Annotated in this window: 117 protein-coding genes and 4 pseudogenes (1 of these 121 only partly in view); 9 read left to right on the top strand and 112 right to left on the bottom strand. The window is 41.4% G+C overall.

Translation table 11 applies throughout. The features are described from left to right. The 3 genes and pseudogenes from LIZ66_RS18875 to wecB form a co-directional block, all read right to left on the bottom strand. Positions 1-176, bottom strand: a pseudogene (locus LIZ66_RS18875) (ZIP family metal transporter); the annotation flags it as partial. A 331-nt stretch (positions 177-507) separates the two neighbouring features. Beyond that, positions 508-1,233, bottom strand: a complete 726-nt coding sequence (locus tag LIZ66_RS01150; RefSeq protein ID WP_195379704.1) for a hypothetical protein — start codon at positions 1,231-1,233, stop codon at positions 508-510. Positions 1,234-1,330: 97 nt separating this feature from the next. Then, a pseudogene (gene wecB, locus LIZ66_RS01145) lies at positions 1,331-1,987 on the bottom strand (non-hydrolyzing UDP-N-acetylglucosamine 2-epimerase); the annotation flags it as partial. A 236-nt stretch (positions 1,988-2,223) separates the two neighbouring features. Between wecB and LIZ66_RS01140 the strand changes: the two are divergent. After that, positions 2,224-2,457 carry an alpha/beta-type small acid-soluble spore protein gene (locus LIZ66_RS01140; protein ID WP_118584211.1) on the top strand — a complete coding sequence of 78 codons (234 nt, stop codon included), beginning with the start codon at positions 2,224-2,226 and terminating at the stop codon, positions 2,455-2,457. Positions 2,458-2,583: 126 nt separating this feature from the next. Here the strand turns inward: LIZ66_RS01140 and LIZ66_RS01135 are convergent, their stop codons facing one another. The 5 genes from LIZ66_RS01135 to LIZ66_RS01115 form a co-directional block, all read right to left on the bottom strand. Beyond that, the gene (locus tag LIZ66_RS01135) at positions 2,584-3,324 is read right to left on the bottom strand and encodes a hypothetical protein (RefSeq protein WP_118584212.1); all 741 of its coding nucleotides are present in this window, start codon (positions 3,322-3,324) and stop codon (positions 2,584-2,586) included. Next, positions 3,318-4,028, bottom strand: coding sequence for an ABC transporter ATP-binding protein (locus tag LIZ66_RS01130; protein WP_118584213.1), 711 nt, complete (start codon positions 4,026-4,028; stop codon positions 3,318-3,320). The genes LIZ66_RS01135 and LIZ66_RS01130 overlap by 7 nt, the downstream gene beginning before the upstream one ends. 15 nt (positions 4,029-4,043) lie before the next feature. Then, positions 4,044-4,400 carry a GntR family transcriptional regulator gene (locus LIZ66_RS01125; protein ID WP_227200017.1) on the bottom strand — a complete coding sequence of 119 codons (357 nt, stop codon included), beginning with the start codon at positions 4,398-4,400 and terminating at the stop codon, positions 4,044-4,046. A gap of 174 nt (positions 4,401-4,574) precedes the next feature. Further along, positions 4,575-5,825, bottom strand: a complete 1,251-nt coding sequence (locus LIZ66_RS01120) for a DNA polymerase Y family protein (RefSeq protein WP_173715590.1) — start codon at positions 5,823-5,825, stop codon at positions 4,575-4,577. Between the two features lie 214 nt (positions 5,826-6,039). Beyond that, positions 6,040-7,275 carry a galactokinase gene (locus LIZ66_RS01115; RefSeq protein ID WP_148462565.1) on the bottom strand — a complete coding sequence of 412 codons (1,236 nt, stop codon included), beginning with the start codon at positions 7,273-7,275 and terminating at the stop codon, positions 6,040-6,042. A 306-nt stretch (positions 7,276-7,581) separates the two neighbouring features. On the opposite strand from LIZ66_RS01115, the gene LIZ66_RS01110 reads away from it, so the two are divergent. Continuing rightward, complete coding sequence (locus LIZ66_RS01110) at positions 7,582-8,463, top strand: AraC family transcriptional regulator (protein WP_118578380.1); 882 nt, start codon at positions 7,582-7,584, stop codon at positions 8,461-8,463. A 220-nt stretch (positions 8,464-8,683) separates the two neighbouring features. Here LIZ66_RS01110 and LIZ66_RS01105 read toward each other — a convergent pair whose 3' ends face one another. From LIZ66_RS01105 to LIZ66_RS01095, 3 genes are all read right to left on the bottom strand, one after another. Continuing rightward, positions 8,684-9,223 carry a EutP/PduV family microcompartment system protein gene (locus LIZ66_RS01105; RefSeq protein ID WP_148462568.1) on the bottom strand — a complete coding sequence of 180 codons (540 nt, stop codon included), beginning with the start codon at positions 9,221-9,223 and terminating at the stop codon, positions 8,684-8,686. A 125-nt stretch (positions 9,224-9,348) separates the two neighbouring features. Beyond that, positions 9,349-9,777, bottom strand: coding sequence for a BMC domain-containing protein (locus LIZ66_RS01100; RefSeq protein ID WP_173715587.1), 429 nt, complete (start codon positions 9,775-9,777; stop codon positions 9,349-9,351). Positions 9,778-9,788: 11 nt separating this feature from the next. Continuing rightward, entirely contained in the window at positions 9,789-10,154 is a 366-nt protein-coding gene (locus LIZ66_RS01095) for a BMC domain-containing protein (RefSeq protein ID WP_118578382.1), read from the bottom strand. A 374-nt stretch (positions 10,155-10,528) separates the two neighbouring features. On the opposite strand from LIZ66_RS01095, the gene LIZ66_RS01090 reads away from it, so the two are divergent. Next, entirely contained in the window at positions 10,529-11,899 is a 1,371-nt protein-coding gene (locus tag LIZ66_RS01090; RefSeq protein ID WP_173719509.1) for an MATE family efflux transporter, read from the top strand. Positions 11,900-12,065: 166 nt separating this feature from the next. On the opposite strand, the gene LIZ66_RS01085 is transcribed toward LIZ66_RS01090, so the two are convergent. The 14 genes and pseudogenes from LIZ66_RS01085 to LIZ66_RS01025 form a co-directional block, all read right to left on the bottom strand. Then, complete coding sequence (locus LIZ66_RS01085; RefSeq protein WP_226814801.1) at positions 12,066-13,082, bottom strand: M14 family zinc carboxypeptidase; 1,017 nt, start codon at positions 13,080-13,082, stop codon at positions 12,066-12,068. A gap of 257 nt (positions 13,083-13,339) precedes the next feature. After that, positions 13,340-15,619, bottom strand: a complete 2,280-nt coding sequence (locus LIZ66_RS01080; protein WP_118578384.1) for a hypothetical protein — start codon at positions 15,617-15,619, stop codon at positions 13,340-13,342. Positions 15,620-15,707: 88 nt separating this feature from the next. Continuing rightward, entirely contained in the window at positions 15,708-16,958 is a 1,251-nt protein-coding gene (locus LIZ66_RS01075) for a glutamate-5-semialdehyde dehydrogenase (protein ID WP_173715584.1), read from the bottom strand. After that, positions 16,959-17,519, bottom strand: coding sequence for a 5-formyltetrahydrofolate cyclo-ligase (locus LIZ66_RS01070; protein ID WP_173715583.1), 561 nt, complete (start codon positions 17,517-17,519; stop codon positions 16,959-16,961). Continuing rightward, positions 17,497-17,718, bottom strand: a complete 222-nt coding sequence (locus LIZ66_RS01065; protein ID WP_118578386.1) for a DUF896 domain-containing protein — start codon at positions 17,716-17,718, stop codon at positions 17,497-17,499. The genes LIZ66_RS01070 and LIZ66_RS01065 overlap by 23 nt, the downstream gene beginning before the upstream one ends. 84 nt (positions 17,719-17,802) lie before the next feature. Further along, the gene (gene proB, locus LIZ66_RS01060; protein WP_173715582.1) at positions 17,803-18,660 is read right to left on the bottom strand and encodes a glutamate 5-kinase; all 858 of its coding nucleotides are present in this window, start codon (positions 18,658-18,660) and stop codon (positions 17,803-17,805) included. A gap of 342 nt (positions 18,661-19,002) precedes the next feature. Continuing rightward, a complete protein-coding gene (locus LIZ66_RS01055) occupies positions 19,003-20,016 on the bottom strand; it encodes a DUF3048 domain-containing protein (protein WP_226814800.1) in 1,014 nt (337 codons plus the stop codon). A 220-nt stretch (positions 20,017-20,236) separates the two neighbouring features. Then, positions 20,237-20,734 (bottom strand): rRNA maturation RNase YbeY, encoded by a 498-nt coding sequence (gene ybeY, locus LIZ66_RS01050; RefSeq protein ID WP_226840922.1) that lies wholly within the window; start codon positions 20,732-20,734, stop codon positions 20,237-20,239. 171 nt (positions 20,735-20,905) lie between these two features. Next, positions 20,906-21,925, bottom strand: a complete 1,020-nt coding sequence (locus LIZ66_RS01045) for a PhoH family protein (RefSeq protein ID WP_118578388.1) — start codon at positions 21,923-21,925, stop codon at positions 20,906-20,908. 76 nt (positions 21,926-22,001) lie between these two features. Next, positions 22,002-23,201, bottom strand: a complete 1,200-nt coding sequence (locus LIZ66_RS01040; RefSeq protein WP_227200015.1) for a sporulation protein YqfD — start codon at positions 23,199-23,201, stop codon at positions 22,002-22,004. A 17-nt stretch (positions 23,202-23,218) separates the two neighbouring features. Beyond that, positions 23,219-23,278, bottom strand: a pseudogene (locus LIZ66_RS19690) (hypothetical protein); the annotation flags it as partial. A 32-nt stretch (positions 23,279-23,310) separates the two neighbouring features. After that, complete coding sequence (locus tag LIZ66_RS01035) at positions 23,311-23,577, bottom strand: YabP/YqfC family sporulation protein (protein ID WP_118578390.1); 267 nt, start codon at positions 23,575-23,577, stop codon at positions 23,311-23,313. Between the two features lie 74 nt (positions 23,578-23,651). After that, positions 23,652-24,200 (bottom strand): DUF2284 domain-containing protein, encoded by a 549-nt coding sequence (locus LIZ66_RS01030; protein ID WP_118578391.1) that lies wholly within the window; start codon positions 24,198-24,200, stop codon positions 23,652-23,654. A gap of 79 nt (positions 24,201-24,279) precedes the next feature. Next, positions 24,280-25,221, bottom strand: coding sequence for a tRNA dihydrouridine synthase (locus tag LIZ66_RS01025; RefSeq protein WP_173718690.1), 942 nt, complete (start codon positions 25,219-25,221; stop codon positions 24,280-24,282). A 411-nt stretch (positions 25,222-25,632) separates the two neighbouring features. Between LIZ66_RS01025 and LIZ66_RS01020 the strand changes: the two genes are divergently transcribed. Beyond that, positions 25,633-26,790, top strand: a complete 1,158-nt coding sequence (locus LIZ66_RS01020; RefSeq protein ID WP_173718689.1) for a pyridoxal phosphate-dependent aminotransferase — start codon at positions 25,633-25,635, stop codon at positions 26,788-26,790. A 241-nt stretch (positions 26,791-27,031) separates the two neighbouring features. Here LIZ66_RS01020 and rlmH read toward each other — a convergent pair whose 3' ends face one another. From rlmH to LIZ66_RS18870, 5 genes and pseudogenes are all read right to left on the bottom strand, one after another. Next, a complete protein-coding gene (gene rlmH, locus LIZ66_RS01015) occupies positions 27,032-27,511 on the bottom strand; it encodes a 23S rRNA (pseudouridine(1915)-N(3))-methyltransferase RlmH (protein ID WP_173718688.1) in 480 nt (159 codons plus the stop codon). Further along, positions 27,512-27,814 carry a Dabb family protein gene (locus LIZ66_RS01010; protein ID WP_118578395.1) on the bottom strand — a complete coding sequence of 101 codons (303 nt, stop codon included), beginning with the start codon at positions 27,812-27,814 and terminating at the stop codon, positions 27,512-27,514. Between the two features lie 266 nt (positions 27,815-28,080). Further along, positions 28,081-31,242: an FtsK/SpoIIIE family DNA translocase gene (locus LIZ66_RS01005; protein ID WP_173718686.1), complete on the bottom strand. Its 3,162-nt coding sequence runs from the start codon at positions 31,240-31,242 to the stop codon at positions 28,081-28,083. A 70-nt stretch (positions 31,243-31,312) separates the two neighbouring features. After that, positions 31,313-32,188: an undecaprenyl-diphosphate phosphatase gene (locus LIZ66_RS01000; protein ID WP_118578397.1), complete on the bottom strand. Its 876-nt coding sequence runs from the start codon at positions 32,186-32,188 to the stop codon at positions 31,313-31,315. A gap of 47 nt (positions 32,189-32,235) precedes the next feature. Further along, a pseudogene (locus tag LIZ66_RS18870) lies at positions 32,236-32,433 on the bottom strand (DUF6783 domain-containing protein); the annotation flags it as partial. Here LIZ66_RS18870 and LIZ66_RS18865 point away from each other — a divergent pair. Further along, positions 32,371-32,511, top strand: coding sequence for a DUF6783 domain-containing protein (locus LIZ66_RS18865; RefSeq protein WP_306467722.1), 141 nt, complete (start codon positions 32,371-32,373; stop codon positions 32,509-32,511). The pseudogene LIZ66_RS18870 and the gene LIZ66_RS18865 overlap by 63 nt on opposite strands. 115 nt (positions 32,512-32,626) lie before the next feature. On the opposite strand, the gene gltA is transcribed toward LIZ66_RS18865, so the two are convergent. The 9 genes from gltA to LIZ66_RS00955 form a co-directional block, all read right to left on the bottom strand. After that, a complete protein-coding gene (gene gltA, locus LIZ66_RS00995; RefSeq protein ID WP_148462574.1) occupies positions 32,627-34,024 on the bottom strand; it encodes an NADPH-dependent glutamate synthase in 1,398 nt (465 codons plus the stop codon). Next, positions 34,024-34,911 (bottom strand): sulfide/dihydroorotate dehydrogenase-like FAD/NAD-binding protein, encoded by an 888-nt coding sequence (locus LIZ66_RS00990; protein ID WP_118578399.1) that lies wholly within the window; start codon positions 34,909-34,911, stop codon positions 34,024-34,026. Before LIZ66_RS00990 ends, gltA begins: the two co-directional genes overlap by 1 nt. A gap of 198 nt (positions 34,912-35,109) precedes the next feature. After that, complete coding sequence (locus LIZ66_RS00985; protein WP_173718685.1) at positions 35,110-35,844, bottom strand: ClpP family protease; 735 nt, start codon at positions 35,842-35,844, stop codon at positions 35,110-35,112. Positions 35,845-35,896: 52 nt separating this feature from the next. After that, positions 35,897-36,625 carry a YebC/PmpR family DNA-binding transcriptional regulator gene (locus LIZ66_RS00980; RefSeq protein ID WP_118578401.1) on the bottom strand — a complete coding sequence of 243 codons (729 nt, stop codon included), beginning with the start codon at positions 36,623-36,625 and terminating at the stop codon, positions 35,897-35,899. Beyond that, entirely contained in the window at positions 36,595-37,950 is a 1,356-nt protein-coding gene (locus tag LIZ66_RS00975) for a hemolysin family protein (RefSeq protein ID WP_173735607.1), read from the bottom strand. The genes LIZ66_RS00980 and LIZ66_RS00975 overlap by 31 nt, the downstream gene beginning before the upstream one ends. Positions 37,951-38,109: 159 nt before the next feature. Then, positions 38,110-38,460 carry a type II toxin-antitoxin system PemK/MazF family toxin gene (locus LIZ66_RS00970; RefSeq protein ID WP_021926628.1) on the bottom strand — a complete coding sequence of 117 codons (351 nt, stop codon included), beginning with the start codon at positions 38,458-38,460 and terminating at the stop codon, positions 38,110-38,112. Positions 38,461-38,597: 137 nt separating this feature from the next. After that, positions 38,598-39,764, bottom strand: a complete 1,167-nt coding sequence (alr, locus tag LIZ66_RS00965) for an alanine racemase (RefSeq protein WP_173735606.1) — start codon at positions 39,762-39,764, stop codon at positions 38,598-38,600. A gap of 74 nt (positions 39,765-39,838) precedes the next feature. Further along, positions 39,839-41,395 (bottom strand): NAD(P)H-hydrate dehydratase, encoded by a 1,557-nt coding sequence (locus tag LIZ66_RS00960; RefSeq protein ID WP_227200013.1) that lies wholly within the window; start codon positions 41,393-41,395, stop codon positions 39,839-39,841. A 79-nt stretch (positions 41,396-41,474) separates the two neighbouring features. Further along, positions 41,475-42,128, bottom strand: a complete 654-nt coding sequence (locus tag LIZ66_RS00955) for a redox-sensing transcriptional repressor Rex (RefSeq protein ID WP_118578406.1) — start codon at positions 42,126-42,128, stop codon at positions 41,475-41,477. 278 nt (positions 42,129-42,406) lie between these two features. Here LIZ66_RS00955 and LIZ66_RS00950 point away from each other — a divergent pair, with 278 nt between their 5' ends. Further along, positions 42,407-44,320 carry an ABC-F family ATP-binding cassette domain-containing protein gene (locus LIZ66_RS00950; protein WP_226837620.1) on the top strand — a complete coding sequence of 638 codons (1,914 nt, stop codon included), beginning with the start codon at positions 42,407-42,409 and terminating at the stop codon, positions 44,318-44,320. A 153-nt stretch (positions 44,321-44,473) separates the two neighbouring features. Here the strand turns inward: LIZ66_RS00950 and LIZ66_RS00945 are convergent, their stop codons facing one another. The 3 genes from LIZ66_RS00945 to LIZ66_RS00935 all read right to left on the bottom strand — a co-directional run bounded on the left by LIZ66_RS00945 (position 44,474) and on the right by LIZ66_RS00935 (position 48,138). Continuing rightward, positions 44,474-45,679, bottom strand: coding sequence for an NADP-dependent isocitrate dehydrogenase (locus tag LIZ66_RS00945; protein ID WP_226837621.1), 1,206 nt, complete (start codon positions 45,677-45,679; stop codon positions 44,474-44,476). A 54-nt stretch (positions 45,680-45,733) separates the two neighbouring features. Continuing rightward, on the bottom strand, positions 45,734-47,125 hold the full coding sequence (locus LIZ66_RS00940) for a 2-isopropylmalate synthase (RefSeq protein ID WP_226837622.1): 1,392 nt from the start codon (positions 47,123-47,125) through the stop codon (positions 45,734-45,736). Between the two features lie 176 nt (positions 47,126-47,301). Beyond that, a complete protein-coding gene (locus LIZ66_RS00935) occupies positions 47,302-48,138 on the bottom strand; it encodes a S8 family peptidase (protein WP_173718678.1) in 837 nt (278 codons plus the stop codon). A gap of 241 nt (positions 48,139-48,379) precedes the next feature. Between LIZ66_RS00935 and LIZ66_RS00930 the strand changes: the two genes are divergently transcribed. Beyond that, the gene (locus LIZ66_RS00930) at positions 48,380-49,666 is read left to right on the top strand and encodes a chloride channel protein (RefSeq protein ID WP_226837623.1); all 1,287 of its coding nucleotides are present in this window, start codon (positions 48,380-48,382) and stop codon (positions 49,664-49,666) included. 184 nt (positions 49,667-49,850) lie between these two features. Continuing rightward, complete coding sequence (locus LIZ66_RS00925; RefSeq protein ID WP_173773234.1) at positions 49,851-51,227, top strand: NCS2 family permease; 1,377 nt, start codon at positions 49,851-49,853, stop codon at positions 51,225-51,227. Between the two features lie 230 nt (positions 51,228-51,457). Here LIZ66_RS00925 and eno read toward each other — a convergent pair whose 3' ends face one another. From eno to LIZ66_RS00745, 36 genes are all read right to left on the bottom strand, one after another. Further along, complete coding sequence (eno, locus tag LIZ66_RS00920; RefSeq protein WP_226837624.1) at positions 51,458-52,756, bottom strand: phosphopyruvate hydratase; 1,299 nt, start codon at positions 52,754-52,756, stop codon at positions 51,458-51,460. A 322-nt stretch (positions 52,757-53,078) separates the two neighbouring features. After that, on the bottom strand, positions 53,079-53,588 hold the full coding sequence (locus LIZ66_RS00915; RefSeq protein ID WP_195409576.1) for a serine hydrolase: 510 nt from the start codon (positions 53,586-53,588) through the stop codon (positions 53,079-53,081). Between the two features lie 114 nt (positions 53,589-53,702). Continuing rightward, positions 53,703-55,127 (bottom strand): APC family permease, encoded by a 1,425-nt coding sequence (locus LIZ66_RS00910; protein WP_207742927.1) that lies wholly within the window; start codon positions 55,125-55,127, stop codon positions 53,703-53,705. A gap of 194 nt (positions 55,128-55,321) precedes the next feature. Beyond that, complete coding sequence (locus tag LIZ66_RS00905; protein ID WP_173718673.1) at positions 55,322-55,471, bottom strand: hypothetical protein; 150 nt, start codon at positions 55,469-55,471, stop codon at positions 55,322-55,324. Between the two features lie 141 nt (positions 55,472-55,612). Continuing rightward, a complete protein-coding gene (locus tag LIZ66_RS00900) occupies positions 55,613-56,572 on the bottom strand; it encodes a transglutaminase-like domain-containing protein (RefSeq protein ID WP_195409575.1) in 960 nt (319 codons plus the stop codon). 33 nt (positions 56,573-56,605) lie between these two features. Next, on the bottom strand, positions 56,606-56,830 hold the full coding sequence (locus LIZ66_RS00895) for an acyl carrier protein (protein WP_148462587.1): 225 nt from the start codon (positions 56,828-56,830) through the stop codon (positions 56,606-56,608). 140 nt (positions 56,831-56,970) lie between these two features. Then, positions 56,971-58,473, bottom strand: coding sequence for an AMP-binding protein (locus LIZ66_RS00890; protein ID WP_195409574.1), 1,503 nt, complete (start codon positions 58,471-58,473; stop codon positions 56,971-56,973). 16 nt (positions 58,474-58,489) lie between these two features. Beyond that, entirely contained in the window at positions 58,490-59,458 is a 969-nt protein-coding gene (locus LIZ66_RS00885) for a hypothetical protein (RefSeq protein ID WP_195409573.1), read from the bottom strand. Then, a complete protein-coding gene (locus tag LIZ66_RS00880) occupies positions 59,445-60,956 on the bottom strand; it encodes an MBOAT family O-acyltransferase (protein WP_173718669.1) in 1,512 nt (503 codons plus the stop codon). Before LIZ66_RS00880 ends, LIZ66_RS00885 begins: the two co-directional genes overlap by 14 nt. Before the next feature lie 128 nt (positions 60,957-61,084). Beyond that, complete coding sequence (locus LIZ66_RS00875; protein WP_195409572.1) at positions 61,085-61,924, bottom strand: hypothetical protein; 840 nt, start codon at positions 61,922-61,924, stop codon at positions 61,085-61,087. A gap of 39 nt (positions 61,925-61,963) precedes the next feature. Further along, the gene (locus LIZ66_RS00870) at positions 61,964-62,710 is read right to left on the bottom strand and encodes a transglutaminase-like domain-containing protein (RefSeq protein ID WP_227200012.1); all 747 of its coding nucleotides are present in this window, start codon (positions 62,708-62,710) and stop codon (positions 61,964-61,966) included. Positions 62,711-62,803: 93 nt separating this feature from the next. Further along, entirely contained in the window at positions 62,804-63,442 is a 639-nt protein-coding gene (locus tag LIZ66_RS00865; RefSeq protein ID WP_227200010.1) for a hypothetical protein, read from the bottom strand. 148 nt (positions 63,443-63,590) lie between these two features. Continuing rightward, the gene (locus tag LIZ66_RS00860; RefSeq protein WP_227200008.1) at positions 63,591-64,622 is read right to left on the bottom strand and encodes an N-acetylmuramoyl-L-alanine amidase family protein; all 1,032 of its coding nucleotides are present in this window, start codon (positions 64,620-64,622) and stop codon (positions 63,591-63,593) included. Positions 64,623-64,817: 195 nt separating this feature from the next. Continuing rightward, on the bottom strand, positions 64,818-65,966 hold the full coding sequence (locus LIZ66_RS00855) for a tyrosine-type recombinase/integrase (protein WP_227200006.1): 1,149 nt from the start codon (positions 65,964-65,966) through the stop codon (positions 64,818-64,820). 58 nt (positions 65,967-66,024) lie between these two features. Continuing rightward, positions 66,025-66,210 (bottom strand): MerR family transcriptional regulator, encoded by a 186-nt coding sequence (locus LIZ66_RS00850; protein ID WP_195982825.1) that lies wholly within the window; start codon positions 66,208-66,210, stop codon positions 66,025-66,027. Positions 66,211-66,332: 122 nt separating this feature from the next. Further along, a complete protein-coding gene (locus LIZ66_RS00845; protein WP_226818718.1) occupies positions 66,333-66,551 on the bottom strand; it encodes a phage holin in 219 nt (72 codons plus the stop codon). Further along, entirely contained in the window at positions 66,538-66,876 is a 339-nt protein-coding gene (locus LIZ66_RS00840) for a hypothetical protein (RefSeq protein WP_227200004.1), read from the bottom strand. The genes LIZ66_RS00845 and LIZ66_RS00840 overlap by 14 nt, the downstream gene beginning before the upstream one ends. Further along, positions 66,876-68,096 carry a reverse transcriptase domain-containing protein gene (locus LIZ66_RS00835; RefSeq protein ID WP_227200002.1) on the bottom strand — a complete coding sequence of 407 codons (1,221 nt, stop codon included), beginning with the start codon at positions 68,094-68,096 and terminating at the stop codon, positions 66,876-66,878. The genes LIZ66_RS00840 and LIZ66_RS00835 overlap by 1 nt, the downstream gene beginning before the upstream one ends. A 213-nt stretch (positions 68,097-68,309) precedes the next feature. Continuing rightward, positions 68,310-68,795, bottom strand: a complete 486-nt coding sequence (locus LIZ66_RS00830; protein WP_195982821.1) for a hypothetical protein — start codon at positions 68,793-68,795, stop codon at positions 68,310-68,312. Next, positions 68,795-68,932, bottom strand: a complete 138-nt coding sequence (locus LIZ66_RS00825; protein ID WP_255610490.1) for an XkdX family protein — start codon at positions 68,930-68,932, stop codon at positions 68,795-68,797. The genes LIZ66_RS00830 and LIZ66_RS00825 overlap by 1 nt, the downstream gene beginning before the upstream one ends. 20 nt (positions 68,933-68,952) lie before the next feature. Then, positions 68,953-69,261, bottom strand: coding sequence for a hypothetical protein (locus tag LIZ66_RS00820; protein ID WP_227198800.1), 309 nt, complete (start codon positions 69,259-69,261; stop codon positions 68,953-68,955). 64 nt (positions 69,262-69,325) lie between these two features. Beyond that, complete coding sequence (locus LIZ66_RS00815; protein WP_227200000.1) at positions 69,326-70,147, bottom strand: hypothetical protein; 822 nt, start codon at positions 70,145-70,147, stop codon at positions 69,326-69,328. Positions 70,148-70,162: 15 nt separating this feature from the next. Then, positions 70,163-70,432 (bottom strand): hypothetical protein, encoded by a 270-nt coding sequence (locus tag LIZ66_RS00810; protein WP_195982816.1) that lies wholly within the window; start codon positions 70,430-70,432, stop codon positions 70,163-70,165. Positions 70,433-70,447: 15 nt separating this feature from the next. Further along, positions 70,448-71,698 carry a hypothetical protein gene (locus tag LIZ66_RS00805; protein WP_227199998.1) on the bottom strand — a complete coding sequence of 417 codons (1,251 nt, stop codon included), beginning with the start codon at positions 71,696-71,698 and terminating at the stop codon, positions 70,448-70,450. A 6-nt stretch (positions 71,699-71,704) separates the two neighbouring features. Beyond that, complete coding sequence (locus LIZ66_RS00800; RefSeq protein ID WP_226818710.1) at positions 71,705-72,763, bottom strand: hypothetical protein; 1,059 nt, start codon at positions 72,761-72,763, stop codon at positions 71,705-71,707. After that, positions 72,764-75,085 carry a fibronectin type III domain-containing protein gene (locus LIZ66_RS00795; protein WP_226818708.1) on the bottom strand — a complete coding sequence of 774 codons (2,322 nt, stop codon included), beginning with the start codon at positions 75,083-75,085 and terminating at the stop codon, positions 72,764-72,766. It lies immediately after the preceding gene. A 2-nt stretch (positions 75,086-75,087) separates the two neighbouring features. Next, positions 75,088-80,628, bottom strand: coding sequence for a peptidoglycan-binding protein (locus LIZ66_RS00790; RefSeq protein WP_227199996.1), 5,541 nt, complete (start codon positions 80,626-80,628; stop codon positions 75,088-75,090). Beyond that, on the bottom strand, positions 80,625-81,002 hold the full coding sequence (locus tag LIZ66_RS00785) for an HK97 gp10 family phage protein (RefSeq protein ID WP_227199995.1): 378 nt from the start codon (positions 81,000-81,002) through the stop codon (positions 80,625-80,627). Before LIZ66_RS00785 ends, LIZ66_RS00790 begins: the two co-directional genes overlap by 4 nt. Before the next feature lie 8 nt (positions 81,003-81,010). Further along, positions 81,011-81,826, bottom strand: coding sequence for a CHAP domain-containing protein (locus LIZ66_RS00780; protein ID WP_227199993.1), 816 nt, complete (start codon positions 81,824-81,826; stop codon positions 81,011-81,013). A gap of 6 nt (positions 81,827-81,832) precedes the next feature. Next, positions 81,833-82,378, bottom strand: coding sequence for a hypothetical protein (locus tag LIZ66_RS00775; protein ID WP_227198793.1), 546 nt, complete (start codon positions 82,376-82,378; stop codon positions 81,833-81,835). A gap of 30 nt (positions 82,379-82,408) precedes the next feature. Further along, entirely contained in the window at positions 82,409-82,837 is a 429-nt protein-coding gene (locus LIZ66_RS00770; RefSeq protein ID WP_227198792.1) for a hypothetical protein, read from the bottom strand. A 64-nt stretch (positions 82,838-82,901) separates the two neighbouring features. Continuing rightward, positions 82,902-83,633: a hypothetical protein gene (locus LIZ66_RS00765; RefSeq protein ID WP_227198791.1), complete on the bottom strand. Its 732-nt coding sequence runs from the start codon at positions 83,631-83,633 to the stop codon at positions 82,902-82,904. A gap of 15 nt (positions 83,634-83,648) precedes the next feature. Beyond that, complete coding sequence (locus LIZ66_RS00760; RefSeq protein WP_226834035.1) at positions 83,649-84,299, bottom strand: hypothetical protein; 651 nt, start codon at positions 84,297-84,299, stop codon at positions 83,649-83,651. 293 nt (positions 84,300-84,592) lie between these two features. Next, entirely contained in the window at positions 84,593-84,928 is a 336-nt protein-coding gene (locus LIZ66_RS00755) for a DUF7253 family protein (RefSeq protein ID WP_226834031.1), read from the bottom strand. Between the two features lie 21 nt (positions 84,929-84,949). Next, complete coding sequence (locus LIZ66_RS00750) at positions 84,950-86,809, bottom strand: HK97 family phage prohead protease (protein ID WP_226834029.1); 1,860 nt, start codon at positions 86,807-86,809, stop codon at positions 84,950-84,952. Then, on the bottom strand, positions 86,799-88,040 hold the full coding sequence (locus tag LIZ66_RS00745; RefSeq protein WP_227199990.1) for a phage portal protein: 1,242 nt from the start codon (positions 88,038-88,040) through the stop codon (positions 86,799-86,801). Before LIZ66_RS00745 ends, LIZ66_RS00750 begins: the two co-directional genes overlap by 11 nt. Positions 88,041-88,142: 102 nt before the next feature. Here LIZ66_RS00745 and LIZ66_RS00740 point away from each other — a divergent pair, with 102 nt between their 5' ends. Continuing rightward, the gene (locus LIZ66_RS00740) at positions 88,143-88,298 is read left to right on the top strand and encodes a hypothetical protein (protein WP_227199988.1); all 156 of its coding nucleotides are present in this window, start codon (positions 88,143-88,145) and stop codon (positions 88,296-88,298) included. A gap of 66 nt (positions 88,299-88,364) precedes the next feature. Here the strand turns inward: LIZ66_RS00740 and LIZ66_RS00735 are convergent, their stop codons facing one another. The 34 genes from LIZ66_RS00735 to LIZ66_RS00570 all read right to left on the bottom strand — a co-directional run. Continuing rightward, the gene (locus LIZ66_RS00735; RefSeq protein ID WP_226818702.1) at positions 88,365-90,110 is read right to left on the bottom strand and encodes a terminase TerL endonuclease subunit; all 1,746 of its coding nucleotides are present in this window, start codon (positions 90,108-90,110) and stop codon (positions 88,365-88,367) included. A 16-nt stretch (positions 90,111-90,126) separates the two neighbouring features. After that, positions 90,127-90,675, bottom strand: coding sequence for a DUF7211 domain-containing protein (locus tag LIZ66_RS00730; protein ID WP_226818700.1), 549 nt, complete (start codon positions 90,673-90,675; stop codon positions 90,127-90,129). Further along, positions 90,668-91,027, bottom strand: a complete 360-nt coding sequence (locus tag LIZ66_RS00725; RefSeq protein ID WP_226818698.1) for a phage head-tail connector protein — start codon at positions 91,025-91,027, stop codon at positions 90,668-90,670. The genes LIZ66_RS00730 and LIZ66_RS00725 overlap by 8 nt, the downstream gene beginning before the upstream one ends. Before the next feature lie 15 nt (positions 91,028-91,042). Further along, positions 91,043-91,474, bottom strand: coding sequence for a hypothetical protein (locus LIZ66_RS00720; protein ID WP_330663524.1), 432 nt, complete (start codon positions 91,472-91,474; stop codon positions 91,043-91,045). Then, positions 91,452-91,790, bottom strand: coding sequence for a hypothetical protein (locus LIZ66_RS00715; protein WP_226818697.1), 339 nt, complete (start codon positions 91,788-91,790; stop codon positions 91,452-91,454). The genes LIZ66_RS00720 and LIZ66_RS00715 overlap by 23 nt, the downstream gene beginning before the upstream one ends. Positions 91,791-92,228: 438 nt before the next feature. Beyond that, entirely contained in the window at positions 92,229-92,471 is a 243-nt protein-coding gene (locus LIZ66_RS00710; RefSeq protein WP_195982799.1) for a hypothetical protein, read from the bottom strand. Positions 92,472-92,480: 9 nt separating this feature from the next. After that, the gene (locus LIZ66_RS00705) at positions 92,481-95,258 is read right to left on the bottom strand and encodes a helix-turn-helix transcriptional regulator (RefSeq protein ID WP_227199986.1); all 2,778 of its coding nucleotides are present in this window, start codon (positions 95,256-95,258) and stop codon (positions 92,481-92,483) included. A 3-nt stretch (positions 95,259-95,261) separates the two neighbouring features. Beyond that, positions 95,262-95,819, bottom strand: a complete 558-nt coding sequence (locus LIZ66_RS00700; protein ID WP_227199984.1) for a PD-(D/E)XK nuclease family protein — start codon at positions 95,817-95,819, stop codon at positions 95,262-95,264. Continuing rightward, complete coding sequence (locus LIZ66_RS00695) at positions 95,791-96,081, bottom strand: hypothetical protein (protein WP_226834026.1); 291 nt, start codon at positions 96,079-96,081, stop codon at positions 95,791-95,793. Before LIZ66_RS00695 ends, LIZ66_RS00700 begins: the two co-directional genes overlap by 29 nt. A 165-nt stretch (positions 96,082-96,246) precedes the next feature. Then, a complete protein-coding gene (locus tag LIZ66_RS00690; RefSeq protein WP_226818693.1) occupies positions 96,247-97,302 on the bottom strand; it encodes a hypothetical protein in 1,056 nt (351 codons plus the stop codon). Positions 97,303-97,534: 232 nt separating this feature from the next. Beyond that, positions 97,535-97,723: a hypothetical protein gene (locus LIZ66_RS00685; RefSeq protein WP_226818692.1), complete on the bottom strand. Its 189-nt coding sequence runs from the start codon at positions 97,721-97,723 to the stop codon at positions 97,535-97,537. A 385-nt stretch (positions 97,724-98,108) separates the two neighbouring features. Then, positions 98,109-98,312: a hypothetical protein gene (locus LIZ66_RS00680; protein ID WP_195982793.1), complete on the bottom strand. Its 204-nt coding sequence runs from the start codon at positions 98,310-98,312 to the stop codon at positions 98,109-98,111. Continuing rightward, complete coding sequence (locus LIZ66_RS00675) at positions 98,302-98,676, bottom strand: hypothetical protein (RefSeq protein ID WP_227199982.1); 375 nt, start codon at positions 98,674-98,676, stop codon at positions 98,302-98,304. The genes LIZ66_RS00680 and LIZ66_RS00675 overlap by 11 nt, the downstream gene beginning before the upstream one ends. 10 nt (positions 98,677-98,686) lie before the next feature. After that, positions 98,687-98,848 (bottom strand): hypothetical protein, encoded by a 162-nt coding sequence (locus tag LIZ66_RS00670; protein WP_226818688.1) that lies wholly within the window; start codon positions 98,846-98,848, stop codon positions 98,687-98,689. Positions 98,849-98,874: 26 nt separating this feature from the next. After that, the gene (locus LIZ66_RS00665) at positions 98,875-99,162 is read right to left on the bottom strand and encodes a hypothetical protein (protein WP_226818686.1); all 288 of its coding nucleotides are present in this window, start codon (positions 99,160-99,162) and stop codon (positions 98,875-98,877) included. Positions 99,163-99,663: 501 nt separating this feature from the next. Further along, on the bottom strand, positions 99,664-99,837 hold the full coding sequence (locus LIZ66_RS00660; RefSeq protein ID WP_226818684.1) for a hypothetical protein: 174 nt from the start codon (positions 99,835-99,837) through the stop codon (positions 99,664-99,666). Between the two features lie 163 nt (positions 99,838-100,000). Beyond that, positions 100,001-100,204 carry a hypothetical protein gene (locus LIZ66_RS00655; protein ID WP_226834024.1) on the bottom strand — a complete coding sequence of 68 codons (204 nt, stop codon included), beginning with the start codon at positions 100,202-100,204 and terminating at the stop codon, positions 100,001-100,003. Between the two features lie 27 nt (positions 100,205-100,231). Further along, positions 100,232-100,414 (bottom strand): hypothetical protein, encoded by a 183-nt coding sequence (locus LIZ66_RS00650; protein WP_226818672.1) that lies wholly within the window; start codon positions 100,412-100,414, stop codon positions 100,232-100,234. Beyond that, complete coding sequence (locus tag LIZ66_RS00645) at positions 100,408-100,617, bottom strand: hypothetical protein (protein WP_226818670.1); 210 nt, start codon at positions 100,615-100,617, stop codon at positions 100,408-100,410. The genes LIZ66_RS00650 and LIZ66_RS00645 overlap by 7 nt, the downstream gene beginning before the upstream one ends. A 137-nt stretch (positions 100,618-100,754) precedes the next feature. Further along, positions 100,755-100,949, bottom strand: a complete 195-nt coding sequence (locus LIZ66_RS00640) for a hypothetical protein (RefSeq protein ID WP_226818669.1) — start codon at positions 100,947-100,949, stop codon at positions 100,755-100,757. Then, positions 100,939-101,418 carry a BRO-N domain-containing protein gene (locus tag LIZ66_RS00635; protein WP_226818667.1) on the bottom strand — a complete coding sequence of 160 codons (480 nt, stop codon included), beginning with the start codon at positions 101,416-101,418 and terminating at the stop codon, positions 100,939-100,941. The genes LIZ66_RS00640 and LIZ66_RS00635 overlap by 11 nt, the downstream gene beginning before the upstream one ends. Beyond that, positions 101,415-101,735, bottom strand: coding sequence for a nucleoside triphosphate pyrophosphohydrolase family protein (locus tag LIZ66_RS00630; RefSeq protein ID WP_195982784.1), 321 nt, complete (start codon positions 101,733-101,735; stop codon positions 101,415-101,417). Before LIZ66_RS00630 ends, LIZ66_RS00635 begins: the two co-directional genes overlap by 4 nt. Positions 101,736-101,807: 72 nt before the next feature. Continuing rightward, positions 101,808-102,506: a hypothetical protein gene (locus tag LIZ66_RS00625; protein ID WP_226818666.1), complete on the bottom strand. Its 699-nt coding sequence runs from the start codon at positions 102,504-102,506 to the stop codon at positions 101,808-101,810. A 20-nt stretch (positions 102,507-102,526) separates the two neighbouring features. Continuing rightward, the gene (locus LIZ66_RS00620; protein ID WP_226818665.1) at positions 102,527-103,285 is read right to left on the bottom strand and encodes a hypothetical protein; all 759 of its coding nucleotides are present in this window, start codon (positions 103,283-103,285) and stop codon (positions 102,527-102,529) included. Positions 103,286-103,289: 4 nt separating this feature from the next. Beyond that, positions 103,290-103,838 (bottom strand): LemA family protein, encoded by a 549-nt coding sequence (locus tag LIZ66_RS00615; protein ID WP_226818663.1) that lies wholly within the window; start codon positions 103,836-103,838, stop codon positions 103,290-103,292. Positions 103,839-104,027: 189 nt separating this feature from the next. Next, entirely contained in the window at positions 104,028-104,237 is a 210-nt protein-coding gene (locus LIZ66_RS00610) for a hypothetical protein (protein WP_195982781.1), read from the bottom strand. Beyond that, on the bottom strand, positions 104,230-105,195 hold the full coding sequence (locus LIZ66_RS00605; protein WP_227199980.1) for a DUF5662 family protein: 966 nt from the start codon (positions 105,193-105,195) through the stop codon (positions 104,230-104,232). Before LIZ66_RS00605 ends, LIZ66_RS00610 begins: the two co-directional genes overlap by 8 nt. Further along, positions 105,192-105,374 (bottom strand): hypothetical protein, encoded by a 183-nt coding sequence (locus LIZ66_RS00600; RefSeq protein WP_226818657.1) that lies wholly within the window; start codon positions 105,372-105,374, stop codon positions 105,192-105,194. Before LIZ66_RS00600 ends, LIZ66_RS00605 begins: the two co-directional genes overlap by 4 nt. A 2-nt stretch (positions 105,375-105,376) precedes the next feature. Beyond that, a complete protein-coding gene (locus tag LIZ66_RS00595) occupies positions 105,377-105,532 on the bottom strand; it encodes a hypothetical protein (protein ID WP_195982778.1) in 156 nt (51 codons plus the stop codon). Between the two features lie 184 nt (positions 105,533-105,716). Continuing rightward, positions 105,717-106,946: a DEAD/DEAH box helicase family protein gene (locus tag LIZ66_RS00590; protein ID WP_226818654.1), complete on the bottom strand. Its 1,230-nt coding sequence runs from the start codon at positions 106,944-106,946 to the stop codon at positions 105,717-105,719. Further along, positions 106,934-107,242: an L-tyrosine decarboxylase gene (locus LIZ66_RS00585; protein ID WP_195982776.1), complete on the bottom strand. Its 309-nt coding sequence runs from the start codon at positions 107,240-107,242 to the stop codon at positions 106,934-106,936. The genes LIZ66_RS00590 and LIZ66_RS00585 overlap by 13 nt, the downstream gene beginning before the upstream one ends. Positions 107,243-107,252: 10 nt before the next feature. Next, positions 107,253-107,534, bottom strand: coding sequence for a hypothetical protein (locus tag LIZ66_RS00580; protein ID WP_226818653.1), 282 nt, complete (start codon positions 107,532-107,534; stop codon positions 107,253-107,255). 29 nt (positions 107,535-107,563) lie between these two features. Next, positions 107,564-108,076 carry a hypothetical protein gene (locus LIZ66_RS00575; protein ID WP_226818651.1) on the bottom strand — a complete coding sequence of 171 codons (513 nt, stop codon included), beginning with the start codon at positions 108,074-108,076 and terminating at the stop codon, positions 107,564-107,566. Between the two features lie 18 nt (positions 108,077-108,094). After that, positions 108,095-109,961: the final stretch of a DUF5906 domain-containing protein gene (locus LIZ66_RS00570; RefSeq protein ID WP_227200021.1), read on the bottom strand. The gene runs 2,468 nt beyond the window's last position; the window shows 1,867 of its 4,335 coding nt (coding positions 2,469-4,335); its start codon lies off the right edge, out of view; the stop codon is at positions 108,095-108,097.

Genomic DNA, 109,961 nt, shown 5'->3' with positions numbered 1-109,961 from the left:
ATTGCCGGAATCAGAAGACTCCAGATTGAAGCAGCAACCATTATACCTGCTGCAACCCCTGCAAGTGCACGTTGCACTGACTTGCTAAATGTTTTTCTCATAAAAAACACGCATGCTGCACCTAGCGTTGTTCCAACAAATGGAATCAGTATACCTTCAAAAATATTTATTAGCATAAAATTTCCTTTCATATATGCTCGAAAAAATTTATTGGCAAAAGTAATTATCTTCAGCGATATAGTATTTATTCTATAGCTTGTTGATTATATTCCCTAATATCTATTATTCTATAATTTGTCATATTTTTATCGTGTTAGACAAAACCAACTATCTAATTTAAAGGAAACCGTGCAAAAAGCAAGCTGTAATTTCACACGGTTTTCTTGTACTTAAGTATATCATTTACGTAATCATGTAACAATAGAATTTTTTCAACAATGCTTTGATTTTTTTCTGGACAATTGAAGTCATTGTCTAAAGAGTACATATTTAATATTCTGCAGCAATTTACAAAAAGCCATTTCTTTTTTTATTCAGCTTCTGCCACTGAAACCTTTCCGTAAACTGCTTATATAATATCTTTTGCTTTTTCTTCTCTTTTACCGGAAATTCATAAATCAGCGGATAAATCTGAGCAACTCCATCCGGATAAAATTCTTTCTGGTGATACAGATCACTGTTTTCAATAATTCTCCATCTTTGATTTGCATCATCCCAGAATAGCTTTTCTATCTGTGCCTGTAGCTTATTACGCATTTCACGGATTGCCTGCACATCCTTTAGTCCTGCATGTTCTAATTCGTACAGGCCTTTCCATACTTCCAGATTATCCATCAGATAAACTGTTGTATTTTCTTCTGAGACCTGTGTAATTCCATCCTGCATCAGGCTTTGAATCTTTTTTAATGCAAGGCTGATTCCCTTTTTCCAGTATTCCGGCAGGTCTGTACTTTCTGTCTTTTCCAGATATTTTCCCATAAGAAAAAGATACATACCAAGATACCCGTCTTCGGAATCAGCCTTTTCTTTATAAATAAGTTTCCCACTCTTTTTCCTGTAGATTCCCATTTTTCCATCTGTTTCCAGCAAAATCCCGGTATGCCAGTCCAGATACCTGCCAACAGCTTTTTTCTCTGTTTCAGTAATGGGGCAGTTCTTTGTTTCTGCCAGAAGCCCCAGTGCAGCCATACATGCAAAGTATGGATTAACATCTCCGGCTTTACTTCCATTCATGTAAAATTCACCCTCAGGCCCCTGATTTTCAAGAATCCACTTTTTTTCTCCGGTCAAGACTGTTTCCAGCCATTTCTGCCGGGCATCTATTTCTTTTCTCAGGTTCTGTAAGAAGCTGCCTGCATTCTCTGTAAATATCCTCCATTTTCGTGCCTGCAAGCTTTAAGGTTCCTGCTTCCACACCTTCCGGACGTTCTGTTGTATCTCGCATGACCAGCACAGGTTTTCCCAATGCCGGAGCTTCTTCCTGAATTCCGCCACTATCAGTCATGATCAGATAACTGGCTTTCATCAGGTTATGAAATTCTACCACATCCAGTGGTTCGATCAGGTGTATTCTATCACATCCACCGAATTCCTCATCTGCGATTTTTCTGACCTGCGGATTCAAATGTACAGGATAAATAACCTTCACATCTGTAAATTCCTCCACGATCCTGCGTATAGCCCGGAACATATCACGCATGGGTTCTCCCAGATTTTCCCTTCTGTGTGCTGTCACAGCAATCAGTCTGCTGCCTTTTGCCCATTCTGTTTCCAGGTGATAAAAATCATTTCGCACCGTATAGTGCAAAGCATCAATTCCAGTATTTCCTGTGACAAAAATCTGCTCTGGATCCTTACCCTCTTTCAGCAGTGCATCCGCTGCTTTCTGGGTCGGTGCAAAATGCAGGCTGGCAGTAAGTCCAATGGCCTGCCTGTTAAATTCTTCAGGATAGGGAGATTTCATATTATAAGTACGAAGTCTCGCTTCCTATCTCTATTTTTGTGTATGCAATTTTTTGTTCCTGTAATAAGATATGCTCCCAATATAAGAATTTCTACACTGAGAATGTAGCGTCAAGTTAAAACATTTTGCTGTCCGGCATATTTATTTTTGTTGTCTTTTTTTGATCACCCCATTTATTCCCAGTGTATTTTCATTGTCAGAGTACATACTAGCAATGTAACATCAAACAAAACAACAATTAACCAAGGAGGAAAATGATTATGTCAAACAATACTTCTTCTAACAAAGCAGCTGTACCAGAAGCAAAGGGCGCATTAAATCGTTTCAAATTTGAGGTTGCAAATGAGCTGGGTGTGCCGCTTACAGACGGATACAACGGAAACCTTACTTCCAAGCAGAATGGTAGTGTAGGTGGTTATATGGTTAAAAAGATGATCGAGGCGCAGGAAAGATCCATGTCCGCAGGACAGAGCGGCCAGAGTGGTCAGTACTAATTCAAAAAACGCCTGATTAAGTAAAAAAATACAGGGTATTACTTACTCCTCAACGAGAAGCAGGTAATGCCCTGTTTTGAAATAGATCTTTTTTGACGCTCTAACCTTCTGATCCTGCGTTTTCTATTATACGCTCAGCTTCTTCTCCATGATCCAGCCGCTGATTACATACAGCACTGCCGCAATGGCAAATGATGCTGCAATATACAGGACAAAAGTAAGTTCCATACTTTTCAGAACCGGAATGAGATCCAGCAGCTTTCCAATAACAGAAGATATTACCAGGAAGATAAGGAAGCCGGCGATGCCGCTGCCTTTTTTGCCTGCAAGGACACTGGCGGATAAGATCACGGACAGGTCAGCATTCACAATGAAGACGATCCAGCTTGCCAGAAGACCAAAGAAATAGAAAGCTGCTTCTGCCGGAGTAAAAGTCACGGACCAGTTTACTTCCATAAAGGAACTCACCAGATTGATCATCTCTTTCAGACCGCCAATGTAAAGAGTTGCAACTGTCACATCAATGGCTGCCAGCGCTGCAAAAAATGCGCCTGCCATGATAATGGAAATTCCATTTTCCAGGATCTTGGCTCCCAGAATCTGATAACTGCTCTTTGGTGTGAGAAATAACATATAACTCTGTTTGGTATTCAGGTCACGATGGAGAACATTTACACTCTCTATACCAATGTAGATAACACCAAATATTGTACACATGACCAGGAAAATAATTCCCATTGCCAGAATATTATCCTTTTTCCAAAATACACCTATTAAAAATGCAATTTCTGCAACTGCTGTGATCACCAACAGAACCAGTTTGGAAAATGCGGTTTTCCGAAGCTCATATTTCATCAACTTTAACATACTTCTTCTCCTCCATGTCCATAGATTTCACGGTATAGATCCACTACGGATTTGTGTTGATTAATCCGAAGCTCCTCTACCATGCACTGATTTGCCAAAATACCATCTTTCATAAAAATGGCTGCATCTGCTACACGTTCCAGTTCGTCTACGAGATGACTGGAAACTACCAGTGTCACATCTGGATCTATGGCTTCCAGAATGCTCTTCATGATCTGGTCTCTTGCAAGAAGGTCAATGCCGTTCAACGGTTCGTCAAGCAAGTACAGCCTGGCCTCCCTTGCCATGGTAACTGCAATTTTCAGCTTGGCCATCATACCAGAGGACAGCTTCTTCGCTTTCATGTCCTCTGTAAGCTCCATTCGGGAAATCATCTGTCTGTATTTCTCCATGGAAAAATCTTCGAAAAAGTCCTCATAATATTTTCCCACATCTGAAACTGTCATCCAGTTGTAGAAATAAGGCTCCGTGGACATATAAGCAATTTCTTTTTTACTCTCTTTTCCAATGGGAGTTCCCTGATAAAGGATCTCACCGTTGGTAGGCTTTACAAGTCCTGCTACCATTTTCATCCAGGTGGTCTTGCCGCTTCCATTGGGGCCAAGCATGGCGTATACAAGGCCTGGCTCCAATTGTAAAGATACCTGATTCACAGCAGTCTTACTGCCGTATTTCTTCGTTACTTCTCTGCTCTCTAAGATCATTTTTTACACTCCTCGTCATTCCGACTGTTCTTTCTCCAGAAGTCCGATTGCCTGAGCTCTGGAAAAACCAAGCTGCTCCATTCCTTCCAGGAATTCCCGGATCAGGGCTCCTGCCATCTCTTCCTTCAGCTGCTGCACTCTTTCCGGATCTTCTGTCACGAAGGTTCCCATCCCGCGTCTGGTAAAGCAGACGCCTTCCATCTCCAATTCTTTATATACGCGGCTGACCGTATTGGGATTAATGGTATATTCTACCGCCAGATCCCGCACAGATGGAAGCTTCGCACCAGGAGACAGCTTACCTGTTACAATATCCCGCTTTATAGAATTTGCTGCCTGGAGATAAATTGGCAGCGATGAATTATATTCCATGGTTACCTCTCTTTCTGTATCACTGTCATAGCTGTATAGTACACTAGAATTGCATTTTCGTCAAGTGGTTTTTTACATTTTTTCACATAAGGAACAAAACAGTGTTTCCTGTGCAAAAAAAGAACATTGCATTTCCCTGCAAAGGAAATGACAATGTTCTCTTTTCTATTTCTTTTAGAATCCTTTTCCATTTTCTTCGTTTTCCATCTGCGCCTTGGCTTTTCGCCCGATTCCTGCATTGCTGTTCATAATGCTGGCCCGGGTGATCTTGTCGTTTCCAAATTTCATGCGGATGGCATCCATCGCTGCATCCAGCTTCTGGCGCTGTTCCTTTTTCGCACAGTCCTCAAACAGGGACATCTGTTCGAATCCGTCCTCAGTAAGTCCGGTGAGTGCCACTCCGATCAGACGTAATGGCTGCCCCTTCCAGAACTCTGCGAACAGTTTTCTGGCATTTGCGTAGACTTCATCAGTTACATCCGTAGCGCTTCCAAGCTTCATCTGATGGGAACGATTCTTAAAATCCAGAGTGCGGAAGGTGACAGAAATACAGGTACATTTCTTTCCTTTCCGCCTCATTCTGGTGGCTACCACATCGCATTGCTCCAATAAAATAGGCTGGATCTGCTCCATAGATACAATATCATCATTGAAAGTCTTCTCCACGCTGAAGCCTTTACTCTCCTCAGGCACTTCCAAAACCGGAGAATTGTCAATGCCTCTGGCGTACTGGAAGAGCTGATGTCCGGTCTTTTCTCCCAGAAGTGTCTGAATAGTGGACTCCCTTTCCCGAGCCAGTTCCCCTATGGTGCGGATACCGAAATCAACCAGCTTCTTTTCCGAAGCTTTTCCCAGAAATAACAGATCTCTGATGGGAAGAGGCCACATTTTTGCCGGAATTTCTTCCGGGAAAAGGGTGTGCACTTTATTTGGCTTCTCGAAGTCCGAGGCCATTTTCGCCAGCAGCTTATTGGTGGAAATTCCCACATTTACTGTAAATCCAAGCTCCTGATAAATCTTATCCTTTATCTCACAGGCTGTTGCTATGGGATCCGGGTAGATCAGGGAAGTTCCAGTCATGTCCAGAAATACCTCATCAATAGAAAAGGATTCCATTGCAGGAGCATAAGATTTACAAATTGCTTTAAATGCCTGGGAATTCTTCGTGTAAAGGCGAAAATCACTAGGTACCACTACCAGATTCGGGCATTTTCGAAGGGCCATTGCCACGGGCTCACCAGTCTGTACTCCGTATTTCTTGGCAGGAATGGATTTCGCAACTATGATTCCGGTACGTGTCCTGGGATCACCGCCTACTGCAGACGGAATTTCCCGCAGATCCGGCTCACCTGCCTTTACTCTGCTCGCTGCCTCCCAGGAAAGAAAAGCGCTGTTCACATCAACATGAAAAATCAATCTTTCCATCTGATTCTCCTTCTTTCGTATTTTCCTTTATTTCCGAAAATTCTGTGATAGACTCAATATAGCACGTCAGAAGGAAATATGTCCAGATTCTTTATGTATATATTACGCAAATACGGTAACACAAAAAGACTGTAAAAGTTCTAAACTGGCTGTCATAGCGAAAAGCTGCTGCGAAAAAGGTCACCTTTAGTTCAGATAACTCAGAATATTGTCATTATCCAATGTGAACAGCTCCAATTGCGCGGATATCCATTGGATAAACGTTCTCTCTGCCAACATACTGGGAAATGTATTCTACATAATTCTCCATTTCATTTTCCGGTACAACAGCTGCAATAACACCGGCAAATCCGCCGCCATGTACTCGGCAGATACCGCCGCCGATCTTGTTCAGGAACAGCTGGGTAAGAGCAAGAACCAACGGGATCTTCTGCTCGTGGCAGTCTTTCATGCAGTAGCAGTTCTGAAGCAGTTCCCAGGACGATCTTCCGGATTCATCCATCAGCTTCAAAAATTCCTCGTAATCTGCCTTACCAATTGCCTCTGCTGCCCGTTCTACACGGGAAGTCTCTTCAAAGAAGTGAATGGAACGGAGAATTGCTCTGTCGTCCTGAATCTCGTTTACATGTGCAAGCAGATTTTCAAGAGTAGTCTCATGAAGAAGCTCTGCACCAAGTACCTTGGCTGCTGCTTTCATCTCACCTGGAATCTCAGAGTACTCCTGGCTGAGATCTGCATGGCCTTTTCCGGTGTTTACAATAACCAGTTTGTGATCAAATTTTCCATAGGAGAAGTCCAGCTTGCTGTATTTCAGATCATTTCTGTCTGCAAAGTCGAAGAGAACCGGACCACCAACTGCACATGCCATCTGATCCATCATTCCGGAAGCTTTATCCCAGTATACGTTCTCTGCGTACTGACCAATCTTTGCATAGTCTGTGTAAGTCATCTTGCTGTCGTTAAAGAAGTAATCGATGATTACGCAGATCAGCATTTCAAAGGATGCAGAGGAACTTACTCCTGCTGCTGCGATCACGTTGGTGCTTACATAGGCATCAAAACCAGCTGTCTGAAAGCCATTCTTCTTCGCACCTTCCATCATACCGGCAACCAGGGCAAAGGTTCCTTTCGGATAGTTGGCTCTGCTGATCTTGTCAAGATCAACTACGATCTCATCTCTGTAGCCTTCACTTGTAATGTGGATCACGTTGGTTCCATTCGGTGCAGCTGCGCCGATGGTATCCAGATTGATACTTCCTGCGATTACCTTGCCGCCGTTGTGGTCAACATGGTTTCCGATGATTTCTGTTCTTCCAGGGGAAGTAAAGAAATCTGCATGGTCATGTTTGTAGATTCTGGCAAAGTTGTCTGCTAGATTCTGGAAACGAGCTGCGCAGGCACTGTTCTCTCCATAGATTTTCTCAAGGTTTGCTTTTTCTGGTAAATTCATGGTCTCATTCTCCTATTTTTGTTAATATTGTTATAATTTTACATTCTGTACTCCAGCTGCCTCAGTGCATATTTTCCGCTTCATCTGTGCTTATCCGGATCTCTCATCAAGTTAATTTCATTTTACATGCATTTCCTTTGCATTACCTTAAATAACTTGCGAAAAACAAGTAATATATTGCGTTTTTATCTTTAACAGATGTATAATACAGGTAAATTTATGCGTTTTATTGTAGTTCTCTATTTTTGAACATATGGAATTCTATACAGTCCACAGGATATGAAATTTTTTCTCGGGAGGTTTGGCATGCAGATCATAACCAATCAGTTTCAAAAAGAATTAAAACAGCACGGCAATGAACAGTTTCCATTCCTGGTCAGCTACCAGAAACTTTCAGAATATGAGTCTGGTTCCTTTATGTGGCACTGGCACCCGGAAATAGAGATTACTTATGTGCAAAAAGGCACTATGTGCTACAAGGTCAACCATATGGTTTACCACTTAAAAGAAGGAGATATTGTATTTAACAACTCCGGTGCCCTTCACTCTGGCACAATGGAAAATCAGAAGGACTGCGCTTATATTCCTGTAACTTTTGATTCCAGGCTGATTTATGGATTTTTCCAAAGCACTGTCAACAGCAAATATGTAGATCCTGTCATTCAGGATTCTATGCTCCCTGCCATCTGTATCGACCAGAGTGAGCCCTGGCACAAGCCTTTTCGCGAATATCTTCTCCGCATTATTGATCTGGATGAAAAGAAACCGGATTTTTATGAGCTGGACATTACCATCTGCCTGCAATCCATGTGGCGGCTTCTTCTGGAGCATATTACCTACGAACCCCAGGCTTCCAGGGAAAACTCTCTGGAATACGACCGAATCAAGAAGATTCTGTCCTACATAGAAGAAAATTATCAAAATAAGATCACCTTAAATGACATCGCCGGACACATCCACCTGTGTGAAAGCGAATGTACCCGGCTTTTTAAACGTCATATGAATACTACCTTGTTTGCCTTTTTGCAGGAATATCGGATCGAGCGCAGCCTGGAGTTTTTGCAGGATGACCAGCCTGTCAGCGCGGTGGCTGACAAGGCTGGATTTTCAGACCCCAATTATTATTCCAAAGTTTTTGCCAAAATAAAGGGATGCAGTCCCCGGGAATATCGAAATCATAGATTTTAAGTTGAACTGGTGGTTGCTAACTTATTTTCCAATTATTGCACCAATATCTGATATAATATGATCGGTGAACCGTCGGTGGGGATTCCGGCTGCCCAGGCGGTTCCGGATTTAACCCTCTGTCTGTTAAAGCAGTACATTTCTTTAATACCGTAATTTACATAAGCAACATACCATATAAAAATTCCCATCCAGATAACAGGAAAATCTGAATGGGAATTTTTTATAGCATATTCTCTTTTTCTTCCGGATAAGCCACTCCCTCTGGAAGAGGATCCCACTCGTTCAGACCAAGGCTCTGTTTGAATTTCGCCTGTTCCAATGTAAGCTTCGGGGTATCCTCCTGCAGATATTCCATCAACTCATCAATTCCCTCTCTGGTCACATTATTCACCATAAAAATGCGTTCACATCCAGCGTTGATCAGCCATTGTCTCACCATAGGGATATTGGCATATGGTGAATCAATTTTTGTGATAATGCCAATAAGAGGACGAAGGATAAAAGAGCGGCAGCTTGCACCAAACAGATTAAATGGCTCATCTGCAGCCTGCACAATTGCCACCACATCTGCCTCAAAGGAAAAACATGCAAGTCCTACACTGAATCTTTTTGACTCTGCATACTCCCCCGGAGAGTCAATGGTATCGTCATTGGAATTGGTATATTGTGTTTTTATATAATGAAGCTCCTCGCCTTTTAGTGCCTGCGTCAGTGAGGTCTTGCCGGCCTCACTTCTTCCCATCAAAAAAATTTTCTTCATCGAATTGTATTTCCCCTGTTTTCAATAAACCTTACTTGTAAAAATACAGCAGTGCATTATTTTTACATTTGCATATCATAATATCGTATCCATAAGCTGCTGTTCCCGCAGCCATAAGGTATCTGTCAGCTTCTGTGAACCGCACATGTTTTAAAGCCTAACTCTCTGTCAAAGAAACGTACGACCTCTTCCACAGCAGTCTGCACCTGGGACAATCCTCCTGTAATGATCAGAGAACCGCAAAAACGATCCATAAACCCGATCTGTACATCTGCACTCTTCATGGCAACATCTGCAGCTACCACAACCGCTTCCCAGGGAGTAAAACGGATCAGACCAATGGATTCTCCTGTGTGGTCTTCCCCCTCATGAACTCCAATATGCAGTCCCAGATTTTCATAAATACAAGATTGGGAAGGACTGATCACATGGGCAAGACAAACTTCCTTTCCCGGTACACGCACACGAGTCATACGAAGCTTCTTCCCCTTCAGGTGTTCATAATCTTCATGGAATAGCATTTCCAGCAGCTCTTCCTTCGTTATTCGCTCCATGCTTCTACTTCCTATCGTTTCGTAATATTGCAGACCACGTATCCCAGAGAATCCCGGAAATAATTTACGATCTCAGTCATTGCAGACATTACATCAGAAATCTCTCCTGTAATGATCAAAGTCCCTGTAAACCGGTCTGCGAATCCAAGATAAACATTACCGCTCTTCACCGCAATATCAGAAGCGATAACAGCGGATTCCGGCGGTGTCATATTCATGATTCCAATTGCAGAGGAACGATAATCCAGCTGCGGATTCAACCCAAGCTTCTGATAAATGATCGGTGCCGGTCCTCCCATTACATGGGCAAAAGTAATCTCCTTACCAGCCACAGTCTCCTGCACGATTCTGATCTGTTCTCCATGTTCATTTGCCATTTATATGAATGCCTCTCTTTCGAAAAAAATATCTTCACGTTATATTTGATTTTACCATTTATGTGAGCAAATAGCAAGCAAAACCAACATATCAGTCAAAATTCCTAAACATTTTTTGAGAAAAAGTGTGGTTTCTTGAACATTATGGTATCAAATGCCTTTAAAATAGTCAAAAATAAAATAGTGACAGATAATCCGCAGTGTGATAAAATAATTTTCGCTTCCAGAGTATGTAAAAAAATGCAATCTGCAAAATGTGCGTTATATTTTGTGGAAATGATTTTTCAAACAGACTCTGACACACTCTAATATGTAAGTAATTTAGTAACACTTTTTATTTACGATCTCTATATATCTCAATAAGGAGTTTTTTTATGGAAAAAGATATGACAAAAGGCCGGCCTTTGCCGGTAATCCTGAAGTTTATGCTTCCTCTTATTATTGGAAACATTTTTCAGCAGCTCTATAATATGGCAGATACAATTATTGTAGGACGCTATGTAGGTGCTGATGCCCTTGCGGCAGTCGGATCCACAGGAACGATCATGTTTCTTACTGTGGGCTTCTCGCAGGGAATCACAGCCGGTTTCTCCGTACTTACCGCTCAGCGCTTCGGTGCCAAAGATACCGAAGGGGTAAAGATCAGTGTAGCAAACGGAATTCTTCTTTCCCTGATTTTTACCGTGCTCATCAGTTCTTTAAGTTTGCTGGGCATGCGCCCTCTTCTGAAGCTGATGAACACACCTGACAACATTTTTCAGGATGCATACACCTACATTATGATCATCAGCGCCGGAATCATCGCCACTATTTTTTACAACCTGTTTTCCTCTTACCTGCGTGCAGTTGGAAACAGTAAGATTCCGCTGGTATTTCTTGTATTTTCCGCAGCTTTAAATGTAATTCTGGATCTGGTACTGATTATCAATTTTAAAATGGGCGTTGCCGGAGCAGCATTGGCAACCATTATTTCTCAGGGCGTTTCCGCAATACTCTGTTTGGTCTACATCTATATACGTATGCCTTCTCTTGCACCAAACAGAAGACATTGGAAGCTTCATGGTCAGGAAAGCCGTAACCAGCTGGCTATGGGAATTCCTATGGCATTGCAGTTTGCAATTACAGCTTCCGGTACCATGGTCATGCAGTCTGCCATCAATCTTTTCGGTTCCGTTGCCGTTGCCTCTTTTACGGCAGCCAGCAAGGTACAGAATCTGGTAACCCAGGGAATGATGGCTATGGGACAGACTATGGCGACATATAGTGGACAGAACTTCGGAAAAGGTGATATCAAAAGAATCCGCCAGGGTGTTAAAGCGGCTCTGGAAGCTTCTGTTGTATATGCTCTTGCAGCGGCCGTGCTGGTTTGTATTCTGCTGAAACCAGCTCTTGGACTTTTCTTCACTGGAGATGTGGATATGAACAGCATGCTTCCATGGGCAAAAACTTATATTTATATGAGTGTGATCTTTTACATTCCTTTAAGCAGTATTTTCGTATTCCGAAACACCATGCAGGGCTGCGGATATGGATTCCTGCCTATGATGGGTGGTGTTTCTGAATTGGTTGCCCGTCTGGTTGTGGCAATGATTTCCATGGCGGTAGGAAGTTATGCACTTGCATGCTTCTGTGACCCGGCAGCGTGGGTTACAGCAGCAGTATTTACCGGTGTTTCCTATCTTTTTGTGATGAAAGATATCCGCAGGAAATACGAAAAACCGGAAACAGCTGCTTCTGAAAAATAATCATTTCGGATGCGCATGGCAATCTTCTCTGCGTTTCGTAAACGTCAAAAAACAAATCAAATACTAAAAGGAGATGTTTCGATTACTTCGGACATCTCCTTTTATGGTTACCGGCCAGCTCTCTCAAGTAATTATTTTACAGAGGCTTACCTGCAATCAATAACATTTAATTGTCTAATGAAAATATATATTCCAATGGAAGCAAATGTATTTCCTCATATACTGCCTTTTTATCCTCTTCAACGCCTCTTCCATTTCCGCTTTGAGCTGGTACTTTAATACGAAATGCCGGCTGTTTTTTCGTTTGAATATAGTATTGTTCCGGGGTTCCCATTCCCTTAAATTTCTCCCTTGCCGATTCGGTCATCTGTTCCCTTTCCAGATGATAGGAAGAAGATTTCTGCATATGTCTTGCCAGCCGGTAGGATTTCGGAAGACTTCCCACTCCCTGCTGACAGTGATAATAAATGATTTCCCTTCCGGATTGAGCAAACGTCAAAAGTCCTCTTCCATCATATTCCTGAATGATCCGGATCAATGCCTTTGTCTCATTCTCGCTGGCTGGTTCCTCTCCCATACGTGAACGGATATAATGAACCGTTGGAAAATTATGTGAAATATCCATTCCACGGGCATTATATCCAAAATCCTCAGCAGGAATGCTTTGCATACGAAGCATTTGACGGTAAACTGGATTTCGAATAGCACCAAAGCCATTCTGGCGGATTTCATAACCATCCGGGTTTAAAATCGGAATCAGACAGATCCTTATTTTATCAAGGAGTTTTTTCACTTCATAAAATTCATCCAGCTTCCAGCCGCATTCGTAGGCCCTGCAGTATTCTCCTGCCATTTTCAGAAGAAGTTCCGGCAAAAGAGCCTGAGTTCCATTAATTCCAGCCACACAGAAGATCATCTGTGCGCCGGTGCCAACTTCCAGCATTGGGATCATTCTCTCGTCATGACTGTTTCCAATCACGCGAAACTGGCAAAAGCTGCTGTAGCGTCCAGCTATTTCCCATAAAGAATAATATATGTTTTCAAATGACAGCGATGTTTGTACCATATCTGCATCTGTCGGTTGTACTTTCTTTTGTATATTTACTTTCGGCATGTCACTGACAGCCGTTTTATTCTGTGGGAACAATTCTTTTCTGACTGACAATACGCTTTCTGACAACATATTTTACCTCCTGCAGCAGGAAAAAACTCAGGCGGCATTTCATCTCTAGAGCGTGTTTGAAAAATCATTCCAACAAAGTGTAACGTACATCTTGCAGAAGGCCTTTTTTTACACGCTATAGCCTGTCCCCCCGCTGCCTGTATTATTATATGCAAAAAGGCAGGTCAAAAGACCTGCCTAATGTATGTTTCTTATTATTTTGCTGTCAGAAAAACTTCTGATCAAAATGCATGGTTATTCATATGCCATAGATTTTCTTAGATTTCTTTTTTTCTCTTTCTGACGATAACATAACCTCCAGCTACCAGAGAAAGACTTGCAAGCATCATCATAGTGGCAATCGGGGAGTTATCGGCTGTTCTCGCGTTTGTTGCAGATGTAGAACCGGTATCGCTGTCTGTTCCGTCATGGTTCTCTGCATCATCGCCATCTGTTCCATCTCCATCGCCGCTACCTGTTCCGTTATAATCATAACCGCCGGAACCAGAACCGGCTGTTGCAGTTGGCGTGATTGTGCCGGATGGAGTTACTGTGAAGTCGATTGCCTTGGACTTAAATTCTGTAGGGAGAGCTTCCTTCACGCCGGTAGCTTCCCATTCGGATCCATTGTATATGTACTTCTGGAAGAAGATATACATTCTAAAGGTCTTCGCCTGCTTGATACCATTTACATTTCCGATAGACCAGCTCTTCTGATATCCGGTGTCAATGTTCTTCGCGGACATGCTCCAGCCATACGGGATCCACTTGGTATCACCTTTGATCGGGTTTGTATTGTCAGTTCCGGCGCCAGTTACTGTGAAATTGTACATCTGCTTCGGGTAGAATGCCAGTGCTTTTTCAAGACCTGTTACCTTGCTTTCGCTGACAGACGGGTTAATGGTTGCACGAGTAGTTGGCGTCGGTGTAGTAGTAATCGGAGTTTCTGTGGGAGTGCTTGCTTTCGCCTTTAATGTAAGTACAAGTGGCGCAACTGCTTCAAGTCCCTTGGAATCCTCAGCATATACAACTACTTTAATGGCTGTATCATAAGCTACATCTGTCAACTGTACACTTGCAGAGCTTGCAATATCTCCAGAGCTCTTATAATTGCTCTTTACTGCTTCGAATCCAGGTGTAGAATCAGATTTCTTCACCCAGGTCACATAATATCTTCCTCCAACACCAGCATCATTGGTATGGAAGGTCAGATCAACAGTATGCTCATACGCCTTATTCCAGGAAATAGAATCTGCGGTCAGCGTCATAGTACTAACAGGAGCTGTAACAGACTCAAGTGCTCCAGTCTGGTTGTTAATGGTATACTCTGTAGTGTCCAGATAATGAACATGTGCCAGAATATTCTCCATAGTAGTAAGTGCAGTACCATTCGCATCCGTACCGACCTTTACAATAATCTTTCCGGCAGCTGCGTCACTTCTTCTTACCTGAAGGTCTGCTGTTTCAGCAAGCTGGCCAATTGCTGCGATACATGCGTTATCACCGCCTAAAACAATACTGTTATCATTAAGACCATCGTCCTTGTTATCCTTTACAATTACAGCGCCGGAAACACGGATCTCGCCCAGACTGTAAATAGCTCCACCTGTAATTTCAGCAGCTTCATTTACAATACCTTCAGACTGGTTTCCTGTGATAGTACCACCTGCCAGTCCGATGCTTCCGCCAGAATTACAGATTGCAGCTCCCGGCGCACTGGTTCTGTTTCCTGTCAGGGTTACACCATCGGACAATCCGAAGTAACCGCCCTCCACAGAAATAATGGAGCCTGTTGCATCCCCCTGGTCAAGTGCTCCTGTTACAGTCAGACTTAAAACAGTCTCACCCTCCTTGCCTGTACCAAACTGGAAAGAAGTGGACTCATCTTTTACTTTAAACATATCTCCTAAAAATCCGGCTGCACGTTTAATAGTAGTTCCATCCGCAGCTGCTGCAATAGAGATATTCTTATTCTGATCGATCACAACAGTCTCACTGATCTCTACAGTTCCGGTTACAAGGATCTGGGTAACTTCACCATCCTTGCCAATATTAACCGGGGCTGCCGCAATTGCCTCTGCTAATGTGGAATAGGATGTCTGGGTTCCATCTGCTGCCTTCAGGATAATCTGACCAGTGGTCTCAGGAGTAGGGGTAGCACTCTCCTCTTCCTCCAAAGTCAGCTCAGCAGTATCTCCGCTGTTAAAGCCATCATCCACAACCGCATCCGCTGCCTGAGCTGGTTCTGCTGCCGGTGTGTCTGCAGCTGCCTGGGTTGGTTCTGCTGCCGGTGTATCTGCAGCTGCCTGGGTTGGTTCTGCAGTCGGCGTATCTGCTGCCTGTGCAGGTTCTTCCACAGGTGTATCTGCTGCGGCATCTGAAATATCCTGCACTGGTTCAGCTGCTGCTTCTCCTTCTTCTGACTCTGCGGCAACAGCTACTGTGTCCTCTATTGTCACGGTCTGGGTATCTGCCTCTGCAAATGCCATTGTCACCGGAGACATTCCGGCTGCAAGGCTTCCCGCCATAATGAATACCAAAAGTTGCTTTTTCTTCATTTTAAAAAGTCCTCCTTATAAATGAGTCCCCCATATTAAATATTAACATCGAAGTCTAGTATAACATATCTCAGTTCAAAAATCAAACCTAAGGACGAATCTGTCCGTTTCCATAAATGATATATTTTGTGGAAGTAAGTGCCAGAAGTCCCATGGGGCCACGGGCATGAAGCTTCTGGGTGCTGATTCCGATCTCGGCACCAAAACCAAACTCAAAACCATCCGTAAATCTTGTAGAAGCATTCACATATACAGCAGCTGCATCTACTTCATCCAGGAATTTCTGGGCATTGTTGTAATCTCTGGTAATAATTGCCTCTGAATGGCCTGTATTGTAGCGATTGATGTGGCGAATCGCTTCATCTGCAGATCCAACTACTTTTATAGAAAGTATATAGTCCAGATATTCTGTACCCCAGTCTTCCTCAGTGGCAGTGACTGCGTCTGGGATCAAAGCCTTCGCTTCCTCGTCAGCACGCATCTCCACATTCTTTGTCCGAAGGCGCTCTGCAAGAACCGGAAGGAAAGCATCCTTCACTTTCTCATGCACCAGAAGAGACTCACAGGCATTGCAGACACCCACCCGCTGTGTCTTGGCATTCATCACAATGTCTGCCGCCATCTGAAGATCTGCGCTCTCATCCACATAAATATGGCAGTTTCCGGTACCAGTTTCGATTACAGGAATCGTGCTGTTATTTACTACTGCTTTAATAAGACCTTTGCCTCCTCGTGGAATCAGTACATCCACATATTCATTCATCTTCATGAATTCTCCGGCAGTCTCTCTTGAAGTATCAGAGATCAGCTGGATCGCATCTTTCGTAATTCCATTCTCATCCAGGGTTCTGCGGATGCAATCCACAATAGCAGTATTGGAATGGATGGCATCACTACCACCCTTTAAGATCACCACGTTGCCAGTTTTAAAGCAAAGGGCAAAAGCATCTGCTGTCACATTTGGTCTTGCCTCGTAGATGATTCCGATCACTCCAAGAGGGACTCTCTTCTGTCCAATGAGAAGTCCGTTGGGACGTTTTTTCATCCCGGTCACTTCCCCGATAGGATCTTCCAGTGCCGCAACCTGACGAAGCCCCTCTGCCATGCTTGCAATTCTGGCTTCTGTCAACATCAGACGGTCTACCAGTCCTTCTGGCATCTGATTCTTCCTGCCATTCTCTACATCAATGGCATTTGCTGTAAGAAGTGCTTTCGAATCTGCAACAAGGCTGTCTGCAACAGCCTCCAGAACCTGATTTTTCTTAGCTGTATCAAGGTTTCGAAGAACGATTTCTGCCTCTTTGGCATTCCTGCCAAGAGTTTCCAGCATTTCATTCATTTATAAGTCCTCCCTCCGGTAAACTTTACTCTGTGTCACAATGATCTGAGGACAAATGTCCGTAGGTTCTGTGGGCACCAGATCAAGGATCTGAAAATCAAAAGCCACTGCCAGTCTGGTAATATCAGGATGTTTTTCTAAAAAGCGGTCATAAAAGCCGCCGCCATATCCCACTCTGTTGTTCTCAGGATCAAAAGCTACACCAGGCATGACCATAAGAGCATCCTCCCACTTCACGATCTCGCCTCTGACAGGCTCCGGAATTCCAAAATATCCAGGCTCTAGCTGAGAAAAATCAGTAAGGCGGTAAAAAATCATATCCTTTCCCACAACCTTCGGGACTGCCACTTCTTTTCCTGCTTTCCAGGCTTCCTCAATGATATATCTGGTCATTACTTCATGATTGTAATCTGCATAAGCCAGAATATGCTTAGCCTTCACAAACTCTGAGAGTTTCAGCACCTGATCTGTAATCTGATGGCTCCATTCTTCTACCTGCGCATCGCTGCACTGCTTTCTGGCTGCAAAAATCTGCTTTCTAATGAGTCTTTTTTCTTCCATATCTTTCTCCAAGATTCACAACCGTACCATCGGCTTCCTTTACATCAATATTATCCAGCTGATTTCTAAGGTTCATCTTAATGGTGGCAATATACTCCTTGCGCAGCTCTGCCTGTTCTTTTTTCTCTTCTTCTGTAAGGCCTACGCTCTGTGCCTTATGGTGAAGGGTGTTGATTCTGTCGATTTTTGTGCTGTCCATAATATACTCCTCCTGAGAATGTTCTATGTAATTTTAATTTATACAAAAACTTAAAGCAATTGTAACTGTGAAGATACTGAACAGTTACAGCAATTTTTCAATATAATCGATCAGGAAAAACTCTTCCTTTTTCTTTCCAACAAACAATGTACCGCAGGGGTCGCCCTCCACAATGCGGTGAATATTATGAAAATCGCCGCCATTGGCAATTACCATGTCGGTACCGGCAGCTGTGGCAATTCTGGCAGCTGTAAGCTTGGTAGCCATTCCTCCAGTGCCCACTTTGCTTCCGGAGGAGCATTTTCCCATGTTAAGAAGTTCATCGTCCAATGTTTCTACCATGTCAATAAATTTCGCATCTGGATTTGTATTCGGATCATCTGTAAAAAGTCCGTCTATGTCTGACATAAGGATCAGAAGATCTGCCCCTATAAGAGCAGCTACCACTGCAGAAAGGGTATCGTTGTCTCCGAATTTTTCCAGAGACTGAAGCTCATAGGTGGAAATAGAGTCATTCTCATTAACAATAGGGATCACACCCATGGATAAAAGCTCATTAAACGTGTTCTCTGCATTTTTGCGGTTGGCGTTGTTTACCATGGTATTTTTGGTCATCAGGATCTGACCTGCCATCTGATTGTATTCTCCAAACAGCTTCTGGTAAATCATCATAAGTCTGGCCTGTCCAACCGCTGCACACGCCTGCTTCTGACGAGGCTCCTGTGGCTTCTCTTTAAATCCAAGAGCTGCTGCTCCAACAGCGATGGCTCCTGAAGATACCAGAACCACATCCTTACCCTGATTTCGAAGATCGCCCAATTCCCTTACCAGAATCTCCAGTTTCCGAAGATTCAGCTTGCCAGTTTCAGCATGGGTAAGAGAGGAACTTCCAATCTTGATTACAATACGTTTTTTATCTTTCAGTCTTTCCCGATCATTCATTTTATTTGTCAACTCCGTTATTATGTTTCCATGTAGTTTTCATACATATCAATTTCTTATCTTACATCATTTTTTTCATTTCGTCCATGGTTTCAGGTAAACAGTTCTTAATTTCAGAAAAATTTCACATTTTAACGTGTAGAATTATTGTTTCTGTAAAATATTGCATAGTCTGAAAGAGCTCTACCGTGTTTTGATCGTCCTATCACTTTTGCAAATCAAGTCAAAACGCGTTCATTTGCATCATGCGCTCGTGCAGACAGGCTCTAGAGCATGTTTTTCACGTAAATACAAAAGAGGAACGCCTTATCTTATGACGTCCCTCTCCATTTTTAATTTATTTTACTGTAAAGACACAGAACCTACAGAATCATTCAGCACGATCTCGACCCATGTTTTTCCAGGATTCAGCTGAATCTCCTGATTATTGGAATCATAATAATGAGTGATTCCCCACTGGGAATCCTTTGTCCAGTGGATGTCGATTGCCTTGCCTCTGGTGATGTATTTGCCCTCACCTCCGGACTGGGTATCTACGTTCAGATAACCATTTGGATCATATGGAACATAGTTGGAATACTGTAAAATAATATTCTCACATGTCAGCTGATTACCTGTGTTCTGGTCAATATGCGGTGCATTAAACTGGAAGCGGCTGTACTCCTTAGTCTCTGCATTGTACTCAAACCACGGATGGTTATAAGCGAAATTATCAAGCTTCACAACATTTGCAGAAACTCCGTCATCCAGGGTTGTCTCAGTTCCTTCCGGTGCAAACTGGAAATGACCATTATAGTCCTCTTTATAATCCTGGCTATAGCCCTGGCTCTGGATTCCTGCCTGAAGATGGGAGAAATCAGTGTAAGCATTGTGCGGTGCTACACGGTCAGTGCTGCGATAGTAAGCATTTCCAAGTGTAAGTCCGTTCAGATTGTCGATCAGGTGCTGGTCCAGATACTGAAGTGCATATACAGCCTGTCCATAATGAGAATAGATGGCATCATACTCATTTGCATAGAACAGGAAGTAATCACGGCAGCTTCGCACAGAACCGATCCTTGGAATATTGTCATAGTCCTCGATGATCGCCATGAGACGGGTGATGCTTCCCTCTACCGGTGCTTCATAAATGACTCCTGCGTTCTCAGTTCCGCTCTGTGGAGCGCCATTGGTATCGTTGCCAAGCATAACTGCGATGGGACGTCTGTGGCCAATGCCGACAGATACATCCTCTCCGGTAAGATAACTCTTCACGGTATCTGTCCCGGCTTCCTCTGCCTGTACCGCTACTGTGGATCCTGCAAGTGCGCAGGAAAGCAACATTCCTGTGAGAAGTTTAAATATTTTTTTCTTCATGTCTTCTCCTCCTTATGCATATATATTTAACCTTCTAACTGAACAGAAACTGCAGAAACCGCCACTTATAAATACATCCGGAATGGTAATGCCACCTGCTGATGACATCACCTTATATGAAAATCAGTCGCTTTGCAACTGCCATCCGGAACTTTCATAGTAACTTATTCACGGCAAACAGCAAAAGCCTCTCCAGCTATAGGGTCATGCACAAAAAAATTTAACGGGTAATTCCAAGTTCCTCCAGTGCCTTCGCCTGGCGTGCTTCCATATCTGCGGCTTCCTCCGGAGTCATGTGATCGTATCCCAGAAGGTGTAGCATACTATGTGCAACTAGGAAGCAAAATTCCCTCTTTACACTGTGTCCATACTCTTCTGCCTGGGCAGCAGCACGTTCTGCAGAAATCATAATATCTCCCAGAAGAAGCTCTCCACTGTCAAGATCAAAGCAGGACTCATCATCTTCAGCCACAGAATAATCTGCCGGTGTTTCAAATGGCAGCATTGGAAAAGAAAGAACATCAGTAGCTCTCTCAATGCCACGGAACTCTGTATTTACCCTTTTAATCTCTTCATTATCTGTGAGAACCAAATTTACCTGTGCATCCCATGGACATTTCTCCATGTCAAGCACCTTCTCTGCAACCATCTTCGCAAGCGCCGGACAGTCAAGTCCAAGGTCAAAATCGGTCTCGCATTCGTATTCTATTGTTACCAAAACTTATTCCTCCTGTATGACATCTGCCTGATTTCTCAAACAGGCGACACCATATGTTCAATTTTACTATTTTGTTTGAATTATTCTGTAAAATTCACATTTCAGTTTCAAATTAATCTTCCCACAGGATATTGATTGTCATTTACTGAAAATCTTGTCCTGGCTTCCCAATTACCGGCTTGTCCGCCGAACTGCCCGCTTCTGGGTCTTTTCCTGGGCTTTCGCTTCCTCTTTCTCAAATGCTTTAACAATGTCCTTCACGATCTTGCAGCGGACAACATCACGGTTCGTCAGGGAAATAGTAGCAATATCGTCTACATTTTTCAAAATAGAAGCACACTTCTGAAGTCCGGAATCCGTCTCTTTGGAAAGGTCGATCTGTGTTACATCGCCGGTAAGAATCATCTTAGAACCAGTACCAATACGGGTAAGTGCCATTTTCAAAATAGGAAGTGTGGCATTCTGGCTCTCATCAATGATGATCATACTGTTATTCAAAGTACGGCCTCGCATATATGCAAGAGGTGCAACCTCAATGATTCCCCGTTCTCTTAACTTCGCAGCCTGATCTGGCCCGAATACGTCATTTAGTGCATCGTAAAGCGGCTTCAGATAAGGATCAACCTTCTCCTGTAAATCTCCCGGAAGGAAACCAAGCTTCTCGCCCGCTTCAATGGCCGGACGGCTGAGAATGATTCTCTCAATCTCGTCATTCCGGTACAGCTCTGCCGCATAAGCAACTGCCAGGTATGTTTTACCTGTACCGGCAGGTCCGATACAGATAGTAACCGTATTGTTCTTCAAAGCAGTGATATAATTTTTCTGTCCAATTGTCTTAGTTCGAATTGGAATATTCTTATAATTCAAAGTCACTGCATCCCCCAGCACCTTGCGGGTGCTGTCTGCAATATCCTCCTCGCTGTCATCCTCTTCCTCGGTCTCATCCAGAAAACGATGGATCATATCCACGGAAAGCTGCTGCTGTTTTTCAAGAGCTTCCTTCATGGCTTCAATAATATTCACAGCTGAATGTATCCTGCCGTCATTAGTCCCACTTACGGTAATGCAGGAATTTCTCTGGGTAATGGATACGCCAAGACGATTCTCAATCACCTTGATCAGCTTATCATTGATTCCAAAAAGCTCCTGTAAAATATCTAATGAGTCAATCTCTATATTCGTGGATTTCAAAAACTGCTCCTCCTTGTGTCTGTTCAAAAATATCTCTGGGTAAAAGTATACCACTCTAAAGATTGTTTTTCAACACTTATGATTCCTGACTGAATTCTATATTCTGCTTCTTTCCGCTTTTTTCATCTACTGTCAATGTACCCTGCACAGTACAATTTGTACTGTCAAATGTGACAGACAACCGGGAATCTGCAATCCGGATTCCTTTATTCAGAAGTTTTTGTTCATATATTCTCAGCTGCTGCACTGCTTTCTTCTGAGCCTGTTCTTTCGTGTAAACTGTGCTCTGTATCTTATAAGGTGTTCGGGTGATTTTTCCCAGGGAAAAAGGAAGGACGAAATTCTCGGTAAGTTTCCAGGGGATTTCTTCCGTTGAGGTTATATATCTGGATTTTTTTCCTGTATCTGCGCCAAAAACGAAGTCACCAACACGAAAATACCAGCTGGTTTTTGAAGTGCCGCTTTGAACCTTTTTTTCATAGGAAAGGGGGACCTCCTGATAATAGGCAATCTGATGGCGCACATAGATGTCTGCGTCTGCCGGAACATATTCCACACGTACAACCTCCTGGCTGTCATTCAGGATTGGCACCTCGCCAGATACCAGAATATCACCCTGTTTGCAAATGTCTCCAGTTTTAACAAGTGGAGTTCCATTTCTGATAACCATATTCACAATTTTCCCATCCAGATTGGAAATCAGATTGCATGGAGATTTTGTTTGCCGGATACCTTCTGTGAGGTTTTCTTCCTGAATGGTAAGAAGAAGCCGGGTACCTTGAACCCTGGCGGAAACAAAAGTAATATCCGGGTAGTTTTTCCTGAGAAGGTCGGCAATCCGGGTACAGTTAACCTGATTTTTACGGATCCCATGGGTAATTCCCTGCTGGTCCAGAAATTCCAGAAGCTGAGGGGTGGAATTTTTTACATTTCCATCAATGTGGATATTCCAGATGTGGCCAGAGAGCCAAAGCAGCAAGACCACACAAAGAAGGAACCCGGCTGTAAAGCACTTACGTTTTTGGATTCTGAGCAGCAAAAACGGCAAACCTCTTTTTTTTAGAATATGGATACGGACTCTGGTCTTTCTATGTATGGGAAGGAGTTTTCGGAAATCATTTATGGAGATGCGAGTTGTTATGTTTTTTTCTGACAGATAACGGATTCTTTCCAAAGAGACAGCTCTGGCATGGCACAAATTCAGGAAACGTTCCAGCTGGTCACCGGATACTGAAAGTTCTAAAAATCCATGGAGTATTTTTTCGGGGTCATTCATTTTAATCTCGCCTCCATTTATATTGGATTTACAATGTACTGCCGAACGGCAACCGAATTCAGGTGAAATATACTGCAAACCGGGGCATACAGATTGCGGAAATGATTTTTCAAACACGCTCTAACATTACCGACAAAATCTGCCCTTTTATTTCCATTTCCCAAGTAGTGTAATGAAATATTTCCAGATTTTTCCCTTGAAGGATCACGCGTCCCTGGCAGGTAACCACGATTAATTTCTCGCTTGTATAGGATAAGATGCTTTTATAATTTTCAATCTGTACCTGCGACGGTCCGGTAATCGTTATAATAGGGGCTTTACAGGACAGGTCACCAGGAAGTTCCATAGCTGTCATAAAACGTTCTGATACAGACATAAAAAAAGCCTCCCGGTCTTTATCTCTAGCTTATGCGGGAGGTTTTCTTTTCATTCTGATTTATATTTAACAGATCACGCTCTCTGGCGAAAAAGCACCAGGGAAAACCACAGAATGGTATTTCCGCCAAGATTATATTCCATGGAATGATGCTCTACCAGCTCATTTACCACTACACCGTGACTTTCCAGGCAGGGATGCATTTTCTCAGGGAAGCGACAGGGCTTTCCGTCTAAATAGGCACAATGCTCGCAAAGATCGCAGGATTCAGTGGACAAGGTAAATGTCTCAAATCCCTCCCCTTTCAAAAATCCGGCTACCTCTGTAGTCAGCTCCTCGTGAGCATCTCGGGTAGCAAGCATTTCCGCCATGTTCATCACATCGGAAACCTCTGCCACACTGGAAAAAAGGATTCCATTTGGATAACTGTGGATTCGCTTCCCACATTCTTCCAGACTGCCCACAGCAGGGGGACAGGCCCAGGTAGTGCCGTAACGCTCACACTCCTGTTTGCAGATGATCCGCACCCGCTCTCTTACCTCTATTTCAGCAGTATCCACAAGGCGGTATTCATAAATGGGATACTGAGATATAAATTCTTCAAAACGATCGGTATTTAACATGTTATTCCTCTTTCGAATTATTTATTGCTATTTAGCCCGCCAAGGGGGATCCTTTCAGCGTTCTAAATATCCAAAATACTTAATCTATCAAATCCTGCTCTGCAAATAAACTGGATACCACAGACGAATACTCTGACAGATGCTGGGATTTCTTGATTTTCTTGGCATATTTCTCATAATTTGTAAAATTAACGGCCATATAGCTCCATAATTCTTTCATACGGAACAGCACATTCCGTTCGCCGGAAAGAAGTTCCCGATACTCTTCGAAAAGACAATCATGGAATTCTCTTACTGTCTTTTTATCCGGACGAATGCCTTCCCGGATCTCAGTTACCAGCCCCGGATTCGTGATCAGCCCTCTTCCATACATGAAGCAGCAAGTGTCTGGAAAACGCTCTGTAATCCGCTTATAATCAGCTGCAGAAAACAGATTCCCATTATAGCAAAGTGGCATTTTCAGACGGTTTACAGCCTTCTCATAAGCTCCGAGCCGCGGCACTCCGCGATACATATCTGTCTGAATCCTTGGGTGGATGATCAGTTCATGAATGGGATATTTTTCATAAATGGCCAGCAGATACTCCCAGTCTTCCTCGTAGTGAGTTCCAATTCTGGTCTTTATGGAAATTTTCATATCAAGTTTCGAAAAAATCTGATCCAGGAACTGATCCAGCTTCTGGGGCTCTGCCAGAAATCCGGCACCCTTTCCCTTCGCTGTAACTGTTCCAGAAGGACAACCAAGATTCAGGTTCACTTCCTGGTGTCCGTAATCATCTTTCAAAAGCTGGGCAGTACGGATAAAATCATCTGCATTGCAGGTCAGGATCTGGGGAACCACGTACATTCCCTCATTCCGCTCCGGTGACACCTCGCAAATTTCCTGGAAGCTCAGGTTTTTCTTCGGCTTGGCAGAAATAAACGGAGTAAAATATTTATCCATGGGATGATAAAACCGGTGATAAGTCCGGCGGTATACAAAGTTTGTCACGCCCTCCATAGGGGCCATGTAGTCTTTCATTTATGTCCTCGCATGTCTTTTTATTCAAATCAAGGGGGGGGGATTTTCTCAGCTGCTTTATTCAGAGCTTTCACCATGCAAAAAATTCCTTAAATTCTTCGAGAAACTTCTTCATTTTCTTTTCCTCCCTTGGTTTGATATAGCCAATTATACACGTTTCTCTATTTTTAGACAATGCCCTCTTAAGTGTCTGCTGCTATTTTTTTCTAAAATTTATACAAAAAAGAACTTTACCCCTAAATCTGGCAGTGCACGGCAGCCATCCATTTTCGTTTGCTATTAGCAATACAAATGTCTTGCCCGAAAATACATTTTTGTCTTGCACTCTGTTGTAGTACTGTGATAAAATAAACAGGATTTTAGCATAAACCTATTGGTTTGGCATTTTGAGAGAAAGAAGGCTTACTTACGATGAATTTTTCCAAAAGACTGAATTTATTTGGAGATGAAATTTTTGCCGCGCTCAATGAAAGGCGGCTTGAACTTGAGAAACAGGGAAAGAAGATCTACAACATGAGTGTTGGAACGCCGGATTTCCATACACCGGATCATATTAAGAAAGCACTGATGGAAGCTGCTGCTGACGATCAGAACTGGCGTTACAGTCTCCGCGATCTGCCTGAGCTTCTGAATGCGGTCTGTGCATATTACAAGAAGCGCTTCCATGTGGAAATCACACCGGATATGGTAATGTCCGTTTATGGCAGTCAGGAAGGCATGGGACATCTTGGCATGACTTTATGCGACGAGGGAGACGTGGTTCTTCTTCCAGATCCGTGCTATCCGGTTTTCGCAGCAGGAAGCAAATTAGGAGGCGCAGTTCCTTACTACTACCCGCTTGTAGCAGAGCATGATTTCCTGCCATATGTAAAGGATATTCCGGAAGATGTGGCTCGCAAGGCCCGTTACATGGTAGTCTCTCTTCCATCCAACCCGGTAGGCAGCATTGCCACACCAGGACTTTATGAAGAAATTGTTGCATTTGCAAAAAAATACGATATTGTAATTATCCATGACAATGCATACAGCGACATTATCTTTGATGGCGTGGAAGGTGGAAGTTTTCTTGCCACTCCTGGTGCGCGGGAGGTTGGTGTTGAGTTTTTCAGCCTTTCCAAATCCTTTAACGTAACCGGCGCCAGAATCAGCTTTCTCATTGGAAATCCAGAAATCATCTCTGCTCTAAAAAAGCTTCGCAGCCAGATCGATTTCGGTATGTTCCTGCCAATCCAGAAAGCTGCTATCGCTGCTCTTGAGGGACCTCTTGACAGCGTAAAAGAACAATGCAGACAATACCAGGCACGCCGTGATGCTCTATGTGACGGACTTGCTTCCATTGGCTGGGAGAAGCCAAACGGCAAAGGAACTATGTTCGTATGGGCAAAGCTTCCGGGAAAACGCACGGACAGCATGGCATTCTGTATGGAATTAATGGAAAAAGCCGGTGTCATCGTTACTCCTGGCGCAAGCTTTGGTCCTCATGGGGAAGGATATGTGCGCTTCGCGCTGGTACTTCCACCAGAGAAAATCAAAGAGGCTGTGGAATCTATCCGTACAAGTGGAATTTAAGTACCACTTCCAAATTTATCTTCAAATATATTGCAAGCTTTAACAAACCGTACACCACACGTTTTGCGCGTTATGGCAGCAATCGCCAGAAACTTACACAAACGTCGGCTTTAGGTTTTGACTGATTGCTCGTGTAAACTAATAAACTCCCGGATGTTAGCTGCCTCGAACATGCTCTAACATCTGGGAGTTCTTGTGTCTGTAATTATCATTTATGGAACTTTACAAAAATGAAATCTCATTATTTATGATAAGGCTCATGATTCATAATCCGATATCCCCTGTAAATTTGTTCCAACAGAATCATCTGCATCAATTGATGCGGAAACGTCATTCTTGAAAAACTGAGCTTATAATCTGCCCGTTTCAAAACAGCATCAGAAAGCCCAAGTGATCCTCCGATCACAAAGGCAATGCTGCTTTTTCCCTGAACGCCTAATCTGGCAATCAGGTCAGAAAGCTCTACAGAATCCAGCATTTTACCCTCTATAGCAAGTGTAATCACATAATCTGTATCGCGAATATGGCTAAGAAGCCGATTGCCCTCCGTCTCTTTGATCTGACGGTTCAGCGCATCGGAAGCTTTATCCGGAGTCTTCTCATCTGGCACCTGGATAAAATTCAACTTACAGTAGCGGCCAAGGCGCTTGGCGTACTCTGCAATTCCGTCATTCAGGTATTTCTCTTTAATTTTTCCAACTGTGATAATACGAATTTCCATTTACACCTCAAAGTCCATTGCTACACGGTCGCATACATTTGGTCTTACGTAAGTGTCCGCAACATGAACATGATTCGGATTTACTGCATAGGCAGCCAGTGCCTCAGCGCTCTCCAGCTCAGTGATCAGGCACAAATCACGTGTGCTGGATGGAAGAAGGTCTGTAACAACCTCTGCCTTAATGAGCCCTGGCACAACACCAACCAGACCTTCAAGATGTTCTTTGATCTGTGCTTTTAATTCAGGCTTCTTCTCCTCAGGAATCTCTTCTTTAAATGACCACATTACCATATGTTTTACCATTTTTATTGTCTCCTTTACATATATTTTCTTAACTGTTATACCAATTTATATAAATGATATGAGTGTCAAAAGGTCTTTTGACACTCATTTGATACCCGGATTGCTACGCAGCTACGCTGCTCCCGCAATCCTCCAAATATTCGAAATCCGCTGATTTACTGCGTAAATCGCTACTTTCTCATATTTGGCGTGTCCCAAGTTCAAAAGCCTTATCGTGCAAGCACGAACGGCTTTTTGACCTTTTGACACTGGTATCATATAAATTTTTACAAATGCTCTTCCACATAAGTCTGGAACTCATCCATACTCATCAGTACCTTACGCGGCTTCGTACCTTCTTCAGTACCTACTACCCCAGCGTCACAGAGCTGATCCATAATACGGGCTGCGCGGTTAAATCCAATCTTATACATTCTCTGCAGCATACCGATGGAAGCCTTTTCCTTCTCAATAATGAACTTACCCGCCTGCTCGAAATAGACATCTCGCTCATTGCCGCCAGAGCTTCCGCCAGCTGTAAGAACCGCATTGTTCATCTGCTGTTCAATCTTATTGTCGTAATCTGTCCGTGGATTTTTATCTGCAAGGAAATCCACAATATTGCTGACTTCGTCATCTGAAACAAAGGCTCCCTGCAGTCTGGCAGGCTTCTGGTAGCCCTGCGGATAAAACAGCATATCTCCTTTACCAAGAAGCTTCTCTGCGCCGTTCATATCCAGAATGGTTCTGGAGTCCACACCGGAAGTGACAGCAAAGGCAATACGTGACGGCATGTTCGCCTTAATAAGACCGGTAATAACATTGACAGACGGTCTCTGGGTAGCAATAACCAGATGGATGCCTGCAGCACGGGCCAGCTGGGCCAGACGACAAATAGCGTCCTCCACATCCCCTGGTGCAACCATCATAAGGTCTGCAAGCTCATCTACGATAATGACGATCTGACACATTTTCTCAGGGCGCTGCTCTCCCTCCGGGAACTTCATCTTCTCAATCTTGCGGTTAAACTCTTCCAGATTTCGTACCCCATACTCTGCAAAAGTATTGTAACGGTTACTCATCTCATTTACTGCCCAGTTCAGAGCCCCCGCAGCTTTCTTCGGATCTGTGACAACCGGAATGAACAGATGCGGGATACCATTATAAACACTAAGCTCTACCACTTTCGGGTCAATCATGATCAGCTTAACCTCGTCTGGCTTGGCTTTATATAAAATACTGATAATAAGTGTATTGATACAAACAGATTTACCAGATCCGGTGGAACCTGCGATCAGAAGGTGGGGCATCTTGGCAATATCTGCCACGATCGTCTTACCCTCAATATCTTTACCAGCAGCAAAAGCCAGCTTGGATTTGGCATTCATAAACTCCGGGCTCTGGATCAGATCACGGAGCATAACCGCACTGTGTTCTTTATTTGGTACCTCGATACCTACAGCTGCTTTACCCGGGATCGGAGCTTCGATACGGATATCCGGCGCGGCAAGATTCAGCTTGATATCATCAGAGAGACCTACGATCTTGCTTACCTTTACACCCATTTCCGGCTGCAGCTCATACCTGGTAACTGTAGGTCCGCAGCTTACGTTTGTAACCTTGGCATTTACTCCGAAATTATACAGGATTTCCTGTAATTTCTGAGCTGTCTTTCGAAGATGGGAATCAGAATCTCCCTGGGATTTCCCATTTCCACGTTTCAGAAGATTCACAGGCGGATACTGATATTCCTTTTTCACCGCCGCTTCCTGGGTTTTGATCTCATGCTGGATATTTACAATTCCGTTGGCAATCTCCTGCCTGGAAGACTTAGGATTCTTCGCCGACTGACGGGAAGTAGTTTCATCCGAAACTCCATTCCCCGCTGCCATTTCGTCAGAAGCTTCAGAAGAGTGGAAGCCAGAAGTTGCCGGAGATCCATGGGCAGCGCCACCTGCTGCGCCAGAAGTATCTCTCGTCAAAGCAACTGCATTCTGCATGGTAGCCATAGCTTCATTAAAATCCACTCCATCATAACTGTTTTCTTCTTCCTCTGCCTCAGCTGGTTGGTCACTGCTAACTGGATTTTTCATATAGACAGTACCGTCCTCTTCCGTGGTATCCTTTTCCATAGAATATGACGGTACAGGATCATCTTGTCCAGAGGAGGCGCTCGTATTCAGATCTGGCTCGTCTGACTGCTCTGGCTCAGAACGGTGAATTGCAAACTGCAGCTGTGTTTCCTCCTGTGATGATCTGTCATCAATTGACAGATCATCATCCTGGACCCGATACTCACTGATATCCACATACTTTCCTGTATTAATCGGAAGATTCTGAGCAGAAGCACTCTCGGAAAATTCTCCATTCACTGTAGTCATATTCTCCAGTGATCCTGCATCTCCCGGATTCATGGCATTCTCTGGATTTAAAGGAAATTCCTGATCCACAGATTCCCCGCTTTCCTCGGAATTTCTATCTTCAAATAAATCTGTCCCTGCAAGAAAGCTTGTAGAATCCAGGTTTTCTCCTCTTCTGCCCCGGGCCTGGTTATTTCCACGCATTCTCATCCGGGAATTTGCCCTGGAATCATTTCCAGCTGTCCTGGAAGCCTTTTTCCCTTTCTGTTTGGCTGCCTTTTTCTCAAAACGGGATGGTTCTTCCACCATATCTGAAGTAATCCCTTCTTCGGCAAGTGCAGCTTCCAGCTCCTGCATCCTTTTCTCACGGCGCTCCTGGGCTGCCAGCTGGCGCTGCTGGACTTTCAGCTGCTTCTTCAGCTGACGCTCCGGTGCTCCCTCCTGATAGAGCGCCTGCTGCCCCTTCACAGCTTCCAGGATCTTATCATAAATCTTATACAAAAATCCCAGGAAAGAATGCTGCGTGATCAGGATCAAACATACAAGGATCACAAGTACAATGATCACATAAGCACCGATGGTTCCAAATGCGGAGATTGTAGAAATACAGATTGCGCCTCCAATGGCTCCGCCACCAGTACGATACTCAGAACTGATCCTGTAATATTCTGCAAGAGTTGTACTCTCTGTATAGCCTTCTGTAAAAAGCTGTGCCAGTCCACAGCAGATCAGAAACAGAACTGCGGCGGCGGCTGTTTTTTTATAAGCAAGCACATTTCCCTTATTGGAGATCAGAAATGCTGCCATAATAAAAAGTACAACGGGAAAAATATAAGCCATCAGTCCCATTACTCCCATGAGTACCTTGCTGATGCTTCCTCCGACATTTCCACCAAGTCCGACACAACTTACCATAAGAATGATCGCTGCCGCCATCAGCACCAGAAGTATGATTTCCGTCTGAAAGCCGCTGGATATTGACTGCTTTCCTGCTGTATTCTTTTTAGACTGGGTACGTGCGGAAGATTTTTTCTTCGCGGATGTACCACGTTTGGTTGTTGATTTCTTCGGCGTATTAGACGCTGCCATTAAAAAGTTCCCCCTTCATCAGGCAAATTTGTAACCGATCCGTGTTTCTGTAAGCTTTCCTGCCGGACAGTTATGCAAAATTGCTAATAAGCGCTATGGCTCCTGCCACAAAACAGTAAAATGCGAAATAGCGCAGTTTCGCATGCTGCAAAATGCGGAGCAGATTGCGTATCATAAAATATCCAACTACTCCCGCCACGATCATACCAAAGACATAGGTAAATCCAAGAGACACACTCATCTTTGGCGTGGTAAACTGTCCAAGCTCCAGAAAAAGAGAGCCTAGAACTGCCGGAATGCTGATAAGATAAGAATATTTCACTGCAAATTTCCTGCTGAAACCGCATAATAAGCCTGCACAAATCGTCATTCCACATCTGGATATACCTGGAAATACGGAAATCCCCTGACAAATTCCAATCCACATGGCATTGTCATAAGTCACATCTTTCGGTGTCTTGATTCCACCGATATTACTGAGGTCTGTCACAAGAAGAAACACTCCTGTCACAAGGATACATGCTCCTGGAAGAAGCGGGGAAATCGCCGCTCTTGTCACCAGTCTTCTGCAAATGTATCCAAGCAATGCTGTGGGAATAAATGATACAGCCATAATCGCTGTAAATTTACGGTATGTTCCGTGCACCACTCTGGCATAGTGGAGATTCTCACCGGTTTTCCTGTTGTGAAAATAGATATTTACATTCCCGATTATATCCATGATCATGCCCAGAAGCTCCTCTCCGATCCGGCGAAGATCCTCATGGAATGCAAAAAAAACTGCCACCATCGTGCCTATGTGAAGAAGCACTTCAAAAAGGACTGCAGTGTTTCGTGTAATTCCCATTGCATTTTCTATGGCTGCCAGATGTCCGAAACTGCTCACAGGAAGAAACTCCGTGATTCCCTGAACAATTCCTAATAAAATCGCCTGTAAAACTGACATATTCAATATTTCCTTTTCTTTGGGATAAGACGGGCCGCGAAAACCCGTCAAGCGTACCTATTATACCACAAAGCAGGCAAAGATACAACTTTAATCGAACGACTGTTTTGTCTGCGGCGTGAAATCAATTCCTGTTCACTTGCAACTTTCCTAGAGCGTGTTTGAAAAAGGTTTTCTGCAAGATGTGCGTCACATTTTGTGGGAGATTTTGTCTGGATGAGGGCGTCGTAGCGGGCTACGACAACCGAATTCGGGCAAAATACACCGCAAAGTGGGGCGTGCAGATTGCAGGAATGATTTTTCAAACACGCTATAATATATAGAAAAAACCCTGCCTGAGATTTCAAACCGAAATCCCAGACAGGGAACTCACACCTTCTTACTTTTCAGAAAAAAGGTGCATATATTTGTTACTGTCCATTTTGAGGCCAGCAGCTTTTATTTTGCATATTTGCTCTTAATATACTCATCGATGCCGCGTGCACCTGCTTTACCTGCTCCCATAGCAAGGATAACAGTGGCAGCACCTGTAACAGCATCTCCACCAGCATATACGCCTTCTTTTGAAGTCTTACCAAACTCTTCGTCAGCAATGATACATTTTCTCTTGTTTACATCAAGACCGATGGTTGTAGAAGAAATCAGCGGGTTCGGGCTTGTACCAAGGGACATGATAACAGTATCAACGTCGATGGTAAACTCAGAACCAGGAATCTCAACAGGGCGTCTTCTTCCGGAAGCGTCCGGCTCGCCAAGCTCCATACGGATACATTTAATACCGGTTACCCAGTCTTTGTCATCTGTAAGGATCTCAACAGGATTGCAGAGAAGATCAAACTGTACGCCCTCTTCTTTTGCGTGATGAACTTCCTCTTTACGTGCAGGCAGCTCTGCTTCTGAACGACGATAAATAATATGTACCTCTGCGCCAAGACGAAGTGCAGTTCTTGCAGCGTCCATAGCAACGTTACCACCACCAACAACAGCAACCTTCTTGCCATGTGCGATCGGAGTATCATAATCCTCACGGAATGCTTTCATAAGGTTGTTACGTGTCAGGTACTCGTTAGCGGAGAATACACCGTTAGCCTGCTCACCCGGGATTCCCATGAACATAGGAAGTCCGGCACCGGATCCGATAAATACAGCCTCAAATCCCTCATCTTTAAGAAGCTCATCGATTGTTACGGATTTACCAATGATAACGTTGGTCTCAATCTTAACACCCAGAGATTTTACGTTCTCAACCTCTGCAGCAACTACTTTGTCTTTTGGAAGACGGAATTCCGGAATACCATAAACAAGAACTCCACCTGCTTTGTGAAGTGCCTCGAAAATTGTTACATCGTAACCCATCTTTGCAAGATCTCCGGCGCAGGTAAGTCCGGAAGGTCCGGAACCGATAACTGCAACTTTATGTCCGTTCTTCTGTGCAGCCGGAACTGGCTTAATACCATTCTCCTTCGCCCAGTCAGCAACGAAACGCTCCAGTTTACCAATGGAAACAGCTTCCCCTTTCAGACCACGGATACATTTACCCTCGCACTGTGTCTCCTGAGGACATACACGTCCGCAGACAGCCGGAAGAGCACTGGACTCACCGATAATCTGGTAAGCTTTTTCAAAGTTTCCTTCTTTTACTTCATGAACGAAGCCTGGGATATTGATAGATACCGGGCATCCTTCCATACATTTTGCTTTCTTACAGCCAAGGCATCTGTTTGCTTCTTCCATTGCCTCTTCTTTATTGTAACCAAGGCAAACCTCTTCAAAGTTAGTAGCACGAACCTTAGGAGCCTGCTCTCTGACTGGTACTTTCTTTAATACATCTGCCATTATTTGTCACCTCCACAATGTCCGCATCCGCCGTGATGGGTATCGCCTTCCTGAAGCTTCAGAAGAGCACGTCCCTCTTCGGTCTTATACATCTGCTGTCTCTTCATGGCAAGGTCGAAATCAACTTTATGTCCATCAAATTCCGGTCCGTCTACGCAGGCAAATTTCACTTCGCCTCCAACCATTAAACGACAGGCTCCGCACATACCGGTTCCGTCTACCATGATCGGGTTCATGCTGACAACTGTAGGAATGTTCAGTTCTTTTGTTAACAGGCAGACAAATTTCATCATGATCATCGGTCCGATTGCAACGCAGAGATCATACTCTTTGCCCTGGTTCTGCACAAGGTCACGAAGTACATCTGTACCCATACCTTTACGTACATAAGAACCATCATCTGTAGTAACATACAGATTACATACTTCTTTCATCTTGTCCTCAAGAATAAGGAGATCCTTTGTCTTGGCACCAACGATCGCATCAGCGGTAATGCCATGCTCGTGAAGCCATTTCACCTGAGGATATACAGGAGCTGTACCAACACCACCTGCTACGAAAACGATTTTTTTCTTCTTAAGCTCTTCGAGATCTTCATGGCAAAGTTCAGATGGCTGTCCCAGAGGTCCAACAAAATCTTCGAAGTAATCGCCTGCTTTCAGCTGGGCCATTCTGGTTGTTGAAGCACCAGCCGGCTGGAAAACGATTGTTACAGTACCTTTCTCTGCATCATAGTCGCAGATTGTAAGCGGAATTCTCTCTCCTACTTCGTCCATCTTCACGATGACGAACTGGCCAGGCAGACAATGCTTAGCCACACGAGGAGCTTCCACATCCATAAGAAAAACATTTGCAGAAAGTTTCTCTGCGTTGAGTATCTTATACATAGTTCCCTCCTGAAGTACTATATTTGTTGCTGCTCACTCCGCGGGCAGTAACCTATATTTAACCGTCACTTCATGTATATGTCCGCTGTATGGACACTTGTGTCGGTCATATCCTATAACACTATAGCACAAAAAGACAGGTTAGTAAAATAAAATTCTCCTGTTTTTCTTATATTTTTCCAAAAAATGTATAATTTTTCATTTTTCGGGGGATTTGCTTTTCTCTTCACCAATTAATTCATATAATTTTCCAAGAGCTTCTTTCATTCCTCCAACTTCATCTATCAGACCTTCTTTCACTGCCTCCGGACCTTCTAACATAGTTCCCACATCTTTTACCAGCTGCGTAGTGTCCAGCATCAGTTCTTCCAGTCTTTCCTGGGGCACGTGGGTATGACTGGAAATAAAGGTGGTGATCCGGTCCTGGATTTTCTCTATGTTGCGGTAGGACTGGGCAACACCAATAAACATGCCATTTGTGCGAACAGGATGGATCACCATGGTGGCACTGGGAACTACAAAAGAATAATCTGCGGATACAGCCATGGGAACACCAATGGAGTGACCGCCGCCAAGTACCAGGGACACTGTTGGCACGCTTAAAGAGGCGATCATCTCTGCAATGGCAAGACCAGCTTCCACGTCACCGCCCACAGTATTAAGTAAAACCAGAAGCCCGTCCACAGACTTGTCATCCTCGATCATGGCAAGCTTTGGCAAAACATGCTCATATTTGGTAGTTTTGCTGTGAGACGGCGCCGATTCATGACCCTCTATCTCACCGATGATCGTCAGAAGTTCCACTTTGTATTTATTGGAATTTTCATTTAAAATAACCTGTCCCATATCACGGATCTGCTTATTTTGCTGTTCTTCTTTTTCCACAGATTCTTTTTTTTCGCTTTCTGCTTCATTATCTTCTCTTTGCTGCATAAAAATACCTCCACACAATCGTATGGAGGTATTATCTGCAAATCTGATTAAATTATTCGTCCCAGTTATGCCATACATCTGTTACATCATCGTCATCATCCAAAAGATCAAGGATTCTCTGGATATCCTTAAGGGATTTCTCATCTGTCAGTTCAACAGTTGTCTGCGGGATCATGGCAACCTGTGCCTCAAGAAGCGGAACGCCTGCGGCCTCAAGAGCCTCACGTACTGCACCTAAATCATCCGGAGCAGTGAGAACTTCATAGCTGTCCTCTTCTTCGTTGAAATCCTCAGCACCTGCATCAAGAGCAGTCATCATCAGTTCGTCAGCGTCCATCTCGCACTCTTCCTTGTCGATGATGATCTGGCCCTTCTGATCGAACATGTAGGATACACAGCCCTGGGTTCCAATGCTTCCGTTACCCTTTGTAAAAGCGTTTCTTACGTTGCTGGCTGTACGGTTCTTGTTATCAGTCAGAGTCTCAACAATGATGGCAACACCATTCGGGCCATAGCCTTCGTATACAGCTTTCTCGTAACTGTCTGCGGAATCAGCGCCGGCTGCTTTCTTAATACCACGCTCGATGGTATCGTTTGGCATGTTGTTTGCCTTTGCCTTTGCAATAACATCACGAAGCTTACCATTGTTATTCGGATCCGGACCACCTGCTTTAACAGCCATTACGATCTCACGGCCGATGATGGTAAAGATTTTTCCTTTTTTAGCATCGTTTTTTTCTTTCTTGTGCTTTATGTTTGCGAATTTTGAATGTCCTGACATTTTTTATCCTCTCCTTTTGGTTCTTTTTTTATCTTTTCGGCCCGCACCTTTCCGATGGTTTTGTTGCCAAGGGAAAGAATTCTGAAACGGTAGCCGTTTACAACAATTTCTTTATCCAGATCATCTTCTGTAGGAATATGTCCAAGAAGATTCGTCAGATAACCATTTAAGGTCTCAAATTCCACTTTACCGAAATCAATTCCAAGCTCTTCCGCTACATCTTCCAGATACGCCAGTGCGTCAATGATCACACTGTTATCCTTCTGCGTCCGGAAAGTACTGTCGTCTTCATCGTATTCATCCAGAATATCTCCTACGATTTCCTCCAGAATATCTTCCATTGAGACAATTCCTGAAGTCTGTCCATACTCGTCCACTACCACTGCCATATGAATTTTCTTCATCTGCATGGATTTGAAAAGATCACTGATTCCCCTTGTCTCCGGAATAAAAGAAGCTTCCCTGATCAATCCTGGCAGATCTTTAAGAGGTTTGAACTTTGCCCAGGAATTCCTGGTAAGGAATTTCAAAGCATCTTTATAATGAATAATTCCTACTATATTATCTATCGTCTCTCTAAATACAGGATAACGGGAATTTCCTTCCTCAAGCATGGTATCCACAATGGTCTGAAGATTGTCTTCCTCATCAAATGCAATCACATTTTTGCGATGAGTCATAATGTCCTTGGCTTCAGTGTCCGTAAACTCCATGATATTCTGGATCATCTCTGCTTCGTTCTCCTCAATGACACCCTGCTCATGGGCTTCATCTACAATGGAAATGATCTCTTCCTCCGTCACCGGATCCTCCGACTGATTAAAAGCAACACCAAATGGTCTTGCTGCCAGCTTGGCAATAAAGGTTACGCACATAGTAAAGGGGTACAGGATCCTGGTAAAAAATCCTACAATCTTCATATACCGATATGCATATTTCTCCGGGTGATAGGTTCCGATTCTCCTGAATGTAAGAATACCAAGAGACGCAAGCAGAATGATCACCAGTGCAAGCACCAGGATCAATGCAGCCAAATGCTTTATGTAGGGATGAAAGGTCTCGGTAGCCCATGGAACGATAAATGCTCCGAAACAGACTCCGGAAGCCATAACAATCAGCGGAATCGCATTAATAAATGAAACAGGATTGTTGATCAGAGAAAGAAGAAAGACTGCTTTCTTATCTCCTTCCTGCGCCCGTTTCTCCACTTCGTTTTCGCTCAGATTGTGCACTGCAGCTGAAAATCCATAAAAAATACCATTCAGCCACAAAAGCAATAATAAAATGACAAAGCCCGCCAGGGGCATACTACTGCCAGATTCCATATATTAAACCTTTGTTCCTCCTAGACAGCGTTACCGCTTATTACCTTCGCAGTAACGAAAACATACTGCTGATTCCTTATTCCACAGCAGCACGAATGTGCAATTGCGGCAGTCAATGCCGCTGAGACTTTACAACTATATCACTAAAGTTTCTTTTCGTCAAGAGAATGTAAGCTCCAGGCTGATTTCAAGAGCATGGTTCACCTTGTCAAGCATAGGACCATCCAGGTGACATACTTTATCTTTTAATCTTCTCTTGTCAATGGTGCGAAGCTGTTCTAACAAAATTACAGAATCTTTTTCAATTCCATAGGCCGATGCATCAATCTCAATATGGGTGGGCAGCTTCGCCTTGTTCATTTTGGATGTAATAGCTGCGCAGATCACGGTAGGACTGTGTCTGTTGCCTACATCATTCTGAATAATAAGTACCGGTCGGATGCCTCCCTGCTCGCTTCCCACCACGGGCCGAAGATCCGCATAAAAAATATCCCCTCTTTTAATTACCACACAATTCACACTCCGTTTTACTTTTACTTTTCTGAAAATAAGTATTTCCAACTTTTTTCATGTGTATACATGTGTGGTATTTTTCCCGCAATTCGTTACGGGTTCTTGCAAAGCAGATAAGGGAAATCTAAATATCCTCAGTCAAAATATGTCAGCTCGCCGCACTCTTTCCCATCTCTGATATAGATCCTTGGCACACGCTTGCTGATATCACATACAAATTCATAGGAAAAACGGCCTGACAGATCTCCCAGTGTATCTGCACTGATAACCTCATTCCCATCTTTTCCAAGCAGTGTCACTTCATCCCCTGTCTTTACATCCGGGATTTCTGTCACATCTACCATAAACTGGTCCATACAGACTCTGCCACAGATCGGCGCTTTTTTTCCATGTATCAGAACCCAGCCTTTATTAGAAAGCATTCTTGGGTATCCATCTGCGTATCCAACAGGAATCGTCGCCATCTTTGTAATATGATCTGTCGTGTAGGTTCCACCGTAGCTTACCTGAACCCCTGGCTCCACATCTTTCACATAGGAAACATGACTCTTCAGTGACATTACAGGTTTCAGCATTACAATGTCTTTTTCCACTTCCTCAGAAGGATAAATTCCATAAATGGTAATTCCTGCACGGACAATGTTCAGGTTGGCTTCCGGTACACGGATTATTCCGGCACTATTGGAACAATGATGCAGTGGAATATGGATTCCATTTTTTTCCAGAAGATCCGCAAAATCAAGATATCGTTTCAGCTGAACCATTGCCGGGGTACGGTCGTATTCATCTGCTCTTGCAAAATGAGTGAATAAACCTTCAATTTCCACATTGGGAAGAGCTGCAATTCTGCGGATTTCCTCCAGACTCTCTTCGCTGTCCTTAAATCCGATCCTGGTCATGCCGGTATCCGCAGCCAGATGGATCAGACCTTTTTTGCCCGCTGCTTCAGCAGCTTTGTTAAACTTTCTGGCTGTCTCATAATCACAGACGGCCATGCGCACATCATTTTCGGCAAGTTCCTTATAATATTCTTCAAATACCAGTCCCAGGATCAGAATCGGTCTTGTGATCCCGGCTCTTCGAAGCTGTAATGCCTCCTGGGCTGTAGCTGCAGCAAATCCCCATATATAATCAAATTCCTCAAGCATTCTCGCAATAGGTACTGCACCGTGACCATATGCATCCGCTTTGATTACTGCGATGATCTTTGTTCCCTCTTTTATGTTCTTCTTCATCTGTTCAAAATTATATCTGATTGCATCAAGAGAAATCAATGCTTTGATTCTACTGTATTTTTCCATAACATTTTCCTCGATTTTCTAAATTTATCAGAGCATGCCCCAAAAGGCGTTCTGCAAAATGTACGTCACAATTCTCATCCTTTACTCTGAACTTCTGCCAGTTTCAAAACTTCCGGCAGGGCTTCGATCATATCCTTCGCCGTCATGCCGTGAGATCCTTTTTTCTCTCTGGCAATATCGCCGCAAAGACCATGAATATACACTGCCAGGGCAGCTTTATAGGAAAGCTCCTGTTCTTCCTCACAGCTTAAATACATGCAGAGAACAGCTGCGATAATACCGGAAAGTACATCTCCGCTTCCTGCTGTGGCCATTCCCGAATTACCAGAAAGATTCAGATACAGCTTTTCATTCTGGTCAGTCACTACTGTACATGCGTCTTTCAGTACCAGAACACCGCCACTTTTCTCTGCATATTGATAAGCACGGGCTACAGGGTCTTCCTTTAGTTCTGATACATCCAAGCCGCAAAGACGGCTCATCTCGCCCATGTGGGGTGTGAGAATGGTCTGTTCCCCTAGGAATTTCATCCACTGTGGATGCATTGCCAGAATATTCAGACCATCTGCATCCAGTATAACAGGCTTTCCTGCTTTTGCTCCGTTTTCCAGGAACCAAAGCATTCTTTCCTTTCCTGAGCCTTCTGTTCCAAGCCCTGGACCGATCACCAGCACATCACACCAGTTTAAATTTTTCCTATTGGCTTCCTCATCAAATTCGCTGGTCAGCATTGCCTCAGGCAAAAGGCTCTGTAAAGGAATCCGGTTCTCTTCCACAGTCTGGATCTTCACCATCCCGGCACCTCCATGAAGTGCTGCACTGGCACTCAGGCAGGCTGCTCCGCACATTCCCTTCGAACCCGCTACAAGAAGGACCTTGCCAAATGTTCCTTTATTTCCCCATGGTTTTCTTGCCGGAAGAGTTTTCACGTCAGATTTTTCCATATGCCAGGCAGCCTTGCTTGCAAGCTCACTGCCATCACGGTCCCGGTCATAAATTCCAATATTCGCCACCACAATTCTGCCAGCATAAGCTCTTCCCGGATACAGACAAAGTCCACGTTTTTTATATGCAAATGTTACGGTAAGATCTGCCTCAAAAGCAGTTCCAAGAACAGCTCCCGTATCTCCATGAATGCCAGACGGAATATCCACCGCTACTTTATACGCAGGAGCTTCATTCATATGGTCAATTATCTCTTTGTAATTCCCGGTAATCTCCCTGGAGAGTCCAACGCCGAAAATTCCGTCTACTATAACAGTATATTCATCCCATACAGGGTTATTCATTACCGGTACCTGGTAGCTCATGGCAATATCCCACTGATGTCGGGTTTCTTCTGTCATTTTATCCGGATTTCCTGCAAGATAAATCTCAGAACGAATTCCCGCCAGATGCAGAAGTCTTGCAATGGCAATGCCGTCACCTCCGTTATTGCCAGATCCGCAGACGGTCAGAATCCGTTCTTTTTTCAAATTAGCAGAACCGTTTTTCTTTTCCAGATATTTCCGGATCTCTTCTGCTGTGGCAAGTGCTGCCCTCTCCATGAGAACCAGGGAGGGAACATGCATATTATGAATAGTGCCATGGTCAAGCAGCTTCATCTGACTGCAGGTTACAACTTTTTTCATAAGGCCACTCCTAATGCAAAACTGCCGCCCGGTCTCCTGTAAATCCTTCAGCGAGACAAGCAGCAGTCCTCTTTGACTTTTATTCTTTGTTTTCTTTATGTTCGTTACGATACTGGCTTAAGTTGTAAGACAGTGCCATCAGACTCTCGGACAGATGAACGTTCTCTACGATCACATCCTCCGGGGCGTCAAGATCTGTATGGGCAAAATTCCAGATTGCCTTGATTCCATTGTCAATAAGAACCTTCGCCATCTCCTTGGCCTTATTCTTCGGCAGGGTCAGAATGGCAATCTCCACCTGATTCTCCCTGATAAATTCCGGGAGACTGCTAACCATCTGGATCTCAATCCCGCGAACGGAAATCCCCTCCAAAACCGGGTTTACGTCAAAAATCCCTACCAGGCGGAAGCCACGTTTTTCGAAGTCTCCATAATTGGCAAGTGCCTGTCCCAGATTACCTGCACCCAGGATGATCATGGGATGAATGGTGTCCAGTCCCAGTATTTTACCAATTTCTGTATAAAGATATTCTACATTATATCCATATCCCTGCTGTCCAAAACCGCCGAAATTATTTAAGTCCTGTCGGATCTGTGAAGCAGTCACATGCATTTTTTTACTCAAGTCGTTGGAAGATATACGTTCCACCTTCTCTTCCATCAGCTCCCCCAGATAGCGATAATATCTTGGCAATCTCTTAATTACCGCCTTTGAGATCTCTTTTGCATCCAAAATGTTCCCCTCCTTGTTTCCGCTGCCTGTAATTTTCCGCTAAAAACGCATCGCGGAACATTACCTGTAATCGGCAGCCCGCGTAACACTATGTCAATTATACCGAAATGTTATTTTCTTGTCAATTAAAGTTGTGCAGAATTACAAATTTTTGCAATTTTTTTTGTGATTTGACAATTATTCTTTCAAAAAATAAATTTTTCAAGTATAATATACTATTGAACATTCTAATAATGCTGTTTCTGTGTATACAGAACCGCCTTTTTAAGGAGGAACTTATGATTTTATCATGTCAGAGCATCTGCAAATCTTTTGGGGAAAAGGTGATCCTGCAGGATGCTTCTTTTCACATAGAAGAACGGGAAAAGGCCGCTCTTATCGGCAATAACGGTGCTGGGAAAACAACTCTTCTTCGTATTATCATGGAGGAGATTTCCGCGGATTCCGGTCAGGTGGTCATTGCCAAGGATAAGAAGATCGGTTATCTGGCCCAGTACCAGGATATCCACGGTCATCACACCATTTACGAAGAACTGATGACCACCAAGCAATACATTTTGGATATGGAGGACAAAATCCGTTCTCTGGAACAGGAAATGAAATACGTAGCAGGCGACAAACTTGAGAGCCTGATGAACAGCTATACCCGCTTGACGCACCAGTTTGAGCTGGAAAACGGCTACGCTTATAAAAGTGAAATCGTAGGAGTTTTAAAAGGTCTTGGATTTGAAGAAGAAGACTACGGCAAACAGATTGAGAACCTTTCCGGAGGTCAGAAAACCCGGGTTGCACTTGGCAAGCTTCTGATCTCCAAACCGGATATTCTCCTTCTGGACGAGCCTACCAACCATCTGGATATGGAGAGCATTGCATGGCTTGAGACCTATCTTCTCAACTACCCGGGCGCTGTATTTATCGTTTCTCATGACCGTTATTTTCTGGACAAGGTAGTTACCAAGATCGTGGAGATCGAGGCTGCCCAGATGAGAATGTACGAAGGCAACTATTCCGCTTATGCCCTGAAAAAAGCGCAGCTGCGTGACGCCCAGTACAAGGCTTACCTGAACCAGCAAAGAGAGATCAAACATCAGGAGGCTGTTATCACCAAGCTCCGCTCCTTTAACCGCGAGAAATCCATTAAGCGTGCTGAGAGCCGTGTAAAAATGCTGGACAAAATCCAGCGCATTGAGAAACCAATTGAAATTGATAACCAGATGCGTATTTCCCTGGAACCACGTTTTATCAGTGGAAATGATGTACTTACTGTAGAGGGACTGTCCAAGGCATTTCCGGGACAGACTTTGTTTACAGATATTAATTTTGAAATCAAACGTGGGGAACGTGTTGCCCTGATTGGCAACAATGGTACTGGTAAGACCACAATTTTGAAGATTCTCAATGGAATTGTGGATGCTGATGCAGGACGCTTTGCCTTGGGTTCCAAGGTTCAGATCGGATACTACGATCAGGAACACCATGTTCTGCATATGGAGAAAACTATTTTCCAGGAGATTTCAGACACGTATCCGACTCTCACTGAGACTGAAATCCGCAATATGCTGGCTGCTTTTCTTTTCACAGGAGATGATGTGTTTAAGCTGATCTCCTCTCTCTCTGGTGGTGAACGCGGCCGTGTTTCCCTGGCGAAGCTGATGCTCTCAGAAGCCAACTTCCTGATACTGGATGAGCCTACCAACCATCTGGATATTGCATCCAAGGAGATTCTGGAGGAAGCACTGAACAGCTACACAGGAACTGTCCTCTACGTTTCCCATGACCGTTATTTTATTAACCAGACTGCTACCCGCATTATGGATCTGACCAACCAGGCCATTGTCAATTATATCGGTGATTATGATTACTACCTGGAAAAGAAGGATGAGATGACCCGGATTTATGCTCCTGCTCAGGAGACCGCCGCTCAGGAAGTTAAGGAAAACGTCTCTGAAACCAAACTCACCTGGCAGCAGCAGAAAGAGGAACAGGCTCTGAAGAGAAAACGGGAAAACGAGCTGAAGAAAGTGGAAGCACGGATTGAAGAACTGGAAACAAGGGATAAAGAAATTGATGAAACCATGGTTCTGCCAGATATCTGTACGAATGTGGCAGAATGCACGAAGCTCAGCCGGGAAAAAGCTGCTATAGCAGAAGAACTGGAAGGGCTTTATGAAAAATGGGAGGAGCTGGCATAAAATACCAGTAACCTGTTCTTTTGAGCCTTACATTTCATATTTATTTCAAAAACAGGAACGGATTTCGAATATAAATATCCGAAACCGTTCCTGTTTTTTTATAACAATATTAACATTTTTACTTCAAATAGCTTTTAAAAGCTGTCTGTTTTATTACATGGCCTCAAGCTTCTCTCTGATTGCAAGAATAAACTCGCGGCTGTTAAGGACTTTTACATCCTTTAAGGAAGTAATCAGTGCCAGGTCTTTGGTCATCTGTCCGCCTTCGATGGTGGAAAGGGTTGCTTTCTCCAGCTTATCTGCGAACTCTATAAGCTCCTGATTCTGATCCAGCTCACCCCTTTTTCTCAGAGCACCGGTCCAGGCGAAGATTGTTGCTACAGAGTTGGTGGAGGTCTCCTCTCCCTTCAGATGACGATAGTAATGTCTCTGTACAGTTCCGTGAGCTGCCTCATACTCATAATATCCATCTGGAGAAACCAGTACAGAAGTCATCATTGCCAGAGAACCAAATGCAGAGGAAATCATGTCACTCATAACATCTCCGTCATAGTTCTTACAGCCCCAGATAAATCCGCCTTCTGCTTTCATTACGCGGGCTACTACATCATCGATCAGACTATAGAAGAACGTAATGCCTGCTGCCTCAAATTTCTCCTTAAACTCAGCTTCATAAATATTATGGAAAATTTCTTTAAATTTGCCATCGTATGTTTTGGAAATGGTATCTTTGCCACCAAACCACAGATCCTGTTTGGTATCTAAGGCATAATTAAAGCAGCATCTTGCAAAGCTGGTAATGGATTTGTCCAGGTTATGAACACCCTGGATCACGCCTGGAGTATCAAAGTGATGGATCAGCTCCGTTCTCTCCTCGCCATCTTCTCCTTTGAATACCAGCATAGCATCTCCTGGTTTGTCAATGTACATCTCGGTATTCTTATATACATCGCCGTAAGCATGACGGGCAATGGTGATAGGTTTCTTCCAATTCTTCACACATGGCTCGATTCCCTTTACCACAATGGGAGCACGAAAAACAGTTCCATCCAGGATTGCACGAATAGTTCCGTTAGGGCTTTTGTACATTTTTTTCAGATTATACTCAGACATTCTGGCTTTATTCGGGGTAATGGTGGCACATTTAACAGCAACTCCGTATTTCTTGGTGGCTTCCGCTGCATCTATGGTTACCTGGTCATCAGTCTCATTTCTGTATTCCAGTCCAAGATCATAGTATTCTGTCTTCAGATCAATAAAAGGAAGAAGAAGCTCATCCTTGATCAACTGCCACAGAATTCTGGTCATCTCGTCCCCATCCATCTCAACAAGAGGGGTCTGCATTTGAATTTTACCCATTATTACCTCCTAGTATATGTTTTGTGGTAACTGTGAACTATGTCCACAGCAACCCTATTTTAACGTAATTCCAAGTCTCTGGCAAGTCTCTGCTACAATTGCTTCCAGTTCTGCTTCGCAAAGCACAGTAACACGGCCATCCTCATACTGCTGGTCAACCCAGGACTTGATCATCTTTACAAGCTCACTGTTCTTATCAACCTTCTGGTCACCCTTCAGTCGATAATGGCTGTCGATCCAGTGTGCGATTCCGGCAGCTCCGGAAGTATTGGAAACGGCAACCTCAACCGGGCGGTTCAGGAATTTCTCGGTATCAAATACGTTATAGATTTCCTCATTTTTCAGAAGACCGTCGGCGTGGATACCAGCTCTTGTTACATTGAAGTTCTTTCCAACGAAAGGAGTTCTTTCCGGTATGTGGTAGCCAATCTCTTTCTCATAGTACTCAGCAAGCTCTGTGATAACAGTTGTATCCATACCTCCAAGGTTTCCGCGAAGCTGTGCATATTCAAATACCATTGCCTCAAGAGGTGTATTTCCGGTACGCTCTCCGATACCAAACAAAGAAGTATTAACACCACATGCACCATACAGCCATGCTGTTGTGGAGTTGCTGACTGCCTTATAGAAGTCGTTATGTCCATGCCACTCGATCAGTTCAGAAGGAACGCCTGCATGAACCATAATACCATAAATAATACCAGGTACAGAACGAGGGATCACAGCACCAGGATAGTTAACACCGTAGCCCATGGTATCACAGCAGCGAACCTTAACCGGAATACCGTACTGCTGGCGAAGCTTCATCAGCTCAAGGCAGAATGGGATAACATAGCCATAAATATCAGCTCGTGTAATGTCTTCAAGATGGCAACGGACAGAAACACCGATTTCCAGACATTCTTTTACAATGCTTAAATAATGCTCCATCGCCTGTTTACGTGTCATTTTCATCTTATAAAAAATATGATAATCGGAACAGCTTACCAGGATACCGGTCTCTCTCATACCCATATCGCGGACAAGCTGGAAGTCCTTCTTATTTGCACGGATCCAGCTGGTAACCTCAGGGAACTCATAGCCTCTCTCCATACATTTCTCAACAGCATCACGGTCTTTCTTACTGTAAAGGAAAAATTCAGAAGCACGGATCCTTCCTTCCGGTCCGCCCAGCTTATGAAGGTAATCATAAATCCTTACGATCTGCTCAGTGCTGTATGGTGCTCTGGACTGCTGGCCATCACGGAATGTCGTGTCGGTGATCCAGATATCATCTGGCATATGATGTGGAACAACTCGGTCGTTGAATGCAATTTTCGGTACTTCAGAATATGGAAAAAGATTTCGGAATACATTGGGAGTTGCAACATCCACAAGCGGATACATATGCTCCTCTAACTGAAGCAGGTTTGTGTGGCGATTCATAGAAACACGTCTGTTTTCCATAGATATTTCCTCCTCATCTCTTGGAACTCTTGCTGTCCATTTTACTCACTTAAAGCGACTTCGTCAAGTGCTTTTATACTGTAAAGTGATAATTCTTTATCAAAGTTTGTGTATTCTTTTTCGTACATTTCTTCAAATCACTTAAGCAGAAATCCTTTTCACACAATTGGCTGCTTTTACATTTTCAGAAACTTTCTGCGGTTAAATTTCCCCCACCCTTGCAGGTTTTGAGGCAGCCCCATATCATCTGCACTATTCATCAGCATAGTTTTGATATCCGTATTGGTAAGTGCAGGATTTTTTTCCAAAGCACAAGCAATAGCACCTGTCACCAGAGGCGTAGACATAGAGGTGCCGCTTTTCACACCATAGGAATAAGGTTTTCCAGGCACGCAAGACATAATTTTATTTCCAGGTGCCACAATATCCGGCTTGCACACGCATTCTGCCGTTGGTCCTCTCCCTGAAATAGCACTGCGCCCTTCCAACAAATCGCTGGAGCCCACTGTGATCACTTTTTTGCTGCTTCCCGGAGCTGTGATACTGCCCGGCCTTGGTCCCTGGTTTCCGGCAGCTGTGACCACTACTACTCCTTCATCCCACAGCTGCTCCACACTTTCCAGAAGCCTGGCATGGTTTCTTTTTGAGTTACAGGTAGTTCCCACAGAAATATTTACCACCCGGATCCTGTACTGCTGCCTGTATTCCCGAATCCACCGAAGAGCCCGAAGCACGTCATCCTGACTTCCATTTCCATAACGGTCAAGCACTTTCAGAGCAATGATTCCGCAGCCAGGTGCTGCGCCTCTGTATTTTCCCATGGAAGCAGTGCCATCTCCTGCCACCAGCCCGGCTACATGGGTGCCATGTCCATTATCGTCATAAGGTCTCCTTTTAAAATCCAGGAAATCATAAAAAGTCCAGATCCTGCCAGTAAAATCTATATGCTCATAAATCCCGGTATCCAGAATACACACACCGATTCCTTTTCCGGTATAAAAGGATTTTTCCATTATTTTCCCCGATAAAAAGAAACTTATAATAAATTATGTTTCCATTTTCCAATCTGCTTTAAAATTATAGACAATTTTTGAAATTCTCAAAAATTTTTGTCGCTTTTTCTGAGCGTATATAGTATAATAAAAATACGCATAAATTCGTATTTATAAAAGGAATTTTCCAGTAATATCAAACAATTATTTCAGGTGACAAAATGGAGTAAGTCACAACTATACATGAGAGGACGAAAATAATATGGAAAAAGACAACAGGCAGACTCCGGAGGAAAAATTTCACTATTACTCCGGAGCTATCAGACGTGACATGGGGAACCTGCTTAAGTGGCTGCTTCTGGCAGTGGTGGTAGGATGTATAGCGGGAGCTTTTAGTACTTTGTTTTCTTTTGTGCTGAAGGCAGTAACCGGTTACCGCAAGGCACATCTGTGGACCTTTTTTCTCCTGCCCCTGTTCGGACTTTGCATCGTATTTCTTTATGAGAAATTCGGAAAAGACGATGGCGGCACGAATCAAGTCCTTTCTACAGTCCGTTCCCAGGATGATGTGCCCTGGAGATCCGGTCCGCTGATTTTTATTTCGACTGCATTGACACATCTTGCCGGTGGTTCAGCAGGACGTGAGGGTGCAGCTATTCAGCTGGGTGGCAGCATTGCCAATCTTCTTGGCAGATGGATCCATCTTGATGAGGAAGACCGTCATGTGATCGTTATGTGTGGTATGAGTGCTGCTTTCTCTGCACTATTTGGCACACCAATGGCTGCAGCTGTTTTTTCCTTGGAAGTTGTCAGTGTAGGGGTTATGTATTATACAGCTCTTATGCCCTGTATGATCGCATCTTTGATCGCATCCCATTTTGCGGCTGGTATGGGCGTTACGCCGGAAGCTTTTCACGTAGTAGATATTCCTGCACTTTCCCTGGAAACAGGGCTGAAAATGGGCGTTGTAGCCCTTGGATGTGCAGTGATCAGTATTGTCTTCTGTATTATTTTAAATGAGACAGCCAGATTCTACGGCCGGTTTTTTTCTAATAAATATGCACGGGTAGTGGCCGGTGCCGTTCTGGTTATTTTTATTACACTGATTCTTGGAACTACGGATTACATGGGAGCCGGTGCTGAGCTTATTGAGAAAGCAGTGGAGACCGGAGACACCGATTATATGGCTTTCTTCTGGAAAATGCTCCTTACCGCACTGACTATGAAGGCTGGTTTTCGCGGAGGCGAAATCGTTCCGTCTTTCTGCGTAGGCGCCACTTTCGGATGCATGGCAGGACAGCTGATAGGGCTTTCTCCCTCCCTTTGCGCAGCCTGCGGAATGGCTGCTGTTTTCTGTGGTGTGACGAACTGCCCGATTACTTCTATTCTGATTGCCTTTGAAATGTTTGGCTTTAAGGGAGTGTCCTTCTATCTGATCGCCGTTTCTATCAGCTATGCGGCTTCCGGATATTATGGACTGTATAAAGATCAGACAATTGTATATTCTAAATACAAAGCCAAATATATAAACAAACACACAAAGATGTGACAAGCCCTGAAATGATAATATTCATTTTGCAGAGATTTTTTCGAAGCTCTATCCTCTGTCAAATGTTCACTACCTGAAATTTGCAGGAATCCGCGTTGCGGGCGTGGCAAAGCAACATCCAAAACATTCCTGTAAAATATAAAAAACGGCACACAAGCTGCCGTAAAAAGAAGGGGGTACATTTATGAACCTTGAAAAACTTTTTCACCTGAAGGAAAACCACACTGACGTGAAGACCGAAATCATGGCCGGTATTACCACATTCATGACCATGGCTTACATCCTCGCTGTCAATCCCAACATCCTTTCCGCTGCCGGAATGGACCGCGGTGCAGTCTTTACTGCTACTGCACTTTCATCCTTCATTGCAACCTGCCTGATGGCACTGTTATCCAATTACCCGTTTGTCCTGGCACCCGGTATGGGACTGAATGCATACTTTGCATATACCGTAGTTCTTGGCATGGGTTATTCCTGGCAGCAGGCTCTGGTTGCTGTTTTTGTGGAAGGTATCATCTTTATCCTGCTTTCCCTTACCAATGTACGTGAAGCAATTTTTAACTCCATTCCTATGACACTGAAACACGCAGTTTCTGTTGGAATCGGTCTTTTCATCGCATTTATTGGTCTGCAGAATGCAAAAATCGTTGTAAACAATGATTCCACACTGGTAAGCATGTTCTCCTTTAAGGGCTCCATGTCAGATGGTTCTTTCAATTATCTTGGAATCACTGTTCTTCTTGCCCTGATTGGCGTACTGGTTACCGGCATTCTTCTTGTAAAGAATGTAAAAGGCGGTATCCTGTGGGGCATCCTTATTACATGGGCGCTTGGAATCCTCTGTCAGTTTGTGGGACTTTATGTTCCAAATCCAGATGCAGGTTTCTACAGTCTTCTCCCGGATTTTTCCAATGGAATTTCCGTACCGAGTATGGCTCCTACCTTTATGAAAATGGATTTCGCAGGAGTTTTCTCACTTGACTTTATCGTTATCATGTTTGCATTCTTATTTGTAGATATGTTTGATACTCTGGGAACTCTGATCGGTGTTGCTTCCAAGGCAGACATGCTGGACAAAGACGGTAAGCTTCCAAAAATCAAAGGTGCTCTTCTTTCCGATGCTGTTGGTACTACTGTAGGTGCTATGTGCGGTACTTCTACTGTTACCACATTTGTTGAGAGCGCTTCCGGTGTTGCAGAGGGCGGACGTACAGGTCTTACTTCACTTGTTTCCGCTATTTTGTTCGCACTTTCCCTGTTCCTTTCCCCGATCTTCCTGGCAATCCCTTCCTTCGCCACAGCTCCGGCTCTGATCGTGGTTGGATTCCTTATGCTGACCTCTGTTACCAAGATCGACTTTGACGACCTTACAGAAGCGATTCCGGCATTTATCGCAATCATTGCAATGCCGTTCCTGTACAGCATTTCCGAAGGTATTGCACTTGGTGTTATCTCTTATGTTATTATCAACGTCTGTACTGGAAAAGCTAAAGACAAAAAGATCAGCCCGCTTATGTATGCACTGGCTGTTATCTTTGTTCTGAAATATGTATTCCTGTAAAAACAGAATGAAATAATTGTACGATTTGCAGTAACATTATTCACGGAACATCACCTGTAAATCGCAATAAATAATCCTAAAAATTCCCCTGCCATGGAACCACGCTTTCCTGGCAGGGGAATCTTTCTATAACACTACTTAAGGGGGGGTATAAGGTAGATTACATCTGTGAAATCATCTCGTAAATCTGTCACTGTTCACTTTGCAGTTAGTAACCGCTTCGCGGAACATTAGCGTTTTACATTGAATGCGCTCATTCCAGGATATACTGCTGCATCTCCAAGCTCTTCCTCGATGCGGAGCAGCTGATTGTATTTTGCAACACGCTCTGTTCTGGACGGAGCACCGGTCTTGATCTGGCAGGTATTTAATGCTACTGCAAGGTCAGCAATCGTAGTATCCTCTGTCTCGCCTGAACGATGGGAAGAAATTGCTGTATAACCAGCCTTATGAGCCATCTTGATTGCCTCAAGAGTCTCTGATACAGATCCGATCTGGTTCAGCTTGATTAGGATGGAATTGCCGCATCCAAGAGAAATACCTTTGGAAAGTCTCTCTGTATTTGTTACAAACAGGTCATCACCTACCAGCTGCACTTTATCTCCCAGTTCTTTGGTAAGCTTCTTCCATCCTTCCCAGTCTTCCTCATCAAGCGCATCCTCGATGGAGATGATCGGATACTTGTCAACCAGCTTTTTCCAGTGGTCGATCAGCTCGTCAGATGTGTAAACAGTACCGGCCTTTGGAAGCTTGTACTCGCCAATTTTACCAGTCTTCCACTCAGAAGAAGCTGCGTCCATAGCGATCATAAAATCTTTTCCTGGCTCATAGCCTGCATTCTTAACAGCCTCAAGAATTGTCTCAATTGCTTCCTCGTCAGATTTCAGAGCTGGTGCAAAACCACCCTCATCACCAACAGATGTTGCAAGTCCTCTTGATTTCAGAATAGCTGCAAGAGCATGGAAAACTTCTGCACACCATCTTAAGCACTCTTTGAAGCTTGGTGCTCCAACTGGCATGATCATGAACTCCTGCACATCAAGTCCTGAGGAAAGTGCATGGCAGCCGCCGTTTACAATGTTCATCATCGGTACTGGCATACGGTTTCCGGAAATACCACCGAGGAAACGATAAAGCGGGATATCAAGGGATGTTGCAGCTGCACGGCAGCATGCGATGGAAACAGCCAGGATTGCATTTGCACCAAAGTTTGATTTGTCCTTGGTTCCGTCAGCTTTGATCATCGCCTTGTCAATTGCATAAATATCGGATGCATCCATTCCTGAGATTGTGTCGTTGATGGATGTATTAATGTTCTCTACAGCCTTTGTAACACCTTTTCCAAGGTATCTGTTCTTATCATTATCTCTAAGCTCCAGAGCCTCAAATTCGCCTGTAGAAGCGCCGCTGGGAGCAGCTCCTCTGCCGATGGTTCCATCTACCAGATAAACCTCTGCTTCTACTGTAGGATTTCCTCTGGAATCCATAATTTCTCTTCCAATGACTTTCTCAATTTCTAAGTAATCCATGGTATGTATACTCCTTTCATTTTTCAAAGGAACTCCTTCGCGAACTGCTTCCCGGAAAAGTCCAGCCGCAATCCGCATCATATTATGTCAGCGGTCTTTCTGTCATAATAAGAAGTCCAAATGATTTACACCGTTAGGTTAGCCACCCCTAACTCTGTAATTAGTATAAACTAACCATAACGAGATTGCAAGAGAAATAGGTGATAATATTTTTCATGATGTGTACGTGGTTTGTTTTCCGGTCACACTTCCACGATGTATTCTGATAACCGAGAAATAACAGGCTCCAGAGCCTGTTTCAAACGCGCTCTAGTTCAGGTAATTATACACTATACTGGAAAATTTCCTTGATTCCATTTATGCCCGTATACCCCTGCTTTTTCAAATACTTGTTAATATAATTGCACCCTGATGAAAAACTGCCATTTCCAAGTGTCCTTACAAGCTCATTATAGCACTCATTGTCACTGACCGTGATCATACTGTTCAGAAGACTTTTCACTGTTCCATTCAGGTTGATCCGCTTCTTATTGCCGCTGGCATAAACTGCTTCCATAACAAAAAGCTTGATCACACTGGCTGGATACATACTGGTTTCATTAATAGACAAAATATCCCCTGTTTTCAGATTTTCCACATACACAGACCAGTTGCCGCTGTACCCATTTACGGTGGACTGGAGTTTCTTCTTCAGTTTTCCCAGACGTACCTCTTCTTTGGCACATTTCCTGCCCTCTTCATTTACATACACATTCTCTGAAACCATCTGACTTGTAGCGATTGTTCCGTTGGCTGTAAGATAATAGCCCTTATACCAACGGTTTGTGTACAATTTTCCATTTTTATTTAATGCCAGCTTTTTCCCTTTAATGGTAATCCAGCCTGCATTCTCTTTCCCATTTTTCTTCCCCTGTATAAATAAAACGAGATAGAACTTAACTTATTCTCACTCTATAAGATTCGCAAATTTATCGCCATATTTCTTTTTACTAATATACGCCATTATAATTCCTAAAAGAATCCATCCACCGACAATAATCCATTCCTGCCAGACCAATGTACAATTCGTCTCCGGAATAATATACATGGCGGACATGGTTCCTGACATAATAACTGCAACTATTCCTACAAATTTGTAGTGTTTTACCTTATATGGTCTCCTCATATCAGCTTCTTTCCTTCTTAAAACTATAAAGGACAGTGATACAATGCAATAAGCAAAACAGCAGGCAAAATTTCCTGCATCAACAATCCACACAAGCATTGACCGGCCAAAAAACGGGGAAATAACTGATAATGCCCCAATTAACAGCAATGAATTCACAGGTGTATTGTATTTCTTATGTAGTACAGCAAATTTCCTGGGAAGCATATAGGAAACAGACATCGAATACAAAGCTCTGCTCCCGCCAATCAGGAACGAATTCCAACTGGTAACAATACCGCAAAGACCACCAATTATCAGGACTTTAGCCATATTAGCATTATTAAATGCAACACCCATTGCATCGGCAGTTACAAGGCCGGTGGCGGAAGACATCGATGTCTTAATCTGTCCTGCATTCATAACATATCCAACAGCCAGAACAACCAGAACATAGAAAGAAACCGCCATAATGATAGAAAGAATCATCATCTTCCCCAATTTTTTCAAAGGAACATTAATTTCTTCAGCTGCCTGTGGTATAACATCAAATCCAAAAAGAAAAAAAGGCGTCATTATAGCGACCTTTGCAATATTTTGAATAATTTCGCCATTGGTGTCTCCAACCAATAACTGATTCTGAAGATTGTTTACGTTTCCTGAATATGCAGCTCCTGCAACCAGTGCGATCCCTACTGCCGCAATTACACAAGTTAATATTTTCTGAAATCTTGCAGCTTTCTTCATTCCAATAATATTGAGGAATAGAATTAACAGCGCCATTCCAATTGCAATAAGCAGCCATGTAAAATATATATCAAATCCGCCAACCGAATATAAATATCCTCTGGCTATTTTAGGAAAAACATATTGAAGGATAGTTGGAAATGATACTGCCTCATAGCATACAACGCCAATGTAGCTTAAAATAATAGACCATGTACATATATAGGCTCCAATAGAGCCAAATGCCTTATAGCTAAATACATGTTCACCACCACATTTCGGCATTGCGGTAGTCAGTTCGGCATAACACAAACCTACAAAGTAGATCATAATACCGCCAATAATAAATCCAAGTACCGTTCCAAGAACTCCACCACTGGTAATCCACTGACCAGAGGACACAACCCATCCCCATCCAATCATAGCACCAAATGCTACGACCAAAACATCACCCGTGTTGAGCACTTTGCTAAATTCTGACTCTCTATTACTCACTAACATCCTCTCTTTCCTTAATCCTGTGAGAATTTTATACCGTCATTCTTTAATATGGATGACCTCCAATTCTCCCAACAAGTACTTTTTTACCATCTCCAACCTAATTGTCCATCCATGATTTGTTCTGAACAAACTCATGGATTGTAGTTAATCTTTCCACACCGTCAATAACACTCTTATGCCCATTTTCATCTTCATCAAAACAAAACGAAGAAAATTGCATACGCAATAAAATAATTTGTATCTATATCATCTATGTCCTGCTCTTCAATTCCAATATAATCCTTTTCAAAATTTTTCTTAGCTTCCAGATACTCAGTAATTTTATTCACCCTTAGCTGTTTCATTGATACGTCACCTCAAAAAAAATCCCATGGAAACACTATCTTCATTTAAGATAATGATACCATGGAATTGTAAAAAAATCTATAAAATTTGGCACCTGTTAAAAGATCAATCTCATAATCATGTTACAGTTACAGAAATTTTTATGAAGCATACCTTATATAGCGGCTGATTGTATGATTGATATCATAACTTCCATTACCATACACACCACGATACCAGCCCGCAAACTGAGCTTCCGGATCATAATATGCTCCATCAATCATTACCCATCCATGTCTGGTAAGACCATCCGCAGCACCATCTCTTGTACCAGAAACGCGACCAAGAACTACATACGGATTATATCCCAATTCTCGTGCCATCGCTGCAAATGTGCAGGCAAACCCATAACAATCTCCACCGCCTGTAGTAAGCATGTTATATGCAACCTCACGCTGCCATCCTTTTTTATTCAGATCCGGCCAGTATGTTGAATAATAGAAATTTCCACTGCTGGTAAGATATCGCCAACAGGAATAAAGCTTTTCAGATTTACTCATTTCTGTAGTTGTAATTCTGGAAATTATAGTCATAAGTTTCATCTTTAGTTTGGCATTTAAATCATTTTTGGCATATCCCTTGCTGTTAAAGGTAACGTTTGCAACCGTTTTGTTTTTTGTCAGACGTCCTTTAATGTCGCCTCTGTAGAGTTTGTTTCCGATTTTGAAAAATCCTTTTATTGCCTGTCCGTTTTTGTTTACATAATATAATTTCTTTCCTACTTGTACAATTTTCGACTTTGATGGCTTGAGCAATCTTCCCTGGAGATCAAAAACATATGTGTATTTTCCAATTTTTGTTCCACCAACTGCTGCTGTTCCATCAGCTTTAAAATAGTAACGTCTTTTCTGAATGGTTTTCCATTTACTTTTCAGTTTATTGCCTTTCTTATCATAGAAAAAATATTTTGTACCTTCTTTTATAAGACCGCTTTTCTTCACTGTCACTGGCTGAATCTGAATTGTATCAGAAGCACCTCCATTTTCTGCCTGAACAGGTACTGTGCAAACAGTCATTACAGATATCGCGGCAATGGCAAGAATTTTTTTTATCCTTTGCATACTTTCTTCCCCTTATGTACTACAACATTCAAATCAGTCTTTCAGACGGCAGACCATTTCCCAAAGCGCCGTTGCAGAGTTAAAGTTCTCCGGAATAATATCTGCCGGAGTAATAGCAATATCAAACTCATCCTGAAGTTCGCTGACAATTGACAAAATTGCAAAAGAATCAAGCAAACCATCATCAATCAGAGTATCACAGGTTTCATAATCTACCCCTGGCTTAATATCCTCAAGAATTTCTATTAATTTGTCCATTTTTGTTTCCTCGCTTTCCAATTATCGTTTTTGCACAAATACCTGCTGAAGCAGGATACATTTATTTTCCAATTACGAGCATAACACAAATCCTAAATCATTTCAATACGAAGAAAGCTCACTTCTTTATACGTTACTGTTCAGCTAATCTGTGTTGCCAGAAGTTTTCTGTTAATTTTTCCATTCTGATTATGAGGCATTTCAGGTAAATGATTGATTTTTCTTGGCTGCATATAATCCGGTAATTTTGACCTTAATGTTTTTAGCAATGTTTTATCGTCAATTGCGCCAGAATAGAATAACACAATTCTCTTTTTAGCCGAATCAAATACACAACAATTTTCATCTACTCCATCAATGCTGCTTACATTTGCCTCAATTTCGCCGAGTTCAATTCTTCTTCCCATATATTTGATCTGGAAATCTTTGCGACCATAGTACTCCAATTCACCATACTCATTGAAACGTACCAGATCGCCCATTTTATATACTGTTTCCGGATAACAGGAATTCAGTGGATTCTGAATAAATACTTCCGCGGTCTTTTCGGGATCTTTATAATATCCATATCCTACTGAATTTCCTCTGACAACCAACTCACCAACACCTTCTGTTATAGGATTGCCATGCTCATCAATCACAAGAACATCACAATTGCTGTACGGAATGCCGATTGGAAGGATATCTTCATCTTTAAATTCCCGGTCTACAATATAGTAAGTACATCCATCTGTAATCTCAGTAGAACCATATGCATTAATATATACCGCATCCGGAACCGCTTGCTGCCATGCCTTCAGCTGTTTTATTGGCATAACTTCACCGCCGAAAACAATGAGTCTGATTGCTGACAGATCTGCTACAGAAAATGCATTTGTATTAGCTATCATGCAAAGTGCAGATGGAACCCAGCTAAGTAAATTAATCTTATTTTCGTACAAATATTGAACCAGATAAGCTGGGAAAAGAAATTTGCTTTTGGGAATCAGGTAAGCATGTGCTTTGGCCGCAATTGTTCCATAAATATCAAGAGCCGTCATAACATAGTAAAACGGAACCTGAACACCCAGTACATAGGTATCGTCCATTTTATAGTCTGAAACCAATGCAACTATGTAACTGGTGATTGCTTTATGAGGTGTGACTACTCCTTTTGGAACTCCTGTCGATCCAGAAGTAAAAAGGACATAAAGCACATCCGTCTCCAGAATCTTTGCTTTACTCTCTTCAATTATTTCTTCAAATATTTCAGAATCATTTAATTCCTCTGTAACAATAATCCTGTCTTCACAAAAAAACTCTTTTGCATTTTCAAAATGCTTCCTGTCTGTAAGTACCAGTTCTGGCTCAAGTACTTCAAATATTTTATTAATTCGCTCAACCGGCATTTCCGTATCAATTACAGAATAAAAATTGCCACTATAAGCGACTGCCATCATTGATGAAATACAGTAAATGGATTTATCAAAATAAAGGGCTACTGGTTTCTTACGAAATCCCGACTTTATAATCGGCATTGCAATCCTGTAAGCCTCTTCCTGAAGCTCTTTATATGTAAGGGATCTTGCTTCTTCCGTAAAAGCAGCTTTATTTGGATGTGTTTTTACAGCATCATCCAGAAAATCTGTCATAATTCTTGGCATATGACACCTCCATATATTAAATTTGGTTTAAAATATTTGCCAACACTTTGGAATACTCTTTTGCAGCATTTCCATTCATATGACCATTATAGTCCGTATAACTGCTTAAGTCGTGAGAAAATGCCTTGAAGTATTGTGTATTAAAATTCAGGTAAGTAATTCCTTTTTGATTAAAATACTCTCCCAAATATTTTGAAGCCGCATTAAAATTATCACTGTAAACTTTCAGTGTGTCAATTGGAATCGGAGTAGTTACAGCTACAAATTCAATATTATTTTCCGTGCAAAAATCAATCAGCTTTCCAAGATATTCCATATTCTGCGGGTTTACCTGAGCTTCTGTAAAATCCTTCATAGACTGCATTTTCAGCTTGGTTGTATCAACCGGATAACGCTCAATCAGGCCACTTTCATGGTATTCCTGGGTATCGCTCTTTAAATGGGAAATATCATAATCTTTATTCCATTTTTGAGAAAAAGTTTCCTTTACTTTTCCAAGCTCATAGCTAAGTGAATATTCATACCACGGAAACAGAACAGTTCTGAAATTGCAGTCCGCAATAGAATTCCAGAAATATTCCAATTTAGCTTTTGAGAAAGGAAACTCGTGATAAAACAGAAGATAATTGTTTCCTTCTTCTTTTTTGGAAACCAGATATTCCGGATCCACTTCATAAATAATTCTGGTAGGCTTCTGCTTCTCTGCAATCAGCTTCGCAATATGATACGCGTCAATTACGTATTCTCCTCCAACGCACATATTGTGACCAGTTCTTCCTGTAATTTCTTCCATTACTGCCGGATCAATATCTGTCATTCCGTGAGAAGTTCCCAGAATAATGTCATCATATTGATTATTTACCACTGCATGAATATCATTCCTCATAAAGGTACATGGATAAAGCGCCATATCCAATCCTACAAGAAGTGTTATACACACAGCAAGTACCAGTACTGTCTTTACGATTTTCTTAAAATTGTGCATAAATAAAACCTCTCGCTACTGCAGTGGAACCAAACAAGCCAATGGATACCAGCATGCAAAAATAAATGGCAGCTGTAACAGGTAAAGGAAGCTTTGCAAGAGACTCGCGAATTTTCACTCCTCTTTCCTGAAGTACACTGACAATAAACTGAATCACACATAAAACACCAATGATCAAAAGAGCATAAGGAGTAAATGCAGTCCCCTGTTTACCTGCCGGAATCATAAGAAGCTGAGATGGAGCAAAACTTGTCAGGGACTGCTTCATCATAAGAAAAGCCTGTCCTACACTGTCTGCCCGATCAAAATAATTACCAATAAGAACCAGTATAAACGTTCTGACTACTGTAAATACGTAATACCAGGTTTCTTTACCGGAAATATTCAGTTTTTTCTTCCAACTGCGATAGTTATCAGCCATAATTCCACTAAATGCAATAATGATACCATTATACATACCATATACGATATATTTCCATGCAGCTCCATGCCAGATACCCACAAGGAAAAATACAATCAGATTTGCTGCACCAATTGGAATAGCACGGCCGATTTTCTTACCAAATACTTTTTTGCATTTCTTACCGAATTTACTCATCCAACGAGATAATGTAACCGGATAGAATACATAATCCTTCATCCAGGTTCCAAGGGTGATGTGCCAGCGATGCCAGAAATCTGCAGTCGATACTGCAAAATAAGGTCTTTTAAAGTTCTCATCCAATTCAATTCCAAACATAGAAGAAATACCGATCACAACATCCATTCCACCAGAGAAATCTGCATAAATCTGAATCAGATAAAATAATACTCCAAGCAGAGCAACTCCATTGTATTTCTCCGGATCACAAAAAATCGCATCTGAAAAAACTGCAGCCCAATCTGCAAGAATCATCTTCTTAAAAAAGCCCCAGAGAATTCGTTCAAACCCTCTGACAATATTCTGACTTTCAAATTTGTGCTCTGCATAAAGCTGGTTTGCCAGACGACTGTATCTACCAATAGGTCCCTGTAAAATCTGGGGAAAATAAGATACAAACAGCGCATACTTAAACGGCTGTCTTTCTGCCTTACATCTCTTCCAATATACATCCAGAAGATATCCGGAAGACTGAAATGTGTAGAAAGAAATTCCAAGGGGAAACAGAAGTTCAATTCCTCTTAAATGTAAATGAAACAGGGCGTTGATATTCTCTATTGTAAAGTTGGTATACTTTACCACGCCAAGCATCCCGAAATTGAGAATCAGCCCAAGAATTAAAAGTTTTTTTGCACCTTTGTGATTGCCGTTTCCTTCTGTTTTTTCAATGAGAAGAGCCAGTAGCCAGGTTACAATGGTGGAAAAAAGAATAAAGACAACGTAGCGGGGACCGCCTGCTATGTAATAGATATAACTGAAAGCAAGAAGAACGATCCACTGAAATCTGCGTGGGACAAGATAGTAAATAAGTACACTTGCCGCCACAAATAGTATAAACAGATTAGATACTAACGACATATTTTTCTCCTAAACCGGACAACAGGCTCTGCACTGCTCCTCACAGTGCAAGAGCCATGTCCTGTATTTGAGTTGCAAAGCAACTGAAAGTCCTATATGGTGTGCCCCTCTATAGGAAGCAAATCTTTTTAATTTAAAAGACCATCATCCAGGCAGCCGTCTCCGCCATCATCACCGCCGCTATAATCATCCCCACCGCCGTAATCATAGGAATAATCAGCGCTATAATCGTAAGAATAATCATTGTTGTCGTAGGAGTAATCATAACTCTCTGTCTGCTGTGCAGCTGCCGCCTGGTCTGCTGCTGCCTGAGCTGCGGCTGCATCAGCAGCTGCCTGGTCAGCGATTGCTTTCTCAGTATCGTATGTACTCTTCTTCTCTTTGGTGCTCTTCAGTTTATAAGTACCATAAATAATTCCATCCTTCTCGCGAAGAGTAAGGGTACCAAGATCCTCAAGTACAATACCGTGAACATCTGCTGTTGTTCCGTCTTCAAAGGTAAGCTGCATATCATAAGTTGGAGCAGTATCCTCAGAAGTTTCTTCCGCTGTCTCTGCTTCACTGTTTTCTTTGGAAAAATATACTCTCTTCTTCTCTTTTAACTCAAATACATCGTCAGCTTCCATCATATTCTCAGGGAACTCTGTCTCATCAGCAGTCTTGATCGCAAGTCCTGTAATCTTTTTGCCTGTACCATTTCTCAGTTTAAAAGCAATGCAGCCTTCTGTCTTTTCGCCAACTGTTTTTAAGTCTTCTTTCTTTTTGGCAGCGGTCCTTTCTTCTTTTGCATCATCAGAATCAGCTGATTCCGCATCTGCCTCTTCTGCATCTGCATCCTCTTCCTCATCAGAGCTGTCTTCTGCAGCATCTGCCTCAGCTGCTTCAGTTGTCTCTGCCGCAAAGCAGCTTACCGGAGCTGCAATAGCTAATGTGCCTGCTAATAATGCCATTAATAATTTTCTCTTCATGATCAATCTCCTTATGTCATTCTTTTTAGTTATAAAAAATCAGAAGCTGATTTTTGTTCTTTTTTCATTATATTTGTAAGTTCCCTTAGCACCGTATTTGAATTTGTATCCACTGTTGACATTTGGGTTATTGCGGTATGTATATGCAAAGTTCGGATCATATACATAAGTGGTTTTGCCGGATTTAATCTCGCACCATGCATGCTCGCCGTCTTTGCCGTTGCGCTGCGGCACAGAACCCATAACAAATTTAACATTCAGCCCTTTTACTTTCGCCATCATAGCAAAAGTTGCAGCCATTACATAGCAGTCACCTTTGCCATATTTAAAGCCATACGCTGCATAATATTCAACTGCATTCTTACTTTTTCCCGGTTTCTTTACGCCGCCGAAATATTTAATTTTTGTGGAGCTCCAGGTAAATGCTTTTTTAAGGTTTCCGCCGCATTTTTTAAGTCGGATTGCTGCCAGTTTCTCTGCTGTGGAAGCTGTGGTTACCACACCTTTTTTGTTGATATGATAATATTTATTTTTGATTTTGTAGCCATATTTGTTTTTTACAAGTTTTCCATTCTTGTAATAATAGGTCTTACCTGCTTTTTTGTAGAAACCTGTTTTCGGTGGTTTGTTTTCCTGCGCAGGTGTAGGTGTAACAACCGGAGCTTCAGCTACAGTTGTCACAGTATTACTGCTGTCCGCGGTTCCTTCTGCAAATACAGGAGTTCCCATTGTAAGTGTCATACTCAGTGACAGAACAACTGCCAATGTTTTGGTAATCTTTCTCATATTTATTTTCTCCAATCTTATATTTCTTTTATTATTTAGAGTCCGTTAATCTAAAAATCCGGCTCCAAATATCATTTTTGCAATCTGCATATTCTATCGGGGCTGAATACCGTATATGATTTCACCACCGCTGATTTTTTTTCCAAGTGATACATAGATATTTGCATATGTCAGTTTCATATCTTTGCTTACACCATTCATACAGCTGGAATAGGATCTGGTCTTGGAGGGTTTGCCAAGAAGTTTGCGAAGTTTCACACCGTTTTCCATATATTTGCTGGCTTTTTTCAGCTGGCTGCTCTTCTTGGCTACACGTACACCATTCTTATCAAAGTAATAAGGGGTTCCTTTCAGGTCTGCATATACACCTTTTTTTACTTTATATCCATTTCGGTCAAATCCATAGTACTTTTTGCCACTCTTCTTAACTACAACATTTTTCTTATAACCGCTCTCCTTCGGCGCTGCATAAGCCACTCCGTTTTTTCCAAAGTACTGTTTCTTATCTGGGCTCCAGCAGTTTTTCTGCATTACGCCGTCTTTGTAATAATAGGTTTTGGAACCTTTCTTAATAATTCCATTTAATAATGCAGGTGTGGGAGCTGCAACCGGGTCTTCGACTACAGCAGCTGCTCCATCACTGCTGCCAGTTGCCTCTGCATTTGCAATTACTGGTGTCTGCAGCATAAATACACACATTGCAGGAAGAAGTAATTTTTTCCACTTTTTCATTTTCTAAATCTCCTTTATAAAAATTTTTAGCTTTGTAACTTTTTCGTACCTTCTCAGTTGAATCATGATTTGCATGATTTCGCGCACCTTGCGGAATACTGTCTTCTGAATAGTTACTTCGCTTTTTATTTTTAAAGCAGTTTCTGCCTTAAAATTTCACACTTGATCTTACAGAATATGCAAAATGGGTAGATGCCCCGAACAAAGGTCCCATATTGTCATAATAAAGCCCATCAATCATTACAAATCCATGGTCGCCAGTGGTGGCAATTACATACGGCTCATATCCTAAAACCTTGGCACATGCAGCAACTGCACTTGCAACACCGTAACAGCATCCTGAAAGATTATTATCAAACATGTAAATGGCAGACTGATAAGGCCAGATCTGAGTTCTAAACTCTTCATCAGTAGGATAAATCCATGGCTTGAAATCAGTATAGCCCATAAGATAATTGAAACAGGTTCTGAATTTCTGGCTGTTGGACATATTCGGAGCAGTATGCTTCTCCACAAATTTCCTTGCTTTTCGCATACACTCAGCTTTAAGTGCAAAAACCTGAATGGCAACTCCTTCTGAATTGATCTCGTATTCCTTTCCCTTTATCTTATAGCTGGTTTTATTTCTGATGAGAACACCTTTTGAATTAAAATAGTATTTCTTCCCCTTAATAGTCTGTAAACCGGTCAGCCGATAGCCTTTTCTTCCAATGAAATATCTCTTGCCTTTCACAGTAAGCCATTTACTCTTCGGCGCGCTGGTTCCGTTCTTTCGGATGTAATAATAGTTTCCTTTGTATTTTATCCATCTGTTTCTTGCCGCATCACCATTCGACAGATAATAGCGTTTTTTGTTCTTATATATCTGCCAGCCTGAATAGCGAATTCCACTCTTATGGAGATAATATTTCCTGCCGTTGATCGTTACCCAACCCGATTTCTGAAGTAAAGTACCATCTTCCTGCCGCCATTGATACCCTTTCTCTGCGGCTACCCAGCCAGGATCAGCTTTCGGTGGAACAACTGCAGAGTTATCTGCATTTTCCTCTTTTGGATTAACGGAAGTACTTTCAGAAGTCACAGGTGTCGCTTCTGCAGTTTCCGCATATACAATTTGGACTGGTTCTGTGGAAAGCATGGCTGTCAGTATCAATACCAGAATGCGACTTCTCTTTTTCATATTCCTTTCCTCCCATATCTTGTTTCATTATAACAGCATTTCTTCTTCCACTGTAAAAGCATTTTTCCATATTATACCAAAGTCATATACAAATTTCCATGTTTGTTGCGTAAAATGTATAAAATTAACTTTTTCGTAAAGATTGACTTTAGAAATCCAGTAAAATCAAGGGTTTTCAGACTATAGTTCTTTTTACTACACCACTTTTACACCATTTTGATTTTCCATCTTTTTCATCTCATCAAATAAAGTCTCATCTGAGACATGACAGTACAAATCCATTGTCATCTGCAATGAGCTGTGACCTAATATTTTTTGAAGCGTTTTAGGGCTCATTCCATTCTCTATAGCTCTTGTTGCGAAAGTATGTCTGAACGCATGCGGAGTGAATTTCTTTATACGAATTCCATCAGCTTCCATTTTATTGAGTATCTCATTTATTGCGTCAATTGCTGCCACCTCCTGAAAAGGTTTACCACTGCTTGTAGGAAATACCAGGTCTTTGAAATCCCAACATTTGCGTTTTTTAATTCTAGTTTCATTCAATAGCTTTTGATGTATAAGTGCATCAATACACGCATTTGTAAGCGGAATTAATCGTTTTCCATTGAATGTTTTTGGCTCGTGCTCTTCGAAATAATACCCGTTCTCCCCATGTATATGACACATTGTTCTTCTCACATGTAGCGCTCGTCTTTCAAAATCTATATCGCTCCAGTACAGTCCTCTAAGCTCTCCGATTCGCATTCCGGTCTCAAGTGCCACAACGAATATATTGTAGAATCTGTGATCTTTAGCATATGTAAGGAACAATTTAGTCTCTTCGATTCCTAGCACTCGACGCTCTTTCGATACTTCTTTACCGATTTTAGTTATGAGGTCTTTCGCAAAATTTTGTGGTACTAGACCGTTTCTTTTCGCTTCGGCAAATAGCCCGTTCAATACTACTTTGACCCTCGTTCTTTGCTGATTGCTTTTTAATTTGTTCAATTCCGCTTGAAGCATCACAGGATTTAACTTCTGTATTTTTTCACGACCTATCCCTTCTTTTATAGATTTATATGCTATCTCATAGGCGCTTAATGTTGTATTTCTACAATTTCCTTTACATGTAGTTATCCAAACCTTATACCACTCGTCTAATGTCATGTTACTTTTTACCAGATTTACTCCATTGTCATCAGCAGTCTGGGCTTTTCGCATTTGGGTTCTTAGATTGTTTAGGTTCTTATCATATAAAGTTTCCCTTTTTCCAAAGCGATTTGTGAATCTAGCTTGATATAAACCGTCTTGTCTTTGAGTGATGCCAATACCCAGTTCTTTCCCTTTTAGTGATTTTCCCATATATACTCCTTTCCATGATGGGGAAAATCCAAATTGAACTTACCCCAAATATATCATTTTAAAAGATATTTCGCAATAACCAGGCATCGACTTTATCCCTGTGAGCATATAATCGGTTTCCTATTCGAATAGTAAAACCATTATCAGGGTTATGTAACAACTCTCTCGCTTTGGTTTCTCCTATACTTAAATAAGTGCACAAATCTTTCACAGTGAGCAGTTTCTTTTCTTTTTTATTTTCCATTTTGACTACCTCCATTCTAGTCTTGATAGTACCAACGGAGACTGTCACCTGCGTACTGAAAAAAATAAGAGGAAATGTATTTAGAGCGAGAAAGACATCCCATCTCTCCCGCTCATCTTTAACTATTTCGTCGCATCTTCAGAAGTTTTATTATACTGGGATGTACTAATTCCAAGAATCACGCCAAGGAATGTATCAACCGCTGTGATAGTTCCGACAACCTGCTCTCCGTATGGAAAATTCCAAATACCAGCAAGCGCAAAGTACAAAGTTCCCAGAGCTGGAAGCAGATACATTGCAATCCATTTAAGAGTGTCATAAGTTTTGTTACTCATGTTCATTATTCTTTTCCTCCTTGCCTATGGCAAATTTGTGAATCGGGAGCTTGTCCACTTCTTTCATAACTCTTTCAGCAGAACCATTCCCTCCCAATTTTTTATAAGGATCATAGAGATATGTTCGTAGGTTTTCATACTCATCCTGTGTTACGTAACCTCGATCTACGTACTGCATACTAAGATACATAATCCGATCATGAGCCAAACCAACAAGCATCTCCGTTTTTACATCTTTTCTTTCGCTTCTTTTTGTTAAATAGGCCCACAGCCCAGAAGAAGCTAAAACTGAGCTAATAATCGTAAGTACCATCTGAAACCATGGTTCCATCAAGCTACCTCCCATGTCGATTCTTGTTGTGACCTATCTTTTATAATCATCTTCTTTTTCACGATGGTTATGGTCTTATTGAATAGGCCTTCGTATAGTTCTAATAAATCTTTTCTCTGAGTTCTGGACATAAGCTTATAAAAGTCTCCCATCCAGCCCTTGAACATTCCTTCAACATTTTCATATGGTATTTCGCCATTTTCCACCTTAACGGCTAATTTCTTCAATTTTCTACGCATTGTATAAATCCGATCTGGATTAATTCGTTTCATAATTTTTCCAGATTCGGTTAGTGTGTATTTTATCTGAAGAAATTTATAAGTACCACTTATTTTGACGATTTTTGTTTTCTTCATATTAATATGAATTCCGTATTCATGAGCTATTCTCTTGATGTTTTCAAGCAAATCCAATAATTCCTCTTTGGATGGACTCATGATATACCAATCGTCTGAGTATCTTCCATAAAACTTTATTCCTCTGACATACTTTACATAATTATCAATCCGATGCGGATAATAAATACCAATCGCTTGCGATAACTGATCGCCCATATTCACGGACTTCTCCATGAATTTCTCACCAGTCAATTTGCTCTTTGGAATCTTTCGGTACTCTAATTTGTTAAATACCTCATCCAAACATGACGCATATTCATCGTCGCTCATGTACGACACATCAACTTTAAACCCATCAAATATAACGTTGAGTAGCCAGTCTATAAATTCGTCATCCTCAAATAATTCAAGCAACTCTTTCTTTGCTATTTCATGGATAATATTATCGTAAAACTTTGAAAAATCGCCAAAGAGAATATAACCCTCGTTTCCGTACAGTTTGTAATATTTCCGTAAATGTACCTCGAAACGTTTTCTTTGCATAGATATGCCACGCCCTTTCAAGGACGCACAATTATCATATATGATTTTTCTTCTTATTTTGGGGATTAATAATTCGTCGCATAGAACATGCCTGACAATACGGTCTTTTACTGGAATACTTGTAATTGGTCTTATTTTGCCTCGTTCGCGCAGTTCAAATTCATCAACAGGACCGTTTGTAAGAGTCCTATTAATAAGATCATCTTGTAGTTCAAAAATATACCTCAAGAAATTAAGAATAAATCTTTGGACAGATTCTTTCCACTTACTGCCTTTTATAGAGGCTTTGTAACCCGCATAGAGATTGTTGGCGTCGCAGAGAATTTCCTCGTATGTCATAATTATTCACCGTGATAGCAATAGTTACCGTAGTAAATTGCGTCCGGCTTTATCATTTATCCCTTTGGTGGAACGGATAACATCTCCTTCCCTGATTGGTTAGATCAAAGAATCCGGACGAACCCCATTAGAGTTCGAAGCGTTGTTGTAATTCGCATTGCCGTTGTTGTTCACATTGGCAAAGTTAGCCGAAGACACGCATAAATACAGATGTTACCCTGGAAGATACGATTTCATTTTATTGTCTCTTTGACGCCATCTCTTTATCAACTCGATTTCTCGGTCAATAGCTTTACTATATCTGCCATAGGCATTCAAATCAACATTGAATCTGCCTACAACACGCTGTAATGAATTGATTATCTGATTGCAATTCACAATACCGGCATTTAAATAATCACGCCTAATTTCATATTCATGCATAGAAGTCGGAAATAAAGATCTCGCAGCTCGTAAGTTAGCAGTCAATAAAGAGGCAGATTTTTCAATCTGTTCTTTTGTACTAAGCATAATATAAGCATAAGCTTGATAATCAACTTCCAATCCTTTTCCAGTTGCATATTGTTCCCGAACAAACTGTTCCTGACTTTTTATCGCAAAGCTTCTCTGCATAAATTCGATCAGCATGTCGTATAACTCCAGCGAATAAGCAATCGCTTCTTCTCTCGACTCTTTTCGCTTAGATGCTAATACGCTCATTAATAATCATTTCCGGTAATTTCAGTGAATTCTTCCTCTGTAATCCAGCCCATTTTTACGGCGTTGCGGACACGTGTTTCGTTCCATACTTTCAGAATATAAAAACGTTTTACTTTCTCGAAATTTTCACTATGCATCACGATGTTCCTCCTTTTCTTTAAAGTTCAACGCCAGCCATCATTGCAATATACTCAATGTCTGACTGCATCTTGATTTTTTCCATTTCAGCTTTTGAAATGTCTCGAAGAACAAACCAATACTCTTTTCCCATCGGAGTAATCTGAACAAGCTCCATGTTATCGTGAACTACTTCTGTTTCACCATCGCTGATGACAACCGGACTACAACAATCTTCAAATATCTCTTTTGTAATCGGAGATTTTGATATAAAATTGTTGCCGTTAAGTTTCAAATCGTCGATAACCGTACCATCGGCAAGTGTAATTGAATAAGTTTTATCTTCCATTTTGAATTTTCTCCTATTCTTTTATGCAGATATTTATTCTTCGGGGCACAAGGCCCCTCAGGTACTAACCAATAAGGAAATACGGACGAACCCCACTAGAGTCCGAAGCGAGGCCGTAACCCGCACCGCCGTAGTCGATCACAACGGCAAAGTAAGCCGAAGACACTACATCTCTCAGCCAATACCAATATCGTAAATTAACGATTGATGGATTGAGCATAGCTGCTGCGAACTGCTGACGACCAGTTGTGTAATTATATGGAACTGTCGCACCATCGCCTCCTGGGGTGTGTACATGGCATCCATAAACCATGATTTCATTCATTAGTTCAACCTGAGAATCGAACCAGCCACCCGCGGAAGGCTTTCCATCAGTAACAGCATTTGTCAGATAATCTCTATGAGTGAGAAGCATGTCTCCGAATGCAGCCTTGATTGTGGTCTTTGCCTGCTCCAGACCTTCTTTGTACATCTTAGATCCAACATAACCGCCCTCGGTTGTGTTTGTATCATTCATAACATGACTGTATAATGCGGAATCCGGGACGATTACCAAATGTGGTTTGGCGAGTTCAGTATCACCGCTATGGTTAAAATAGTTAATATCCCAAATTCTCCAGGTAATACCGTTAATCACCCAGTAATCGCCGATATATAGATTATCAAATGTTCTATTTCTAATTGCAGCTTTCTGCTCAGCCGATACGGATGTTCCAAGATTTCTTCCGCCCCAGATCATTCTGTGCTGCTCTGCTGACACCATACCAGCCAAGTCAATAGCTGCGTTTTTTGCTGTGATTTTCTTAGTACCATTCGTACCATCCTTGATAAGAATATCCCCACTGTCGAATCTTGTCGCAGCAGGATAATCAATAAGTTTACTCATTTCTTGTTCCTCCCTTTAGCAATTTATTGCGTCCGCAAACGCAGGAAGAGTCTTCAAATAATCATAAGCCTCTTCGATTGTCATATTTTCTTTGTACGGCAACTCATATGTAACTGTAGCCGTATATGCTGGTTTCCCAGCGTTTTCATTCTCTCTACTTTCTTCGTCCACATAGGAAATAACAGCAATCGAAATGTGCGTGTTGATTGCTGAATGAACAAACAGGATTCGATGATAACTCAGAGGAATACCATTATCCTGTTTTATAGATTTGCTTAAAGCCATTTTGAATTTTCCTTCTTAATTGAAATACACTGTAAACTGACCAGAAACGCCACAAGCATCATTATTGGTAACTACATTTGTAGTATTCGAAAAGTGTGCCATAACACTGATACAGTTATCAGCTAAGGTTGCTTCGTAATATTCCGGTTGAACGTTCGTATCTGCTCCAGAGCCATACAAATAATTCCCACCTTGTCGAATTATCAAACCCGGATTAGAAACTACGCTTACGGATGTTACTCCAACACATGGTCTCGATAAAGGAATACAAAAATGTAGATTTGCTTTACTGCCTGTAATAAATCCTCCGCCTTTATAACGCATATTAACGCAAGCGTCTCCTGGGGCATAATATGGTCTTATCCAGGTGTCATATAATCCAGAATATAATACTATATCCCTTCCCATTAAACATAATTGACCTCTTTTTGCAACCGCATGTCCATATCCAACAACCACTTGATCGCTATAATTCACGTCAACAACAGATCGATAATTACCAGAAGTATCTGCCACCCACAGCCCATGACCGTTATTAGCAAGAAAATTATCTCCTGTTTTCACATTACTAGCTGCTGATATTTCTTTTCCAGACGATATTGCTCCTGGAGTTGAAATGTCGCCACTCATGAAAGCGAGATTTCCGTAAACATTTATAGATTTATCAAAAAACTCAAATCCAGCACCATTGGCGATTTCGGTTCCGGTACCCATTTTTCCGAGTTTTATGGATGTTCCATCGAAATATAGGATCTTCTGAATATTTTTTCCATTGAATATCGAATATGATTCTTTGGCACTCATTTCACGGGCTTCGATTTTCACACCAATAATTGATCCGCTTGCTTCTATATCCTTGGCAAACAAATCGTTTACGTTGATCTTATCTGCATTTACCGAGCCAGAATACAAATTTGCACCATCAATGTAGATTAAATCTTTGTCTTTTGCCCACGCTACAAGTTTTTTCCAACTTTCATCAGCGACTTTCCTAACGTCGTCCAGATCGCCCAGTCTTGCAGCTGGGGATGATAAATTTCCATTGATAATGACTGAATGGTTCTTAACCAATATAAGAACTCGCTCACCATTTATCGCATTGACCGTGGCACCGCAAGGGGTAAGTAAATCTGAACCATCCATTCGCACATACTTTTCCCCATTTCGAACAACTACTGTTCCATAAACAGCGTTTTCGCTTCTGCTTTTATCTTTGTTCGCAACAGTTTTTGCAAACTGAGATGCAATCTCGTTAGATAACGCCAAAGTCAATCACCTCCATAATTTTGATGTATATATCGCTGTTTCTGTAACTTTGCATCCAGTATCGCAAGTAATTGCCTGTTTCACGATTTTTGCTTTTACATTGTTAATACCAGCTGCCTTATAGTTCAAGAGAACACAATCCCCCAGTCTAACAGGGTAATACCCATGTGAAAATGTCACTTTATATTCCACTGTCGATAGCTTCTGAAGTAATTTTTCAGCATATTCTTTAACTTGATATTCTGTCGGTTCTCCAGAAAAATCTGGATCAGTGTCCCTATGGATTATTTCTCTCCCACGGCTAACCGTAGATGTGGGACTGTTGGAATCTTTGTTTACAACTCGGGCATAATAATTCAAGTTGTTCTTGGAATACACAACTTCAACTACATTTGGAATCCCGTATAAATCGTATTCTTCACTTACATCTGCATACAAAATAGAACTATCATCATCATTGAATTCAGTTACGGGCTGTAAAGTAGCCGTATCCTGAACTGGTAAGAACAGAACACGGCCTAATTCATCAAGCCCTAATTCGTATTTTGCGTTTGCTATAAGATCATCAATAAATGAAATCCATTTATCATCGGTATTTGCTGCGAAATCGAAATACAATTTCTCGTCACAACTAGGCTTCACGACCGGAGCCCTAACATGATTTCTTACAATCCGATAAGCTTCATCCATTACATTCGAGTCTTTTTTGATAAAATATCCGATTGGTGGCGGATTTTCTTTTAACTCAAGTAATGGCGTGTACGAGTCCATGTTAATTGTTCTTACACGACCATCAAACGCCGAGGATGGTGTTTGTACTAAAAAAGTTCCTAATGGATGCCTTTCTTTAATTCCATTTTGAATTGTTACGAGATATGCTCGAATATAGCACTCACCTAACCGCTCATTGATGTTGAAAGAAGCAGATCCTTTTGTCTCGGCGTCCTCGTCTCGCTCGATGGTAGCTGATCTTACAGTAGTAATCTGATCCTTATCTTTCCAAGTTCCAGGATCGACAATATAGTATTCGAAGGTTTGCTGCATAGATTTTTTCCAATCTGGCATTTATGCACCTCCTTCTACTCTTGTCAATTCTATCGAAACTGGTATCGTTAATGCACAATGTGTCTGTGATATTGATACTTTTATATGAGCCCAGTATCCGGTTCCTGATGGTTCTCTTGCGTAAACATCCCCCATCCAAACGGCAAGTCTTCTGAGAGCATATAAAGTTTCTTCGTCATTAGATGGCACTTCCATTTTCCATGAAGACGTTTCTCCAAGTTGTGTCCCGTAATAACTTACAGGTCGCTTTCGTCCAACATATTTAACAAGAGCTACATCTTTGTCATTCTTATCCGATACATCCACATTATACGGAAGTCTGACTAATGATCCTGTCCACGGAGGAGTTGCTACTTCATCGGCTTCGTTTGCCAACGATGAGTCAAAAGAACTCCATGCTTCACTCCATTGAATAATGACGCCGTCTTCTCCTATAGGATAACCTGGAGGATCATAATAAGATACAGCACCGGTCTTGATATCGGTAGCCACGATTCTGTACCTTGCGTAATCTAATGCCGGATGCGGATCAGTAACGTAATGGCCATGCGTGTTTTCAATACCGCTGGCAATTTCAACGAACTCGCCAGTGTATTCTTTTCTGTACACAGCTAATCGTACGTTTGCTGCGAGTTTCTCATTTTCATCTTCGCAATACGGTCGAATGATGCAGGAATACGTATCTGGATCGTATGCAATCTCTGCATTCGGCTCGTCAACTGTTTCATCCCAGCTCACCGTAAATTTGGTTGTCGCATCGCAACTCAAACCGATATTCATCGTTACAGTTACTTTAACCGTATACGATATACCATTTTCCAAATCTAAGTCGTTAGCTGAAATTCCAATTGCTAAATTTCCAGAAGCGTTGAAATATTTTGAATATACCGATTCTCCAGCAGTCACCATATATTCATTTCCAACTTGATCAGTTGTTTCATACCCTTCGTTGGCTGTAATATCAACATAATACCCTATTGGACTTTGTGTTTTTGGACCTGGAATCGCATTTATATAGAATGGGAAAGATGTTAAAGTTGATAGCGCTGTGCCGTCCATCTTACGTACATAAACAGACAATGTTGGATGTGCATATATATTAACCTCACGAGTTGCAGACCATTCACTATACGCCTCAGTAATACCAGACGTTCTAACTCTCCATTTTATGGTTGTGCCTTCTGTATACACTCCAGTATTGATGGAATATGTACTTGCTTTTCCTTGATCATCGTCGGATTTCGTATTTTGAATCGTCTGTGTCGTAATTCTACCGTCAACGTTCAATTCCAGTTGAGCATGTTTCTCATAAGAACCGTCTTGAGAATTATGAATCCAATATAGAATCAACGATTCTCCGACCATAGCTGTTGTTGTAGACGACCAGGTCGTAGGTGCTGAGGGTTCCTTTCCGATAACAACGGATGCCACATCGCTCCATCCAGAGTTTCCTGCACTATTAACCGCTCTTACCCGAAAGAAATATTCTTTTCCAGATTCAAGCCCTGTAAATTCAGCGTGACCGGCTTCGGATTCAATGGTTTTGCTTGTCACCTGGTCGGGATTTGCATCGAAATATTGTCTCTCAGTAGTGTACTGAATCTCATAACTCGTGCAGTTGACAACGCGATCCCAATCCATAGTAATGGAAGTTGACGACAATGCTCTAAGTGTTGTGATTTTTCCTGGCGAAGATGGTTGAGTAGTGATAGTACTCGAATAATCAGACCATGCGCCTTCGTCGTCCATTGTATATCCACGGCAACGAGCTTTATACTTATACCCAGTTTCGATCGTACAGGATATTCCAGCAGATTGATTCTGAATTGTGGAATACCCTGTATAGAACGGATCACTTGTGCCATCCTTGTAAACTTCAAACTCAACCCCGGTAGCCGTCCATTTCGAATCCAAATTAGAAATACTCAAATCAATCTGAGTTTTATTATACTCGTTGATACCGATTTCAGGTGCCGATGGTTTAGACGGCGGACTGGATTTGAAATTGTATTTTTTCTCGCTTGAAAATTTTCCCGTCCAATACGCAACATCTTTTTTATTGACTTTATGCGTCTTGGCAATCGCCTTAACTTTAAACTTTACCTTTGTAGCGTTCTCTGGAGCAGTATACGTACTCTGTTTTACAGTTTCTGTCGTATCAGCACCGACGAACCAGACGCCGTCTCCGGTTGCATAATACCAAATGCATTTATACTCTTTTGTGTGCGATTTACTCCATTTCCAGGTTGCGAAAATAGTACGCTCTGTACCAGTTTGCAAACCGAACTTTTCTATAGTTGGCGCAGATTTAGTAGTAGCCACTATTATCGCCTCCCTTCCACTACCACTGCTCTTGTTAATATCTCGATAGCATCGCTAACGCCGCTCGTATCATCATAAGTAACACCGCCGATATTGTTATAAGTATTACCAAGGTTGTTAAGTTTCTTTCCAAGTCGATTAATAGCATCAACAACATCAGAAGAATTTCCATTTTGATTTTGTGCCATCATTGTCGTGATGGCTCCGAGATTTCCACTTAATCCGATAGCATGATCCATTCCAAGAATTCCACCGATCTCATTTGCACCAGCTCTTACTGCACTTAGATCAAGAACCGGTCGAATTGTTGGAACATTATCAATGCCATTTGAAACTATCTCAGTAGCTTTATAAATAGCCCGGCTTAATCCTTCCCTGGCTGATAATCCAATGTTCGATCCAGCATCATAAGAAGCCTCACTATAATCGACCAAAGCATTCACAAAACCTTGTCCAGCAAATCCACCTATTTTATAGAAAACTTTTGATGGCGAATTAATATCAAGACTGCTTCTTGCTGCTTTTGACGCTTCAGATGCCATCTGTGCTGCGGCTGATGCTGCCGAACTGATATTATCTCTGATGCCAGCTGCAAATCCGCTGACAAGATAGACACCCGAACTATAAAAGCTACTATAATATGCCATAGACGCACTCGCACCGGCTGATGCTGCCGAACCAGATGCGGATGCGACCACGCCCATGCTGGAACGAAGACCTGCTGCAAGACCAAGCATAAGAGAAGATCCAGCTGTTACAAAATTACTCTTTTTATTTGCTACCGAATTTTTCGCTGAGTTCGCAATTGATGACGCGGTTTTCACTATAGAATCAATCGTCCTACGCATTCCAGTGGCAACTGCTTCTGCCAGCTCACTGCCAGCTTCTGAAACCGTGCTTACTCCACTCTTTAAAGAAGTAGCAAAGTCAGTAACAATAGTCGTTCCAAGTATCTTGAAAGAGTCGGTCGAAACGCTCACATTTCCAATAGCAGCTGCGAAATCTGACAATTTGGAAACGCTTCCGCTAAAGTCAATTGTTGATATATCCGAAACCGCAGTACCAAGATCTTTCACACTCGTACATACATTCGTTACATTATCCACAGAAACGTTATTGCAAGCATTAATCCCGTTTGCAAATCCAGTCAAAGCAGTTTCAAGATTAGATGGAATTGACACATTGTTCCATTTCTTTACAGAATCAGCAAAAGTTCCTAACGGCTCAGTGATGCCAACAATATCGGATGGGCCAACAGTAGACCATGCGTACACACCGTTTGCCAAATAGCTGAGATTGGTTCCTAAATCTTCTGGGATAATGATTCCGTCCCATTTCTTAATGGAATCCGCCATGGTTCCCAACGGTGTTGCCACATCTGCCATAGCATCCGCACCCCATCCGCTGAAGTTGAATGCTTTTACGCCATCTGCAAGATTACTAAGTCCATCTCCAATTCCGTCTGGAACAATTACATCTTTCCATTTTGAAATTGAGTCAGCTAAATCGCCAAGTGGAATCGCCATCGCACCAATAGCATCGGCTCCCCATCCACTGAAATTAAATTTCTGAACACCTGTGGCAAGAGATCCTAGTTGTGTTCCTAATCCATCTGGAACAATAACCCCAGACCATCGCTTTACCGAATCTGCCAGGTTACCAAGAGGTTCAGCCATAGCAGCAATTGCAGCCGCGCCAAATCCGGAAAAGGTATTCAGCAATCCGCCTAATGCAGTTTCACCAAGAGCTCCAGCCATAGCTGTTAAACCACGACCGATTTCATCCCAATCCATGGTGCCAAAAATCGTCAATGCATTGGCAAGTTCGCCTAAGCCTTGCACGCCAAGAGTAAGCGATGCGCTACCGATAAGCGAACCCAAACCTCCAAGATTGCCAACCAGGGCAGATACAACTCCAACCTCCGTTAAGGCGCCACCCATTCCGACAAGACCTTTTGCAATCTCGTCCCAATCCATGGCACCAATTTCAGATAGTGTTGCAGCAATAGGTTCTAATGACTGAGCAGCAATAAGAACGGCAGTTCCACCCAGAAGCGAGCCGAAGCCTCCACTAAGGCTTAACACGCTTAATGCTGCTGTAAACTCAGCAAGTGCGCCGCCCATTCCCGCTAATCCTTTGCCAATTTCTTCCCAGGAAAGAGAACCGATATTCGAAAGTGCTATTGCAATAGGTTCTAAAGCTTGAACGGCTATAAGAATACCAGTTGCTCCAAGAAGAGAGCCAAATCCACCAACCGCACTAAGAATACCAAGCGAAGCCGTTAACTCGCCCAAAGCACCACCCATCGCAGCTAAACCTTTACCGATTTCATCCCACGATAGAGCACCGAGTCTTTCGAGATTCTCTGATATTTCATCAAGAGATTGTACAGCCACAAGAAGACCAGTTCCTCCTAAAAGTGATCCGAAGCCACCCACCGCGCTTAATATTCCTAACGAAGCAGTAAACTCACCAAAAGCACCACCCATTGCGGCGAGACCTCGTTTGATCTGTTCCCAGGAAAGGTTACCAAGTCTTTCAAGATTTTCTGAAATTTCATCAAGAGACTGTACAGCTATCAGCATTCCAGTACCACCAAGTAAAGCTCCAAAACCGCCAGCTTTGCTAAGAACGCTTAATGATGCCGTCATTTCCGCCAAAGCTCCGCCCATCGCAGACAGTCCTCGACCGATTTCATCCCATGAAAACACTGAAAATTTAGCAAGCGCGTCTCCGAGCATCCGACAGGACTTCGCCAGTGCAAGCATTGCAACACTTGTCGAGAGGGAAACTTTTGCACCATTAATAATCTTCATTGCGGCTGACAATTCGAGAAGGCCTCCACCCATAGCAGTAAGTCCTTTTCCGATTTTCTCCCAGGATAAATCTGCCATTTTGACCATTGCGTCTGCCAATACTTTAACCGCAGCAGCGATAAGCACCATTGATGCCCCAGCTTTTATAAGCCCCTTAGAGCCATTTTTAGAGAGCACTTTTGTGATTACAAATAAAGTGCCACTAAGTTCACCGAGCATTACTCCAATAGCAGACAAAGATGTAACGACTTTATCCGAATCAATTTTTGCTATGGAATTCAGTGCAACTGACAATATTGCAATAGCTGCTGCAATACCGATTAATGAAGCAACTTTTATACCAGTTGTGAATGATGAAATTGCATCTTTCACTCCGTTCAGAAGATCAGAAAATTGTTTTGCAATCTTTGATGTTTTCTTCTCAAACAGACCTTCTATTCCTTCTTTTATAGTGCTCAATACGCCGGACAATTTCTTTGCTACAGCGAATATTCCGCCACTAGCTAATCCGGCAAATAGATCCCCAGCAGAAACATTTTCTTTAATCCAAGAGAACACGTTTTTCACAGCGTCGAAAATATTCGTTGCTGCGTTACAGATTGTCGTTTTTACAACTGAAAATACATCTCCCAGTGACTCTACTTTCTCAAGAGCAGGATCTATCACTCCAGCAATTCCTCGGAATGTATCAAAAATACCGTCAGATAGTTTTGATAAGAATTCGCTGACATTTCCACTTTCGTTGAGAGACGTCAAAAAATCACCGACAGATGCTGTTATGTTCAGCAATCCATCGATGATTCCGTTTAGTCCTCCAGAACCAAGAAACTTTCCAATAGGACTGATTATAGAAGAAAATCCTTTTTTCAAAAGATCCACAGCCGAAAATACACCCTTGAAGGTCCTTTTCAGTTTATCTGAGGTCTCATCACTGATTTTCAATCCATCCGTAAAAGATTTGAATTTATCGATCAACTTACTCAATTGCTTTGAAGTAGTTGGTGGAAATACTTCATTAAAAGCTTCTTTAACAGGCTTAACCACATCGCCCAAAGTTTTGAAAATATTCTTGAAAGATTCGATCAGCTTTTCTCTTCCGCCCAGCTTATCAATTCCATCAATAAGCTTATCAATATTTCCGGTAAGATTCTTAGTCTCAGACGTCGCCTCTTTTAACGCGTTAAGAGTCGATTCATCAACAATGCCAGTAGGCTCAATGCCTTTTAGCTCCTGGAATGCTTTTATTGCCGATTGGGTTGCCGGTCCAAGAATTCCGTCCACACCAGTTTGTCCAATATCAAGACCTTGTTTCTGTAATGCCTCCTGGACTTTTTTCACATCATCTCCAGTAGACCACATATCCAATTCACGGCTAACACTACTTAAATCTACCATTCCAGAACGCAGACTATTAACTGCTTCTTTAAGAATATCTGTAGAAGCTGCTCCGGAACGAAACACTTTTTCCAATGATCCGTATTGTTCAATTAAAGCTTCTACATCCAACCCATGGGATGTCGCGGTTTCTTTTAACTGTTCTTCAAAAGTTTTGGTTTCAATCCCGGCTTCGTTTATCTTGGAAATAAGTTTTTCCCAATTATTTGACAGCGCTCCTTCGAGCAAATTATTTCTACGATCAGCGGAAGCATTGAGCATATTGCTTACCGAATCTGATATTCCAGTAAACAATTCCTTTGCCTGATCGAAATCGCCGATGATTAATTCCCAGGTTTGTGTCCATCCAGACTGAGCAGCCTCTTTCAACGTATCAAATAACTGCGATAGAGTCTTCACCTTTGTTGCAGCATCATTGGCAGTCTGCCCCATTTTGATTATTGAAGCGATCTGCTCATCCGTATAACCCATTTGTTTGAGCTGGCTTTCGGTTAAGTCGCCTGTAAATTTTGATAATGTCTCTGTGAGTACTTCAGCAGTAAGCCATCCTTTCGACAGTGTCTCTCTGAAAGAGCCTTCATCGGTAATCATCTGATCAATTGCAATTCCATGAACTCGTGCTGTTTCTTTTAGTGCATCCTGGAACACCTGACCGCCCATACCCGCATTTACAACTGAGTTCCAGTCTTGAAGCTTAACTGTTCCAGCCGCAAGTGCCTGCGAAAGCTGATACATTGCAGTACTTGCCTGCTGAGATGTTGAACCAGAAACCGCAGCCAGGTTTGCGATACCTTTGATTGCAGAAACGGAAGTCTCCAGATCAACACCAGCCGCAGTAAATGTTCCAATATTACGAGTCATTTCCGTAAAATTGTAAATTGTTAAATCAGCATAATGGTTCAATTCATCAAGTGCCTGGTTTACATCCTGTAATGTACTACCTTTACTTTCTGTATTCGCTAAAATTGTCTGAATGGCATTAATCTGTGTCTCATACTCTTCAAAACCACTCCGTACAGGTTCAATGGTCAATGCTGAAATGATTCGCTTCCCAGCATTCACCGCTGAATTAGTAATATTAGCAAGTGCGGTTACTGCCATAACTTCAAGTGCTGAAAACTTTGCTTGGACGGTCTCCACAGCTCCAGTAAGACCAGACAAATTACATGTTTTTGCAGCTGCGCTTACATTCTCCAGCCCTTTTGAGGCTCCCCGTAAATCCAAACTCTGTTTTAATTTTCCAATTGTAGATAAACTCGTCTGAACATTACTTTCGAACTGTTTATTATCAAACCGCATTTCGACGACTCGTTCGTCAACAGTCTTACTCATATACTGGTAACCTCCTTCCAAACTTCTTCTGCCATCTTGTCAAAAAGAGGCTGGATAGCAGGATTGATATAGTCTCTACCCTGCACCCAACCTCCAGTTCCGGTGCCATGTCCGTACTGCAATATAATCGCAATAGGAACCCCTTTATTCACATGTGAATTGTAAAATTGTATAGCCGCAGAACCGTTTGAATGTTCTATCTCGTAATACCACGAAGAGGCAGTCAGACCTGATTCTACAGGAGTGGCAGACGAAAGGGCGTTTACTCCTTCCCTGCCATATTTGTCAAGAATTCCAAGTCGCATAGTCTCTTTCAGTTTCTCGAAATAACTTGTGACTTTTGAAAAATCGCCCTTTTGTCTGAATGAAATCATCTTATCTCCTACTGTTTCCGAATGTATTCTGCTTTTACAAATCCGTAAATGTTGCTGCTAAATCCATAATCAGCTTTATCAAGGTAAATGTAATACCACGGTTCATCATTTGAATCATAAATGGTGTCGCACACATGCACTGGATTGTTATTCTTCAGCTCTGGCTTGGATACTAACTTATCGTACTCGATTCCTGCCCATTTACGAACATTCAGTACACTGTTTACAGTAACTGCACCAATCCATTTTGATTTCTTTGAAAGTTTTGTTGAACCGGACTCAGTCTTACCACCGTTGTTGGATTCGCCGCTGCTCTGTCCAACATTACTCTCATATTTCGGAATGGCGTATCCTCTGATATAGCCCCATCCAACCGGAATTGAACGCCTCTTTACTTCACCGCCAAGGTTTCCTTCAATTGCCACAATTGTTCCGTTCTTAACGGATTCAACAACTCCAATATGATCGGAATATGCATCGTTAGGCTGCACAGCTTTCCTCCAACCATACACAATTGGATAACCAGCTTTCGGAACAATAGTTCCGTCTTCCTGCCAGATTCCCATCTTCTTGAAAATCTTTACATGCTCTTCAACACCGCATTCTTTACCGATAAGATCTTTCATAGCGGCTTTAATAGCTGCGGCTGATACGGTAGTATCACAGTAAGAATCTCCATACTGAACTTTATAACCTCTTGGTAAATGAGTCGGATCATCTTTATTGTAAATGTCGATAATGATCTTCTGTTTTCCATTTGATCGACCGTAGCCAACCCATGAACGTAAAACTTTCAACAGATCTTCTGCTGATCTTTTACTCATAAAACATCACCCTTTCGTATTCCATTTTTCTTTACGCGCTTTGTTCATAGCACGTCTTCTGTCTAAGAAATCTTTTCTCGCCACTTTATTCTTTGGTTTCGATTCTTCATTGCAAACTCTGATTAACGTCAGCAATCTATTGAGATGCCACTTTTCAAATTTTACTGGAATATTTAAAGCAATCATCCAGTAGTAAATCCGCTCACTGGTTATAGTTTCGTTACTCGGTTTCTTAACCGCATCCTTACGAAACCATGTAGCAGTCATAGTATCTGCAATGTAAGCGTTAACCTGATTGATGTGTTCGTTCGTGATCCGCTTGTATGTATTCGGATCGACGTTTTGTGTCAAAGTCATACAACGAATATAATCCAATGTTTCTTCAACGCTTTTTGTATCTTTGGTTAGAAACGGTTTATGCCATTTCGACTCCCATTTTGAAAGAGAGACCAGAGAATGCTCTAATGTAAGTTTCTGCTCCTTCGCAATGGTGACAAATTCTTCGTTCTCTTCGTCCCATCCTTCTATCCGGGGCAAGACAAGTTGTAGCATTTTTTTAGTCCCTCCAAATTATTTTCATTATCAAATTGTTACTGAATCAGATACACCCTTTTCATCCAGAGTTTTCTTAATTTGAGCCTTCTGTTCCGGGGTAAGAGTCGGTAACACCCCATTGATAAAATCAGAAGCTTTCTGAGAATCTGTAACTAATTCCATGAAAAGCTGAGTGTAAGCTTCTGTCTGAGAAAATGCTGTTGCTAATTCTGGAGATTTAACCAGTCTCTTTCCGTCTGGTGACTTTTCACCATAGGATTTGAGGATAAAATCTTTAATAAGTCTTATGATTGTCGGTGTATCAGCCGGAGAAACCAATTTCTCAATCATTTCCGTAAGACTTCCATCTGGCGAATACTCCATCTCAATAATTTCTGGTCTTGACAGATTGAAGTAGAAGTCTTCTGTTCTGCTAACGCCGTTATAATCCGTATAAGTAATAGTCTTTACTAACATATTTTCTCTCCTTTACATGACTGAAGAGCAGCCAGCTTACCTGAATACTGCTCTCCATTTGAAATTATTCATAAACTTTTGACAACATCTTATTTCCAGAGCTATCGGTTATTGCGTTCCCATTTGAATCTCTAAGCGTGCTATGAAACTCGATCAAATCCATTACCTGGGAAACCGTTGGGAGATAAGCACTGGTCTTGGGAGTTCCGTACAATGCATCCTCGATTCCACGTAACACATTTGCCATTCCAGCCTTCTTCATATCAGATGAAGAAAATGTAAGTTTCGACGTGGACTGACGGTTTTCCACCTCCACTGGAGTTGTATCAATCTCCCAGGAAAATGGTGAAATATCCGGGCTATCGCTAGTGCTAGCATGGTTCTCTTCTGTTGGAGAAGCCAGGCAATTATAAACCAAATGAACTTTATACGCATAGTCATTTCCACGCTCATCGTTACCGACAAGTGTTCTATAACTCAGCCCAAAGTGCTCATGCTCCTGCTGACTGATAAGTACACCCGGAGACAGTTCTTCTTTTCCAATACAACCAAGAAATTCGTTGGGATATGTGTACGCTTCAATGGTTAAACCTAACTGTTCAACTGACATCAAAGTCATATACTTTTTATTGTTAGCCCACAAGATTGATGGCTCAGCACCAGATGGATTCTCAGTAATCCCTGTGATTCCATTCCAGGCATAAGCACTATTTCCGTTGTTCTTATACAGCACAACATGGTCGACACCAGTCTCATAACGCCGCTCACCAATTTTATCCCATTCCAATTTTCCCATATTCCACCGCCTTAATTAAGACTCAAGGATTGTGACAAGTTCACTCGGAAGAAGAAGTGCTGGTTCTGCATCAGCAGTTCCATACAGTTTATCCTCAATTAGCTTGAGCTTAGCAGGATCGATTTTTGTGGAATCGATAGTCAGCATTGATGTTGATTTACTATCGTCAACATCAACTGGGGATGTTGTCACTTCCCAGGAAAATGGTGAAATATCCGGAGAATCATTTACTGTGCTTCGATCTTTATCGGTCGGTGAAGCAAGGCAATCGTAAACAAGATGGATTTTATAACCATGCTTGGTACCAACGTCATCGTTTCCGATAAGAGAGCGATAACAGAATCCAAAGTGTTCGCGATCCTGCTGACCAATGGTAACACCTTCTGCTAGTTCAGCAGAGCCGTCACATGCTTCAAATTCGTCCGGATATGTATAAGCTTCGATTGTTAAGCCAAGCTCTTCGGCAGACATTAAAGTCAAATACTTTTTGTTATTAGCCCATAATGCTGTCGGTTCTGCTCCGGATGGAGTTTCATTTACAGCGGTCAAACCGTTCCAGGCTACACCGCTTCCGTATTTTCCGCCCGTTGTAAACGGATAGAATACGCCTCTGTCGACACCGGTCTCGTAAAGACGTTCGCCGGCTTTATCCCATGAGAGTCTCATTTAAAATCCTCCTTTAATAGTAGAGTTCAAATACATAATGATTCAGATTATTGGACACGTACGGACGAACAAATCGACATAATGGTAACGCAGACACTTTGCCTACTATTTCGGTATCCGGATCATCATCAATAACAATCACCGAATACTTTATCGGGGACAAATAAACCCCGCCATTTGCATATACAGGATCGATGTCGTCAAGACTGTATACAATAGCTGGGTAATTCATCCGTACGTTTTCCGGAGGTTGAAAATAGACGTTTCTGCTGTCAAGCGTCTGGCACAAAATTTCATGAAGTTGTAGTCTTCGCTTTTCCGTTATAAACACCTCCAACCATTAATGTCAATCTAGGGTACTGAACATCAACCTTATGAATTTTCCATTTAGCACCCATAAATTCAACGTATCTCATAGCATGAAAATTCTGATAGGCAAATGGATCAGCAATAATACTGATTTCATTCGAAATATTAATATCGTCATTCACTTTGTCAGAAGCTTCCAACTGGCGTATGTTACGAATCAAATCCCCAGAATAATTTCGTTCTGTAACTTCTTCTTTATATACGCCAGGTCTTATTTCAACGTTTCGAATGTATCCTATTGTTCCGTAAAACTTTGCCATTTTGAATTTTCCCCTTTAAAATCAGCCCTGAGAATTTACTGTGTCCTGACTAGATGTATCAGAAGAAGCTGTTGTTACATCCTCCTCGACTACAATTGCTGCGTACACTCTTGTCAGTGCTCCAGAACATCTGGTTTCAAGCAGAGATTTCTCCTGGTTGAAATCGATATCGAACTGTGTGAAGTGAGCAATCTCACCGCCTTTAGTTGCACCCAGGGAATAGTCTGCAAGATTTGCGATAATGGCAACAAGTTTCTTCTTTTTATTGTCAGATGTAGTTCTGGTTTTGCCCTCGAACTGCTCAACAGTATGGATGGTGCCGACATTAAGAGCAGTAGCCAGTTCCTGTCTGGACGCGTAAATACGTCTGCCATTCAGATCTCTTGCAAGAAGCATCTGGTTCAGCATATGTGGTGTCATAAAGGCGTCTGGAGTACCAGTTCCTTTGTAATTTTCTTTTGCATACAGAACAGTATTGATCATTCCCTCGGCTACGACAAAATTCTCTCCGAAATTAGCTCCAGTGTTGGTTCCCTGAAGTTCTTTCTTAGCAGCTGCTACGTCCAGATCAACGTGAATTGTATAAAGATCATCATCTGTCCAGATTGGTCTGATATGCTCTGGATCGATTTTGCCCTCATCGCCATCGTCGCGACCATCGCCAAGCATAATAGCTGTAGCCAGTTCTTCATTCAACATCATGCGATCGATGTTGTACAGATAGGAAACATAGTCGAAATCTGTGATGTCAATGATGTCATCTCTATGCAGAGCATTTTTAACGTATACAGTCTGAGGATCTGTAGTTCTTCTGACCAGCTTAAAGTTACCAGCCTGAATTTTCTGTTTTCCTTTCTTATATCCTCTTGGTCTGAGCTTGTCGATATTACGAATATCAACCTGACTGGTTCTGATTCGTGCAATTGGACTCTTATGTACTTTGTTCATTACTGCGGTGATCCATCCCTGGTCATTTGTAATCAGTTCCGGTGCCCCAGGTCTTACCTCTTTGTATTCTGGGAACAGCAGGGATACATTACCGTCTCCAGTCTGAACAAATCCACTTGCAAGGGCGTCATGCTGAAGAGCATTATCCTCTGCATACATCGCAAGAGCAGTCTGGAAACTTCCCACCTGGCTTGTCTTTGCCTTTTTAAGAATGCTTTCCTGGTCCGCATGAGACAGATAAGTCTTGTTGTCGCGCTGATCGTTTTCAAACACATTATGTTTCATTGTTTCATCTCCTCCTTCGGAATCGTCATTGTTTTCGGACTCACCATCTTCTACAGCATGTCCGATAAGCGCATATGCTGCGGTTTTCTGTTTTTCAGTAAGAGTGTTGAAAACTTCTTCGACAGTTTCTTCGCTGTCGCCTCCATTTTCTTTACCCTCATCCTGTTTTTCTGGATCTTTTTCATCATCAGAATGTTCGAGATAGCCCATAATCATCTCGTCATAGCCAACGATGATACCTGCGTTTTCCCCATCGCCATGAGCAAGCACATCATCAATGAATGCTCCTGGATTTGCACCGGCAAGGACCAGACTTACTTCTCGAATCACACCGTGAATAACATCGCTTCCAGCCTGTTTAAGCTGATTTGCGAAAATGGACAAAGAACGCACATCACCGTGCCTAACAAGTTCTTTAGCGGTCTGACCTGCTTCAGTGTTGTTAAACTCGCAATGTGCGTAAACCCCATCATCTCTATTTTCCAGGTGTGCAAATCCAAGAACATTATCTGGTGCATTATGGTTGTGCATCCAGACTAATGGGACCGTCATTCCATTCTGCCCTTTAAACGCATCTTTTTTAATGACTCGACCATCTGCGCAGGTCAAATCATTTCGTGTGGCCCAGCCACCAAAGTCATACTTCATTTTGATTAATACCTCCTGTGTCTCTTTCTTCCCGAATCGGACTTTCGTTTGGCTGACTGAGATTACTATTTCTAAGCTCGTCTGCCTTTGGATCATCAGACGGTTTCCATCCGATAACCTGTCTTATTTCGTTTGAAGTTGCGATTTCATTTCTTGTGAATTTGTCTGAGATTTCTGCAAGATCTGCAACTGGAACCAGTTTGAATGGATCTCTGAAGAATTTAATAGATTTGTTCTGGGAACGGGCTGTTTTACTAAGAAACTTCCGTTTCATTTCGTCAACAATAGCTGCAATAATTGGCTCAATAGTACGGTTGTAATAATTCAGCATGGTTTTATCGTCTGCTGTTCCATCAAGAATACTCTGAGTGATACCTAACTGGCTATAAAGCATACTCGTAAGATATTCAATCTGTTTCATCAAGTTGTTCTCCAGTGAACGATTTAGCTGAGTTATTCTCTCAGTACCATCAGTGTAAGCAATACCATACTTGGAACCTGCTAATTGCTGCTCAATGTCTTTTCGTCTCTTTTCAGCCTGCTTACGCCTTGCTTCGGTTTTAATCACGTAAGGTAACTGAATGATTAAATCCAACTTTCCAGAACTACTTTGCTCGTCTACAGCATCCAGTAAATTCAACTTTCGAATCAATCGCTGCATTGTTGAATTCGGTTCGTTTATTACCGCATATAACGGATTTTCAACGATTGCCACTGTACTTTTAGGAACAACAATATCCTGTTTTCGTCCAGTCTCTTCATTGTATAATTCAACGCGAATGTGCTTTGGATACCAGTCTCGAATTCTACCAACTCGCATAGACAGAATTTGGTATCCCGTCGTATCGTCTGGATCGTCATCAGTATCAACTGGAACGATTGCTATACAACCTTCATCCATCATGGACATAACTGCATCTTGTATAAATGCCCGTCCTGTCTGATCCAGATTGGTTTCTGTTGATAAACAATTATTCAGTCCACTTTGCACAACATCACAAAACTGCCCTTCGGCATCCAGCTGAACGTGCCGAATATCTATGGCGGCTACATCTAAAGCTATTCGGTTATAAACTGATGTTACAATTGATCTCTCGTTTCCACGAGTCAAACGAAATCTATCCGGTCGATATGAATACCCATATCCAATGTCTTGAAACACCTTTGTCGGCTCTCGATTTCGAAAAGCATTCCAGGCATTTTTGAACCTGGAACCAACTGACAATTCCATTTTGATTTTTCACCTCCATTTACTACATGTTGGCATTTCGCCTATCATCAATTACAATATGTGGTATGCGTAAAGCAAATCTAAAAGGGTTGGGGGTATGTTATGATTAACTATGGCAAGTTTTATAAGCCATCAAGCGACAAGGAACCGAAATTTCCAAAGTGCCTGGCTTATATGGAACGCTCTGAACGCAGACAGTATGTAAGCTATTCGAAATACTTTGATGCTAACAGAACAAAGTACGAGCGTCACGAATAGTGGCTCACTTAAATCCCTCCCAACCCATTTAGATTTGCTTTACGTTGGATACCTCAAAAGTGTAATCTATTCAAATGCCTCTTTATTGGCTTTATAAGCCACATACGCATCTAACATTGCGGCAACGGCATCAATCTTATGATCCAGACGCTTCTTCAATAGTTTCCTGTTTCCATTTGTATCTTCCAGTGTGATACAGTTACCCATCGTGAATGTCATAAGTTCTTCATCAAACAGCAACATCCTTTCTTCCGATAACTTTTTCAATTCACCTAATGGTACTGATTCTGTCCTGGCTCCCTGGATAACTTTTTCAATACCAAACGGACCATTTTCACTCGCCCATCTTTCTACAAACTCTTTTGCGTAATATGGATCATAACCGAAACTCCGAACATCATACCCGCATTCAACAATGTGGTTGTCCAGATCTTCATAAACCTCCATCATGTCAAGGACAGTACCCTCAAGTACAATAAGGCTGCCCTCATCGCGAAACTGATCATATTTAACTCTCATAGCCGCTGGAAGTTTCATTAGAGTTAACGAAGAAATGTAATTTCGAGTTTTAACACCAAAACAACCATTTGATAATGGAAATAGAAAAGTAAAAGCACAGAAATCATCGCCTCGCGATAAATCTGCGCCCATTGAACATGGCATTTGCCAATAATCTCTTTTCCTATGAGGAAGAGTTTCTTCATAAGTGAAGTAATATGTATAGCCTTCCATCGGAAGACCAAAACGTTTTGCAAGAATATCATTTCGAGCGGCTGGAGCTTTCTCAGCTCTGTCGACATCTCTTTGATATGTCTCGTAACTTACTGTTTTTCCTATATTTGGGTTTGCTTTCAGCCATTTTCTTGGATTGGGGACTTCATCCACAGAATCGAGTTTATACCACCAGATTGATACATGAGGATTGACATAATCTCCTTTGAGAATGTCCATCAATTCCATTTTGATTGTATCGCCAGCTCCATTACGGACAGTACCCTCCGAACTGATTGCGACAATCAGATAATCTTCTACTTTAGATGCTCCCTGTTCAATTGCTCCGATAACATCTTCTCTGATATCGCCAGAAAGCCATTCGTCGACTGTTGCCATTTTCAGCTGTAGTCCCTGGAGCTTGTCTATTCGCATTGGTCGTACTTCCAGTAGTGATCCAGTAAGAAAGTTCTCGATTCCTTTTTTGGTAGAAGATAACTTCATGCGATTTGCTTTAGAACCGGTTGTATTTTGCAAAGAACCTTCTGTTAAGAATTTATAAAACGGGCCTCTGGATCTGGTGATAGCCGTTCGAATCGGAGATAACACCTCTTCTGCCTGTTTCATTGTTGGCGCAGTTGTTATCTGATGAGTCGTTGTAACATCCACATTAAGAAAAAAATTTTGCAAGCATGAACCATACATAGATTTTGCAGCGCCTCGTGCAACTATCAGATACTGCTTGTTTATCAAACGTTTCCTCTTAATTTTTGTTACGTACCTTCCACCGTATCCGTCCTCATAAGGTACATACACACGATTCTCTTCAAATTCATACCATCCGAATATTTGCTCAGCCCAGACCTTAAATGAATCCAGCAATTTCAAATCAGAACCATCGGTTAATGTAAGCTCGTTTTCACAATACTTGATAAAGCCTTCTACTGCTTGATCGTCATAATACACATCTGGATCAGCAATAAGATCATCGATTCGGTTCATTTCCATTTCGATTTCTTTACATACCGGAATCTCGCCTCGAATTACGGCATCTCGAAACTCGCCGTAATATTTCGGGACGGCAGTGTTTGATAATGCCATATTGTTCTCCTACTGTTTAATCGTCATCGTCCTTATCATCCGGTCCCACTTTCCAGAATTTTCCAATCTTTTTGTTGTCATTTGCCTGGAAGATTCTGGCACTTTCCTCTTTACCTACAACCGAATCAAGATACTTCTTAGTCTGATTAAGAACCAAACCCGTAACTACAGTCTTAGCAGCTTTTTTAGGTGCTTCTTTTGCTCCTTCACGGATTCCCTCTTTAACGCCGTTCACGGAATTTTTCAGACAGCTTTTCACATATGTTTTTCCACGGTTAATTGTTTTCTCGCTAAGATCTTTCATCTTTACACCGCGAAATTTAGAAATCACTTTCCCAATTTTTTCTGGATTCTTATGGACATAATAAGCTGCTGCCGCAACCGTAGCTACACCCACTCCAACTCTGGCAATTCTCTTATTTCGTTCGGTTTTCTGTTGAGATGTTAAGGGTTCGGCAGACTTCCGTCGTCCAGCAGATGTCAATGTTCCATCTTTATTCTGGTAACGACGAACGCCCCATTTCATACCCTTAACGCCATGATGTTCTAAGAATGTGTTATCCATTTTGATTTTCCTCCATGTCATCATTCTCTGCTGCCCAGTTCAATCTTGATTCGTACTCGCTGATTTGTGTTTTATAGCACTCTAATACAGCGCTGCTCATTGGCGGATCGAAAAGCAGCTTTACTTTTAGAAACATATACGATTTAACCAAATTCAATTTTGGTTCGTCTTGCATAAACTCCACCCAGTTAGTTTTGTCATCTGTGACCGTGAAGCCAGACGCTGGACCAACGCCTAACTGCGTTAAAACTGAAAACACAGAATTAATGTGCATAAGGATGTCAGCATCGAAATGCTCATATTCTGTTTCAATGCCTAACATCTTCTTGACAGAAGTAAGTATGCTGTCCATATAGATCTCACCCCCTTAATTTCTTTTCCATGGACATGTATCGTTTGCCCTCCGTTCAATTGGCAATGCAGGTAATAAACTCGCATCACCGTAATGAATAGCATTATGTGTAGATAACACTGTTGTAATAAGATAATCTGGATTCAAAAGCTCATCAGTTTTATGTACTATGTCACTCAAATTAATCGGGTTCATATGATGAATAAGTATCTTCCCATGTATCTCATAACCCTCCACTCCAAGGTCGCATCCATTATCCCGAATAATGACCGCTCGTCTGACAGAAGTCCATTCTCTGGACTTATAAAATATCTGATTCATGTACCGATCAAATCCGAATGTTTCTTCTCCAACAATTCCGTCCAGCTTCAGATATTCAAATCGGTCTTTAAAAGTTTTCAACTTGATCAATTCGGAATATGTTCTAATCATCTTCTTCATCCCCATGACCACTATATCCTCGAAACGCCTTTAATGCTTCAGCATACATCTGCTCCTGTCTTTCCATAGATTTAAGATTTTGTGTTTTGGCGTCGATTAAATCTTTTTGCTTTTCAAGTATTTCTTTTTCGATTCGTTCTTTTGTTGAACCTAATTTCAAATAATGTGTTATAACCTGGGATGAAGCAGTCCCTTCTCTTAACTGTTTTTCAGCAAGATCCACAGCTAAGGAAATAAGTTGGTTTTCCCTTGCCTCAGGTGTTAGAGCCGGACGCATCATGGAAGAACTGTCTTTTGATGCTTTTTGCTTTACTTTTCCCATACTTGATGCCTCCTTTCTGTAAGTTGATCGATAGTTTATACGCACTTTTCCTGGTGTTTAAACAGACTTATGAGAATTCTGATAAGCATTCCATCTGCCGAAAGGAGATAAAAAGGCAGCCAATATCAATAAACTCATAAGCCTGTTCAAGCACCAGTCCGATTTGTTTTTCAAAAAATATCCCCCGGGGAAAAAATAAAGACCGGGGCGATGCGGGGAGGGGGTGCATTTTTAGCAAGCCCCCTCTATCCCTAATTATCATCGTTCCAGTCCTAATGACTTGTCTTTTATAGATTTGATTACTTTCACGTGGATGATTATGTGAATTTGTTGCACTTCAATTACTACAAAACGATAATTATTGTTGATTTGTGTTATGTTGTAACTGAATATTTATTTTTTTCTTTTCTGCCTATAAGCACGGATGGTTTTCTCTTTTTAATTTAAGTTCTTTACCTTCTTATAGATTCCTCTAAAATCATACTTGATGATTTCATCAATTGCTCTCTCAACTTCAATTCTATTTTCTTCATCAGAAAGCTGATCAGATGTTCGAGCAATTCGTCCTAAATAAGAAGTTGAATGATATCCTTTTTCCTCGTCAAACATGAACCATTCATCAAATTGTTTAAAAGGATCAAAAGGATTATCAATCGTGGTTAATGCACAATCTGCTGTCATTTAACACTCTCATCCCTTTCCATTTAAATACTTTGAAACTGTAGAAGTTGATACGCCAAGAGCATCTGCAATCTCTGAAGTTGTATAGCCAGAAGCACGCATTGCTGAAATTCTATGCTGTTTTGCTGTGCTCAAAGAATTTGTAGCTCGCGGAGTTGCTCGCTGACGAATAGTATCAATATTTGTATTATTCAGAATTTGAATAAGTTTATTCTCACTAATAGCTCCCGCCTGGATAGCCTCCCATTCTCGATCTGTAATCTCGACAGGTGTGCGATGCGCCCCCACAGAGGTTCTTGCTGAAGATAATGCCTGCTGGTTTGCTTTTTTTATCTCAGCTTTTGTCATGTCTGGATTTTCTTTCTTCTTTGCTGCCACAGTTGCATTCGCCATCACCTGTGCCTGTCTCTCCCTTGGCGCATTCGATAATGCAATGTTAAGTTTTGCAGACAATGATTTAACTTCCCCCTGGTAGGTATTCTTAGCAGCGGCGGAATAGGCAATCTTACCAGTATTAATCATCTCTCTTCGAGCCTGGTTCGCCAATGATTTCATGGTATTAGCATAATCAGCATAGGCTTCCTCTTGCGGAGTACCGGAAGATAACTCACGAGCATCTTTAGCTTCTGCCATCTTGGTACTGTTTTGCATTCTGAATTTGAGTTTACCATTTTTATCGACATACTCTTCTTTTACGGTTTTGTATGATAAGGAACCATCTTCATTGATTATTGGAGAACCTTTTCTCTTGTAAACCTGAGTTTCAGATTTAGCTCTGGAAATCAACGTTGAAGCACCCTCATGATAATTGCCATCTTTATCAATGCTACCTTGATACTTTTTCTTTAACGAGGCAATACCATTATCGATCTCGCTCTGCTTGTAATCCAAAGCATGTTTCTCTGCATCAATAACAACCATGCTGTGACGGATTGCTCTGGTAAGTTCTTCTTCGGTAGCTCCTTTCAAAGTCATATCCGTAATCAAGTTAGAGACTTTCCCCATTTCGATTTGTTTATTGCCCATTTTCTTATAGGTCTTTCCATTTCTTGAATAGTACTCTATCTCTCTTGAACCAACGGTTTCAACTTTTACAGGAGAGCTCGAATCTGGACCATACGCTTCTTTAGTATCAAATCCGATCAGTCCTTTTAACTGTGGTGTTGAAGTAATTCTAACTTTGCTGGAAGTTGAATTACATGGAATTACCATAACCGTATCACCATCAAAGTCAGCTCCAGATAATCGATCAGCATTTGTTTTATTAATACCAATCGCATCCATTGGGGTATTACCAAGAACACTCTTTCCTTCTAGTGATTTGTTGTTTACTTTCAGAATCGGAATTTCTGAAGTTCCGCCATGAGGATAGCGAATTAATGCCACTGTTTCGCCATCCTTATAGTTTGGAGCATAAACCTCATTATCTTTTAATGATGGTAGGGGCAATATTACCTGGTAACTCTGTCTCGGAAGCGATGCTGCCTTTAAATGAACGGCTGCTGCATCACAATCATCGGCAAAGGATTTAAGCAATATTTTCTTTACTGTCGGATTGGTAAGAGAACAAATCTCATCGAACTCCGACTGCTTATCCGCTTTTGCTAATCCAAGCTGTTTTGTAATTAAACTAAGACTCTGTTTAGACAAGAACTGTGATGAAAGTGATTTACTCCATTCACCCCAATCACCTTCTTCGGCTCGCTTATTAATTACAGACAATGATTGTTTCTTTCCAGTAAGAGGATCTGTATATTTTCCATTTGGATCGTCATAGTAGCTCTGACCGCCATGTTCTTTGATAAGCGAACCAAATGGATTATTCGGATCATCTTTGATTTTTTTCAATACATCTTTTGTTGGTGTCCCAGAATGCTTATTGGTATTGAATATAACATCAACGCCATCTGGCATATTATCAGAATATACTGCCATGCCTTTAAGATAATGGGTTCCGTCAACCATGATTCGAACTTGGGCATAATGAGAATCGCCAAGAGAAATATCTTTTACACCTCTTCGAAGCTCAATGACCCCATCCTTATCGACACCGCCATCTTCAGCGTATCGAATCTTTAATCTCTTGGAACTCAAGCTTTCCGGATATTCAAACGCTTTTCTAAAAGAATCACCGTTGTCGTAAGAAATATAATTTCGCAAGGAATGGACATTCTCGAAATTATAAATATCCTTATGCTCTGTTCCTGGTGGACAAATGACTTTGATATTTGTCTGTTTTCCGGGATTAGTAGCTTGCGGTACGCCTCCGCCATAAACCGGATAACCCTCTAATTCCAGAATATAAAGAGCCTGATTAAGTTTCTCTTTGGAAACCCCCAATTCTCTTTCTACACCAGTGCCTACATCTATCATTCCTTTTTCTTTAATTTCTTTTCGAATGATATCAGCTGTCGCTTTAGCCTGGTTCATTCGCCTTTCAGAATTCTCATTCAAAAGCGATCGAACAGATGAATCATTGGAAAAACCCATCTTATCAGCAATCTCGTTAAGACTATATCCTTTTTCACGAAGTCCTTTCGCCGTTGCAACTTGAAGAGAACGACGTTCATCTTTTGCAAGGCTTATCTGAGTACGAAGCTGGGTGGTTGTCAAACCAATATTTTTAGCAATATCAGTCTCACTCATTCCAGTTTTCTTCAGTTCCTGCACTCTGCTAAGAAAATCGCCACTGTGCTGATATGGATCATCACCAGATCCCCAAGGATAACGTCCGGAACGTCTTGGCATTCCGTAATGCATTAAAATATCTTCCAGAATCGAGTTCACGGTTTATCCCTCCTGATCTTTCAATCTCTTAATTACCTTATCGAAAGTAATAATCTTATCCATAATTGGAACGATGTCTTCAGCTGTTGGATTATGATACAGAATCTCATTATTCTGGTATAATCTTAACTCCATCTCAATATCGCAGGGTTTTACTTTATATTCCAAACAAAAAAGAGCAGCATATATTTCAAGCTGCTCCATGTGAGCTGGAATCTGCCCGGTTTTCAGATCATGAATTCTTAGTAATCCATTTCTAAATAGAATTGCATCCGCAGTTCCAAAGCAATTATCAGAATAATAAAGCACCTGTTCTGGTGTCATTTTGAAACCTATAGCATCGTTAACATACATGTTTAATGTTTTCTGAGACTTCGGTAGCTTCTGTCCCAATGATATACACTGGGCTGCAAAAGCATGTAATACAGTTCCTTTCTGTGTTGCAAGAAACTTCGAATAAGCCTCTGCAACTTTATCCTCACTATAATTTATCCAATGATATTTACTGGCACCAAGAAAGGCGTGCTGTCCTTCAAGATTGGAATGTTTGTTGAAGTTCATCAAGTACCTCCTCTTTGTTCTCGGGATACACAAATCTTGAGAATGACATTTGATTCATGCGATCCACATAGTATTCTTGATTTGGTTGTCTCTTTGCGCCCGCTGATTTCTTGCATTCCAGAGCCGCCCATTTGTCTTTGTGAAGAACAAGTAAATCTGGAATCCCTTGAATATATGTGGGATCGTTTTTCATAACAATGCAACCAGGAAATCTTTTTTTCAGTTCCTTTATCAGATTCGCCTGGAACTTATTCTCTAGCATGAGCTAACTCCTTTCTAATTTTTACAACATAAAAAGAGAAGAAGTTTTATAAAAATACTTATTTTACCTCTTCTCTTCATAAAAGGGAATGTTTTTTTCGCGTACCAAAAGAAGACAAAAAAAATAGACAGTGACACATTAAGCATCTCTGTCTACAAATATAATTTAATTTTTTTTCAAATACACATCTCCACTTTGGGAAATATAAAATTCTTTTACCTCGGAAACTGCACGCAATGTTTTCCGAAGCGTTTTTCTCATTACAGATTCCTCACCGTTATTCAACGAATCGATCAATTCACAAACATCTTTTTCGTATTGAGATTTATCAATCTTTTCAAGCCATCGACCTTTATAATCAGCTATATGCTTTTTCAAAATGCTAAAACTGCTAAGCATTCTTTTTTCACACTTATCGATATACGCTGTCATCTCCCGATCAATGTACTTGATAAATTCGGCATCATAATTTTGAGAAAAATATGTTTCCAAAATACTGCTCATTCCATACAACTGAATCGATAACTCTAAACTCTCTTTTATCTGGAACGCATTTCCAACTAACTTTTCTATACCATCTTTTCCATTCACGGTTAAGTCCAAATCGTTCATGTAAAATTCAGCATCTTTAATGGCAACCTTTTTTGCCTCCTGAAGACTTGCAATTGTAGCTACTCGTTGTTCGTCATGAGCCATAATGGATGAAAAGTTTTCATAAGCATACTTAACAAAACTCACTTCCGATAGAAGCTCAGCCTTCTTATCCCCATATAAGAATTCCAGAATTTTATCAATGTTCTGATTTATCTTCTTTAGTTCGGAATTAACCTGCGTAATAAAATACTGTCCCGACGCAAACGCCATTGCTGAAAATGCACCGAGTATCATCGCCTCATTCTTTAATGGATATAACGATGCGGTTCCACCAAATTGACCATTTTCTTTTTTCCAGAAACTCATGAATCCACCTTGCTTTAATGACACAAGCGTACGATTAATACCATCTGGAAATTTTGCGATATACGCATTAGCCATTGAACTAGTAGCAAACATTTCTGGTAAATGCTGAATGGCATTGCTCATTTGGCACTTTTGATCATTAGTTAAACCAATCTTAATATATCCATTGGCGAGATCGTATGGTGTGTTAACTGCCTCCAACTTAAAATCATTCTCCAATTCCATCAGTTGCATTATTGAATTATTCTCCGATTCACTCATACTCTTCCTCCATCCAATGGTAAATTAAGAGCATTAAAAAAAGTGCGCCCCATAGAGACGCACCGAAAAAATGCTTCTCCCATTGTTGCCACACAATCTCGTACCGTTCAAGGGTATAAGTAAAAGAGAGAATACACTTTTTACCGAAGCTATTCCCTTGAACGTTTTATGCGATATACGATTGTGTGGCGTATTTAGTATATCACGAATCAAAAAGAAAAGAAAGAGTAATTTAGGCAACAATAAGTTTTCCTCGTTTTCTAACATCATCATAGATCATCTGGCTTCCATCTCTGAAATATACGATAATGCTCATATAATCATGTGGTCTAAAATCTCTTGCATTTTTTGACAAGGTTGGATATACAGTTTTGAAATTGTCAAATATATCTCGCCAGCTCACTTTTCTTTTTGCACTCATAAAAATCACTCCTTTTTCGGTTTTGGTCAAAAGCCCACTTTTATTGGCCATATTTATATATTATATTAATTTTTTTATCATAATAGTTTAAAGAAAAAAGTGGGAAAGTGGGCAAAAAGCCCGCAAACCCGCATAAATACTGGGTTTTTCGTGGTCAAAGTGGGGTTTTAAAAGTGGGCAGAAACCGGGCAAATGGCCAGAAATTTGACCAAAATTCCGATTTTCTGCTCCATTTTTCTTCAAATTTTTCGCTCTGGTCAAAAATAAGTGGGCTTTGGTCAAATCCTAAAACCCAAAAGTGGGCAGAAAAATGACCTGTTACTACCAGGATTTTTAACCTAGATTAGACGAAATTCTATCCTAGATTAGAAATATTCGTCACTTTTTACCTCCAAATTCTACCAGTTTTCTTGTCTTTCACAATGATTCTTTCTTCGATATGGAACCCGGAAAGCTCACAAATAGTGAAGATCGCATCGAGAAGTTTATGAAATCTTTCATCCCCATCCTTCTCAATATTCTTCAAAGCATTGTAAACAGTTGGATCAGAATACCCTTCACTGTTCTTTCTCATATCGTCATTTACCATTGATCTGTCCCTCCCTGAATTTTACTCCCCCATATTTCCAGAGGTCTTCTTTTAACTCATCCAAATCCAGTTCGCCGTCCTGCCATTTCTCATAATAATCAATCAAAAGATCGGCAAACTTAGGAATCTTTTGCGGGTATGATTTTTTCCAAAAATGGTCCATGAGAACCTCTAAGGGTAAGGTCAGCAACAGAGTAAGTGCTGTGTTTACAGCTTCATCGGTAGCTTCCCTCTTGATTCGTACAAGTTCTTCTCCAATTTTCTCACGAACCATTACATCTAATTGCTCTTTTGTGAGATTGTATGCAACCGTTTTAGATTTTTGTTCCTGTTTCTGTTCTCTTCTTCGCTCGGCTCTTCCCATAACCGTCACCTCACAATGCGATCCAGTTTCGTTTGGCAAAGAACAGATATCCGCCGACAATTAAAGTAAATAAAAAGAACGTTGCATCCCACTCAACCGGGACTGACAACGCTCCAATAAGAATCGTAATGATTGCAAATATCTTATTCAAAATTAACTCTTCTCTCCACATGTTATTTTTCTCCTCTCACAGCTAAATTATTTATTCAATTTTGTTTTGATGAATCGGTAAATAAATGTGCATGCTTTCGGATCTTCTGATTCTAACTCTTTTAATTGTTCATTCAGATCGTCGGGTTCCATACTGAAGACAAGTAAATCATATAATTTACGAACGATTTTGATTTCCTCCTCCGTTTCTTCAACAAAGCAGTCATAGCCGAAAATATTTCGAACGTCCAATACAAAACTTAATATTCCGTCAACACTTTTCTGCAATATCTCCAACTCTTCGTGTGTTGCGACTTTTACCCTTTTCATTTCCATATATTATTTTTCTCCTTTTCTGACGAACCAAATTCACTTAATTCCACGCCCATATGAATGCCAGCAATGTGGCAATAATATGCCCAATAATCCAAAACTTGTACATAAGATATACGAAATTCCATCCGTTATTATCTGGATGTTTTTTATAATAATTGACTCCCGATGGCATTGCCCACCATATAGAAACATATAAGACGACGCCAATCATGATCGAGATAATTTTTAAACACCACTTTAAATCGTCCATAATAGTTCCTTTCTATTAAAATATCTTCGCCAATATGTAAATAACGAAGATTATTAAAATACATAAAATCTCATCCATTTTCTACCTCATTTCCGCCATAACGACTCCAATATAATAAAAACACCACATGCCGAGTAAGCACATGGTTAGATAATAGAATATGATGCACAATGTATCGTTCAAACCTGGTAAAATAAATTGCAGCAGCATCCAGAAGATTGTCATAATTAATACTATAAACACCGTTACCGTCATTCCAATTCCTCTTTGTCTTTCTCGCATGCGAACGCACCACCATACACAGTCATTAGTACTAAAATTACCCAATACTGCCAGGTCTCACCACCATATCCCATTTTAATTAAAATTATAGCAACCGCACAAATCGCTGCAAATTCAATTATTTTTGCAATAATATATTTCATATATCAGTCCTCCTTACTTCCAGTCTTAATCTTATCAGCTGGTATCGCTCGTCTTGCGTCAGCCTCCATCTCCGCTATTGTTATTAACTGATCTGGACACATTTTAGCGTATTCAGCAGTGCCATGTACTTCCCAAGGATCTGGAATTTCACGGACTTTTATGTCACCCTTTACTAAACAGTACTTTAATAATTCCCGCAATCAGCCAGTATGGACTAGCAATCATGGCATACATCATAGCTATGGCTGTTTCCAAAAGAGGTCTCTCGTTTACAAGTACTTTTATTTTGTCAGTGGAAAGAGCATATAAGCAAAATATTGCCCCAATAAGAATCCATAAAAATATAAAAATCTTAAAGCTGTACATCATAGTCTCCTTTCAAAAGAACATACATTATAAATATTTGTGTCTTGCATCGCAAAGCATCCGCTGCCGTTTGTACGGATCAGATTCATCCTCAATTTTTCTCACAACATCTTTTGGGTAACAAAGCTCTTTAGCAGCCGTTACATCATTTCTCCATCTTACTGTTTCGCTCTCTGGTCTTTCTCCCCAGTTCCCAACAAACTCTACCATTGTCCTCCCCTTCCTCTGTGAATAGTCAAACTCATAAAAACGTTTTTAGATACAGGAGTAAGTCCACAACTAAAAGAAGGATGTGGTGACAATTCCCTGTTATAATCTTCAACAAACCCGGAGCCTTTTGCTCCATCGGATTTCCAAATAGGCGCGCCATAAATCGCATTTTCATCCAACGCATTATGTTTTGTTTTTCTCATAACGATTTTCTCCTTTCAAAATAATGCGGGCGGTGGACTATGCCGCGTCGTCCGGGGTGCTAACTCTCGTGTTACATTCATTCCGCTTAGGTAGTTTTTCGTACCTGGAAGTCGTCACTGTGACCTAAACCGCATTATTAAATATCATTCTTTTGTTTCTTCTTTAAATATCCTCCACCAAAATCGCTAAAACGAATATCCAATCCCTTCAGACCTTCGTTTCTGGCATATGCAGCAATTAAGCCCATGCACAATTCAAAAGTCTTATTGTCAATAACTAATCCAGCATGAATTTTGACCTCTATGCAATCCTTAACGTTATCAATCTCCATCTGAATCTTCCTCATAAGGAATCTGCTCAACGTCTCCGCCCTGCACAGTTACTGACTGCATGAGTTTTCCAGTTTCTTCATCAAAGTAGATATTATCCAGAGCATGGTCCCATTCTTCAAATTGCTCTGCGATATTTCGCCCTTTGGTTCTTCTCATGTTAATGAGTTCGTCATGCACAATTCGTCTCCAAGCTCTCGCGATCTCCATACGACTCTGGGAAAGAATATTGTACAACCCATTCTCAGTTACAAAGTTGACGGATCGCCGCTGACCTGCTACTACCATTGGTAGTTTCAGCTTTTCGTCGTCTTCACACATCTCAAGCATTTTCCATTCGTTACCAGAACTATATTCGATAACATGGCTAATGTCCTTAGCCTTAAATAACGGAGCATCAAGATCTCCATACACATTAAGAAGCTTTCCACCGAAAGATATGGTTCCTGCGATTTCAATATTTCTACTCATTTGAGATTCCCCTTTTCTCTATATAATTTCACATCAATAGCCTTCTGAATTTCTTCCGGGCTAATATTAAAAATGGACTCAAGGAAATTCAGACAAATATAAGCATCTGCCATCTCTTCCAAGAGTCCATATTGATCGTGATATCCTCGAATTTCTTTGCTTACCTGCTGTTGTAATTCTGCAAATTCTTCCATAGCAATGGTACACTTCAATTTCCATGGATCTTTCTCTACACTCCGTCTTAATATGCGCCGACGTTCTTTATCAGAAAGTTCCAAGTTACTATTCATCCCTTTAATAAAATTATAGCGTTTCATCTTGTTCCTCCCTGTACAAAGAGAAGCATAAAGACTCCAAGAATAACGCCAATAATAAATCCGATAATAAAATTAAGCATTATTATCACCAGCTTTCTCTAGTCGTGCTTTTGCTGCTTCTTTTCTCTCCAGATATTCTTTTTCATCAATCTCAGCAAATCCTACCGGTGCATCTTTGAAATATCGGTTGATTTCAACTTTTTCACCCTTAGGGGTTACTACATATAAAATACCAACCGTATCGTAGTCGCCGTTCTTTGGATCTACTAGGAAATCTTCTGTAAAAACACGATATGCGTCGATCAAAGGCATATAAGGCATTGCGATAGGAAATAGTTCGCTCATCACAGTATCAATCAAACCGCTGTGATAACTACAATGTGGATTGGAAATATTGACTCCATGAAAACGATCCACATCTGTATACTTAACAGTTCCGTCGGGTTTAACATCCTTGAACAGAGAGCTCATTCTCTTGCACTGGTAATGTTTAGAAGCATCCTTTCTGCCGTGTACTTCATTCCACACATCTTCAGTATCTTCGATTGGTGTAAGAGGCTTACCAGTAATCATTCGATTGAGAATAGCTTTAGTAAACATAATACTCGCTCCAGAATGTTCATCTTTGCAAAGGGTTTTAAATGCTTTCAGTGCGCTTTCATAGCTGGCACAACCATAATCGAATTCGTCCCCTTTACGATGGCAAGCAATCTTTACCTCATTTTCAGCCCATAACTCCATTTTTGATTTTTCTCTCTTAATTTTGCTCATTTTCGTAATCTCCTTTCTTTTTATTCAAGCCATTCATTGTCAAGATAATAAAAACCGTAGACACATGCTCCGATTAAAATTATCCAGAAAATCCAGAATAACCATAACGCAAAATCGGATTCTAAGTGATCTACGGTCTCATCAATCGTCATATTCTCATAGAATGGTGAATTATTTTTTATTGTTTTATTTTTTAATTCTGTAAATATCGTCCCAGTGTACTTCAAACCAACTCCATAGTATTTGAAACGTACATGGGAAGATTCCTTTAATGTGTCAATATAATCGTCGTCCGGTAATTGAATCTTCTTACTTGAGAATATATGTTTCAAGTAAGATACCTCTTTGCAAGTCTTATCCTCACTCCTGACATAATCCCATGACCAATAAACTTCCGTCGTATAATATGTGTGGGATTTTCCATTCACAGTCCTTGTGTGAGCTACCTTACGAGTATGTCTCGTGTAATGCTCTTCAACCTTTCTCACATACATATACTTTCCACCAATCTCCGGATAAGTAACAGTGTCAACAGCTTCCAAATCACCATAGATAAATGCGTTTCCAATATCAGTCCGCATACCATATTCAAACAGATCTTGTTCTTTAATCTTTACCGCTTTGTTATACTTTTCGTTTTTATCCATCAAATGGTCTGAGATTTTGCCGGAAATTATAAAGCCAATGAGTAACAGAACTGCAATGATAGATATACTTACTAAGATCTCTCTTTTTGTGATTTCAAAGTCTCCGAAATCAAATCTGTTCCATTTCTTCATAAGCTTATTCCCCGAACAAATTCTGTGGAGCATCAACTGGAGCATCGTAATTCAAATATGTATACTCCTGAAGCTCATAGCCGAGAATATCTAAAAAGATTCGTGTAGGGAATTTTCTTACATAACGTCTGTATACCTTTATCTGTTTGTTGTAGTTACTGCGATATTCCGCAATTAGATTTTCTGTAATAGAAAGTTCATTCATCAATTCCTTATAATTTTCATTAGATTTTAATTCCGGATAAGCCTCGCTTACAGCTGCAATCGCAGTGGTAACATTTTCGATATCTCCGGTTGAACCTCGTCCTTCTACGATAGCAGTAAGTGTATCAGCTTCGTGTTTATCGTACTGCTTTACACAATCTACAAGGTTATAAACCAGATCCACACGTCTTTTTTCCTGAACTTTGATGTCTGAATCAGCTGTATTCACCTGCTCCTCCAGTGAAAAAGCTTTATTCTGCGAGCTCTGCACTCCGAATACGCCTAACATGACAACCGCAAGAATTCCTGCAACAATAATAAGAATTAACTTCCAACTTGATTTTTTCATTTCAATTTTCCTCCAATTAAATAAAACCCACAAGCCAGTTAAGACTTATGGGTCAGTTTATAAATTTATTGACTTTTTCTTTGTTACGCTATATGCTGTATTCCACAAAAATATATGGAAGGGGGGATTAGCATGGATAAAGATTTATATCATCCGTATATGAATGAGAACGGTAAAATGGTTCATGGTCTACCCCAATACTTCAATTGACTCGATTTCATCTTCATTGAAGCCGATACACAATCCAGGTCTCTGTGGACAATCTTCAATGTCGATTGCTGCGATTCCCTCTGGTTCGTTGTCGTCTGGAAATATATAATCCGAAACAATTCCTTCAAATTCTTCTCCATCTGTGCAAATTATTTTAACTCTTTTTCCTTCAAGACTCTGACTAAGCATTATTTTTCTCCTTTCTTCTTGCTGGATAAACGTGCGTTCCCGTTTTAGAATATACGATCATAGCTGTGTTAGATACAACTTCGTTTCCGCTTTCATCAACGTACGTACCAATATCATGATCGGCAGTAATACGTTCTCGATGATTCCAGTGTCCGTTGCGATCTAATCTTGATTCGCCTTTACCGCCATACTTATCAACCAACTTCTGAGCATATTCTACATCACCATCAAGATAGCTTCTTCCTGGTAAATGGTCTGATTTGGTATGACGCTTTTGTTTATCTTTATTGACTGTCTTGGATACTTCCCCAGAATGAATTGCTTCTTCTACAAGATTATCATGTCTGCGAACTTTTGCAACCTTTTTATTTTCTTCTATCGGATATGGTGGACCATTTCTAACACCCCATTTCATACCTTTGACTCCACTATGCTGAATTTCCGCATTGCTATCCTCGTCCAGCTTAACCTTGATCTTACTGAGAATATCTTCTACAGTTTTCCTTGTGTCGGGAGCAAGCTTCATATACTTTGAATGTTCTTCATACCAGTTGAATATCTCATCCAGATTTTCCTGTGCCCAGCTGAACGCCCACCAGTCGCAGATCATTTCAATAATATAATCGTATGGCATCTCCAACACGATTTCTCCTTCTTTTGGATCGTCATTGATTAATACCCAATGTTGCCAATGATGCGGATTACGATGAATATGTAAGAGCCAAGCTCGCTGGTAATCCTGTACAACTTTAAAAGAACGATTATTACCATAAAAATATGCGTCGTAAGCGTTGTACTCATCCGGCTCATCCTTAGACTGATCGTGAGCAAATCCAGTCTGCCATCCAGCATTCACAGCGTCTTTTATTACATCTGGTAAATTCTCACATAGCCATTCATATCCTCTTTTTACATTTGATCGGTGCTGTGCCAGATACTGATCGTATTGAAAGCTCATGCCTCTGGCACCACCTTTCTTTTCGTCAATTTCTTATAAAGTTCTCGTGCTGCCTTTCCCTCAAATGCATTGATGATTTCTGAAGCGTGACCTGGTTTTGGTTTTCCTACTAATAATATCCCAGTGTCTTCACCACCATCATCTGGAAAATTCACGCTAACAATAACACTTTCTACCATTATCATTCCTCCCCCTTCCAATAGATTGGTATTTCTGAATTTGTGTTCATGCCCTCTGCTAAACAATCATTACAAGGATCAAATTTTTCATCCTTTTTCTTATGCTCGCAAGTAGGACAATATTTTTCAAAATTTACTTCTCTGTAAATATTTTCCATGTGACACCTCATTCATACACAATATCGAAGTAAAAATGCGTATACAGTCTCTTCATAAGTACAGCACGTTATCAAAGCATTAAACTCTTCTTCTGATAACATTTTTAATTTAATAGATAACATCCATATAAACATAGTCAATGTTTTTAATGTTTTCAGTATTTGCACGTCAATCCACCATCCTTTACACCGAATGCCCCCGACTTTTATTAAACCATCTCGTTTCATTGAATGTTTTCTTCTCTTTCAGAGCCTTACTAATAGCTAGGTCTATACCAGATCTCGATTTCAAATGATAATAATATAAATCCGTAAATGGAGTATTCATTCTGTCAATCCGTCCAGCTGACTGTGACATTATTTTGTAAGAATAATTCTGAGAAAAGAATACTATTGTGTCAGTTGTAATACAATTCCATCCTTCTGCTCCGGCATTGTACTGTACCAAATATACCCACGCCGAGCCTGTTGGTATAGGCTGATGCTTATGTCCGTTCCATTCTGCAATCTCATATTCAGATAAAATCTGTTTTAACAACTCCAATTCATAATCAAAATTGTAAAATATAATTGCTTTTGGATGTTTCTCAATGATTTCCAATAATGCGATTTGCCTGGATGTATCGGTATTAACTATCTTTCGCCAAACATAACATAATTCAGCCGCATTAATGATTGGTTCTTGCTTGAAGGGATTCCATCTGTTTTTCCCAGCCATTTTGTATTCTGAAACATCGTATTTGACATAGATATCTTCATGATGCGAAACGGTCTGGCGTTTGAAATCCATATTCACGAGAATGGAGTTTCGTAAACGGATCAATCTTCCAGTATCTATATACCTGTCAATCTTTGGAAATTTACTAAATCGGCTGTATATAACATGCTCCCTTATAAATTCGCTCCGGTTTTTATAAAATCCATTTGCTATAAATACCGGAATATAATCCTGCCAAGTATCACCAGGTGTTGCTGATAAAAGAATCCACTCGTTTGATTTCGCAATCTTCAAGAACGCTTTAACCCATGTTCCAGAACCTATAACTCTCTGCTCGTCAAATATAAAGAATGCGTTTCTAACATCGGAATATTTTTTTATATTGTTCCAAGAATCAACAATTACTTTATTACAATATAAATTAACATCTTCGTGAGTAGAAAGAAGGAAGGGCGCAAGCTCACCCTCCCATTCTAAAGTATCTCTCTTTCGAGCAGTTGTAATTATGTATAAGTCTTTCGGCGGATCATCCATAGGCATATACTCATCCGTTTCCAGGCAGCCACCATTACGGACGTAATAATACGCCAAAGATGTTCTAGATTTCCCGCTACCAACTCCACCACAAAGAATACATCCGTTTTTCATTTGCTCAACAGCTTTTAGTTGATACTCACGTAATTCTAATGCGCACATAAGTCTCCACTTTCGCTTGTGAATCCATCTTCAACTTCAAATGCTAAATCGTCGCCAGTCAGATCTGCTTTCGGACCTCTCATAAGCCAGTTACATGAAATTGCAGCATTAGAAAATCCGTTTTCTTTATAATATGCGAAAATACAGTTCTGCACCGGTACGGTTACTCTTATCTTTCTGCAATCATAAACCGTATTGTCGGTTACAGTAATTCCGATTATTTTGGCAACGTTTGCATAAAAATTTTCTATTGATTGACAGCATTGGAATGAACTTATGGAATATCTTTTTTTCATGAGCCCTCCATCAATATTCTTCTGGAAAAAGAATCGTTGTTGCACTTCTATCCCATTCAGTGATTATCCAAATTTTCGTATCACCATACATATAAGCAGCTAAAATTCTCTCACCATTTTTTACAGCTTCGTTGTTACTTCTAACATCTTCTTCACAGGTATCACCCCAGTCACATTTGCAATACTTCCCATACAAGGCATCCAAAATGAATAAATATAAATTTCGGTCTTTTTTCATCGCTTCTGCGATACCACGGGTACACACTATCTGTCCAAGTTCAAATTCGTTCATCTTGATCTCCTTTCAAAATTACGAAATGCTTAGTTAAATGGAATATCATCTTCCTCATCAGACTGATCGCGATTTACATCGGAATGTCTCATACTAATCGGATCGTCATCCATTTTCTGGAATACTTCCATACTCTTAACCCAGAGAGATTTTCCGTTCTTTCCCTCGTATTTATTCAGAACAACATTCACGTTATCGATCCACATGTAATCGATATTACTAACAGATTCCGCATCCAGAAGGACTCCATGACGATCGTTCTCGCCTGTCATTAAGAAAATTTTAGGCGGCCATTCGCTCTCGTAGTTCACTTTGATGGCTACATAATATCTTGGAATAAATCCTTCTTCCTCTCCTGGTTTCGGCTTTGTCAGTTTAACATTGAAGCCTTCATCGATAAGTCTTCTTGCCTGCTCAATATCCGGAATAATCAGATTCCCTTTTCTCTGAGTATTTCCATAAGTGTCTCTATCTGGATCACCAGAGAAATTTGTTTTGTAAATAAATTTTGTTCCCTCGATAATTACTAAATTGTCTCTCATTGTTAAAATATCTCCTTATTAATTTTCTGGTTTATTCATGCAAAGCCCCATCAAAACATCTCCGATATTAAAGCCTTTATCGCAGGACATGTTTAACGGATAATCGTTCTTGAAATCGGGGCAATCGTAGCAACTCTTGTACTTTCCATCACCACAAGGCATACAGTCTGCATCGTTTGCTCCAAGCTCTTCAATATATGGATCGTCGGACACAAACCATTCAAAATCGCCATACTGAGAAATAGTCTTCACAGCTTCATCAACAAGCTTGTCATAATAAGAATGGTCGATTCCGTCCTCTTTTCCAAGCTCTTTAACCATTTCCGATTCCATCCACCGATATCCTTTGGAACCGGTTGCCGCGTAATACTTACCGTCTTTTTCACGCATAAGTAATCCAGCACCATATCCTTCTTTCATCGGACAGAACTGACCAACTTTTCCAACGAATCTGTAATTATGTCCCTTCGCGATTTTCGGATTCAATTCCTGGCAGGTAGATTCAAATGTGATGTCGGAAATAAGACCTTTTTTATAGTCACTTTCTGCTTTGGCAAATTCTTTTTCTTCTTTTGATACATCTGGTAAAGTTTCATTTAAATCCAAATATAAAGAGCTGCTCACCGATTTGGTCTCGCACATATCTTCAAATGCGATTTCTTCTCCGCTGAACAGCTTTTTAAATACATATGGAATCTGAAACTGAGTTCCTGTAGCAGTCCACTTTCCACCATTCTTTTTATTGTCTCCTGGGATATATCCATATAATGCCTTACAATCCTCTGCATCCTTATACTTGGCAATATAAACCGCATCGTTGACTAAAGTCATCCGATCATATGTAGCTTCGTGCTCAAATGTATAGCCATATCGTTCTCCGAAATCCATGACAAACTGAATTATCTCCGGTGTTGCATCCGGAATCTTAATCGAATCGGTCTTGATATGTGCTACCTGGAACCCACGATTGAGAACTTCGTTCTTCAAGTCAATCATGAATAAAGCTCCACGTTTAGCTACAATATTGTCAATATTTCTTGGATCTTTAAATGGATTAGCAAATGAAGCGGATGTGAGTCCGTACACCGAGTTGATGGCTGTCTTTAACGCATTTGCTAAATCTTTCGATGTCATATCGCCATCAATAACCCTCTGAATATATGGAGTAAGTTTTCCATCCAGCATAGTATTCACAATATCCCATGCCTCATGTTTGATGCTCACTCGTCCTTCAACAATTTCCCGGAACGCTCTTGTAAACTTAGGTCCGAATAGCACCTCTGCGATTACACTATGCGGGTGCATTGATGAAACATCCAAAAGCGCAACATTTCCATACATTCCAGGAGCACCTTGTGCAAATCCACCCTCTCCGACTTCTTCGCCTCTATAGGTCGATTTTCCACACTCAAATTCATACCCAGGGAAATATGGTAGAATACTGGATTCTTCAAATGGAACTTTTTCCTTACCGTTATTTTTCCAACCATAATGAAAATCTTCCATCATTTTAGGGCAAGCTTCTTTTAAGAAATCAAGACTTTCCTGATCAAGCGTACCAACAGGCTTTGATAAATCCCTATAATGAAATTCATTCTGAGGATTACGATTTTTACCAAATATAATTCTGGTTGTAAGACTATTGGTTGTATCGTTTACAGTCATTTCTGCTAAATCTGCCAGAATTTGTCTTGCGGTCCAATCGGCTTTCAGATATGTAAATGCTGCCTCAGTTGCTATAACATCGTTGTCACAATATTCAGCGACCTTAATCCATAATTCCTCTGGTACCGGCTGGTCCCATGGAAGTCCAAGTTCCTGATGATGAGTTCCAGCTTTGATGATCTGAATTTCGAAATCTGAAAATCCTTTCTTTTTGAGCTTC

The sequence above is a fragment of the Blautia faecis genome, assembly GCF_020554845.1.
GTDB classification, from domain to species: domain Bacteria; phylum Bacillota; class Clostridia; order Lachnospirales; family Lachnospiraceae; genus Blautia_A; species Blautia_A faecis.
Note: the sequence above shows the minus strand (reverse complement) of the source record. Positions and strands in the feature narration are given on the sequence as shown.

Bases quoted from the DNA above. Each gene is read 5' to 3' on its own strand.
- LIZ66_RS01005 (WP_173718686.1), bottom strand. From the start codon at position 31,242: ATGGCAGCGTCTAATACGCCGAAGAAATCAACAACCAAACGTGGTACA.
- LIZ66_RS00665 (WP_226818686.1), bottom strand. From the start codon at position 99,162: ATGGAAATGAAAAGGGTAAAAGTCGCAACACACGAAGAGTTGGAGATA.
- LIZ66_RS00710 (WP_195982799.1), bottom strand. From the start codon at position 92,471: ATGACAGCAGATTGTGCATTAACCACGATTGATAATCCTTTTGATCCT.
- LIZ66_RS00800 (WP_226818710.1), bottom strand. From the start codon at position 72,763: ATGCCAGATTGGAAAAAATCTATGCAGCAAACCTTCGAATACTATATT.
- LIZ66_RS00850 (WP_195982825.1), bottom strand. From the start codon at position 66,210: ATGGAAAATAAAAAAGAAAAGAAACTGCTCACTGTGAAAGATTTGTGC.
- LIZ66_RS00750 (WP_226834029.1), bottom strand. From the start codon at position 86,809: ATGAAGTATGACTTTGGTGGCTGGGCCACACGAAATGATTTGACCTGC.
- proB (WP_173715582.1), bottom strand. From the start codon at position 18,660: ATGAATGATCGGGAAAGACTGAAAGATAAAAAACGTATTGTAATCAAG.
- LIZ66_RS00615 (WP_226818663.1), bottom strand. From the start codon at position 103,838: ATGAAAAAATCAAGTTGGAAGTTAATTCTTATTATTGTTGCAGGAATT.
- eno (WP_226837624.1), bottom strand. From the start codon at position 52,756: ATGGATTACTTAGAAATTGAGAAAGTCATTGGAAGAGAAATTATGGAT.
- LIZ66_RS00835 (WP_227200002.1), bottom strand. From the start codon at position 68,096: ATGACATACGAGGAAATTCTCTGCGACGCCAACAATCTCTATGCGGGT.
- LIZ66_RS01020 (WP_173718689.1), top strand. From the start codon at position 25,633: ATGAATTTTTCCAAAAGACTGAATTTATTTGGAGATGAAATTTTTGCC.
- LIZ66_RS00685 (WP_226818692.1), bottom strand. From the start codon at position 97,723: ATGAGTGCAAAAAGAAAAGTGAGCTGGCGAGATATATTTGACAATTTC.
- LIZ66_RS00870 (WP_227200012.1), bottom strand. From the start codon at position 62,710: ATGAGAAAGATTACCAAAACATTGGCAGTTGTTCTGTCACTGAGTATG.
- LIZ66_RS00735 (WP_226818702.1), bottom strand. From the start codon at position 90,110: ATGGCATTATCAAACACTGCCGTCCCGAAATATTACGGCGAGTTTCGA.
- LIZ66_RS00620 (WP_226818665.1), bottom strand. From the start codon at position 103,285: ATGAAGAAATGGAACAGATTTGATTTCGGAGACTTTGAAATCACAAAA.
- LIZ66_RS00630 (WP_195982784.1), bottom strand. From the start codon at position 101,735: ATGAAACGCTATAATTTTATTAAAGGGATGAATAGTAACTTGGAACTT.
- LIZ66_RS01095 (WP_118578382.1), bottom strand. From the start codon at position 10,154: ATGGCAAATGAACATGGAGAACAGATCAGAATCGTGCAGGAGACTGTG.
- LIZ66_RS01065 (WP_118578386.1), bottom strand. From the start codon at position 17,718: ATGGACAGCACAAAAATCGACAGAATCAACACCCTTCACCATAAGGCA.
- LIZ66_RS00790 (WP_227199996.1), bottom strand. From the start codon at position 80,628: ATGAGTAAGACTGTTGACGAACGAGTCGTCGAAATGCGGTTTGATAAT.
- LIZ66_RS00760 (WP_226834035.1), bottom strand. From the start codon at position 84,299: ATGAGACTCTCATGGGATAAAGCCGGCGAACGTCTTTACGAGACCGGT.
- LIZ66_RS00680 (WP_195982793.1), bottom strand. From the start codon at position 98,312: ATGGTAAATGACGATATGAGAAAGAACAGTGAAGGGTATTCTGATCCA.
- LIZ66_RS00720 (WP_330663524.1), bottom strand. From the start codon at position 91,474: ATGGGGATGAAGAAGATGATTAGAACATATTCCGAATTGATCAAGTTG.
- LIZ66_RS00675 (WP_227199982.1), bottom strand. From the start codon at position 98,676: ATGGGAAGAGCCGAGCGAAGAAGAGAACAGAAACAGGAACAAAAATCT.
- LIZ66_RS01120 (WP_173715590.1), bottom strand. From the start codon at position 5,825: ATGGAAAGATTGATTTTTCATGTTGATGTGAACAGCGCTTTTCTTTCC.
- LIZ66_RS00770 (WP_227198792.1), bottom strand. From the start codon at position 82,837: ATGTTAGTAAAGACTATTACTTATACGGATTATAACGGCGTTAGCAGA.
- LIZ66_RS01055 (WP_226814800.1), bottom strand. From the start codon at position 20,016: ATGAAGAAAAAAATATTTAAACTTCTCACAGGAATGTTGCTTTCCTGC.
- LIZ66_RS00640 (WP_226818669.1), bottom strand. From the start codon at position 100,949: ATGGAGATTGATAACGTTAAGGATTGCATAGAGGTCAAAATTCATGCT.
- LIZ66_RS00810 (WP_195982816.1), bottom strand. From the start codon at position 70,432: ATGGCTTTAAGCAAATCTATAAAACAGGATAATGGTATTCCTCTGAGT.
- LIZ66_RS00885 (WP_195409573.1), bottom strand. From the start codon at position 59,458: ATGCACAATTTTAAGAAAATCGTAAAGACAGTACTGGTACTTGCTGTG.
- LIZ66_RS00725 (WP_226818698.1), bottom strand. From the start codon at position 91,027: ATGGACAGCATACTTACTTCTGTCAAGAAGATGTTAGGCATTGAAACA.
- LIZ66_RS00635 (WP_226818667.1), bottom strand. From the start codon at position 101,418: ATGAGTAGAAATATTGAAATCGCAGGAACCATATCTTTCGGTGGAAAG.
- LIZ66_RS00820 (WP_227198800.1), bottom strand. From the start codon at position 69,261: ATGGAAGATAAAACTTATTCAATTACACTTGCCGATGGTACGGTTATC.
- alr (WP_173735606.1), bottom strand. From the start codon at position 39,764: ATGGAAAAATACAGTAGAATCAAAGCATTGATTTCTCTTGATGCAATC.
- LIZ66_RS00670 (WP_226818688.1), bottom strand. From the start codon at position 98,848: ATGTGGAGAGAAGAGTTAATTTTGAATAAGATATTTGCAATCATTACG.
- LIZ66_RS00910 (WP_207742927.1), bottom strand. From the start codon at position 55,127: ATGTTAGTGAGTAATAGAGAGTCAGAATTTAGCAAAGTGCTCAACACG.
- rlmH (WP_173718688.1), bottom strand. From the start codon at position 27,511: ATGGAAATTCGTATTATCACAGTTGGAAAAATTAAAGAGAAATACCTG.
- LIZ66_RS00875 (WP_195409572.1), bottom strand. From the start codon at position 61,924: ATGAAGAGAAAATTATTAATGGCATTATTAGCAGGCACATTAGCTATT.
- LIZ66_RS01040 (WP_227200015.1), bottom strand. From the start codon at position 23,201: ATGAATGACCCCGAAAAAATACTCCATGGATTTTTAGAACTTTCAGTA.
- LIZ66_RS00785 (WP_227199995.1), bottom strand. From the start codon at position 81,002: ATGATTTCATTCAGACAAAAGGGCGATTTTTCAAAAGTCACAAGTTAT.
- LIZ66_RS00575 (WP_226818651.1), bottom strand. From the start codon at position 108,076: ATGAGAGACAATTTAGTAATTATCGAGGGAACAAAATTTATTTACAAA.
- LIZ66_RS00900 (WP_195409575.1), bottom strand. From the start codon at position 56,572: ATGCAAAGGATAAAAAAAATTCTTGCCATTGCCGCGATATCTGTAATG.
- LIZ66_RS00990 (WP_118578399.1), bottom strand. From the start codon at position 34,911: ATGTATAAGATACTCAACGCAGAGAAACTTTCTGCAAATGTTTTTCTT.
- LIZ66_RS00625 (WP_226818666.1), bottom strand. From the start codon at position 102,506: ATGAGCAAAATTAAGAGAGAAAAATCAAAAATGGAGTTATGGGCTGAA.
- LIZ66_RS00600 (WP_226818657.1), bottom strand. From the start codon at position 105,374: ATGGTAGAAAGTGTTATTGTTAGCGTGAATTTTCCAGATGATGGTGGT.
- LIZ66_RS01140 (WP_118584211.1), top strand. From the start codon at position 2,224: ATGTCAAACAATACTTCTTCTAACAAAGCAGCTGTACCAGAAGCAAAG.
- gltA (WP_148462574.1), bottom strand. From the start codon at position 34,024: ATGGCAGATGTATTAAAGAAAGTACCAGTCAGAGAGCAGGCTCCTAAG.
- LIZ66_RS00940 (WP_226837622.1), bottom strand. From the start codon at position 47,125: ATGGAAAACAGACGTGTTTCTATGAATCGCCACACAAACCTGCTTCAG.
- LIZ66_RS00780 (WP_227199993.1), bottom strand. From the start codon at position 81,826: ATGAGTAAAAGATCAGCAGAAGATCTGTTGAAAGTTTTACGTTCATGG.
- LIZ66_RS00895 (WP_148462587.1), bottom strand. From the start codon at position 56,830: ATGGACAAATTAATAGAAATTCTTGAGGATATTAAGCCAGGGGTAGAT.
- LIZ66_RS01000 (WP_118578397.1), bottom strand. From the start codon at position 32,188: ATGTCAGTTTTACAGGCGATTTTATTAGGAATTGTTCAGGGAATCACG.
- LIZ66_RS00925 (WP_173773234.1), top strand. From the start codon at position 49,851: ATGAACCTTGAAAAACTTTTTCACCTGAAGGAAAACCACACTGACGTG.
- LIZ66_RS00765 (WP_227198791.1), bottom strand. From the start codon at position 83,633: ATGGGAAAATTGGAATGGGATAAAATTGGTGAGCGGCGTTATGAGACT.
- LIZ66_RS01030 (WP_118578391.1), bottom strand. From the start codon at position 24,200: ATGTTAAATACCGATCGTTTTGAAGAATTTATATCTCAGTATCCCATT.
- LIZ66_RS01130 (WP_118584213.1), bottom strand. From the start codon at position 4,028: ATGATCTTAGAGAGCAGAGAAGTAACGAAGAAATACGGCAGTAAGACT.
- LIZ66_RS00950 (WP_226837620.1), top strand. From the start codon at position 42,407: ATGATTTTATCATGTCAGAGCATCTGCAAATCTTTTGGGGAAAAGGTG.
- LIZ66_RS00865 (WP_227200010.1), bottom strand. From the start codon at position 63,442: ATGAAAAAGTGGAAAAAATTACTTCTTCCTGCAATGTGTGTATTTATG.
- LIZ66_RS00700 (WP_227199984.1), bottom strand. From the start codon at position 95,819: ATGAACTTCAACAAACATTCCAATCTTGAAGGACAGCACGCCTTTCTT.
- LIZ66_RS00695 (WP_226834026.1), bottom strand. From the start codon at position 96,081: ATGCTAGAGAATAAGTTCCAGGCGAATCTGATAAAGGAACTGAAAAAA.
- LIZ66_RS00605 (WP_227199980.1), bottom strand. From the start codon at position 105,195: ATGAGCTTTCAATACGATCAGTATCTGGCACAGCACCGATCAAATGTA.
- LIZ66_RS00730 (WP_226818700.1), bottom strand. From the start codon at position 90,675: ATGGATAACACATTCTTAGAACATCATGGCGTTAAGGGTATGAAATGG.
- LIZ66_RS00815 (WP_227200000.1), bottom strand. From the start codon at position 70,147: ATGAGTAAACTTATTGATTATCCTGCTGCGACAAGATTCGACAGTGGG.
- LIZ66_RS01135 (WP_118584212.1), bottom strand. From the start codon at position 3,324: ATGTTAAAGTTGATGAAATATGAGCTTCGGAAAACCGCATTTTCCAAA.
- LIZ66_RS00590 (WP_226818654.1), bottom strand. From the start codon at position 106,946: ATGTGCGCATTAGAATTACGTGAGTATCAACTAAAAGCTGTTGAGCAA.
- LIZ66_RS00610 (WP_195982781.1), bottom strand. From the start codon at position 104,237: ATGCTTAGTCAGAGTCTTGAAGGAAAAAGAGTTAAAATAATTTGCACA.
- LIZ66_RS00980 (WP_118578401.1), bottom strand. From the start codon at position 36,625: ATGTCAGGACATTCAAAATTCGCAAACATAAAGCACAAGAAAGAAAAA.
- LIZ66_RS00960 (WP_227200013.1), bottom strand. From the start codon at position 41,395: ATGAAAAAAGTTGTAACCTGCAGTCAGATGAAGCTGCTTGACCATGGC.
- LIZ66_RS00845 (WP_226818718.1), bottom strand. From the start codon at position 66,551: ATGAACATGAGTAACAAAACTTATGACACTCTTAAATGGATTGCAATG.
- LIZ66_RS00985 (WP_173718685.1), bottom strand. From the start codon at position 35,844: ATGCAGCAAAGAGAAGATAATGAAGCAGAAAGCGAAAAAAAAGAATCT.
- LIZ66_RS01125 (WP_227200017.1), bottom strand. From the start codon at position 4,400: ATGGAATATAATTCATCGCTGCCAATTTATCTCCAGGCAGCAAATTCT.
- LIZ66_RS01025 (WP_173718690.1), bottom strand. From the start codon at position 25,221: ATGAAAGACTACATGGCCCCTATGGAGGGCGTGACAAACTTTGTATAC.
- LIZ66_RS00935 (WP_173718678.1), bottom strand. From the start codon at position 48,138: ATGGAAAAATCCTTTTATACCGGAAAAGGAATCGGTGTGTGTATTCTG.
- LIZ66_RS00890 (WP_195409574.1), bottom strand. From the start codon at position 58,473: ATGCCAAGAATTATGACAGATTTTCTGGATGATGCTGTAAAAACACAT.
- LIZ66_RS00745 (WP_227199990.1), bottom strand. From the start codon at position 88,040: ATGGAATTGTCAGTTGGTTCCAGGTTCAAAAATGCCTGGAATGCTTTT.
- LIZ66_RS00655 (WP_226834024.1), bottom strand. From the start codon at position 100,204: ATGTACAGCTTTAAGATTTTTATATTTTTATGGATTCTTATTGGGGCA.
- LIZ66_RS00830 (WP_195982821.1), bottom strand. From the start codon at position 68,795: ATGAGCGTATTAGCATCTAAGCGAAAAGAGTCGAGAGAAGAAGCGATT.
- LIZ66_RS00905 (WP_173718673.1), bottom strand. From the start codon at position 55,471: ATGAAACAGCTAAGGGTGAATAAAATTACTGAGTATCTGGAAGCTAAG.
- LIZ66_RS01150 (WP_195379704.1), bottom strand. From the start codon at position 1,233: ATGAATGGAAGTAAAGCCGGAGATGTTAATCCATACTTTGCATGTATG.
- LIZ66_RS18865 (WP_306467722.1), top strand. From the start codon at position 32,371: ATGTGCGTCACATTTTGTGGGAGATTTTGTCTGGATGAGGGCGTCGTA.
- LIZ66_RS01035 (WP_118578390.1), bottom strand. From the start codon at position 23,577: ATGTCTGTATCAGAACGTTTTATGACAGCTATGGAACTTCCTGGTGAC.
- LIZ66_RS01085 (WP_226814801.1), bottom strand. From the start codon at position 13,082: ATGTTGTCAGAAAGCGTATTGTCAGTCAGAAAAGAATTGTTCCCACAG.
- LIZ66_RS00880 (WP_173718669.1), bottom strand. From the start codon at position 60,956: ATGTCGTTAGTATCTAATCTGTTTATACTATTTGTGGCGGCAAGTGTA.
- LIZ66_RS00775 (WP_227198793.1), bottom strand. From the start codon at position 82,378: ATGCTACAACTTGTCTTGCCCCGGATAGAAGGATGGGACGAAGAGAAC.
- LIZ66_RS00645 (WP_226818670.1), bottom strand. From the start codon at position 100,617: ATGAGAAAAACAAAACATAATGCGTTGGATGAAAATGCGATTTATGGC.
- LIZ66_RS01070 (WP_173715583.1), bottom strand. From the start codon at position 17,519: ATGGAAGAAAAAAGACTCATTAGAAAGCAGATTTTTGCAGCCAGAAAG.
- LIZ66_RS01075 (WP_173715584.1), bottom strand. From the start codon at position 16,958: ATGAATGAAATGCTGGAAACTCTTGGCAGGAATGCCAAAGAGGCAGAA.
- LIZ66_RS00825 (WP_255610490.1), bottom strand. From the start codon at position 68,932: ATGCATAGTGAAAATTTCGAGAAAGTAAAACGTTTTTATATTCTGAAA.
- LIZ66_RS01105 (WP_148462568.1), bottom strand. From the start codon at position 9,223: ATGAAGAAAATTTTTTTGATGGGAAGAAGTGAGGCCGGCAAGACCTCA.
- LIZ66_RS01110 (WP_118578380.1), top strand. From the start codon at position 7,582: ATGCAGATCATAACCAATCAGTTTCAAAAAGAATTAAAACAGCACGGC.
- LIZ66_RS00690 (WP_226818693.1), bottom strand. From the start codon at position 97,302: ATGAGTGAATCGGAGAATAATTCAATAATGCAACTGATGGAATTGGAG.
- LIZ66_RS01080 (WP_118578384.1), bottom strand. From the start codon at position 15,619: ATGAAGAAAAAGCAACTTTTGGTATTCATTATGGCGGGAAGCCTTGCA.
- LIZ66_RS01010 (WP_118578395.1), bottom strand. From the start codon at position 27,814: ATGGTAAAACATATGGTAATGTGGTCATTTAAAGAAGAGATTCCTGAG.
- LIZ66_RS00755 (WP_226834031.1), bottom strand. From the start codon at position 84,928: ATGGCAAAGTTTTACGGAACAATAGGATACATTCGAAACGTTGAAATA.
- LIZ66_RS00585 (WP_195982776.1), bottom strand. From the start codon at position 107,242: ATGAAAAAAAGATATTCCATAAGTTCATTCCAATGCTGTCAATCAATA.
- LIZ66_RS01100 (WP_173715587.1), bottom strand. From the start codon at position 9,777: ATGGAGCGAATAACGAAGGAAGAGCTGCTGGAAATGCTATTCCATGAA.
- LIZ66_RS00580 (WP_226818653.1), bottom strand. From the start codon at position 107,534: ATGAACGAATTTGAACTTGGACAGATAGTGTGTACCCGTGGTATCGCA.
- LIZ66_RS00930 (WP_226837623.1), top strand. From the start codon at position 48,380: ATGGAAAAAGACAACAGGCAGACTCCGGAGGAAAAATTTCACTATTAC.
- LIZ66_RS00715 (WP_226818697.1), bottom strand. From the start codon at position 91,790: ATGGGAAAAGTAAAGCAAAAAGCATCAAAAGACAGTTCTTCCATGATG.
- LIZ66_RS00855 (WP_227200006.1), bottom strand. From the start codon at position 65,966: ATGGGAAAATCACTAAAAGGGAAAGAACTGGGTATTGGCATCACTCAA.
- LIZ66_RS00945 (WP_226837621.1), bottom strand. From the start codon at position 45,679: ATGGGTAAAATTCAAATGCAGACCCCTCTTGTTGAGATGGATGGGGAC.
- LIZ66_RS00840 (WP_227200004.1), bottom strand. From the start codon at position 66,876: ATGGAACCATGGTTTCAGATGGTACTTACGATTATTAGCTCAGTTTTA.
- LIZ66_RS00975 (WP_173735607.1), bottom strand. From the start codon at position 37,950: ATGGAATCTGGCAGTAGTATGCCCCTGGCGGGCTTTGTCATTTTATTA.
- LIZ66_RS00660 (WP_226818684.1), bottom strand. From the start codon at position 99,837: ATGAAATATATTATTGCAAAAATAATTGAATTTGCAGCGATTTGTGCG.
- LIZ66_RS00595 (WP_195982778.1), bottom strand. From the start codon at position 105,532: ATGGAAAATATTTACAGAGAAGTAAATTTTGAAAAATATTGTCCTACT.
- LIZ66_RS00650 (WP_226818672.1), bottom strand. From the start codon at position 100,414: ATGGTAGAGTTTGTTGGGAACTGGGGAGAAAGACCAGAGAGCGAAACA.
- LIZ66_RS00860 (WP_227200008.1), bottom strand. From the start codon at position 64,622: ATGAAAAAGAGAAGTCGCATTCTGGTATTGATACTGACAGCCATGCTT.
- LIZ66_RS01090 (WP_173719509.1), top strand. From the start codon at position 10,529: ATGGAAAAAGATATGACAAAAGGCCGGCCTTTGCCGGTAATCCTGAAG.
- LIZ66_RS01115 (WP_148462565.1), bottom strand. From the start codon at position 7,275: ATGAATTTACCAGAAAAAGCAAACCTTGAGAAAATCTATGGAGAGAAC.
- LIZ66_RS00740 (WP_227199988.1), top strand. From the start codon at position 88,143: ATGATTAACTATGGCAAGTTTTATAAGCCATCAAGCGACAAGGAACCG.